The 115,343-nt window shown below is 50.9% G+C and carries 112 protein-coding genes, 1 tRNA gene and 2 riboswitches (1 of these 115 running past the window's edge); of the genes, 47 read left to right on the top strand and 66 right to left on the bottom strand.

What is annotated here, in order from left to right:
• The 11 genes from ACN0R1_RS06650 to ACN0R1_RS06600 form a co-directional block, all read left to right on the top strand.
• Window positions 1-1,366, top strand: the 3' portion of a protein-coding gene (locus ACN0R1_RS06650; RefSeq protein WP_417581153.1) for a GspE/PulE family protein. The gene continues 395 nt to the left of window position 1, outside the view; the window shows 1,366 of its 1,761 coding nt (coding positions 396-1,761); its start codon lies beyond the left edge, outside the window; it ends in the stop codon at window positions 1,364-1,366.
• A gap of 3 nt (window positions 1,367-1,369) precedes the next feature.
• The gene (locus ACN0R1_RS06645) at window positions 1,370-2,599 is read left to right on the top strand and encodes a type II secretion system F family protein (RefSeq protein WP_417581151.1); all 1,230 of its coding nucleotides are present in this window, start codon (window positions 1,370-1,372) and stop codon (window positions 2,597-2,599) included.
• Window positions 2,600-2,602: 3 nt separating this feature from the next.
• Window positions 2,603-3,073, top strand: coding sequence for a pilus assembly FimT family protein (locus ACN0R1_RS06640; protein ID WP_417581149.1), 471 nt, complete (start codon window positions 2,603-2,605; stop codon window positions 3,071-3,073).
• Window positions 3,074-3,134: 61 nt separating this feature from the next.
• Complete coding sequence (locus tag ACN0R1_RS06635; RefSeq protein ID WP_417581147.1) at window positions 3,135-3,650, top strand: pilin; 516 nt, start codon at window positions 3,135-3,137, stop codon at window positions 3,648-3,650.
• A gap of 44 nt (window positions 3,651-3,694) precedes the next feature.
• Window positions 3,695-4,087 carry a prepilin-type N-terminal cleavage/methylation domain-containing protein gene (locus tag ACN0R1_RS06630; RefSeq protein ID WP_417581145.1) on the top strand — a complete coding sequence of 131 codons (393 nt, stop codon included), beginning with the start codon at window positions 3,695-3,697 and terminating at the stop codon, window positions 4,085-4,087.
• 36 nt (window positions 4,088-4,123) lie between these two features.
• Entirely contained in the window at window positions 4,124-4,573 is a 450-nt protein-coding gene (locus ACN0R1_RS06625; RefSeq protein ID WP_417581143.1) for a type II secretion system protein, read from the top strand.
• Between the two features lie 56 nt (window positions 4,574-4,629).
• Window positions 4,630-5,145, top strand: a complete 516-nt coding sequence (locus tag ACN0R1_RS06620) for a GspH/FimT family protein (protein WP_417581141.1) — start codon at window positions 4,630-4,632, stop codon at window positions 5,143-5,145.
• A complete protein-coding gene (locus tag ACN0R1_RS06615; RefSeq protein ID WP_417581139.1) occupies window positions 5,135-5,614 on the top strand; it encodes a type IV pilus modification PilV family protein in 480 nt (159 codons plus the stop codon). Before ACN0R1_RS06620 ends, ACN0R1_RS06615 begins: the two co-directional genes overlap by 11 nt.
• The gene (locus tag ACN0R1_RS06610) at window positions 5,611-6,435 is read left to right on the top strand and encodes a PulJ/GspJ family protein (RefSeq protein ID WP_417581137.1); all 825 of its coding nucleotides are present in this window, start codon (window positions 5,611-5,613) and stop codon (window positions 6,433-6,435) included. The genes ACN0R1_RS06615 and ACN0R1_RS06610 overlap by 4 nt, the downstream gene beginning before the upstream one ends.
• Window positions 6,432-6,854 (top strand): hypothetical protein, encoded by a 423-nt coding sequence (locus ACN0R1_RS06605; RefSeq protein ID WP_417581135.1) that lies wholly within the window; start codon window positions 6,432-6,434, stop codon window positions 6,852-6,854. Before ACN0R1_RS06610 ends, ACN0R1_RS06605 begins: the two co-directional genes overlap by 4 nt.
• The gene (locus ACN0R1_RS06600; RefSeq protein WP_417581133.1) at window positions 6,854-11,209 is read left to right on the top strand and encodes a DUF6701 domain-containing protein; all 4,356 of its coding nucleotides are present in this window, start codon (window positions 6,854-6,856) and stop codon (window positions 11,207-11,209) included. The genes ACN0R1_RS06605 and ACN0R1_RS06600 overlap by 1 nt, the downstream gene beginning before the upstream one ends.
• Here the strand turns inward: ACN0R1_RS06600 and ACN0R1_RS06595 are convergent.
• The 11 genes from ACN0R1_RS06595 to ACN0R1_RS06545 form a co-directional block, all read right to left on the bottom strand.
• Window positions 11,185-11,589, bottom strand: a complete 405-nt coding sequence (locus ACN0R1_RS06595; protein WP_417581131.1) for a hypothetical protein — start codon at window positions 11,587-11,589, stop codon at window positions 11,185-11,187. The genes ACN0R1_RS06600 and ACN0R1_RS06595 overlap by 25 nt on opposite strands.
• Complete coding sequence (locus ACN0R1_RS06590; RefSeq protein ID WP_417581129.1) at window positions 11,586-12,101, bottom strand: chemotaxis protein CheW; 516 nt, start codon at window positions 12,099-12,101, stop codon at window positions 11,586-11,588. The genes ACN0R1_RS06595 and ACN0R1_RS06590 overlap by 4 nt, the downstream gene beginning before the upstream one ends.
• The gene (locus tag ACN0R1_RS06585) at window positions 12,094-13,794 is read right to left on the bottom strand and encodes a diguanylate cyclase (protein ID WP_417581127.1); all 1,701 of its coding nucleotides are present in this window, start codon (window positions 13,792-13,794) and stop codon (window positions 12,094-12,096) included. Before ACN0R1_RS06585 ends, ACN0R1_RS06590 begins: the two co-directional genes overlap by 8 nt.
• Before the next feature lie 28 nt (window positions 13,795-13,822).
• Window positions 13,823-14,185, bottom strand: coding sequence for a response regulator (locus tag ACN0R1_RS06580; protein ID WP_417581125.1), 363 nt, complete (start codon window positions 14,183-14,185; stop codon window positions 13,823-13,825).
• 25 nt (window positions 14,186-14,210) lie between these two features.
• A complete protein-coding gene (locus tag ACN0R1_RS06575; protein ID WP_417581123.1) occupies window positions 14,211-16,364 on the bottom strand; it encodes a hybrid sensor histidine kinase/response regulator in 2,154 nt (717 codons plus the stop codon).
• Window positions 16,365-16,367: 3 nt separating this feature from the next.
• Window positions 16,368-17,861, bottom strand: a complete 1,494-nt coding sequence (locus ACN0R1_RS06570) for a CheR family methyltransferase (protein WP_417581121.1) — start codon at window positions 17,859-17,861, stop codon at window positions 16,368-16,370.
• A complete protein-coding gene (gene cheB, locus ACN0R1_RS06565; protein WP_417581119.1) occupies window positions 17,858-18,940 on the bottom strand; it encodes a chemotaxis-specific protein-glutamate methyltransferase CheB in 1,083 nt (360 codons plus the stop codon). Before cheB ends, ACN0R1_RS06570 begins: the two co-directional genes overlap by 4 nt.
• An 11-nt stretch (window positions 18,941-18,951) precedes the next feature.
• Window positions 18,952-20,982, bottom strand: coding sequence for a methyl-accepting chemotaxis protein (locus ACN0R1_RS06560; RefSeq protein WP_417581117.1), 2,031 nt, complete (start codon window positions 20,980-20,982; stop codon window positions 18,952-18,954).
• 129 nt (window positions 20,983-21,111) lie between these two features.
• Window positions 21,112-23,460 (bottom strand): diguanylate cyclase, encoded by a 2,349-nt coding sequence (locus tag ACN0R1_RS06555; protein WP_417581115.1) that lies wholly within the window; start codon window positions 23,458-23,460, stop codon window positions 21,112-21,114.
• Window positions 23,461-23,604: 144 nt separating this feature from the next.
• Entirely contained in the window at window positions 23,605-25,746 is a 2,142-nt protein-coding gene (locus ACN0R1_RS06550; RefSeq protein ID WP_417581113.1) for a putative bifunctional diguanylate cyclase/phosphodiesterase, read from the bottom strand.
• Between the two features lie 5 nt (window positions 25,747-25,751).
• Window positions 25,752-26,378 carry a histidine phosphatase family protein gene (locus tag ACN0R1_RS06545; protein WP_417581111.1) on the bottom strand — a complete coding sequence of 209 codons (627 nt, stop codon included), beginning with the start codon at window positions 26,376-26,378 and terminating at the stop codon, window positions 25,752-25,754.
• A gap of 275 nt (window positions 26,379-26,653) precedes the next feature.
• A riboswitch (TPP riboswitch) is annotated at window positions 26,654-26,757 on the top strand.
• A 50-nt stretch (window positions 26,758-26,807) separates the two neighbouring features.
• Here ACN0R1_RS06545 and ACN0R1_RS06540 point away from each other — a divergent pair.
• Window positions 26,808-28,886 carry a TonB-dependent receptor gene (locus ACN0R1_RS06540; RefSeq protein ID WP_417581109.1) on the top strand — a complete coding sequence of 693 codons (2,079 nt, stop codon included), beginning with the start codon at window positions 26,808-26,810 and terminating at the stop codon, window positions 28,884-28,886.
• A 68-nt stretch (window positions 28,887-28,954) separates the two neighbouring features.
• Here the strand turns inward: ACN0R1_RS06540 and ACN0R1_RS06535 are convergent, their stop codons facing one another.
• The 14 genes from ACN0R1_RS06535 to ACN0R1_RS06470 form a co-directional block, all read right to left on the bottom strand.
• Entirely contained in the window at window positions 28,955-29,815 is an 861-nt protein-coding gene (locus ACN0R1_RS06535; protein ID WP_417581107.1) for an ATP-grasp domain-containing protein, read from the bottom strand.
• Window positions 29,815-30,270 carry a pseudoazurin gene (locus ACN0R1_RS06530; RefSeq protein WP_417581105.1) on the bottom strand — a complete coding sequence of 152 codons (456 nt, stop codon included), beginning with the start codon at window positions 30,268-30,270 and terminating at the stop codon, window positions 29,815-29,817. Before ACN0R1_RS06530 ends, ACN0R1_RS06535 begins: the two co-directional genes overlap by 1 nt.
• Window positions 30,267-31,061, bottom strand: coding sequence for an ABC transporter ATP-binding protein (locus ACN0R1_RS06525; RefSeq protein ID WP_417581103.1), 795 nt, complete (start codon window positions 31,059-31,061; stop codon window positions 30,267-30,269). Before ACN0R1_RS06525 ends, ACN0R1_RS06530 begins: the two co-directional genes overlap by 4 nt.
• A gap of 4 nt (window positions 31,062-31,065) precedes the next feature.
• Window positions 31,066-32,106 (bottom strand): FecCD family ABC transporter permease, encoded by a 1,041-nt coding sequence (locus ACN0R1_RS06520; RefSeq protein WP_417581101.1) that lies wholly within the window; start codon window positions 32,104-32,106, stop codon window positions 31,066-31,068.
• A gap of 4 nt (window positions 32,107-32,110) precedes the next feature.
• Window positions 32,111-33,262, bottom strand: a complete 1,152-nt coding sequence (locus ACN0R1_RS06515) for an ABC transporter substrate-binding protein (protein ID WP_417581099.1) — start codon at window positions 33,260-33,262, stop codon at window positions 32,111-32,113.
• A gap of 95 nt (window positions 33,263-33,357) precedes the next feature.
• Window positions 33,358-35,238 (bottom strand): phosphomethylpyrimidine synthase ThiC, encoded by a 1,881-nt coding sequence (thiC, locus tag ACN0R1_RS06510; RefSeq protein WP_417581097.1) that lies wholly within the window; start codon window positions 35,236-35,238, stop codon window positions 33,358-33,360.
• Window positions 35,239-35,305: 67 nt separating this feature from the next.
• On the bottom strand, window positions 35,306-36,118 hold the full coding sequence (thiD, locus tag ACN0R1_RS06505; protein ID WP_417581095.1) for a bifunctional hydroxymethylpyrimidine kinase/phosphomethylpyrimidine kinase: 813 nt from the start codon (window positions 36,116-36,118) through the stop codon (window positions 35,306-35,308).
• Window positions 36,108-36,743, bottom strand: coding sequence for a thiamine phosphate synthase (locus tag ACN0R1_RS06500; protein ID WP_417581093.1), 636 nt, complete (start codon window positions 36,741-36,743; stop codon window positions 36,108-36,110). The genes thiD and ACN0R1_RS06500 overlap by 11 nt, the downstream gene beginning before the upstream one ends.
• Entirely contained in the window at window positions 36,740-37,501 is a 762-nt protein-coding gene (locus ACN0R1_RS06495) for a thiazole synthase (RefSeq protein WP_417581091.1), read from the bottom strand. Before ACN0R1_RS06495 ends, ACN0R1_RS06500 begins: the two co-directional genes overlap by 4 nt.
• Before the next feature lies 1 nt (window position 37,502).
• Window positions 37,503-37,700 (bottom strand): sulfur carrier protein ThiS, encoded by a 198-nt coding sequence (gene thiS / locus ACN0R1_RS06490; protein ID WP_417581089.1) that lies wholly within the window; start codon window positions 37,698-37,700, stop codon window positions 37,503-37,505.
• Window positions 37,684-38,664 carry an FAD-dependent oxidoreductase gene (locus ACN0R1_RS06485; RefSeq protein WP_417581087.1) on the bottom strand — a complete coding sequence of 327 codons (981 nt, stop codon included), beginning with the start codon at window positions 38,662-38,664 and terminating at the stop codon, window positions 37,684-37,686. The genes thiS and ACN0R1_RS06485 overlap by 17 nt, the downstream gene beginning before the upstream one ends.
• A 114-nt stretch (window positions 38,665-38,778) precedes the next feature.
• Window positions 38,779-38,882, bottom strand: a riboswitch (TPP riboswitch).
• A 116-nt stretch (window positions 38,883-38,998) separates the two neighbouring features.
• Window positions 38,999-39,925, bottom strand: a complete 927-nt coding sequence (locus tag ACN0R1_RS06480; protein ID WP_417581085.1) for an FkbM family methyltransferase — start codon at window positions 39,923-39,925, stop codon at window positions 38,999-39,001.
• A gap of 111 nt (window positions 39,926-40,036) precedes the next feature.
• The gene (locus tag ACN0R1_RS06475; protein WP_417581083.1) at window positions 40,037-40,540 is read right to left on the bottom strand and encodes an NYN domain-containing protein; all 504 of its coding nucleotides are present in this window, start codon (window positions 40,538-40,540) and stop codon (window positions 40,037-40,039) included.
• Between the two features lie 36 nt (window positions 40,541-40,576).
• On the bottom strand, window positions 40,577-41,422 hold the full coding sequence (locus ACN0R1_RS06470) for a helix-turn-helix transcriptional regulator (RefSeq protein WP_417581081.1): 846 nt from the start codon (window positions 41,420-41,422) through the stop codon (window positions 40,577-40,579).
• A gap of 151 nt (window positions 41,423-41,573) precedes the next feature.
• Here ACN0R1_RS06470 and ACN0R1_RS06465 point away from each other — a divergent pair, with 151 nt between their 5' ends.
• Genes ACN0R1_RS06465 through ACN0R1_RS06445 form a run of 5 tightly spaced genes read left to right on the top strand, consistent with a single transcriptional unit; the run spans window position 41,574 to window position 46,228 of the window.
• Complete coding sequence (locus tag ACN0R1_RS06465; RefSeq protein WP_417581079.1) at window positions 41,574-42,653, top strand: ABC transporter ATP-binding protein; 1,080 nt, start codon at window positions 41,574-41,576, stop codon at window positions 42,651-42,653.
• A gap of 1 nt (window position 42,654) precedes the next feature.
• On the top strand, window positions 42,655-43,536 hold the full coding sequence (locus ACN0R1_RS06460; protein ID WP_417581077.1) for an ABC transporter permease: 882 nt from the start codon (window positions 42,655-42,657) through the stop codon (window positions 43,534-43,536).
• A complete protein-coding gene (locus ACN0R1_RS06455) occupies window positions 43,533-44,330 on the top strand; it encodes an ABC transporter permease (RefSeq protein ID WP_417581075.1) in 798 nt (265 codons plus the stop codon). Before ACN0R1_RS06460 ends, ACN0R1_RS06455 begins: the two co-directional genes overlap by 4 nt.
• A 32-nt stretch (window positions 44,331-44,362) precedes the next feature.
• On the top strand, window positions 44,363-45,397 hold the full coding sequence (locus tag ACN0R1_RS06450; RefSeq protein ID WP_417581073.1) for an extracellular solute-binding protein: 1,035 nt from the start codon (window positions 44,363-44,365) through the stop codon (window positions 45,395-45,397).
• Window positions 45,398-45,448: 51 nt separating this feature from the next.
• Window positions 45,449-46,228 carry a carbon-nitrogen hydrolase family protein gene (locus tag ACN0R1_RS06445; protein WP_417581071.1) on the top strand — a complete coding sequence of 260 codons (780 nt, stop codon included), beginning with the start codon at window positions 45,449-45,451 and terminating at the stop codon, window positions 46,226-46,228.
• Window positions 46,229-46,269: 41 nt separating this feature from the next.
• Here the strand turns inward: ACN0R1_RS06445 and ACN0R1_RS06440 are convergent, their stop codons facing one another.
• Window positions 46,270-47,322, bottom strand: coding sequence for a permease (locus ACN0R1_RS06440; RefSeq protein ID WP_417581069.1), 1,053 nt, complete (start codon window positions 47,320-47,322; stop codon window positions 46,270-46,272).
• 65 nt (window positions 47,323-47,387) lie between these two features.
• Window positions 47,388-47,681, bottom strand: coding sequence for an ArsR/SmtB family transcription factor (locus ACN0R1_RS06435; protein WP_417581067.1), 294 nt, complete (start codon window positions 47,679-47,681; stop codon window positions 47,388-47,390).
• A 188-nt stretch (window positions 47,682-47,869) separates the two neighbouring features.
• Between ACN0R1_RS06435 and ACN0R1_RS06430 the strand changes: the two genes are divergently transcribed.
• Window positions 47,870-51,142 carry an SNF2-related protein gene (locus ACN0R1_RS06430; protein ID WP_417581065.1) on the top strand — a complete coding sequence of 1,091 codons (3,273 nt, stop codon included), beginning with the start codon at window positions 47,870-47,872 and terminating at the stop codon, window positions 51,140-51,142.
• Window positions 51,143-51,147: 5 nt separating this feature from the next.
• Here ACN0R1_RS06430 and ACN0R1_RS06425 read toward each other — a convergent pair whose 3' ends face one another.
• The 3 genes from ACN0R1_RS06425 to ACN0R1_RS06415 all read right to left on the bottom strand — a co-directional run bounded on the left by ACN0R1_RS06425 (window position 51,148) and on the right by ACN0R1_RS06415 (window position 53,321).
• Window positions 51,148-51,951 carry a hypothetical protein gene (locus ACN0R1_RS06425; RefSeq protein WP_417581063.1) on the bottom strand — a complete coding sequence of 268 codons (804 nt, stop codon included), beginning with the start codon at window positions 51,949-51,951 and terminating at the stop codon, window positions 51,148-51,150.
• A 35-nt stretch (window positions 51,952-51,986) separates the two neighbouring features.
• Complete coding sequence (locus ACN0R1_RS06420) at window positions 51,987-52,247, bottom strand: hypothetical protein (RefSeq protein ID WP_151058300.1); 261 nt, start codon at window positions 52,245-52,247, stop codon at window positions 51,987-51,989.
• Window positions 52,248-52,400: 153 nt separating this feature from the next.
• Window positions 52,401-53,321 (bottom strand): glutaminase, encoded by a 921-nt coding sequence (locus ACN0R1_RS06415; RefSeq protein ID WP_417581277.1) that lies wholly within the window; start codon window positions 53,319-53,321, stop codon window positions 52,401-52,403.
• 309 nt (window positions 53,322-53,630) lie between these two features.
• Between ACN0R1_RS06415 and ACN0R1_RS06410 the strand changes: the two genes are divergently transcribed.
• The 3 genes from ACN0R1_RS06410 to ACN0R1_RS06400 all read left to right on the top strand — a co-directional run bounded on the left by ACN0R1_RS06410 (window position 53,631) and on the right by ACN0R1_RS06400 (window position 56,522).
• Window positions 53,631-54,488, top strand: a complete 858-nt coding sequence (locus ACN0R1_RS06410; protein ID WP_417581061.1) for a PA4780 family RIO1-like protein kinase — start codon at window positions 53,631-53,633, stop codon at window positions 54,486-54,488.
• Complete coding sequence (locus ACN0R1_RS06405) at window positions 54,481-54,777, top strand: SelT/SelW/SelH family protein (protein WP_417581059.1); 297 nt, start codon at window positions 54,481-54,483, stop codon at window positions 54,775-54,777. Before ACN0R1_RS06410 ends, ACN0R1_RS06405 begins: the two co-directional genes overlap by 8 nt.
• A gap of 257 nt (window positions 54,778-55,034) precedes the next feature.
• Window positions 55,035-56,522: a Fic family protein gene (locus tag ACN0R1_RS06400; RefSeq protein ID WP_417581057.1), complete on the top strand. Its 1,488-nt coding sequence runs from the start codon at window positions 55,035-55,037 to the stop codon at window positions 56,520-56,522.
• A 76-nt stretch (window positions 56,523-56,598) separates the two neighbouring features.
• Here ACN0R1_RS06400 and ACN0R1_RS06395 read toward each other — a convergent pair whose 3' ends face one another.
• Window positions 56,599-57,141, bottom strand: a complete 543-nt coding sequence (locus tag ACN0R1_RS06395) for a virulence RhuM family protein (RefSeq protein ID WP_417581055.1) — start codon at window positions 57,139-57,141, stop codon at window positions 56,599-56,601.
• Between the two features lie 117 nt (window positions 57,142-57,258).
• Window positions 57,259-57,335: transfer RNA gene (locus ACN0R1_RS06390), tRNA-Arg, on the bottom strand.
• Window positions 57,336-57,552: 217 nt separating this feature from the next.
• Between ACN0R1_RS06390 and ACN0R1_RS06385 the strand changes: the two genes are divergently transcribed.
• Window positions 57,553-57,987 (top strand): c-type cytochrome, encoded by a 435-nt coding sequence (locus ACN0R1_RS06385; RefSeq protein ID WP_417581054.1) that lies wholly within the window; start codon window positions 57,553-57,555, stop codon window positions 57,985-57,987.
• 62 nt (window positions 57,988-58,049) lie between these two features.
• On the opposite strand, the gene rep is transcribed toward ACN0R1_RS06385, so the two are convergent.
• Entirely contained in the window at window positions 58,050-60,065 is a 2,016-nt protein-coding gene (gene rep / locus ACN0R1_RS06380) for a DNA helicase Rep (protein ID WP_417581052.1), read from the bottom strand.
• Between the two features lie 161 nt (window positions 60,066-60,226).
• Between rep and ACN0R1_RS06375 the strand changes: the two genes are divergently transcribed.
• The gene (locus ACN0R1_RS06375; protein WP_417581050.1) at window positions 60,227-61,756 is read left to right on the top strand and encodes a putative bifunctional diguanylate cyclase/phosphodiesterase; all 1,530 of its coding nucleotides are present in this window, start codon (window positions 60,227-60,229) and stop codon (window positions 61,754-61,756) included.
• On the opposite strand, the gene ACN0R1_RS06370 is transcribed toward ACN0R1_RS06375, so the two are convergent.
• Entirely contained in the window at window positions 61,686-63,239 is a 1,554-nt protein-coding gene (locus ACN0R1_RS06370; protein ID WP_417581048.1) for a YifB family Mg chelatase-like AAA ATPase, read from the bottom strand. The genes ACN0R1_RS06375 and ACN0R1_RS06370 overlap by 71 nt on opposite strands.
• Before the next feature lie 83 nt (window positions 63,240-63,322).
• On the bottom strand, window positions 63,323-63,589 hold the full coding sequence (locus ACN0R1_RS06365; protein WP_417581046.1) for an accessory factor UbiK family protein: 267 nt from the start codon (window positions 63,587-63,589) through the stop codon (window positions 63,323-63,325).
• A 331-nt stretch (window positions 63,590-63,920) separates the two neighbouring features.
• Between ACN0R1_RS06365 and glnK (ACN0R1_RS06360) the strand changes: the two genes are divergently transcribed.
• The 3 genes from glnK (ACN0R1_RS06360) to glnK (ACN0R1_RS06350) all read left to right on the top strand — a co-directional run bounded on the left by glnK (ACN0R1_RS06360) (window position 63,921) and on the right by glnK (ACN0R1_RS06350) (window position 66,103).
• On the top strand, window positions 63,921-64,259 hold the full coding sequence (gene glnK, locus ACN0R1_RS06360; RefSeq protein ID WP_036520119.1) for a P-II family nitrogen regulator: 339 nt from the start codon (window positions 63,921-63,923) through the stop codon (window positions 64,257-64,259).
• A 39-nt stretch (window positions 64,260-64,298) separates the two neighbouring features.
• Window positions 64,299-65,573, top strand: a complete 1,275-nt coding sequence (locus tag ACN0R1_RS06355; protein WP_417581044.1) for an ammonium transporter — start codon at window positions 64,299-64,301, stop codon at window positions 65,571-65,573.
• Window positions 65,574-65,764: 191 nt separating this feature from the next.
• A complete protein-coding gene (gene glnK, locus ACN0R1_RS06350; RefSeq protein WP_036520123.1) occupies window positions 65,765-66,103 on the top strand; it encodes a P-II family nitrogen regulator in 339 nt (112 codons plus the stop codon).
• A 27-nt stretch (window positions 66,104-66,130) separates the two neighbouring features.
• Here the strand turns inward: glnK (ACN0R1_RS06350) and ACN0R1_RS06345 are convergent, their stop codons facing one another.
• Together ACN0R1_RS06345 and ACN0R1_RS06340 are read right to left on the bottom strand one after the other, a co-directional pair.
• Window positions 66,131-67,423, bottom strand: coding sequence for an ATP-binding protein (locus ACN0R1_RS06345; RefSeq protein ID WP_417581042.1), 1,293 nt, complete (start codon window positions 67,421-67,423; stop codon window positions 66,131-66,133).
• Entirely contained in the window at window positions 67,420-68,121 is a 702-nt protein-coding gene (locus tag ACN0R1_RS06340) for a response regulator (protein WP_417581040.1), read from the bottom strand. The genes ACN0R1_RS06345 and ACN0R1_RS06340 overlap by 4 nt, the downstream gene beginning before the upstream one ends.
• A gap of 147 nt (window positions 68,122-68,268) precedes the next feature.
• Here ACN0R1_RS06340 and ACN0R1_RS06335 point away from each other — a divergent pair, with 147 nt between their 5' ends.
• Window positions 68,269-68,697: a Spy/CpxP family protein refolding chaperone gene (locus ACN0R1_RS06335; RefSeq protein ID WP_417581038.1), complete on the top strand. Its 429-nt coding sequence runs from the start codon at window positions 68,269-68,271 to the stop codon at window positions 68,695-68,697.
• A 40-nt stretch (window positions 68,698-68,737) separates the two neighbouring features.
• On the opposite strand, the gene trmB is transcribed toward ACN0R1_RS06335, so the two are convergent.
• The 3 genes from trmB to rpoH all read right to left on the bottom strand — a co-directional run bounded on the left by trmB (window position 68,738) and on the right by rpoH (window position 70,871).
• On the bottom strand, window positions 68,738-69,445 hold the full coding sequence (trmB, locus tag ACN0R1_RS06330) for a tRNA (guanosine(46)-N7)-methyltransferase TrmB (protein ID WP_417581036.1): 708 nt from the start codon (window positions 69,443-69,445) through the stop codon (window positions 68,738-68,740).
• A gap of 28 nt (window positions 69,446-69,473) precedes the next feature.
• Entirely contained in the window at window positions 69,474-69,899 is a 426-nt protein-coding gene (locus tag ACN0R1_RS06325; RefSeq protein WP_417581034.1) for a DUF423 domain-containing protein, read from the bottom strand.
• Window positions 69,900-70,013: 114 nt separating this feature from the next.
• A complete protein-coding gene (rpoH, locus tag ACN0R1_RS06320; RefSeq protein WP_417581032.1) occupies window positions 70,014-70,871 on the bottom strand; it encodes an RNA polymerase sigma factor RpoH in 858 nt (285 codons plus the stop codon).
• A gap of 440 nt (window positions 70,872-71,311) precedes the next feature.
• Between rpoH and ACN0R1_RS06315 the strand changes: the two genes are divergently transcribed.
• The 4 genes from ACN0R1_RS06315 to ACN0R1_RS06300 are packed head-to-tail and all read left to right on the top strand — an operon-like array spanning window position 71,312 to window position 75,046.
• Window positions 71,312-72,175 carry an ABC transporter substrate-binding protein gene (locus ACN0R1_RS06315; protein WP_417581030.1) on the top strand — a complete coding sequence of 288 codons (864 nt, stop codon included), beginning with the start codon at window positions 71,312-71,314 and terminating at the stop codon, window positions 72,173-72,175.
• A 5-nt stretch (window positions 72,176-72,180) separates the two neighbouring features.
• Window positions 72,181-72,972 (top strand): ABC transporter permease, encoded by a 792-nt coding sequence (locus tag ACN0R1_RS06310; protein WP_417581028.1) that lies wholly within the window; start codon window positions 72,181-72,183, stop codon window positions 72,970-72,972.
• The gene (locus ACN0R1_RS06305; RefSeq protein WP_417581026.1) at window positions 72,969-73,754 is read left to right on the top strand and encodes an ABC transporter ATP-binding protein; all 786 of its coding nucleotides are present in this window, start codon (window positions 72,969-72,971) and stop codon (window positions 73,752-73,754) included. Before ACN0R1_RS06310 ends, ACN0R1_RS06305 begins: the two co-directional genes overlap by 4 nt.
• A complete protein-coding gene (locus ACN0R1_RS06300) occupies window positions 73,751-75,046 on the top strand; it encodes an NnrS family protein (protein WP_417581024.1) in 1,296 nt (431 codons plus the stop codon). The genes ACN0R1_RS06305 and ACN0R1_RS06300 overlap by 4 nt, the downstream gene beginning before the upstream one ends.
• 6 nt (window positions 75,047-75,052) lie before the next feature.
• On the opposite strand, the gene ACN0R1_RS06295 is transcribed toward ACN0R1_RS06300, so the two are convergent.
• Window positions 75,053-75,238 carry a hypothetical protein gene (locus ACN0R1_RS06295; RefSeq protein WP_417581275.1) on the bottom strand — a complete coding sequence of 62 codons (186 nt, stop codon included), beginning with the start codon at window positions 75,236-75,238 and terminating at the stop codon, window positions 75,053-75,055.
• A gap of 37 nt (window positions 75,239-75,275) precedes the next feature.
• Entirely contained in the window at window positions 75,276-75,824 is a 549-nt protein-coding gene (locus ACN0R1_RS06290) for a Crp/Fnr family transcriptional regulator (protein WP_417581022.1), read from the bottom strand.
• 341 nt (window positions 75,825-76,165) lie between these two features.
• Here ACN0R1_RS06290 and ACN0R1_RS06285 point away from each other — a divergent pair, with 341 nt between their 5' ends.
• From ACN0R1_RS06285 to ACN0R1_RS06275, 3 genes are all read left to right on the top strand, one after another.
• Entirely contained in the window at window positions 76,166-79,414 is a 3,249-nt protein-coding gene (locus ACN0R1_RS06285; RefSeq protein WP_417581020.1) for a TonB-dependent receptor domain-containing protein, read from the top strand.
• Window positions 79,415-79,479: 65 nt separating this feature from the next.
• Window positions 79,480-80,439: a hypothetical protein gene (locus tag ACN0R1_RS06280; RefSeq protein ID WP_417581018.1), complete on the top strand. Its 960-nt coding sequence runs from the start codon at window positions 79,480-79,482 to the stop codon at window positions 80,437-80,439.
• A 155-nt stretch (window positions 80,440-80,594) separates the two neighbouring features.
• Complete coding sequence (locus tag ACN0R1_RS06275) at window positions 80,595-82,118, top strand: surface lipoprotein assembly modifier (protein WP_417581016.1); 1,524 nt, start codon at window positions 80,595-80,597, stop codon at window positions 82,116-82,118.
• Between the two features lie 64 nt (window positions 82,119-82,182).
• On the opposite strand, the gene ftsX is transcribed toward ACN0R1_RS06275, so the two are convergent.
• From ftsX to ftsY, 3 genes are read right to left on the bottom strand one after another with little or no spacing between them, the layout of a single operon-like run.
• On the bottom strand, window positions 82,183-83,163 hold the full coding sequence (gene ftsX, locus ACN0R1_RS06270; protein WP_417581014.1) for a permease-like cell division protein FtsX: 981 nt from the start codon (window positions 83,161-83,163) through the stop codon (window positions 82,183-82,185).
• The gene (gene ftsE / locus ACN0R1_RS06265; RefSeq protein WP_151058338.1) at window positions 83,153-83,821 is read right to left on the bottom strand and encodes a cell division ATP-binding protein FtsE; all 669 of its coding nucleotides are present in this window, start codon (window positions 83,819-83,821) and stop codon (window positions 83,153-83,155) included. Before ftsE ends, ftsX begins: the two co-directional genes overlap by 11 nt.
• Window positions 83,822-83,830: 9 nt before the next feature.
• Complete coding sequence (ftsY, locus tag ACN0R1_RS06260; RefSeq protein ID WP_417581012.1) at window positions 83,831-85,189, bottom strand: signal recognition particle-docking protein FtsY; 1,359 nt, start codon at window positions 85,187-85,189, stop codon at window positions 83,831-83,833.
• Window positions 85,190-85,235: 46 nt separating this feature from the next.
• Here ftsY and ACN0R1_RS06255 point away from each other — a divergent pair, with 46 nt between their 5' ends.
• Both ACN0R1_RS06255 and rsmD read left to right on the top strand, forming a co-directional pair.
• Window positions 85,236-86,450, top strand: a complete 1,215-nt coding sequence (locus tag ACN0R1_RS06255) for a hypothetical protein (RefSeq protein WP_417581010.1) — start codon at window positions 85,236-85,238, stop codon at window positions 86,448-86,450.
• Between the two features lie 19 nt (window positions 86,451-86,469).
• Window positions 86,470-87,132, top strand: coding sequence for a 16S rRNA (guanine(966)-N(2))-methyltransferase RsmD (gene rsmD, locus ACN0R1_RS06250; RefSeq protein ID WP_417581008.1), 663 nt, complete (start codon window positions 86,470-86,472; stop codon window positions 87,130-87,132).
• Here the strand turns inward: rsmD and ACN0R1_RS06245 are convergent.
• Window positions 87,110-87,718: a TetR family transcriptional regulator gene (locus ACN0R1_RS06245; RefSeq protein ID WP_417581006.1), complete on the bottom strand. Its 609-nt coding sequence runs from the start codon at window positions 87,716-87,718 to the stop codon at window positions 87,110-87,112. The genes rsmD and ACN0R1_RS06245 overlap by 23 nt on opposite strands.
• Before the next feature lie 284 nt (window positions 87,719-88,002).
• Here ACN0R1_RS06245 and coaD point away from each other — a divergent pair, with 284 nt between their 5' ends.
• Complete coding sequence (gene coaD / locus ACN0R1_RS06240) at window positions 88,003-88,491, top strand: pantetheine-phosphate adenylyltransferase (RefSeq protein WP_417581004.1); 489 nt, start codon at window positions 88,003-88,005, stop codon at window positions 88,489-88,491.
• Between the two features lie 20 nt (window positions 88,492-88,511).
• Window positions 88,512-88,763, top strand: a complete 252-nt coding sequence (locus ACN0R1_RS06235; RefSeq protein WP_417581002.1) for a YfhL family 4Fe-4S dicluster ferredoxin — start codon at window positions 88,512-88,514, stop codon at window positions 88,761-88,763.
• A gap of 55 nt (window positions 88,764-88,818) precedes the next feature.
• On the opposite strand, the gene ACN0R1_RS06230 is transcribed toward ACN0R1_RS06235, so the two are convergent.
• The 13 genes from ACN0R1_RS06230 to ACN0R1_RS06170 all read right to left on the bottom strand — a co-directional run bounded on the left by ACN0R1_RS06230 (window position 88,819) and on the right by ACN0R1_RS06170 (window position 101,153).
• On the bottom strand, window positions 88,819-89,328 hold the full coding sequence (locus tag ACN0R1_RS06230; RefSeq protein WP_417581000.1) for a DUF501 domain-containing protein: 510 nt from the start codon (window positions 89,326-89,328) through the stop codon (window positions 88,819-88,821).
• Window positions 89,329-89,365: 37 nt separating this feature from the next.
• Window positions 89,366-91,435 (bottom strand): ATP-dependent DNA helicase RecG, encoded by a 2,070-nt coding sequence (gene recG, locus ACN0R1_RS06225; protein ID WP_417580998.1) that lies wholly within the window; start codon window positions 91,433-91,435, stop codon window positions 89,366-89,368.
• Complete coding sequence (locus tag ACN0R1_RS06220; RefSeq protein WP_417580996.1) at window positions 91,435-92,349, bottom strand: hydrogen peroxide-inducible genes activator; 915 nt, start codon at window positions 92,347-92,349, stop codon at window positions 91,435-91,437. Before ACN0R1_RS06220 ends, recG begins: the two co-directional genes overlap by 1 nt.
• Window positions 92,350-92,427: 78 nt before the next feature.
• Complete coding sequence (gene ppk1, locus ACN0R1_RS06215) at window positions 92,428-94,596, bottom strand: polyphosphate kinase 1 (RefSeq protein ID WP_417580994.1); 2,169 nt, start codon at window positions 94,594-94,596, stop codon at window positions 92,428-92,430.
• 10 nt (window positions 94,597-94,606) lie between these two features.
• Window positions 94,607-95,614, bottom strand: a complete 1,008-nt coding sequence (gene hemB, locus ACN0R1_RS06210) for a porphobilinogen synthase (RefSeq protein WP_417580992.1) — start codon at window positions 95,612-95,614, stop codon at window positions 94,607-94,609.
• A 343-nt stretch (window positions 95,615-95,957) separates the two neighbouring features.
• Window positions 95,958-97,001 (bottom strand): MJ1255/VC2487 family glycosyltransferase, encoded by a 1,044-nt coding sequence (locus tag ACN0R1_RS06205; RefSeq protein ID WP_417580990.1) that lies wholly within the window; start codon window positions 96,999-97,001, stop codon window positions 95,958-95,960.
• Between the two features lie 3 nt (window positions 97,002-97,004).
• Complete coding sequence (locus tag ACN0R1_RS06200) at window positions 97,005-97,535, bottom strand: phosphatase PAP2 family protein (RefSeq protein WP_417580988.1); 531 nt, start codon at window positions 97,533-97,535, stop codon at window positions 97,005-97,007.
• Window positions 97,536-97,614: 79 nt separating this feature from the next.
• Window positions 97,615-98,535, bottom strand: coding sequence for an alpha/beta hydrolase (locus tag ACN0R1_RS06195; RefSeq protein WP_417580986.1), 921 nt, complete (start codon window positions 98,533-98,535; stop codon window positions 97,615-97,617).
• A gap of 28 nt (window positions 98,536-98,563) precedes the next feature.
• On the bottom strand, window positions 98,564-99,376 hold the full coding sequence (mutM, locus tag ACN0R1_RS06190; protein WP_417580984.1) for a bifunctional DNA-formamidopyrimidine glycosylase/DNA-(apurinic or apyrimidinic site) lyase: 813 nt from the start codon (window positions 99,374-99,376) through the stop codon (window positions 98,564-98,566).
• Window positions 99,377-99,379: 3 nt separating this feature from the next.
• Window positions 99,380-100,267, bottom strand: a complete 888-nt coding sequence (locus ACN0R1_RS06185; RefSeq protein WP_417580982.1) for a DMT family transporter — start codon at window positions 100,265-100,267, stop codon at window positions 99,380-99,382.
• 69 nt (window positions 100,268-100,336) lie between these two features.
• Window positions 100,337-100,507 (bottom strand): 50S ribosomal protein L33, encoded by a 171-nt coding sequence (gene rpmG, locus ACN0R1_RS06180; RefSeq protein WP_036511775.1) that lies wholly within the window; start codon window positions 100,505-100,507, stop codon window positions 100,337-100,339.
• Window positions 100,508-100,518: 11 nt separating this feature from the next.
• Window positions 100,519-100,755 carry a 50S ribosomal protein L28 gene (gene rpmB, locus ACN0R1_RS06175; RefSeq protein WP_417580980.1) on the bottom strand — a complete coding sequence of 79 codons (237 nt, stop codon included), beginning with the start codon at window positions 100,753-100,755 and terminating at the stop codon, window positions 100,519-100,521.
• A gap of 266 nt (window positions 100,756-101,021) precedes the next feature.
• Window positions 101,022-101,153 (bottom strand): entericidin A/B family lipoprotein, encoded by a 132-nt coding sequence (locus tag ACN0R1_RS06170; protein WP_417580978.1) that lies wholly within the window; start codon window positions 101,151-101,153, stop codon window positions 101,022-101,024.
• A 332-nt stretch (window positions 101,154-101,485) separates the two neighbouring features.
• Here ACN0R1_RS06170 and ACN0R1_RS06165 point away from each other — a divergent pair, with 332 nt between their 5' ends.
• Entirely contained in the window at window positions 101,486-101,845 is a 360-nt protein-coding gene (locus tag ACN0R1_RS06165; protein ID WP_417580977.1) for a 2Fe-2S iron-sulfur cluster-binding protein, read from the top strand.
• Window positions 101,846-101,905: 60 nt separating this feature from the next.
• On the opposite strand, the gene radC is transcribed toward ACN0R1_RS06165, so the two are convergent.
• On the bottom strand, window positions 101,906-102,580 hold the full coding sequence (gene radC, locus ACN0R1_RS06160) for a RadC family protein (protein WP_417580975.1): 675 nt from the start codon (window positions 102,578-102,580) through the stop codon (window positions 101,906-101,908).
• Window positions 102,581-102,810: 230 nt separating this feature from the next.
• On the bottom strand, window positions 102,811-103,407 hold the full coding sequence (locus ACN0R1_RS06155) for a hypothetical protein (RefSeq protein WP_417580973.1): 597 nt from the start codon (window positions 103,405-103,407) through the stop codon (window positions 102,811-102,813).
• A 192-nt stretch (window positions 103,408-103,599) separates the two neighbouring features.
• On the opposite strand from ACN0R1_RS06155, the gene coaBC reads away from it, so the two are divergent.
• Genes coaBC through slmA form a run of 5 tightly spaced genes read left to right on the top strand, consistent with a single transcriptional unit; the run spans window position 103,600 to window position 108,245 of the window.
• Entirely contained in the window at window positions 103,600-104,829 is a 1,230-nt protein-coding gene (gene coaBC / locus ACN0R1_RS06150; RefSeq protein ID WP_417580971.1) for a bifunctional phosphopantothenoylcysteine decarboxylase/phosphopantothenate--cysteine ligase CoaBC, read from the top strand.
• Entirely contained in the window at window positions 104,810-105,265 is a 456-nt protein-coding gene (gene dut / locus ACN0R1_RS06145; RefSeq protein ID WP_417580969.1) for a dUTP diphosphatase, read from the top strand. Before coaBC ends, dut begins: the two co-directional genes overlap by 20 nt.
• A gap of 32 nt (window positions 105,266-105,297) precedes the next feature.
• Window positions 105,298-106,686, top strand: a complete 1,389-nt coding sequence (locus ACN0R1_RS06140) for a phosphomannomutase/phosphoglucomutase (RefSeq protein WP_417580967.1) — start codon at window positions 105,298-105,300, stop codon at window positions 106,684-106,686.
• 23 nt (window positions 106,687-106,709) lie between these two features.
• Window positions 106,710-107,612: an acetylglutamate kinase gene (argB, locus tag ACN0R1_RS06135; protein ID WP_417580965.1), complete on the top strand. Its 903-nt coding sequence runs from the start codon at window positions 106,710-106,712 to the stop codon at window positions 107,610-107,612.
• An 18-nt stretch (window positions 107,613-107,630) separates the two neighbouring features.
• Entirely contained in the window at window positions 107,631-108,245 is a 615-nt protein-coding gene (slmA, locus tag ACN0R1_RS06130; protein ID WP_417580963.1) for a nucleoid occlusion factor SlmA, read from the top strand.
• Here the strand turns inward: slmA and ACN0R1_RS06125 are convergent.
• Genes ACN0R1_RS06125 through gpmI form a run of 4 tightly spaced genes read right to left on the bottom strand, consistent with a single transcriptional unit; the run spans window position 108,216 to window position 113,049 of the window.
• Window positions 108,216-108,986: a divergent polysaccharide deacetylase family protein gene (locus ACN0R1_RS06125; RefSeq protein ID WP_417580961.1), complete on the bottom strand. Its 771-nt coding sequence runs from the start codon at window positions 108,984-108,986 to the stop codon at window positions 108,216-108,218. The two genes, slmA and ACN0R1_RS06125, sit on opposite strands and share 30 nt — an antisense overlap.
• A 58-nt stretch (window positions 108,987-109,044) precedes the next feature.
• Complete coding sequence (locus ACN0R1_RS06120) at window positions 109,045-110,325, bottom strand: S41 family peptidase (protein ID WP_417580959.1); 1,281 nt, start codon at window positions 110,323-110,325, stop codon at window positions 109,045-109,047.
• A gap of 22 nt (window positions 110,326-110,347) precedes the next feature.
• Window positions 110,348-111,487 (bottom strand): murein hydrolase activator EnvC family protein, encoded by a 1,140-nt coding sequence (locus tag ACN0R1_RS06115; RefSeq protein ID WP_417580957.1) that lies wholly within the window; start codon window positions 111,485-111,487, stop codon window positions 110,348-110,350.
• 8 nt (window positions 111,488-111,495) lie between these two features.
• On the bottom strand, window positions 111,496-113,049 hold the full coding sequence (gene gpmI, locus ACN0R1_RS06110) for a 2,3-bisphosphoglycerate-independent phosphoglycerate mutase (RefSeq protein WP_417580955.1): 1,554 nt from the start codon (window positions 113,047-113,049) through the stop codon (window positions 111,496-111,498).
• A gap of 152 nt (window positions 113,050-113,201) precedes the next feature.
• On the opposite strand from gpmI, the gene ACN0R1_RS06105 reads away from it, so the two are divergent.
• The 3 genes from ACN0R1_RS06105 to secB are packed head-to-tail and all read left to right on the top strand — an operon-like array spanning window position 113,202 to window position 114,389.
• The gene (locus ACN0R1_RS06105) at window positions 113,202-113,618 is read left to right on the top strand and encodes a rhodanese-like domain-containing protein (RefSeq protein WP_417580953.1); all 417 of its coding nucleotides are present in this window, start codon (window positions 113,202-113,204) and stop codon (window positions 113,616-113,618) included.
• A 3-nt stretch (window positions 113,619-113,621) separates the two neighbouring features.
• Complete coding sequence (gene grxC, locus ACN0R1_RS06100) at window positions 113,622-113,882, top strand: glutaredoxin 3 (protein WP_417580951.1); 261 nt, start codon at window positions 113,622-113,624, stop codon at window positions 113,880-113,882.
• Between the two features lie 24 nt (window positions 113,883-113,906).
• The gene (secB, locus tag ACN0R1_RS06095; RefSeq protein WP_417580949.1) at window positions 113,907-114,389 is read left to right on the top strand and encodes a protein-export chaperone SecB; all 483 of its coding nucleotides are present in this window, start codon (window positions 113,907-113,909) and stop codon (window positions 114,387-114,389) included.
• Window positions 114,390-114,433: 44 nt separating this feature from the next.
• Here the strand turns inward: secB and ACN0R1_RS06090 are convergent, their stop codons facing one another.
• Window positions 114,434-115,096 carry a tRNA-uridine aminocarboxypropyltransferase gene (locus ACN0R1_RS06090; protein ID WP_417580947.1) on the bottom strand — a complete coding sequence of 221 codons (663 nt, stop codon included), beginning with the start codon at window positions 115,094-115,096 and terminating at the stop codon, window positions 114,434-114,436.
• Between the last annotated feature and the right edge of the window lie 247 nt (window positions 115,097-115,343).

The following is a 115,343-nucleotide window of genomic DNA, read 5'->3' as shown; positions in this document are numbered from 1 at the left end:
GCTGAAACGCCCGGTATCTACAGCGATTGTGCGTGAAACCGATGTACTCAATGCCTTTGATTCCATGTACCGGCGCACCGATGAAATCAGTTCCATTGCTGAAGAACTGGGTGAGGAACTGGCCGAAAGTGACTTTGACCTGGCACAACTGGCACGTGGAGCTGATATCACAGATGCGCCGGTGGTACGCCTGCTGCAGTCATTGTTTGAGGACGCCATTCAGGTCAAAGCATCAGATATTCACATTGAACCGGATGAAAATGTGCTACGCCTGCGCCAGCGTATCGATGGTGTGCTTCAGGAACAAATCATGAAGGAGAAGCGCATCGCACCGGCACTGGTTTCCCGCCTGAAGCTGATGGGTGGCCTGAATATCTCGGAAAAACGTATGCCTCAGGATGGGCGTTTCAATATCCGCGTCAAAGATCGCGCCATCGATGTGCGTCTATCCACCATGCCGACCATTTACGGCGAATCCGTGGTGATGCGTTTGTTGGATCAGTCCCAGGGCGTGGTTAATCTGGACCACACTGGCATGCCTGCCGACCTCGTTGCCCGCTTTAAACGGGTTATCCACAAACCGCATGGCATGGTGCTGGTCACCGGTCCCACTGGTAGTGGTAAAACCACCACCCTGTATGCGGCCCTTGCCGAACTCAACCGCGCTGAGCGCAAGATCATTACCATTGAAGACCCTGTTGAATACCGCATGCAGCGGATCAATCAGGTACAGGTCAATTTCAAGATTGGCCTGACCTTCGCCGGCGTACTGCGCACCGCATTGCGACAGGACCCGGATGTCATTCTGATCGGGGAGATGCGCGATCAGGAAACCGCTGAAATCGGTCTGCGTGCCGCCATGACGGGTCACCTGGTGCTTTCAACCCTGCACACCAATGATGCCGTCAGTACCGCCAACCGTCTGATTGATATGGGGGCCGCTGGTTATCTGGTAGCCACCTCACTACAAGCCGTACTGGCTCAGCGACTGATTCGCAAGGTCTGCGACAATTGCTCACAGCCTCATGAACCGGATGCCAACGAGCAAGCCTGGCTGAACAGCAATCCCCAGCTAAAGTTCAAAGGCAGCGGCTACATCAAGGGCAAAGGCTGTATGCAGTGTAACAACACCGGCTACAAAGGCCGTGTCGGTATTTTCGAGTTTCTGGAAATTGACACGCAGCTAGCCGATGCCCTGCGCCGCAGTGACACCAGTGAATTTCACCACTTGGCGCATTCGCGACCAAATTTCAAAACACTGGGGCAGAGTGCTTTGGATCTGGCAGCTGAAGGGATCAGTACGCTGGAAGAGGTGATTCGCGTGGCGGGCGAATCAGTCATGCTTGAACCCGGTGGTGGAGCATAAAGCATGGCTGTTTTCCAGTATCGGGCCAGACGTGGCCAGGACCGAGTGACAGAAGGGCGACTTACCGCCGACTCAGCCGAAGCGGCGGCCAGTCAACTGCTGACCAATGGCCTGATTCCACTGGATATACGTCTGGCAACGTCCGACTCCAGTGAGTCCCTCAGTGATCAGCTAAACAAACTCATGCCACCGCGCAAGGTCACACTGGATGAGCTGATACTGTTCAGCCGTCAGATGTACAGTATTACCAAAGCTGGAGTGCCATTGATTCAAGGCCTCAGTCGCCTGTCTGAATCCATGTCTAACCCACGATTGGGTGAAATTCTTCGCGAGATCAGCCGGGATCTTGAAGGTGGCCGTGATGTAGCCGGCAGTTTTGGGCGGCACCGCAAAGTCTTCGGCACCCTGTATATCAGCCTGCTACAGGTAGGTGAGATGACCGGCCAGATGGACCGGGTTTTTTTGACCATGCACGATTACCTTGCTCGCGATCGAGACACGGCTAACAAAATCAAATCGGCCACCCGTTATCCCATGTTTGTGATCATCGCTATTACGATTGCGATTGGTGTTTTGACCACCGTGGTCATCCCGGCATTTGCGCAGGTATTTGACAGTGTCAAAATGGACTTGCCCCTCCCGACTATCATCATTCTTGCTGTATCGGACTTTGCCACACAATGGTGGCTGCAGATCCTGATTGCCATAGGCCTGGGTATTCTAGCCTTTCGTTATTGGAGCAACACAGAGCGTGGCCGCTACCTTTGGGACAGAACCAAACTGAAATTTCCCAAGGTGGGCAATATTCTTTTACGCGCTACCATTGCCCGTTTTGTGCGAGCCTTTGGCGTAGCCTTGCAATCAGGGGTACCGATCACCCAGGCTCTGGCCGGTGTCGCCGCCACCACAGGCAATACTTATATCACCGAAAAAATTCTGTCGATGCAAAGTGGTATCGAGCGCGGTGATTCCATTTTACGCACGGCGGCCTCGGCACAAATTTTTACACCGGTCGTGCTGCAAATGGTAGCTGTCGGAGAGGAAACCGGACAACTCGATGCGATGATGCTGGAGGTAGCCGATTTTTATGACCGCGAGGTGGCTTATGATATCGATAATCTATCCAGCATTATCGAGCCCATTCTCACCGTCGCTGTCGGCGTCATTGTATTAATCCTGGCACTGGGGATTTTCCTGCCGATGTGGGATCTGACTCAACTGGCCGGACGCTGAGGCATGCGGCAGGAAAACCGTTATAGCAATGGCATCCGATTGCTGGAGCTGGCCATTGTTGTGGTGCTGATAGGGGTGCTGGCAACGCTGGGTATCAACCGGATCATGGCACTGCAGCGGGAAGCCAGACTGATACTGGTCGATGGATTTGAACAGTCGCTGCGACTTTCAGCGCAACTGGTCTACCTGCAGAGCAGCGCGGTCGGAGAGCTGCACAATACACACTATCGCCTGCAACCTTTTGCAGACAGACCGGAGATATGGATAGAAGTCATGTATGGCTATCCACGTGCCGACAATACAAAAAACATCACCCAGTTGTTTGATGAACTTTCAAGCCGCTGGTTAATAGATAGTGAGGGCACGCAGATTCGCGCGCGTGTTAATGGCATTGATGATTGTGCCGTTCTCTATCGACCACCGGAACGTCCCGGTGGCAGCATGACACTGGAAAAACAACTGGCAGGTTGTTAAAGCAAACAGAGATGCTCGGGCAATTTACGTCCCCGGCAAATAACCATGAAGGAGATTCATCATGCCACAACCTCAACTCACAGCCACAAAGCAGCAAGGCTTTACGCTGATCGAGCTGGTCATTGTGATCCTGATTCTGGGTATTCTGGCAGCATTTGCCATTCCCAAATTCATATCGCTACAGCGCGAAGCACGAGTTGCCGTGATTGACGGTACCACCAGTGCCTTGCGCTCAGGTGCCAACATCGTCTTTGCCAAATCGGCGGCCGGTGGCACGCATACCGCTACCGCTGGCTGCGTGGGCCTGGAATCGGGTGATACCGCCAGCACAACAGCGGGTTGCACCGGTGATGATATTATCCTGACCCGCTGGGGCTACCCACGCGCGCAGGATTCAGAAATCACACCACTGTTTGACGACTTTTCTCCGCGCTTTTCCTTCAGTGGAGGCGGTACAGGTCCAGGTGCAACGGTGCAAATTCAGCTGGATGGCATACCCAACTGCCGGATTGAATACAGCGCCCCGGATACCGCCGGTGGTCGACCCGATATCAGCAAAAACACTGACGATTGTTAATTTACTTTAAACTTACCAAGCACGTCCCTTACAGGAGCAACACCATGAAAACGCAATCCGGTTTTACCCTTATTGAACTGATCATTGTTATCGTGATCCTCGGCATCCTCAGTGCTGTCGCACTGCCACGGTTTATTGATTTTTCCAGCGATGCCGAAGAGGCCGCTTTAGCCGCAAATGCGGCCGCAATCTCTTCAGCCATGTCAATTAACTATGCCGCTTGCGCATTGGATAAAGATGAGTGTGAAGATGTAGCTAACTGCTCTCTTGCAGAGGTTAACAATGTACTGACGCAAGACCTGGATACAACTAAATTTACCGGTGCCCTTAAAACCGGCGAAACAGAACCCGCTGCAAACGGTGACTCAGCTGTTTGTACACTCAGTGCCACCGGCGTTACAGAAACCGCTGAGTTCACAGTAATACGCTGGCAGTAATATAGAGAAATCTACCAAACTCAAGGGACTAACGTGATGGAGAAACAACAGGGATTTACACTGATCGAGTTGATTGTAGTGATCGTCATACTGGGCATACTCAGTGCGGTAGCTCTGCCTCGCTTTATCGATTTTTCGACTGAGGCAGAGAATGCGGCAATCATGGGAGCAGCTGCCAACATCAGCTCAGCCATGACCATCAATTATGCCGCCTGTGCTCTGGATCAGCATGATGCAACCTCGTCTCGTTGCGTTCGTGTTGATCCAGACACTTACCTGAGCGCATGTAATCTGGAAACAGCCAACAGTGTACTGAGCAGCACACTGGAACTGGCAGACGGATATTTGATTGGCATAGACTCATCGCTGAGTTTTCCGCAGAACCGTCCCAATGGAACGTCACTCGGGTGCAGTATCATTCGACCACACAAACCGCCCTACGGTGTAGTTGCACAGTATAATGTCATTATTGCAGGTAAGGATTAATCACACGCAGGATCAACCTTAACGCCAGATGCCTGACTTTAAAGGTAGTGCCTCATATGCAGCCACAGCTTGATGACAAAACCGCAATGGAAACAGGCTTTCTATGCCTGTTTCCATCTCCGCGGAACCGCCGCTGCCAAGGCTTTACTCTGGTCGAGCTAATTTTGGTGCTGGTACTGCTGGGGGTTTTATCCGCGGTTGTGCTGCCTCGCTTTACCAGCAACGGCTATGCTGAGTACGGCTACACGGAAGAGCTGGCTTCAGCACTTCGTTTTGCCCAGCAAAGCGCTGTGGCTGCGAACACGCCCATCACGCTAACGTTGGCCAGCAACCATTATCGTATCTGTCGAGATACGACCTGTACATCCAGTGGCCCGTTTTTAATCAATCCAGGTAATAATCGACCCTGGGATGGTAGTGCCTCCGGACGAGGTCTGGCGCCTAACGGCGTCACACTGTCACCGGTAACAGCTATCACCTTCAATGGATTGGGCGTTCCTTCACAGGGGCTCAGCATTCAGATAGGTGATCGCGGTCTGCAGCTGGAAGCGGAGACTGGCCATGTCCATTAGACACTCGCAACAGGGCTTTACCCTGATTGAACTGATTATCACTATAGTCGTTCTCTCTGCTGGTCTGTCGGGCATACTGCTGGTTTACACTAATACCGTATTGCGTAGCGCGGATCCACTGCTGCAGCAACAGGCACTCGCCATTGCAGAGGGCTATATGGAGGAGATACAGGGCAAGATCTGTCACCCCGGTACTGAATCTACAGGTAATCCGCCACGTGGGGCCTGGCAGTTTGCAGATGACTTTAACAGTCTTGAGCAGCCCCCTACCCAAATCGATGGCACAGCGCTGAGCCAATTGAGTGATTACAGTGTCAGAGTGAGTGTCACGGCAGAAGCGTTTGGCCCTGCCGGACAGCAGGTCAACGGCTGTGGCGTGAGTGTGCAGGTCTCCAACCAACGCGTTGGCAATATTAATGTCAGTCTGACTGCCTTTATGGCCCCCTGGCCAGATGAGGCTCTGCCATGAAACAGTATTCGCAACGTATTGCCGGCTTTACGTTAATCGAACTGATTATTGTCATCGTCCTGTTAGGCGTACTTGGCACGGTGACTATCGGCATCCTCATGCAACCTTTCCAGGCTTTTCAGGACCAGTCACGCCGCGCCAGCCTGGTGGCAGACGCCGATCAGGTGCTCACCCGCATGACCCGGGAAATTCGTATGGCACTGCCTAACAGTGTGCGTATCACAGAATCGGGTGGTAACCAGTACCTGGAGTTCATCCCCACCATCGGTGGGGGACGCTATCGCGCCCTGGCTGATCTGAGTGATCCTGATAATCCAGCTGGGGACGTGCTGGATTTCAGCATTGCGGATAACAGCTTTGATGTGCTCGGCGGTGTACTGGGCGAGTTCAGCACGGATGATCATGTGGTGGTCTTTAATGCCAGCACTGATCAAAACTCTAGCGCAAATGCCTACCGTGGCGACAATCGCGCCGTATTGACTGGAGGCTCCAGTAATGAATCCTTACACATCCAACCTACCGAGTTTCCCTTTGCGTCACTGGAAGCTCAACGTTTTGATATAGTTCCGCAAACAGGCCCGGTCACCTACGCCTGTCTGGCGAATCAACTTCGACGCTACAGCGGCTATGGCTTTCAGACAAATCAGCCAACCGGACTCACCTCAGGACACCTGATGGCCAGCCGTATCGGCCAATGTGTATTCGATTATCTTCCTGGCGATCATATACGTAACGGAGTTGTCACCCTGCAACTGAGCATCACCGAAGACGATGAAACCGTAGAAATGCTCTATCAGGCACAGGTAATGAATACGCCATGATGAATCAAACGGCTTATCAACATAGACTGAAACCTACCCAGGCGCGCGGGATTTCACTGATTGCCGTACTCTTTATTCTTATCGTATTGGGTGGTCTGGCCGCGGTAATGGCACAGATGGGTGCTACTCAACATGCAGGCTACCTGCTTTCGCAACAAGGAAAGCAGGCTTACTATTCAGCACGCAGTGGACTGGAATGGCTGCAGCACCAAACCCTCGAAAACGGTGCATGTCCTGCCGTGAGCAATCTTGATTTCTCTGGTTTCGATCTGACACTTAGCTGCGAGGAGATAACCGAAACAGAGGATACAGACACACTGAAAATTTTCCATCTGGGTAGCCATGCCCAGAAGTCTTCAGGGCCTTTTGGTATGATCAGTCGTGAAACCCGTGTTTCTGTTTGGTTGAGGTCAAGCTGATGATGTGTTTAAACCTGCAGCGCCTACCAGTACGCATCATATTACTGCTGCTGACCTGTGCCTCGCTACTGCTCACCTCTTTGAATAGCTGGGCCAAGAACTACAGTCTGAACGGGAATACCAATTCAGCAAACTATCCGGACTGTTCTGGCTCCTGGTCTGCCAATGGCGACACTATGACCTGCTCCGGACAGATTACGCTGAGCGTTGGCGATACAATCATTCCAAATCAAACCAGAATACTGGTGGCTAATGCCGGATTTGTATTACTGGGCAACAATATTCTGGGCAGCCGCAGTAATCCGATGCCCGTTCAATCCGCCTGGGGTGGCATTAGTGTTCAGGGTGATAATAACGCTATTTACGGCAACATCAGCTCTAACTCAGGAACGATTAACCTGAACAACACCGAGGTGGAAGGCAATATATTCCTGCCCAGCGGCAGCATTAGTATCTCGGGTGGTTCTGTATTGGGTAATACCCACTCCAATTGTTGTAACGTCACTGTGACAAATACGCAAATAACAGGCGATGTCAGCAGCTCAAGCAGTACCGTCAGGATTAATGGCGGCAGTATTAATGGTAATCTCTCCACTAACGGCGGTAGCGGTGTGATTGTCGAGAATGCCATAATGGGATCCGGTGCTATTACCACGTCGAGTGTTCCCATCACTATAGCAAACAGCTTGATAGGCTCCGCACGCAACCCTGTCAATCTGCAAAGCGCAAATCAGATCAATATATCAGCTGATACAACAGTGTATGGCAATGTCACCGCTGGGGGCTGGAGCTCTAGCCTGGCCATCGACATGACCAGTTGGGTCAATGGCCTATGTAGTCCAACCCACCCTCGCTGTGGCGCCGCATCCTCTCTGATCGCTTCAGAAAGCTTTGATAGTTATTCGCCTGGAAGCCTGCAAGGTGGCAGTGCCGGACAAGGCTGGACAGGTGCATGGCGAGCACATAGCAGTAGTCAGGCTGTTATCGATACCAGTGAGAACCCATTGGTTTATCACCAGGGAGGCCAGTGTATTGCCGGTGCCAGCCGCGCGCTGCAGCTCCGTGGCACCACCGATAATGCCGCCAGTCGCAACCTCAGCCGAACTGTGGATGATGATGTGGTCTATGTCAGCATGCTGGTACGTTTCACCGGTACGCAAGCAGATAACAAATTCTTTGCCCTTTGGTTTCAGGACCCTACTTATCAAAACCATCCTAACATCGGTCTCAAGATGAACCGAGGCAACGGCAGTGGTCCGGAAGATTTCTTTGTGCGCACCACGAATCAGAATGAAACCTATCACACGGATCTGGTTTCCGGACAGACCTATTTTCTGGTGGGCCGTCTGAGCAAATCTTCACCGGGCAGCAGCAATCCGTATAATCGCTTTGAACTCTGGGTTGACCCTGCCAACCTGGATGCGCCCGGATCACCTGACAGGGTGACTTCTTTGAGCAACAGCAATATTTCATCTTTTGATGAAATAGGCTTCAGAACACACCAACTCAGCTCAACGGACGAACTCATTGTTGATAGCCTGACACTCGGACTGGATTGGGATGCGGTTGTAACCCCATCAAGCAATTGCCCTGACCAAGTGCTCACCTGCATGACCGATGACTTTGCCCGGGAAATGCTTGGTAATGACTGGTCAGTCACTCACCAAAGTGGTGGTTTTGGCAACCCACGCATTGTCGATCAACGCCTGCGTATGACAGATGCGTCCGGGAATGTAGCCACAGCGGCGACTCTGCAACGCTTGTTTCCCTCTGCGAACAACCTGATCACCGTTGAGTTTGATTTTTATGCTTATGGTGGCAACGGTGCCGATGGCATTGCCGTGGTACTCTCAGATGCGGCCATCACCCCGGCACCCGGTGGCTATGGTGGTTCGTTGGGATATGCGCAGCGCAGTGGCGGTATCAACGGCTTTGCTGGTGGTTGGCTGGGTATCGGGCTGGATACCTATGGTAATTTTTCCAACCCGTCCGAAGGTCGACAAGGTGGGCCTGGACGTCGACAGCACAGCGTTGCTTTACGCGGATCTGGTGCAGCCAATAGTGGTTATCAATATATCCAGGGCACTGACACGCTATCCCCGACTGTGCGAAATACAACTGGGCATCGTTATCGTATTACCGTAGACAGCCGTAGTGTCGAAGAATCCTGGGTTACGATTGAACGCGATACCGGCTCTGGGTACGAAAATCTCATCGGCCCAGTCGATATACTCAGCAGCGCCGGACAGGCACAGGTGCCTGAAAACCTGTTGTTAACCCTGACCGGTTCGACCGGGGGATCCAATGACAATCACGAAATCGATAATCTGGAAGTATGTGGCTTGCGCATGCAGCCGCTTGAGGCAGATATCCATCATTTCCGCCTGCTTCACAGTGGCAGTGGACTGACCTGCGCCGCTGAACCAGTACAGGTCATCGCCTGTGCCACAGACAATTGCAACTCCCGTTTTACCGGTACGGCCTCTGTTACACTATCGCCGGCCACATCCGGTGCGATTCGCTGGATCGATGGTAATCAGCAATACCTGGAAAATGGTGAAGCTTCGTTTCAGCTGCGTCGCAATACCCCCGGAAGTGTATCCCTGGGTATAGCGGCCAGCTCTCCCAGTGCATCCAATGTCACACGTTGCTTCAGTAATGGCGTTGAGGGCAGCTGCAATATCAATTTTGCAGAAAGCGGCTTTATTTTTGATTTACCTGACCTGCTTGCTGACAAGCCGGACTCTTTTACTCTTAGCGCTCGCCGCGCTGATGAAAACAATCCTGACAGCTGTGCTCCCGCTTTCACCGGCGAACGCAGTATCAATTTCCGCAGCCGCTATACAAACCCGGACAGCGGCAGCCAATCAGTTTCTCTGAATGGCCAGACCATCAGTAATACGGCGAGCTGGACGTCTTTATTACTGACGTTTGATGAACAAGCCAATGCGCAAGTGGATATACGTTACCCAGATGCTGGATTGAAACAGCTAGATGCCAGGTACGCCGGGACCACCGGTAGTGATGAGCAAAGCCTGGTTCTTTTAGGTAGTGATAGTTTCAGCAGCGCACCGGCTGGTCTGTGTATCGAATCCACGGCGAATAACGCCGCTTGTGACAGTGAAGATGCCAGCTGCTCTGTATTCACACAGGCCGGTGAAGACTTCCCTATGCGGGTACGTGGCGTCGTCTGGACCGCTGATGACGATCCTCAGTTATGCGACAACACCACCACGCCCAACTACCGCCAGAACAATATCAGCTTGTCCTCATCGCTGGTTGCACCCGATGATGGCCGCAATGCTGAACTATCGCTCAGCCAGGTCAATATCACCGAAAATGGCCTGCAAACAGAAGCTATAAATCTGTCGGAAGTGGGAGTCTTTCAATTACTGGCGGTTCCCCAAGCCAACAGCTATTTCGGCAGAACCGTCACAGCCGGGTTATCCGCCCCGATCGGGCGCTTTATTCCCAGCCACTTCAGTTTGCATTATCAGTTGGACGCGGCCTGTAGCACAGGTAGTAGCGATGCCTTTAGCTATAGTGGTTACCAGTCAGCAGCCAGTGTTCAAAACTCAGGGCAACCCTTTCAAATAACCGGGCACCTAATGGCTCTGAATCGGCAAGATCAGCCTACCTATAACTATAGACAGGACTTTGCCAAGATCACCGCCTCAGACATTACCGGTGCTGCACTGCTGGCACCTGATGCTATTTCTGAGGGTCAATTCAATAGCTGGGACCCAACCCTGCAGGCGTTTACCCAGGGACGTGGAGACTTCAGCATCAGCACAGATTACCTGGCTCATCAGCGCCCCCATACCCCCTTATCAATCTATCCCTACCTGACCGCGACAGACAGTGATGATGTCAGTGGTTCAGAGGGCGATCCAGCGGCGGCGGGACGTTTTATCAGTGGGCGCATGGTAATAGAATCAGGCCATGCGTTCCTCGAAACTGACCCGATTAATATAGCGCTGGACGCACAAATGTATGATGGCAACCGCTGGACCACACACTTAGCTGATCGTTGCACCAGCGTCAGCGCCTTTCGAATGGATAACGATCAGGCTGAGAATCAATCCAGCAGTATTCAGATAGGGGCGGGAACTACGAGTCTGCTTCCAGACCCCTATGACGTGTTCGTTGCAGGACTGCACAGGTTAACACTGAGCGCGCCAGGTGAGGGTAATAGTGGCTTTACCAACCTGACCCCGCTATTGAATGACCAGCCTTGGTTACGCTACGACTGGTCGGGTAATAGTATGCACACCAACAACCCGTCTGGGCGCGCCGCCTGGGGCCTATACCGTGGGAATCCGAATATTATTTATATGCGAGAAGTCTGGCGATGATGCCGTTCCAGTGCATCAACATCCAGCAGTGCAACCAGCTGGCTCTGGTAGAAGCCTAACGCTTTCAATGGCTTAAAAATAGAGCTCTGTGCCATCATTTCGGGTAGCGGGTAAATATCAGCCGGCTCCAGCTCGATCAAATCCGCGTCAGAGCTTAAACCCAGCAGCCAGTCAGCGGTGTGTCCACGCAGCCTTAACCACTGCGTAACAGGCTCACTGAAAGATGCTTCCGTGCCAGAGTCTACCGAGTAAAGCGCGGCAAAGGGAACGATTGAAGCCATCTGTGCATCTACCAAGCCCCGACCGGCAACCCGAATGGCCTCCAGTCCAAACAATGAGCCCCTGTGGCTGAATACCACAAGCGGGAGTGCTGAACTCACCCCTGCGCTCCTTGCCAGGCTGAAAACACTTTATCCAGATCCAGCACCGCTATAGCGTGCTGTTTAAACTGCAGCAATCCGGTCACATGCTGATGAAGGTGTTCCGGCAGGTTTTCGGGTGGTGGTTGTATCTGACTTTCGGGAATATCCACCACATCCAGTAACCGGTCAATGCGCAGTCCAGTGTGCATTTTTTTGCCTTTCGTCAGCAAAATAGCACTATGCTTGGTCTGGTCACCTGAATCGTTGAGCTGCAACAGACTGTGCAAGCGTATAACCGACTCGATATCTCCCCGAACATTCATAACACCTTCGACAGCGGGCGGCATACCGGGAACAAAATACACCGGCTCAGTACCCGGCAATACTTCCCGCACCGCCTCTCCCGGAAAAGCAAAATCGCGCTCTCCAAGGCTGAATATCACCAGTTTTATCACCGGCTCATCAACATCGACTATGTCTTCAGCCGATGCCTTTCGAGCCGCTAAAATACCTTCCAGCGTCTCAGTCATGTCGATACCTACCTAATACAACCTGATTGCGCCCCTGATGCTTGGCCTGATACAGCGCTCTGTCTGCCGCCATACGCAGGGCATCAACATGGGTATAGTCCGGGTAGCAACTCAGCCCGGCACTGAAGGTGCAATTGAAGCGCGCCTTACCAGCGGTAAAGGCTATATTGGAAAAGTCTTCCCGCAGTTGATTCACCAGTTTTTCGGCATACCCCAAGGTGACATCTTTGAGTAACAAGGCAAACTCCTCACCCCCATAACGGCCAATAATATCTGACCCTCGAAGTCGATGCTTCAGTATACGTGACAAGGCAACCAGTACCTGATCTCCGGCCATATGGCCATGCAGATCATTAACCTCTTTGAAATTATCCAGATCCAGCATCACCAAAATCAGATTTTCCTGCTGGCGAATGGCTTGGGCCAGGTTGGTATGCAGCATTTCAGTGGTGGCAGTGTGATTATACAGCCCTGTCAGGCTGTCACGGGACATCAACGCGCGCAGCGTTCGCATGCGCTCCGCTCGCAGCACCACCGCCGAGACAAGCTCCTCCGGAACCACTGGCTTGGTAATGAAGCCTTCCACCCCCACCTGCATAGCCGAAAACTGTTTCTTGCGGTTGGTTTCATTGGACAGGTAGACAATTGGTAAACTGATGTACTCCGGCAACTGACGAATAATTGCAGCGAGTTCCACACCGGTACAGCGCGGCATGTACATATCAGCCAATACCAAATCCGGATTAAACTGTCGCAGTACATCCAGAATGCCCGATGGATCATGCAACTGCTTCACACTCATGCCTGCTTCCTGAAGTATGAGGCTGTGGTAAGCGGCGACTTCTGGTTCATCATCCACAACCAGAATGCGCAGTTGCTCTTCGCGGCGCTCGCTCAGCAGGAGTTCATCCAGCTTGGCCGCCAAATCCAGTGCCTGGGCGGGCTTGGTGAAGTAGGCAAGACAACCCGCCTGTACAGCGCCCAGACGTGCTTCAAAGTCACCGTAACCTGACAGCACAATCGATGGTAAGGCTTCACCAATAATAACAGACAAGCGTGCCAGCTCATCGGTACCTGCCGTACTGCCATTCGGAAAATAAACGTCCATAATCACCGCGTCCGGTCGACGCTTCAATACCGCGTCATGGAAGCTCTGGGTATCCAGAAAGTATTCAATCTCATAGCCAAAGCAGTGCAACTGATAGCCCAACTGAGTCACTTGTTCAGGCTCATCATCGCAGATATAAATTAAAGCTTTGCGGTTGCTTTCAGCTCGCTTGGAGTCGTTTTGTTCCATCTCAAAGAAGGGAGCATGCTGAGCATTATCCGCCAAGCCTCCGCGGCTCTTCTGCAACTGTTGAAGCTGTTGCTTCATTTCACTCAACAGCTCACCCACCGGCAAAAGCTTATTGCCAGGAACCTCGGTTTCCGGCATTTCTATTAACGCCAGCAGCAGCGTTTCACCCGTATCGGCGAGATCAGCTAAGCCGGTAAAACCAAATGAGCTGGCAGTACCCTTAATGCTGTGAAAAAACCGGTGCAGCTCTACTGCCAGCCTTGCTTGAGCCTGCCAGTCCGATGACAGTAATCGGTACTGTTGCTGTGCATTGTCCAGACGCGCAGGCATCTGACTGAGAAAGCTCATTCTCAGCCGAGTAATTTTTTCCTGCAACGTAGGCTGTTTGACATCCATCAGGATTTACTCCGTCAACTTAAGCGGTTTAACTTTGTCTGGCTAAGGCCTGTGTCACTGCAATAGGTAAACTTTGTTGCAAATTAAAATCTTTCTGTATGCAGGCATCCAGACCCGGCTCCTTGGCACTCAGACTCGTTGGGTCATCGCCGGTCAGCAGAATAAAAGGTAGTGTCTGACCTTGCTCCTTTAGATCACGGTACAGATCGATGCCGCTGATCAAGGGCATATTCATATCACTAACAATCAGGGCTATCTGTGGATGGCTATTCAGTTGCTCGACGGCTTCCACTGCATCAGCTGCCTGTACAACCTGATACCCTTGATCTTCAAGCACTGCCGTGGTCATTTCACCCGCTAGTGCGTCATCATCCACTACCAGTATTTGCATGCGGTTAATCCTGTATAAACTGTTTTTAATCCAATAAAACTCTCAGAGTATCTACCAGACTGCTCTGATCAAAGCTTCCTTTGACAATATAAGCATCCGCACCTACCTGGATACCTCGGCGCCGATCACTTTCTTTTTCTCTGGAGGTGATAATAATGATCGGCTTATGCTGATAACGCTCTTCCTGACGCAGCCTGGCTGTCAGCGTAAAGCCATCCATCACCGGCATTTCAACATCGGTCAGTACTGCATCGAAATCCTCTGCCAGCGCCTTATCCAGACCATCTTGCCCATGCTCAGCCAGTGTGACCTGATATCCCCAGGCTTCCAGAACATCCCGTTCTATTTCACGAGTGTTAAGCGAGTCATCAACCACCAGAATACGCTGACGTACAGACTTCTGCCCGGATTCCGATTTACCTCGATCTGGCACGAGGCCTCGTGTACGCCGAGACAAGGTCATTAAATAGGGAACATGTAACAGGCTGACCAGATGGTTATGCCCAGTAGTAACCATACCGGAAATCAGTGCGTTACTGCGTAAATGCGGCGGTAGCTGTTTAATCACCAGATCCCGCTCATCAATCAGTTCATCAATTTCCAGTGCCAGTTTTTCGTGGTGCAAGCGAATAATCAGTAATAACGCATCCGGCTCGGAGCGGGCCGGGTGCTTTGGCGCCACCGGCATGGGGGGTAAATCTATCAGTTCCGATAACTTCATCACCGGCACGAACTCATTCCGGACTATCACCGCATTACGATCGGCGACTTCAACCATCTTGCTACGCGGAACACTGATCAGCTCAGCCACATACTGAGCGGTAAAGCCCAGTAACTGCCCAGAAACCCGCACCAGTAAAACGCGCATCATTGCCAAGGATAAAGGTAAGCGTAGCGTAAATCGAGCCCCCTCTCCAGCCCGGCTCTCAAGACTGATAACACCCTGAAGTTTATCGATGACAGTGCGCTTGACTACATCCATGCCCACACCTCGGCCTGACAGATCTGTAATCATCGCGCTGGTAGAGAAGCCAGGCAAAAAAATCAGATCCATCACTTCCTGTTCAGTTAGGCTTTCCAGCACTTCGGCTGTTAACAACTGCTTGCTTAGCGCTTTATTACGAATGGCATCCAGATCGACTCCGGCACCATCATCAATGATCTCAATCACGACCCAGCCACCGTCCTGAGACGCTTTAAGCTGCAACACACCTTGTTCAGGTTTGCCAGCGGCCTGCCTCTCTGGTGTTGTTTCTATACCGTGATCAAGTGCATTGCGCAGTAAGTGAATCACCGGGTCAGCTAATTGATCTATCATCTGGCGGTCCAGTTCAATGTCTGCGCCTTGCACACGACACTCCACCTGTTTACCCAGGGAGCGCGCCAGATCTCTGACCAGGCGCGTGGCAGGCTCAAATACAATCGATAAAGGCAGCATACGCATCTGCAAGCCGATATCATGCAGATCCTGCATCAATAACTCCTGTGACTGTACTCTGTCCTTCAGAGTCCTGGAGAAGTGTTGTAATCCGGAGACCAGTTCCGCATCCCCTCCTTTTTGCCCCTGCAACTCCAGCTGTTGGGCAATACGGGTCATTTCACGCAAACCCGCATGGCTTGACACCACCTCACCCATCAGTTTGATCAGCTCTTCCAGCTTATTGAGCCGAATACGCACAGTTTCCGATGTTCTTAGTGCTGCAGGAACCTGGGTATCGGTGGTATCAGCCAGCTTAGGCGTTGTAGGTACCGTAGGTGGCTCAGTACTGGCGGCTATTTCGGTTGCGCCTTCGGCTGCAGCAGTCAGTGCGTTACAAAGGACAGTATCAGCTGGGTTCAGTCGGCTAACATCCAGCGTGTCAGCCAGGATGGCAACATAATCGGATAACTGATCAACCCCCCGATATAACAAGGCCAGGTTATGCGAATCTGCATTTACCTGTCCTTCACGCAGGGCACTGAGTAAGTCTTCCAGACTGTGAGCTGTTTCGGTAATTGGAAAAAGCTTCAACATACGTGAAGACCCTTTCAGGGTATGCGCTGAGCGGAATAGGCTGTTGATCTGCTCTGCACTCGTTCTTCCCTGTTCCAGATCGGCCAGCCCTTCAGCCATTTGACTCAGATGGTCCTGAGCCTCTTCAATAAAACGTAACAGAAATTTTTTAATATCCAGTGCCATATATCAGCCTTCCCCCTTACCCGGAAGCTGCGAATTCTGCTTTAATCTCAACAACTGCCGTTCGCTGAGAAACAAAATGTCACCTCGTGGTAGCGGTAACGGCACCCACAACATTCCGTCAGCCGCATGCTTATCATCTGACAGAATACGCCGAATAACCTGATAGGCCTTGATCGCCGCCGCATCATGTTCCTGTGCTCGGTAAGTTTCGGCCAGGTAATAATGTGCAGGCCAACATTCCGGACAGGTGTAAGTGACTTTCCTGAACCAGTCACAGGCTTCCTGAAGCCGATGTTGCCATTTTGCATTCAAACCTTTGAGCAACAACCCGTCCACAGACCAGGGATCTTCATGCAGCACCTGATCCAACAGTTCATCCGCTGCATGGAAAGCGCGCTGATTGAGTAATAGCCAACTTTTCAACAACAGCACACCCACGGCTACAGGTTGATTCTGCACACTAAGATGCTTATCCAGCAATTCGGAGGCTTTCTCACGCTCACCTTCTTGCACCAACTGGCGTATATGGTCCAAAGGCGGCAGATTGAGTAGCGCAGATGTTGCAACAATCGGTGCTAATGGGGTCAGCGGCTCGGGATGACTGCTCGGTTCTTTAGTGGCTTGTACAGCGGTTGTGCTCGCTGAATGCAAGGAAGACCAACTGATTGCCTGACTGAAAGGAGGGCGGTAGGCCTCGCCCTTGATAAAATAGTAATGCCCATGCTCTTCCACCAGTTCAAATACCCCCAGGTCATTCCCCAGTGTTTCCGAACTGCCTAACAGCAGGATACCGTTTTCATTTAAGACATCATAAAAACGCTGATGAATCATCTGACGTGTTTCCGGATCGAAATAGATGGAAACATTACGGCAAAAAATCAGGTCGTAGCCTTCAAGTCCTTGCGGAGACAAAGGCGCTTTGAGGTTCAGTGGCAGAAAATTAATACTCTCGCGTATCTCATCTACCAATTGGTAGTTACGTTGCAACGGACGAAAATAGCGCTGCTGTAACACCGGATCCATACTGCGAAATGAAAACAGCGAATAAATGCCCTGGCGAGCCTTGGTTAATATTTGCCGATCCACATCACCCGCATCTATCTTAAATAGCTGGCGTCGCTGTTCACCATAAACCGTATCCAGTGCCATCGCCAAACTATAGGGCTCTTCACCTGACGAACATCCGGCACTCAGGATTCGCAGTGGACGACGTGACTGACGAGCCAACAAACGTGGAATCAGCTGATTGGTGAACAGCGCTATCTGATCCGGTTCACGAAAAAAATAGGTTTCATTGACGGTCAGAGCACTGATCAGTTGTTCAAACTGCTCAGAATTACTTTCCAGCAAGCGATAGTACTGCTGGAGATTCTGGCACCCCAACCGAGTGACGGCCTGATTCAGTGCTTTGTTCAGACGATCTTCAGCAATACCCTCCAGCACCAGTCCGCAGTGGTTGTAAATCAGCGTTTTGAATGGTGCCAGTTCCAGACTCATCGCTCCCCCCGGCTGACCGCATCACAGTAATCAGCCGCATTCAGGCTCAGGATATCCAGTACTTCAGTTACAATCTGATCGAGCGGTAAGAGTTTCAGCACGCCACCGGTATGCACAGCCTCCTGATTCATGCCATAGATAACAGAACTGGCTTCATCTTGTGCCAGGGTAACACCACCCGCCTTACGGATAGCCAGCATACCCGCAGCCCCGTCACGACCCATTCCGGTCAGAATCATACCAATCGCATCAGCGCCACAGTGTCTGGCAACCGAACTGAGCAACTGATCACAGCTGGGTCGATAAATATCAGCCGCCTTGCGGGGTATCAGCGCAAGCCGGTGCGCCGCGGTCAACGTCAGGTGACTTTCAGACGGTGATACGTAAATATGTCCTGGCTGCAACATATCACCCTCCTCAGCCACTTTTACCGGCAACTGACATAGGCTGTTCAGCCATTGAGCCATACCCTCGGCAAAACCATCGCTGATATGCTGGGCAATCAGGATAGGCGCGGGAAAGCCTGACGGCAGCTTGGGTAACAGACTCGCCAGTGCCTGAGGGCCGCCGGTAGAAGACGCTATGGCCACCACCCGGCGGTAACCGCGCAACAAGGGGGTGGGCAGGGTTATGGCTGGTGTTGCAAACACTGGAGCAGGCTCTGCCACCATACGACGTCGGATATAGGTTATGACGGGCACACCTGCCAAGAGACGCACCTTTTCTACAAAATCAGCCGCCTGCTCAGGTGTGTAGTCAGGCTTGGAGATCACCTCCAAAGCGCCCAAACGCAGGGCCTCATAGGCTTTCTCAGCATCCGACTCATTACTGACCACCAGAATTGGAGCCGCTTTCTGATGCATGATCTCTGAAATTGCCTGCATACCATCCATTACCGGCATATTCAGATCCATAGTGACAATATCCGGGCGCAGCAACTGAGTCATCTCTACCGCTTCGCGCCCGTGACGCGCCTCCCCTACCACCTCGATATCAGATTCCTCTTCAAGAATGGCACGCAGCAATCCACGCGCCAGACTACTGTCATCAGCAATCAAAACACGGATAGATTTTTGCATTATCATCAGCCTTACTGATCCTGTCTGTCAGAAGTCGTGCCTGCAGGGTTTGCTACTCGAAACTCTTGCACCAATTGATTCAACTCAGCCGACATGTTCACCATCTCTTCACTGATCTCGGTAATACTGCGTACCGACTGCGCATTGTGGGTACTGGCATTGGCAATATCACGCAAGGCAATCACCACCTGACTGCTGGCGGTTTTTTGCTGCTTGGTAGAAAGTGAGATCTGCTGGGCGGCATTGCTGGTTTTAGTGGCAGCTTGTACCAAGGCATTCAGGTCATCGGCGGTGATGGCGCTGACCTCCATACCACTTTGAATAGAGCCGGAGCCTTTTTCTGAGGTGATCACCAAACGACTGATCGAGTCCTGTATCTCCTGTATGCGCTCTTCAATCTCAAACGTCGAGTCAGTCACACTGTCAGCCAGGCGACGTATTTCACTGGCTACAACGGAAAAACGCTTGCCTGAGTCTCCAGCACTGGAGGCTTCCAGCGCGGCGTTAAATGCAATCAACTTGGTTTGGTCCGCCAGCGTATTGATCAGATCCATCACCTTGCTGATCTGCTTGGACTTGGCGCCCAACTGCATAATTTCATCCAGACTACGGGCATTGTCCTGCTGGATCTCAGCCATGTGTTGCAGTAACTGCTGCATCGCCTGGGCCCCTTTCTTACTGCTATCCAAGGTCAGATTCGCCACATCCACAACGGACTGTGAATGATCGGCAATCTGTGTCGAAGAGGCTGACAGCTCTTCCATGGTCGAGGTGATTTCCGCTACGGAGGATGACATCTGCTCCACTGCCGCCGCCATAGATTGGCTGACTTGCTGCTGCAGATCGTTGTTTTGATTAACTAAACCAGCCGTATGTGCCAGACGACCCGCTGATTCGCTCAGGTTGTCAGCATTACGGAAAATCGCCTGAATGATGTGAGACAGTCGTTCCAGCAGGTGATTGGTCTGTTTGGCCAGGTCGCCCAGCTCAGCCTGATCAGAAACATCAATCCGCCGTGACAGATCCAGGGTCTGTGAAATACCCAGTAACTGTTGCTGAAAATGAACTAATGGGCGACTGAGAGACGTTGCTAACGGATAGAGCAGCACCAAACTGATCAGCAAGAGCACAAAGCTGATCAGCATTGAACGGTATAGCTGCTGACTGATTGGGTCCATAAACTCAGCACGAGGCACCTCAACCACCAGGTAGCGCTGCAAATCCTCGATCCAGATGGTACCCACAAACAGCGCTTCACCATCCTGGACTACTTGAGCAACCGCCACCTTCTGATGTCCCTGCAAGCCTTGCAGTGCAGCTGAGCTATTTAGATCCTGAATCAAGGCCCCTTCGGCCTTTACTTCAACAATGCCATCCTGGTTAGCTAATGAGGCACGGCCGCCTTCGCCAAGTCGGTAAGCGCTCACACTTTCAGCCAGATGCAACATATCCAGTCCAACGCCCGCCACACTGATCGGTTCACCTGTGTTGTTCAGGGTGTTGCTGCTGTAGTTGACGAACATCTGTAACTGTTCACCACTGAACTCATTGGAATCCAGATTCAGTTCATAAGGAGCCTCAGTACCCAGATAACGAAAATACCAACTGTCATCAGCATTATTACGGCGCATCTCGCGGCGGTTTAGCTGTCCATTCTGATAATGATGGTAGAAAATTCTCTGGCCATCATTGGCCGCAATAAAAACGATGCCGGCTTCCAGTTGATTGTGTACACGGGCCATCTCCGCCTCTATCATCCACAGATCAGATTCTGGCATGCCCTGACGTATCCAGCGCTCAATAAAGGAGTTTGCAGCCAGACTACGAGAAACCTGTAAGCTAGGCGCTAACTGAAAGGCTACGGCACTACCGAGCTTTTCCAGCTGTGCTGGTAACTCCTGTGTGATCAGACTATCCACCCGACTCTGACTATAAAACCGGGACTGCAGTAGTAATGAAATAATCATCACCAGAGAGAACAACACACCAAAGGCAACAAAAAGGCGTAAGCGTAAAGATAACCTGTTCCATAGTACGTACATGGTTCACCCATAGATGCTCAAACGAAACGTATGGCTCAATGGAAACTAGCACTGCTAAAGAGCCGCTTTTATAGCTTAATTAACAACGTATGCATTTAAAATGCAAGGGAATTTAAGCTTTCTGCTGTATCAGCTAACAGCCACCACTTGATTACGACCCTTCTCCTTGGCCTGGTACAAGGCTTTGTCAGCTCTGGCCAGGGCCATATCTGGCCGCGAGTCATCCAGTGACATCAATGTGCAGCCAATACTGACGGTCAACGGAATAGTTTGCTCCTCAAAGATAAATACTTTGGCGGCCACTTGCTCCCTGAAACGGTTGGCAAAGGTCATCGCATCCTTGAGAGAGGTATCCGGTAGCAGTAAAGCAAATTCCTCACCGCCAACACGCGCAGAGAGATCACTGCTGCGTTGCTGCTGCATCAACAGTCCAGCAAACTCTCTTAGCACTTTATCACCGGCAGCATGACCAAAACTGTCATTAATATGCTTAAAATGATCCAGATCAATCATCAATACAGCGTTATCTGCAAAAGAGCGCTGATAGCGTGAAAACTCTTTTTTAAGCTGCATCTGGAAATAACGTCGATTGTAGAGTCCGGTCAGGTCATCGGTCGTGGTCAGGGCGATAAGTTGCTTTTCCATGGCTTTTTGTTTGGTAATATCCTGGAATACTACTACAGCACCCACCTGCTCTCGTTCTTCAAACACTGGGCTTACTTTCATGTGCACCGGAAAGGTATCACCTCTACTGTGAACAAAGTGATCTTCACACTCTTGCCACTTACCCTGCGCCAAGGTCAGATGTACTGGGCAGTCTTCGTGGGGATAGTCACTACCATCAGGGTGAAGGTGATGGAAAACCTCGTGCTGATCTTTGCCAATCACCTCTTGATACTCAAGGCCCAGCATCGCCAAGGCGGCCGGATTGATAAAGGTACACAGACCCTGCATATCACATCCATAGATGCCATCACCGGCTGACTCAAGTAACATGCGGTTATACTCTGTCAAGCGCTTGTTTTCCTGTTCAGCCCTGACGCGCTGGGTAATATCAGAAAACGCTACTACGGCGCCACTGATTCGATCCTTGGCAAACAAGGGTGTCACAGTCATTTCGACCGGAAAACTGCCACCATTATAACGGATAAACCAATCGCGCTGCTGTCGCTGCCGGCCATCCTCAAGCGTCTTAACAATCGGGCAGTCTGCATGTGGATAGACTTTACCGTTCTGATAGTGATGATGAAACAACCTATGCTGATCCTGACCCAGGGCTTGTGATGAAGTCACCTGCAGCATTTTTAGAGCCGCGTCATTGATAAACGTACACTGCCCCTGACGATCAACCCCATAGACACCTTCACCGAGTCCCTGTAGCAGGGTTTTGAAACGCACCCGCTCGATATGAGTTTTACCCCAATGCCATGCCAGAGACAAACTTAATGTAAGGATAACCAGCGTTGCGAGCATAATAATCAAGATTAAGTACTGCCAACGTTCCCAGGCATCCATCAAGGTAAAATCAGGGATTTTCTCGAAGGGGGGTAAGCGCAATGCACGCGCCAGCTCTTCGACTGACAAATAATCAGCGGGTACAGTAAAACCATAAATACCAGCCTGCTGTGCCGCTGGGTGTTCCGGTTCCAGTGAAAAAAGGGCGGCAGCCACATGACGAATAGCACGATCATTCACATGCGGTAATGCGAATACCGGCCACTCTGGGTACAAGCGGGTGGATACCTGATGGGTGAAATTGGAGTTTGGCTGTAAATTGATAAATTTAACTGCACTTTCTTCCAGTTTCCCGTTGCGTTGCAGTTGCTCAACGATTCCATCACGCACGAACGCCACGTCTACGCGACCCTCTATAACAGCTCGAACTGCCTCGTAATGTGTGCCCAATTCCTGCAGTTCTTGAATATCATCAGGCAGGCGTATGTTGTCCTGAAAAAGTTCATACACCTGTGCCAGATAACCGCCCATATTTTCACGACTGGGAACGGCTACACGTTTGTTTTTAATATCCTGTAGACTGTTTATATCCTGTCGGTCTGCTGAAGTAAGGATGGCTCCTCCCAACTGATAAGAAGGGAGTCCTTGGTGTGATTCAACCAGTGTTGCGATGACGCCTGTCAGCGGATATTGGGCGCGCGCCACCAGAAAATGCGTGGGATTGGTGGTTACTATGTCCACCTCGCTATCACGAATACGCTGATTAAGCTCACTCTGAGGCAGCACATGCAAGATAACCTCCTCTGTAACCAGCACGCTATTTAGATAAGCAATCAGTGGCGCATATTTAGCCTCTGTCTGCTCCTGGCCCAAATAAGAGAATACGCCAAAGTTAAGCCTGTGTTTGGATGGCGGGACGGTCTGATGTTCATCTGCAAACACCGCGGCAGCCAGGAGGGAGAATAGCCAAAAAACCAGCAGCACCGCTAGACGGCGAAAGCTAATTGTGAGCAGGTACTGCATGGCATGATTCCTCAAGGTAATCCTGCTTCGTTCCCTCCCTGAAATCGACAAAGAAAGCAGATCTCGTTCCTGCCTTGTGTATATAGTCTATATTATAATTTTCAGATGGACAAAAACTGATAGCTGATCTGGATCAGTGATTTATCACTCTGTTTTAAGCAGTACCATGCATTCGTTGATGGGTAAAGGTCTGGTAAACAAGTAGCCCTGATACCTCAGGCAACCATAGGACAGCAACAGATCACGTTGCTCGGCTGTTTCAACCCCTTCAGCGATAACTTCAATGGATAGTGCCTGCCCCATAGCAATGATCGTTCGGATAATCACAGCATCATCCGGATCTTCAACGATATCGCGCACAAAAGACTGGTCGATCTTGATCTGATCCAGTGGCAGACGCTTTAAGTACTGCAGTGAGGAATAACCGGTACCAAAATCATCCATAGCAAAGGATACCCCCTGTTGGCGCAGCTGCTGCATTTTGTGAATAGCCTGCTCTATATCTTCCAGCACAGCTGACTCAGTGAGCTCCAGCTTTAACCTGTCAGCCCTGGCACCTGTCTGTTGCAGGGTCTGTAACACCATCTCAACAAATTTCGGCTGTAGGAACTGTTTAGCACTGACATTGACCGCTAGCTGCAGATCGCGTGTCTGCTCACCTTCTTGCCACTGTGCCAGTAATTCACACGCTGTGACTATAACCCACTCCCCCATAGGAATAATCAAGCCAGTATCTTCAGCCAACGGAATAAAATCAGCAGGTGAAACCAGACCTCGCTGGGTATGCTGCCATCGTAGCAAGGCCTCAGCTCCGATTGGACGAGCCGCTTGATCATACTGTAACTGATAAAATAACCGCAGCTCATGACGCTCCATGGCTGTACGCAGCTCATTCCCAAGCTCAGCACGCCGATTAATCTCTGCCTGAATACTCGGATCATAGAAAGATACCCTGTTACGTCCGGCATCTTTAGCTTGGTATTTGGCAACTTCAGCCTGATTAAGCAGATCATCGCTACTCAGGGTTTTGTCAGAAAATAGTTCAATACCAATGCTAACGGTTAAATAATGGGAATGCCCTTCCACCTCATATACTTTTGCTACGCTCGAACAGATATCCAGTGCCACCCGTTCAGCCTCCATAGCGGCTTCTGATTTCAGTCCCTGAGGAAGCTCCAGCAAAATAGCAAACTCATCACCGCCAACACGTGCCAGCAAATCCCCCTCTTTAAGCAGCAAACGAATTGTATCTGCAAAACTGACCAGCAACTGATCACCCGCCTGATGCCCGCGTATATCATTAATGGTTTTAAAGCGATCTATATCCAGCCAAAGTAGCGCATGGTAATTACTGACCCGCGAACTGGCACCAGCCGCATAGCGTAACTGCTCTTCTAACAAACGCCGGTTAGGCAACCCGGTCAGTGCATCGTAAAAAATCAGCCGGTGGTTTTCTTTCTCAGCCTGTATACGCCGCTCCATATCGTCACGAAAGCCCAACAGCGCACTGGCAATACGACCAAACTCGCCTCGTGATGTGTTCTTTAAACGCTCAATAGCCGGTAAACGCAATTCGTCTTCGGTATTATAAGACAACTTACTCAGTGCATCAGCAATATCACGCACATGACCACTGACTCGATAGGCAATGGCAAACACCATCAGCAACACCAACAACGTACCGACTAAGCCAAAAATAAAAATATGAACAAAGGCACGCTCATGCCGTGCCCGCGCTCGTTGTTCACGCAACATGGTCCGATCCGTCAGCAATATGGAGATACGTCCGGTAAAAATCGAAAACTGGTTAAAACTGGTTTGTGCCTGCGCAAAAAAAGAACCAGCCGTATCCGGGTCAATCGCAGCTATTTCTGTAGCCATTATCGCTAAGCTGCGATAGTCTGAAAAAGACTGTTGAAGCCCTTTTACAGAGTTATGATTAACTTCTTTAAGCAGGTTTGATTCAGCCAGACCATCAACCAGTTGTTGAATCTCAGCCAGATCATTAACCAATTGAGAGTGCTCGCGGTACAACTGAATATCAGTGAATTGATGCTTGCGGGCACCATCCAGCATAGTCACCACACGACTATGCAGTTCAGAAATATCCCGCTTAAATATAGACTCCATATGGAGGGTTTGCAGATCTTCCGCCTGTATATCACTGCTTTCGATATACTGGGACCTCAAACTGTTAAGTGAGAAGAATCCTATCAACAGTGACAGCACAAGCATGAGAAATGCTGGCAACAGGAACATCAGCAATACCGTTTTGCCAGCTCTCATCTGGACTACTCCTGCTCAGCCAGCAGCCTTGGCCAGTGATCTGGCTCTATACTGGCAATATAAGTAAATTGCTGTTGCTCTTGATTTGCTTCAATAATTACCAAGGTACCTTCAACTGGAAAGTACTCCATCACTTCCACCATATTGGGACCGTGTGCTACTAATACGCGATTATGACCAGGCGCCACAGCCGAAGATAAGAGGTGATGAGTTCTGGCGATGATAGGTTGCTTTTCTACATCCGTCAGTGCGGCTACATACATCAGTTCATTGTCCACCGCATAGCGGTTCAGACCAAACAGCAGGTCAGCCGTTTCTTTGGCCCGACATAACGGGCTGCTGTGGACCTCTCCGATAGGAATCTCTGCCTGACGCAAGTACTCACCGACCTGCGCCATTAATTGACGCCCGGCATCTGTTAATGGACGCTGCGTAGTGCAGTCTTGCAAATCTATGGGTACACGATCAGGGTAGGAGGTATCGGTTGGACCATGGCGAATAAACAGCACATAGCCACCTTCACGAATTAGATTCAATTGCTCTGGCGTCGCTGGACTTGGTGCGAACTCATCCGCTGCATAAGCCAACATACCCGAACAGGCAAGCACTAGTATTGGTAACCATTTATACATATCGATATCCACCCATACTTTATGGTCATTACAGAATAAACCTAAAGTTGCTTTAAAATCAAAGGATATAGGGTAGTTATAAAACGGGCATCTGCGTATTACCCATTAGTCATCAGTATCTCCCAGTAGAAACATCAGCTAAGGCTGGCCTGAGATTAAAAACATTAACTTTTACTGATATTAAATACTATTATCTGCCGCAGATTAAAGCGGCTACCCGCTTAAAATCGCCCTCTCAACCGAGTATGCTATAAGAGTTGCCGTACTAACGGCTGTTATATCCTAAGGGGTGGCATGATTACATGCCTGAGATGCGCTAAGCGAACCCTTTGAACCTGATCCGGATGATGCCGGCGTAGGAATAGGAAACCACTCTGAGTGATCTTTCTTCGCGCGCGACCGGGTCTTCGATACTAACCGGAGACTGACATGAAACCCTTCTACCCTTACCTGCTGTTCAGCACCGCGCTGATCAGCTCGGCCTGGCTCCATGCCAACGAATCCATAACTAGTGTTACCCTGAATGAAATTGTAGTTACATCAGGCTTTCGCCCTGCCGCTCAGGAAGCCATTCCCGCCAGCATTACGGTCATTTCGGCACAAACGCTCGAGCAGCAGCAAAGCCAGCACCTGGAAGGTGTGCTAAGCCTCGCACCCAACATTACCTCGGCTAAAGGCAGCTCACGCGCACGCTTCTACCAGATCCGAGGTGTCGGTGAGCGCAGCCAGTTTGTTGGACATGTGAATCCCTCTGTAGGTGTGTTGCTTGATGGTATCGACATGAGCAGCATTGCCGGAGCGGCTGGTCTGATGGATATTCAACAGGTTGAAGTTCTGCGCGGTCCACAAGGGACACTGTATGGTAGTAATGCCCTGGCGGGACTGATTAACATGCGCTCGAACGACCCAACAACACAACCAGAGGGACGCCTGGAAGCCAGCATCGGTAATTACAACAGTCACTCCCTGACCGGCATTTACAGCACACCGTTAAATGATAGCGCCGGACTGCGCCTGGCCATACAGCAGAATAGCAGTGACGGTTTCATGCGTAACGATCACCTGAACCGCAAAGACACCAATAATATCGATGAAACCTTCCTGCGCGCCAAGCTGCGCCTGGTGGCTAGCGATGACCTGTTAGTTGACCTGACCGGTTTTTATGCCGATATCAACAATGGCTATGATGCTTTCAGCCTGGACAATAACCGCCACACCCTGTCGGATGAACCGGGGCGCGACCGCCAGATCAGTAAAGCCCTGGCACTGCACAGTGTCTGGACTGGTGCTGAAACCTACCAACTGGAAACGCGCCTAAGCCATTCAGCTACCGACAGTGACTATGGTTATGATGAGGACTGGACGTTTGATGGTTTTCATCTGGATGGCTATTCCTATTATGATCAATATCGTCGCTCATCAGATACATCCACTGCCGAGTTACGCTGGGTTTCCATGCCAGGTGGAGAAATTTTCAATGATTCGACTCAATGGACTACAGGTGTTTATGCCTTCAGGCAAACAGCAGAATTAAATCGTATCCGTACCGATGTCTCCGATAATGTACAAAGCGACTTCTCAACCCGACGTTTATCTGTCTATGGTGAGCTGGAAACTCTGTTAAGCGACACGCTAATTCTGACTTCTGGCCTTCGCGCTGAACTCAGTAAGTCAAACTATGATGACTCCTTTGGCGTTAACTATCGCAAGACTGAACACCTCTGGGGTGGTCGCTTAGCTATCGATTATCTGATGAATCAAAACACTACGCTCTATGCCAGCTTGTCACGCGGTTATAAAGTGGGCGGTATTAACAGTGGTTTCGAGAAAGATAAACTTGCACCAGACTTACGAGAGTTTGGCACCGAAACCCTATGGAATTACGAAATAGGTAGCAAGGGCAGCTATTTGAACGACCGACTGCAAACACAAGCCTCCGTGTTTTATCAGCAACGCAAAGATGCTCAGTTACGTGGTAATTATCAGCCCGAAAATGAATTCAGCTTTATCGACTATATTTTCAATGCTAAGCGGGTAAATAATTACGGTGCCGAATTTCAGTTCAACTATGCACTGGATTCCGGGCTAAGTGTTTATGGGATGACGGGACTACTTCGTACACAAGTCAAAAAAATCAAGGAGGACCATCTGGACTTAAAGTCACGTCGTGATGTCGCCCATGCTCCGCACTGGCAGTATCAGTTGGGGCTGGCCTATGACACAGGTAGCGGCTGGTTTAGTGGTGCCAGTCTGGAAGGGATGGATAGCTTCTACTTCTCTGATAGCCATAACACCCGCTCCTGGGATTACACCCTGATGAATGCCCATATCGGCTACAAAACAGCCGACTGGTCCATTCGCTTATGGGGACGCAATCTGGGCAACAAAACCTATGCAGAACGGGGGTTTTTCTTTGGTAATGATCCAGGCATCGGTTATGACGCACGCCCCTATTACCAGCTAGGTGCACCACGTACTCTCGGTGTCACGGCCAGCCTGAATTTCTAAGCATCGAACGGCTCAGAGGTCTGTCGGTTTCGACAGCACCTCTGGAAAAGATTAATGACGTAAAACGCTTAAGTCTGACCCACAAAATACGCTAAACCGCTACAGAATTTTTCCACTGCCACCGGTGTCAGGTCCAGGAATAAGGCCGGTTCAATCAACTCCAACTCACTGAGCACAAAACCTTCATTGGTTAGCAAACCATCAACTCTGGCATAGGCTGTTGCGCTGGGTAGCTGCTGTAAAATATTACTGGCCGTAGTGATCGTATCAGCATCCGGCGTAAACAGGCTAACAGCCACATTATACTGAGAATTAGCTCGCCACTCGCCGGTGGCCGGCATGCGCCTAACAGCATGCGAATATTCACCCCATAAGAAGCACAGGGAAACCTCACCGATCTGCTGTATTTCCGGCATGAACGGCTGAACTATCCATCCCTGATTAAAACTCGGCTGACTCAGCCTAGCTTGCGACAAGGCCTCAGCCGAGTAACGCTGTACGCCATTACCACTTTGGCCGCAGGCTGGCTTAAGCACTACCTCATCCCAACCACAGTCAGATAAAACCGCCTTCAGTTCAGCCGGATCAGCCGTCTTAATCAATCGGGTCGGGATGGTGTGAACACCTTTGTCAGCCAGCTCCAGCAAATAGCGTTTGTTCATATTCCATTGGATAAGTTCAGGCGCATTGAGCACACTCACACCCTGCTCTGCCACCTCACTCAGCCACTGTACGAAAGCCTCGGGAAACTCACTATAGTCCCAGGCCGCCAAGGGTAATATTACCTTAGACTGTGCAAAATGCTGGTGATTCATTTCCTGCCAGGGCACGCAGTCAGCTGCCAGGCCTCTCGCCTCAAGCGCTTGGCAAACTAGCTGCAATGCTTTCCCTGGCAAAGGCCAGCGTTTACAGGTGGTAAAGGTGATCACTATTCAGACCAAGTGATCTGCTGCATCAAACTGCCAAGTCGTGCAGAGTTCTGAAATGCACGACGGCCTAATTGCTCAGCCTGCTCAGTAACCTCATCCCGACTGTCAGCATTCGCCTGCTCACCTACCTGAATCACACCCACCATGTTCATCATCAAGTGAGGTGGGCAATAGTATACATACACCCCTTCCTGATCGAGCGTCACGGTAAAAGCCTCATCCAACTCACTCTGCCATGGAGAAGCACCCACCGGCACGCTATGAGATTTAACGTTATGGCCGGTATTTTCAGGCAAAAATGTCACGCTGTCGCCTGGATTGACCTGAATAAACCCTGGCTCAAACACCATCCCACCATCGGTTCCAAAATTAAGCATCTTCACATGATGTTCTTCGGCATGGGCCTGTAAGCAGAACCCCAAAACGATCAATAAAACACCGATACTGATTTTCACAATAATACTCCTTGATCAACATAGTGCGGACGCACCGGACGGATTACCGGCGCACCTGATTTATCATGTAATAATTCAACCTGAACATCGTACAAGCGTCCTATGACCTCCGGATCAAAGACCTCTTTTGGGGTCCCGGATGCCTGAATACTCCCGCTGCCCAACAACAGCACCTCATCGGCAAACTGCGCGGCCAGACTCAAATCATGTAGTACGGCAATGGTAATCAGGTTTCTATCGCGGGTTTCCCGATAGACCTGGTTCAGAAGTGATAACTGATGGTGCATATCCAGGGCACTGACAGGCTCATCCAATAAAAGCACCTGTGGATCTCTGAGCAATACCTGACAAAACAGCGCCAGCTGACGTTGCCCGCCACTGAGACTCTGAATGTCACGATGGGCTAGATCAGCTATGCCCACACGCTGCATGAGCCTCAAAGCTTTATGCATCTGCTCATCGCTGACGTGCATATGCAACGCATCCATCTGCCCGAGTAAAACTACCTCCAATACCGTCAAGGACGCATCAAGTTCTGTGCCTTGCGGCATATAACCTATCGAATGCCGCCAAGGCCCGAGTCGCCTGGGCATCAGCGGTTGTCCGCCTTGAAGAATACGGCCAGAAGCAATGCGTACCTCACCAAACAAGGCTTTCAGAAGTGACGATTTGCCCGTTCCATTGGGTCCCAGAATGGCGTACAGCTTGCCAGGATGAAACCTTGCACTGATCCCTTTAGCGGTGCAGTGCTCGCCCCGCATAATGGTCACATTTTCTATCTCAAGACACATCCGCTTACTTCCTGCTCAGCATAATCCAGAAAAAGAAAGGCACACCGACTAACGCTGTCACTATACCGACCGGAAACAACGCCCCGGGGATAATGGTTTTGGAAAGCACCGAAGAGACTGACAGAAATGCAGCCCCAGTGACCATCGATAAGGGTACAAAATAACGCTGATCTTCACCAACGAGCAGGCGCGCAACATGCGGGGCCACCAGTCCGATAAAGCCAATCACCCCGACAAAACTTATCGCAACCGAGGTCATCACCGCCACCAGAAACAACACCGTGAGGCGTAGTTTCTGTGTATTCACACCCAAAGTAGCCGCACGAGTTTCACCCAGTCGCAAAGCCGTCAATTTCCAGGCATCACGTAACAACAGCGTGATACAGATGCCAGCAACCACCGATGTAATCAGCAGATTTGTCCAGGTTGTTTTACTCAGATTGCCAAACAGCCAGAACAGAATCTGCTGACTGACTTCGGGTGCCGACAGATACTGAACCAATGACAGCAAGGACTGAAACAAAAACAGCAAGGCGATACCGGCCAACACCAACATGGCTGAAGACACCCGGGACATGGAGGCAAACAAAAACAGCACTGCAGATGCCAGCATGGTCATCAGAAAAGCGCCTATCGGCACGGCAAACATCAACGGCAAGCCAAAGCTTCCAAAGGCAATCACCAACGACGCCCCTAAACCTGCAGCGGCGGCCAGCCCAAGGGTGTAGGGGCTGGCCATGGGATTGTTCAGCAACGTCTGGATTTCCGCACCACCCACTCCTAATGCGGCCCCGACAACCAGTGCCATCAATGCTGTGGGTAAGCGGATGTCATAGACGATCACCTTGGTCATGGTTGCGATCTGGTCTGAACCGATCAGTGCCATAAACACCGCTTTAGGTGAGAGCATCGACGGACCAGTGGCAATATCCAGAATCAGACTGATAGCAGCGATGACGCAGAAGATGGCGATGATGCGCCAACGCCGTCTTTCCAGATGACGTTGGGCAACAACAACATTATGCAGAGAGGTCTCTAGCTTCATGGAATTACTGTACCGCTTGGTCAGCATGTACCATGAAGGTACCTTGCGGTACTACCGGAAGGTATTCCGCATGGAAGTCCAGATAAGTCTGTAGTGGATCAAGATCAGCAAACAGCTCAGGATAAAAAACCTTGGCAAAATACTGAACCATCGCACTGTCGGCGATTGTTCTGGAGGCTCCCTGATAGACACCAAAAAGCTGGCCGTCCTTGATCGCATCCAGCTCACTCCAGCCAGCCCGTTGACTGAAGCCCTGCAGTCGACGTTCAGCCTCAGCCTGATCTATGCCAACGCCCAGCACCATGGCTTCCAGGTTTTTAGTTAACTCAGTTTCACGTCCGGAGATAATAATCACCTCAGGATTAGACACCAGTACCTGTTCCGGATTCATAGGACCCCACCATTCAACAAAGGGGGTGGCAATATTGTCACCTCCGGCCAGGTTGATCACGGAACCCCACATATTTTTGCCATAGGTAAAGCTGTATTCAGCGGGTCCCTTGTTGCCAAACTCAACATAGACTCTTGGCTTGGCCTGATCCGATGCAGCGATGCGCTGAGCAACCTCTTCAACATTGGCCTGATATTCATCCGCAATTTGCTGAGCACGCGCTTCCTGACCAGTGATCTGTCCCAAAATCAACGTACTTTGCAAATGGCGGTCCAAGGTCTGAGCATTATAATCGACCACAACAACAGGAATTCCGGCGGCCTCTATACGGTCCACATCAGGCCCTAATGCTTTGAATTGCCAATCAGCCAGAACAGCCAGAACAGCCAGATCTGGATTCAGCGACAACAGTTTTTCCAGCGAAAAAGTCCCGGCTTCGACTTCGCCGACATCCGGGATATCATTCAACTGCGGCAGTTGGCTACTGTAGAGCTCCCAACTGGCTGGCGTCCAAACTGTCCAGACATCTTTGGAAAATCCAACCACCTTGTCAAAGGCCTCTACACCACCAATCGCCATATAGTCGGTGTAGTAAAACCCGAGAAAAACCCGTTCCAACGGCATCTGCACGGTGACTTCGCGCCCAAGTATGTCCTTAATCACCTTCGTTTCAGCATGGGATGACAGGGAAACCAGCACCAGACTTAAACCCACACACGCAAGATAAATACTACGTTTGAGACTACGTACTATCTTATGACACATCATCAACTCCATAGACAAAGAAATAAGCGCGCATTATTAATAATAATGATTATTATTGTCAATAATTAAGCTTACATGTCTATGGGTTATTCTGACTAGGCCTTATGATAGATCGCCGCACCCGTAGCCTTGAACTCAGCTGATTTTTCCTGCATACCTTGCTGTGCATGATTCTGCATCGCCGCAATCTGGGCCGCATCCAGATCCCGCACTTCCTGAGAGATCTTCATCGAACAGAATTTCGGCCCGCACATAGAGCAGAAATGCGCCACCTTGGCAGAATCCTTCGGCAGAGTTTCATCATGGAAGGCGCGAGCGGTATCCGGGTCCAGGCCGATATTGAACTGATCTTCCCAGCGGAATTCGAAACGCGCCTTGGACATGGCGTTGTCGCGAATCTGTGCACCGGGATGACCTTTAGCCAGGTCGGCGGCATGAGCCGCTATTTTGTAAGTAATAATGCCAGTCTTCACATCATCCTTGTTTGGCAGGCCCAAGTGTTCTTTGGGTGTGACATAACAGAGCATGGCACAGCCATACCAGCCAATCATCGCCGCACCGATACCGGAGGTGATATGGTCGTAACCAGGCGCTATATCCGTGGTCAGTGGGCCGAGAGTGTAGAAAGGCGCTTCATCACAGACTTCAATCTGCTTGTCCATATTCTCTTTGATCATGTGCATCGGCACGTGCCCAGGGCCTTCTATCATCACCTGCACATCATGCTTCCAGGCAATTTTGGTTAGCTCACCCAGCGTTTCCAGTTCAGCAAACTGGGCTTCATCGTTGGCATCATACACCGAGCCAGGGCGCAAACCGTCACCCAGAGAGAAGGCCACATCATAGGCTTTGCAGATTTCACAGATCTCTTCAAAATGGGTATACAGGAAGTTTTCCTGATGATGCGCCAGACACCACTTCGCCAGGATAGAGCCGCCCCGTGAAACAATGCCAGTCATGCGTTTGGCCGTCATCGGCACGTAGCGCAACAACACACCGGCATGAATGGTGAAATAATCGACGCCCTGCTCAGCCTGCTCAATCAGCGTGTCACGGAACACCTCCCAGTTGAGGTCTTCAGCCACTCCATTTACTTTTTCCAGTGCCTGATAAATGGGTACCGTACCGATGGGCACAGGTGAGTTGCGCAGGATCCATTCACGGGTTTCATGAATGTTCTTGCCGGTAGACAGATCCATGATGGTATCGGCACCCCAGCGGGTTCCCCAGGTCATTTTCTCCACTTCATCTTCAATGGACGAGGTCAGTGCGGAGTTACCGATATTGCCGTTGATCTTGACCAGAAAATTCCGGCCGATAATCATCGGTTCCAGTTCAGGGTGGTTAATATTGCAGGGAATAATGGCGCGCCCAGCCGCCACTTCAGTGCGGACAAACTCGGGGGTAATCTCATCCGGCAGTTTGGCACCAAACGCCTGCCCCGGATGCTGCTGCGCCAACAGTGGATTATCCGCATGCTGTTTCGCCAGCTTCATATTCTCACGGATGGCGATAAACTCCATTTCCGGGGTAATAATCCCCTGACGCGCATAATGCAGCTGGGTCACATTCTGCCCGGCTTTAGCACGACGTGGTTTGCGCGGAAGATCAAAGCGCAGCGTATCCAGACGCAGATCGGCCGCTCGGCCCCGGCCATATTCAGAGGACAGGTCATCCAGCAATTCAGTATCGTTACGCTCGGTTATCCAGGCCTCACGCAGAGCAGGCAAGCCCTTGCGCACATCGATGCTGGCATCGGGATCGGTATACAAGCCAGAGGTATCGTAGACATACAAAGGCGCATTGGATTCTGGCCCGGCGGCTGTCGGTGTATCGGCCAGGCTGATTTCACGCATCGGCACACGGATGTCCGGGCGGCTGCCCTCTATGTAGACTTTGCGTGAGTTAGGAAAAGGTTGTACAGATTGCGCATCAACCTGTGCAGTCTGACTTAAGTGAGCGTTATGTTGATTCATCGTCTTGGTCCTTTATTATAGTGTGCTCATTCAATGAATGAGCCGTAGTGAGGCGAGTTAGTCTGGATTAATGCCATAACTGGTAAAAATGCTGCACCGGCCCCTGTCCCTGACCGACACTTAACTGGCTGGATGCCGCAATGGTGCCACTGAGCCATTGCTTGGCCTCGGCGACAGCCTCAGGCAGCGTCTTGCCACGGGCTAACAGCGCGGTAATAGCGGATGCCATAGAGCAACCTGTACCATGGGTATTCAATGTAGCGATACGCGGCGCCTGAAAGTGATGTACCTCACCCGCCACAGCCAACAGGTCGTGACAGATCTGACTGTTTTCCAAATGACCGCCTTTTAACAGCACCGCGCCAGCACCCAGTGCTATCAGCGCATCCATGATGGCGTACATGGACTCAATAGAGTCAGGTTCCGGCAAACCGGTCAAAACCGCCGCTTCCGGCAGGTTGGGCGTGATCAGGGATGCCAGTGGAATCAGTTCAGTACGCAGCACCTCAACCGCGGCATTGGCGAGCAAACGATCACCACTTTTGGCGATCATGACCGGATCCAATACCAGCCATTGGGGTTTTATCTGGCGGAGCTGGTCAGCCACACAGTGCACCGTAGCCGCATCCCCCAACATGCCAATTTTGACGGCATCAATCTGGATATCATCAAACACCGCCTGTAGCTGCGCGGTAATAAAAGCAGGTGGTACCGGGTAGACATCACGCACCTCGCAGGTATTCTGAGCGGTCAGCGCACAGATCACCGAAGCGCCGTAAACACCCAGTGCACTAAAGGTCTTCAGATCAGCCTGAATCCCGGCCCCGCCACCGCTGTCGGAACCGGCAATGGTCAGTACATTGGCGATATTAGTGTTCATCAACCAGGCCCTCTGATGCTGAGTTTGCGCTCACCAACGCCAGCCAATCCTGCACGCGTGCTTCCGGATTGGCGGCTGCTGTTATATCACTGACCACGGCAATCAGGTCAGCACCCGCTGCAAACACACCCGGGGCGCGTTCCAGACTGATGCCACCGATAGCGCAAAGCGGTGTGTTACCTATGCGCTGTTTCCACTCTGAAACGCGCGCCAGTCCCTGTGGGTCCCAGGGCATCTGTTTGGTCTGGGTAGGATACACAGGGCCCAGCGCCAGATAATCCGGCTGATAGCTCAGCGCTGTATCCAGCTCAGCATGACTGTGGGTACTGATACCCAAGCGCATACCCGCCTTGCGAATCGCCGCCACATCAGCCTGCTCTATATCCTCTTGCCCCAGGTGCAACCACTCGGCACCCTCTTCCAGCGCAAGCTGCCAGTGATCATTGATCACCAGTGCCGCACCATACTGCCGTGCCAGCTGCAAACTGCGCCGGATCTCGGCACGCAACAACGGCTGATCGGTGTGTTTAATGCGCAACTGTGCCAGCTTGATGCCCTGTGGCAGCAAGCGCTCCAGCCAGTCAGATGAATCGAAAATCGGATAAAAACGCTGTGCAGAATTCATAACCAGGCCTTCCCTATCACCGGCGTGGAGGGGGATGCCATATCCCGAGGCTCCATAGGACCTGCACGGAAACCCGCCGCACCCGCCTCAACGGCAAGCGCAAAGGCTTTCGCCATAGCCACAGGATCACCTGCTTTGGCCACCGCGGTGTTCAGCAGCACAGCATCATAGCCAAGCTCCATCGCCCGAGCCGCATGTGAGGGCAGGCCCAGCCCGGCGTCGACCACCAAGGGAATATCCGGAAAATAGTTACGCAGAGTGCGCAGGCCATACTCATTATTCAGTCCCAGGCCGGAACCGATCGGTGAGCCCCAGGGCATCAACACCCGGCAGCCCGCTTCGACCAGTCGATCCGCCAGCACCAGATCATCAGTGGTGTAGGGAAATACCTCAAAGCCATCCTCGGCCAGAATACGTGCCGCTTCCACCAGCCCGAAGGGATCGGGTTGAAGGGTATCGGCATGACCGATGACTTCCAGTTTTATCCAGGGGGTATCGAACAGCTCCCGCGCCATATGCGCCGTTGTGACCGCTTCTTTGACCGAGTAACAACCGGCAGTATTGGGCAGGAGTTTTACCTTAAGATCTTTAATCAGCGCCCGAAACGCCTGACCTTCAACACTTTCACGGCGCAAGGATACGGTTGCCACCCCCGCGCCAGATACCGCAAAAGCCTCAGCCATTATAGCTGGCGAGGGATAAAGCGCGGTGCCAAGCATCAACCCGCTGGCCAGTTCAGTACCATAAAATGACTTCATACTAGCCTCCCTGCATCGGTGCAACGACTTCAACACGATCACCATCCTGCAACGGGGTGCTGGCACGCAAGGAACGTGGCACAAAGTCACCATTCAGTGCGGTAGCTACGGCGTTTTCATCCACCTGGCACTCAAGCAACAATTCAGACAGGTAACGGGTTTGGGTTTCACGGGCTTCGCCGTTATAGAGAAGATTCATAAAACGCCTCCGGCTGTTTATTCAGCAACAACAGATCGGCGGTCAAGCGTGCCAAAGCTGGCGACAGCAGATAGCCATGGCGATACAGCCCATTGATATAAATAATGTTATCGATACGGCGAATACGCGGCAGGTTATCGGCAAAGGCCGGGCGCACATCCACGCCGGTTTCAATAATTTCTGCCTCCGCAAAGGCCGGATGCAGGGCATAGGCCGCTGACAGCAGCTCCAGCACTGAGCGCACCGTCAGTCGATGACCTTCAGCCGTTTCCAGCATGGTAGCGCCGAGCATATAAATGCCATCACCACGCGGGACGATATACAGCGGCATGCGCGGGTGAATAAAGCGCACCGGCCGTTGAATATTCAAACCGGGACAGTGCAGCACCAGCATTTCACCTTTAACGCCACGCATATCCGGCAACTGATCCTGTGCAGCCATGCCGCGGCAGTCAATAATCACACTACCGGCTTCCGGCTCACCCGCTTCAATCGGCACACCGGCATCGGTAAGGTTTTGCGCCAGCTTCAGCAGGGCTTCACGCGGGTCCAGATGGGCCTCACCACTGAAATGCAGAGCCTGGCGTATATGACCACCCAGATCCGGCTCCAGCTCGGCAACCTCGGCTTCATTCAGCAAGGCAAAATCACGGGTGCGATTACCGAAGCGGACTAACTCGTTACGATCACGGGTTGTGCTCAACACCAGCGATCCCTTACGGGTGACGACACCGGTATGCTCACTCCACCAGTCAATCGCCTCAGCGCCAAACCTGATCACCGGTTCTTCCGCGCTTTCACGCTCGCAAAAGGGAGCCAACATGCCACCCGCCCACCAGGAGCAGGCGTGTGGGCCAGGTTGTGGCTGTTTATCAAACACGCGAATAGCTGCACCACGCGACAGGAGTTCATTGGCAACACAAAGGCCAGCGACACCCGCACCGAGGATAGAAATTACCGACATGACCACCCCCGAATAACAGGGTGTAGAGAAAACAAATGCAGATCAGACTTTGAATACATCACTCAAACGCTCCAGGTAAAACGGGCGTACGAGCGAACAGAAAAGGGGGAATACAACAGCAAACTACCCGTTCCCTTCGCCGGTATTACCCGTATCAGGTTCGATGGGTTAGTGTTAAAAACACCTCTCAGCCTTTACGGGCACCCCAACGGATTACGAAAATACTAGAGCGTTTTAAGGACTAAGTAAAGCTCTGTGCTGGGATGAGCAGCGACCTACCCCTACCTTATAAACGCCACTGCAGTTGTTTTTTCTAGCCCATACCGGGCGCTGGCTACACCGCCTTAACAAGTACACAATGAAAGCCATTGGGATCGCAATTTCCTAGAAACTCGTACATTTCCACTTCTGAATGAAGCTCAGTTCCGTGAATATTTGCTGCTTGCAAACGCTCCACCCACTGCTGCAAGTTAACGCCCCGCCCCACCAGATGACCGAGATGAAGCTCTAAACAGGTCGTCTGTGCGTGTTTCACCAGGTTGAGGTATACCGGGTCGTTCAGCAACTCAAACTCATACCCCTCGATATCAGTTTTGATAAAATCAAATAGGCCGTCGGCCCGCTCGTCAATACAGCGCGCTCGTAGCGGAACCGTCATGTAATCTACGAGCATTTTGGCTTCATCACCATCACCGGGCGTCGCATTCGAGGCAAGGACAGCAAAAGGAACGACATCGACCCGCTCGACAACGCCGTTCACTAGGCAATTGAACAATCCGATCACAACATTGAGTATCGACGGCTCATAGGAAACGACCTGTGCGTCTGAAGCCCGCCTAGCATAGAAGCATGTCCATACCAGTTGATGGCCACCAAGATCGAGGAATCGCCGGCAGTTCTGGAACAAGCCACGCTTATCTTCGAGCAGAAAATCGAAAGCGCTTATTGCCGTCTCAGTGCCATACCATTCGCGTGACTGATTGTTCACGATGGCAACAAATATTTGCTCCTGAGCCGTTAAATCGATGCATCTAACATAGGGGTGATCAAGAAATTCGTGGCTGGCAGACAGCTTTCCACTCAAGGTTTGCTGCAACAGGTCACGCAACTCCACAGCGGCCCCGTTCCAATCACCTGCCTTGGCGGAGGCAAGAGCACTAGCAGTAAATTCAAACCTCTGAGACTCGACTATCAAGTCGTGAGCCTTCAAGGCACCCTCAAGTTTCCGCAGATACGCAGCATAATTGCTATCGAAGCTCATTACCCAACCCTCTCATCAAGTCTCGCCGCATCAGGATCACGGCTTCGGCATACGCATTGTTCAACCAAGTTAGCCTAATGGCACGCTACAAGCATTAACAATATTATCTTTTTATTGCAGCAAGGCAGCGTCGATGGCTATCCACTCATCGGCACTCTTGATCAACGACTGCGCGGTTAATCCGGGGACACTAAACAGATGACTGCGGACCTGATAGCGGTCACGTAGTGTGTGCAACAACAGATCAAAATCACCGTCACCGGATAATAAAATCACCTGATCCACCTCCTCGGCGCAGAGTAAGGCATCGATAGCAATCCCGACATCCCAATCCCCCTTCGCCGAGCCGTCACCGCGCTGGATATAGGGTTTGAGTTTCACTTCAAAACCTATATGGCGCAGCGCCTCCTGAAACTTTTGCTGCTGCGGATCTTCGCGATCTATCGCGTAGGCCGTTGCGGCGACGATCTCTCCCAGCTCACTGGCCTGCTGCCAAAAGGCACGGTAATTAAACTGCCGTCCAAACACCTGGCGGGTGGTGTAATAGATATTTTGAACATCGGCAAAAATGGCTATGCGGGTCAAAGGAGCCTCTCTGGGTTTGGTTGGGTACATGCGGTCACTTTGGCTACTTTAGGCTTCCAGATAATATCATTTCTCCGACTCACTCGATGAAGTCGTGGGTGCAGATATTCGCGAAAAAACCGGCATGAGTAGCGCAAACAGCTCGGCTTGCGAAGAGATCTGGCACTTGGCATACAGTTGCTTTCTAAACACTTTCACCGTTTCTGGACTAATACCCAGATTCAAGCTGATGGAAATGGAAGAATGGCCTTGTAATATAAACATGGCCACTTCGGCCTGCCTTGCTGTCAAACTGATGGCTTGCTCAACCCGTAGCGTATCGATCAACCGACTCACCAGCGGTTTTGCATTCTTTGGCTGAGGCTGATCCGGCTGATAGTCTCGCCAATGCTCCTCCATCAGGGTACAGATCACTGACTCATACTGCCGTAACCGCTCCCTTTCCTGCTTTGAAAACAGCTGACCACTGGATCGATCCTTGCCAAAACAGGCGGTCACTGTCAGGTCACGATTCAAGTCAGCAAACGCCGCCACCTCATCAATCAGCGTGGTTTTCTGATAATACACATTGAAATAGCTGGTGCGCTTGAACTGATCTGGCGCTATATCAAACAAGCGGTGCAAGCCTGTTTTCAACCCATTCCGATGAGCATGATAAAACGGATCCAGCAAATACGCGGCATTCAGGTAATCAGAATCCATATAGGTATACACCACTGGGTCAGTGTATTGGCGATACAGAACCACCGGATTGGTATCCCGATAATAGGCAATGATAATCAGGTTATCAAAGCTGGCCAGGTTGCGTACGAAGTGCGCAAATGCTTCACAAAAACCAGGACGATGCAGGGTTTTGATGACATGCGCCAAGGACTTATCACGCAGTCGAAGGTTGTTTCTTGGCTGTGACAACAGATACCCCTCTAGGGTTATATACCCCCTAAAACCGATAAATTATATTTTAGCTTACAAGTAAGTGGTACTTGCCAAGTCAGTCAGCATACCAAACAGCGGCTTGACTGAACACTGCAAGACCCACGCACGATTTGAGAGGATGCGTCCCATGCAAGCCAAGCACACTGCAATTTCAATTGAGAAAGTTGTCAAAAATTTTGGCGCGTTTACTGCTCTGAAACAGGTTTCACTGCAAATCCAGAATGGTGAGTTCTTCACCCTGCTGGGTCCGTCCGGCTGCGGTAAGACCACCTTACTCAGGTTGATTGCCGGCTTTGAAAGCACGTCTCAAGGGAAAATATTTTTGTTTGGCGATGAAATCGAAAACCTGCCAGCCAACAAACGTCCCATCAATACTGTTTTTCAACACTATGCTCTGTTTCCGCACATGGACATTCGCGACAACATCAAATTTGGCATGCGCATGCTGAAGTTTTCCAAGCAAGACATGGATCATCGTGCCGATGAAATGCTGGAACTGGTGCAGTTAAGCCACTTCAGTCAACGCAAACCCCATGAACTATCGGGTGGCCAGCAACAGCGTGTGGCACTGGCACGAGCACTGGCACCTCGCCCAAAAGTGCTGCTGCTGGACGAACCCCTTTCCGCACTGGATTTGAAACTGCGTCAGTCCATGCGAGCAGAGCTTAAACAAATTCAGCAGGAAACCGGCATTACCTTTGTGTTTGTCACCCATGACCAGGAAGAAGCCCTGGCCATGTCCGATCGCATAGCCGTGATGTCAGCAGGTGAAGTACAGCAAGTCGGTACGCCCAAGGCTATTTACGACCAACCGGCAAACAGTTTTGTCGCTGACTTCATTGGTGAAACCAATCTATTGAATGCGACAGTGGAGCAGACCGACCAAGAAACCATGACCTGTCGTCTGGATAATCAGGTACGCATCCAGTTTCCAAACTCAGTTGCTGGTGATCAGTCCCAGCAGATCAAACTCAGTATTCGACCAGAGCGCCTCAGTTTTTCCGCGCCAGATAAGGCCTTAATGACCGGCCATATCTGCCAGAAAACCTACATGGGTACAGACACCCAATTTGTAGTGGATGTCGGGCGGGGTCTATTGGTTAAAGTCAGGGCGCAGAACAACCTCGTCAGCACAGATGAACTCCATCAGGGGCATCAGGTTGGCATTAATATCGACGCGGCTTTTGCCAGAGTACTGGTGAACTGATATGGATAAAAGTCTCCCTAAAACGTCAGCCCTGTTAGCGCCAGCGATCACCCTTATATTCGTTTTTCTGGCCATCCCGATTTTGACGCTGATGACCTACTCATTTCTGCAGCCAGGAACCTACGGTGGGATCGAGTGGATCTTTAGCCTGGATGCGTATGTTCAGCTGTTTTTTGAAGAAGATTTTCTCACCGAAGAATGGGTATTCAACTCCGATTATCTGGTGATCATTCTCACCTCGATTATGCTCGCACTCATCGCCACACTCTGCTGCCTGATACTGGGACTACCTACCGCCTACTTTATTGCAACCCGCCCGCCCAGCACGCGGATGCTTTGGCTAATGGCGGTAATCGTTCCCTACTGCGTAAATCTGCTAATCCGTACCATCTCAATGCTGTTCATCATCCGTGACCAGGGACCGATAAACAGTTTCCTGATCTGGACCGGCTTGATTGATGCCCCCCTTCAGATTGCCTATACCAATTTTGCGGTAACACTGGGGCTGTTCTATTCCTATCTACCCTTTATGATCTTGCCGATCTATGTTGCCGTTGAGCGCTTCAACTTCTCACTGCTGACAGCGGCCAATGATTTATACGCCAGCAAATGGGCGTCCTGGCGGTATGTGCTGCTCCCCAACCTCAAGCCCGGCATCATCGCTGGCTGCCTACTCGTTTTCATCCCTTCACTGGGGGCCTTCATTGCTCCAGACCTGCTCGGTGGCGGAAAACAATTGATGATCGGCAACTTGATTGCACTGCAATTTCAGGGTTCGCGTAATTGGCCCTTTGGGGCCGCGCTGGGCATGGTGCTGATGGTAATGATCTTTATCGTGTTAATTGTGTTTTCAAAACGTAATAGCCAGGAGGCGAGATCATGAAGCACACAGACCTCAAACGCTATCCTGGTTTTCGGCTGATTACCTGGGTCTGCTTGACCGTACTCTATGCACCGATGCTTGTCTTAGCGGTCTACTCATTCAACTCAGTCAGATCGATTACACACTGGAGTGGCTTCACTTTTGACTGGTACCTTAAGGTTTTTCAAAACCCTTCCATTCAGAAAGCCACGCTTAATTCGCTGACCATTGCCAGCACCGCAGCCTTTACTGCAACACTGGTTGCGCTGCTCGCCGCACTGGCTTTAGTCATGGGAAAGCCCTTTAGAGGTCGGACCGCGACACTGACGTTTATCAATTTCCCGATCATGGTGCCCGAAATCATTGTCGGCATTGCCAGCCTGCTGTTCTTTATTGCGATCAACTTTCAACTCGGCATGCAGAGCATCCTGATTGCCCATACCGTTTTCTGCATCCCTTTTGCCTTTTTACCCATCTATTCAAGGGTGAAAAGTATTGAGCGCTATTACAGTGAAGCCGCCCAGGACCTGTATGCCAGCCAACTGGCCTGCTTTCGACTGGTTATTTTTCCGATGATCTTACCCGGCATAGTGTCAGGATTTTTACTCGCATTTATCGTTTCACTGGATGACTTCATCATCACCAACATGGTCGCAGGACCTGGCTCAACCACCCTGCCACTAACTATATACAGCATGGTCAGGGTCGGTTTCACGCCTGAAATCAACGCACTATCAACCCTGTTGCTGCTGGTGTCGATTATCCTCGTCAGCCTTGTGTACCTGATCAACCGACGCTCCACACCCAAAACATGAACCTAAAATCTTGTTAAACCTGGAGAATAACCATGAAAGCCTTTACCCAAAAAGCAGCCGTATCAGCGGCAACACTACTACTGTCATCCTCCCTCTATGCCGCAGGTGAACTGAAGCTATACAACTGGTCAGACTATATGCCGCAAGAGCTGATTGATAAGTTCAGCAGCAGCTATGATGTGACCGTTATTCAGGACTCCTACGACAGCAATGAAACACTGCTGGCACGCCTGAAATCCGGCGTTACTGGCTATGATGTCGCCGTACCCGGTGACTATATGGTAGCCATCATGATTGAAGAGGGTCTGCTGGATAAAGTCCAACCCCATGCCTTAGAAAACTTCAAACACATCAAAGAAGAACTGGTTGACGTCTACTTTGATCCTGGCCGTGAGTACTCTATCCCGTATCAATTCGGCACCACCTCTTTTATGGTCGACACCAACGCCTATTCGGGGGATATAGATACTCTGGCGATACTGTTTGACACCCCTGATGAGCTAAAGGGTAAGGTCAACATGTTCCGTGACGTCAATGACGTTATCAATGCCGCGCTTCGCTATAAAGGCTTTGAAACCTGCAACAGTAACAGAGCTGAACTGGCTGAGGTCAATGACCTGTTATTAAAAGCAAAAAATGACTGGTTGAGCATCACCTCTGATGGCGCCCGTGAAATGGTGGTTTCTGGAGATGCGGCCGTCACTATGATCTGGAATGGCATGGGGCTGCGCGGCCGTCTTGAGAAGCCATCACTGCAGTACGCTTACCCTAAAGAAGGCATGACTGCCTGGGCTGACAACCTGGTTGTCCTGAAAGGCGCTGAGAACCGTGACAACGCGCTGCTGTTCATGAACTTCCTGCTAGAACCGGAAAACGCCGCCGCGCTGACCAATTTTGCGGGCTATACCGCTGGGGTAAATAACACCGCGCCCTTCCTGATGGATGAACTGAAGAATGCACCGGAACTCAACCCACCAGCCGATGCACCGACAGCTGAGTTCGTTCCCCCCTGCTCACCCGACGTTGTCGCTCTTTATGATCGCATCTGGACCAATCTACTGAAGTAATTGACCAGCCCTGGTGCTATCACCAGGGCAGACTACGTTAAGGAAACCTAAGTGAAAGTTCTAACCTATCAGGATACATCGGCTTTCTGTGACAAGGAAAAAAACCTGTGTACTATAGAATCGACCTGCGCAGCGGCCGCCATACTCGGCGTTCAGACTGTTGTATTCCCGGAGCTGTTTCTCACTGGATATCAGGTGGGTAACCAGGCAGCACTCCTGGCAGAGCCGATCAACGGTCCATCAGTAGAGCAACTGCGCCGAATAGCACGCAACCACAAGGTTGCTTTAATCTGTGGCCTGATTGAAGTCAGTGAGGGAAACCTTTTTAATGCGGCTGTGGCCATCAATGCCGATGGGCAAACGATTGCACATCACCGCAAAGTATTTCTGTTCGGTGATACCGAAAAACAGCTATTTCAGCCTGGAACGGCGTTTACATCCTTTGAGCTCAATGGCATCACCTGTGGGCTATCGATTTGTTATGACATTGAGTTCCCGGAAACTGCGCGTTGCTTTGCAAATCAGCAGGTAAAGATTCTGTTCAACCCCACCGCCAACATGATGCCTTACCTGGCCGTACCCCGAACCCTGGCACGTGCCAGAGCACTGGAGAACAATATGGTAGTGGTGTATGCCAACCTGTGTGGGCATGAAGGTAATACCGAATACACCGGTCTCAGTGCCATTATTGGCCCCGACGGTGAAGATCTGATCCGCGCTGGGAAAGATCCGGCCATACTAATGACCGATCTTTCCCCAGCATTACACCGCGGCCTGTCAACCCAGCTACAGGACCTGGCACTGAGTTCAATAAGCCGCTCGTGGTCCTAATGTATACCCAGCACAACAGGAGAGACACAACTCAGGGAACATCAAAACAGTTTCCATAACTGAAACAGCAGCCCCGCTGTAAAAGCCCCGATCAAGGATAACGCGACATACAAGGCAAAAATACGCGGTTTAACTAGCACCCAAACAGCAATGGCGGCTGGCAGTGACGTCACACCGCCAGCAATCAGAAAGGCCATGCCCGCCCCAGCCTGCATACCCTGCTCCATCAAGGTTGCAATCAATGGCAAAGCGGCATAGCCATTAAAATAGGCCGGCACACCTAATAGCGTTGCCAGTACTATAGGGCTGAGGCCCTCACCGCCAAGCGTTTGGACAATACGTTCGGCTGGAATATACGCCAGCATCAGGCTTTCCAGCAAGAAGGCAAGCGCCAGCCATTTCAGCAAGAATAATGCCGTACGGACACCCTCGCGGCGCAACCGAGCCAGTCGTTCAGGCTCATGCCAGAAACGCCATACGGGTGCTTGTGGCGAACGCACTCTAGCTCCACCACAACCACCATTACCAACGCCTTCACGTAATGGTGCACTCAACCCATTTACCTTCACCAACAAATGCACCACGCTCCCTCCAAACAGCCCCAATCCTATAGCAACCAAGGTTTTAGCCACGGCAAACTCAAAGCCGATAATACCTGTCGTCAATGCGAACATGGCAGGATCCATCAACGGAGACGCCAGCCAGAAGGCCATCACGGGTGCCAAGGGAACACCCATTACTAACAGGGCCGCTATCAGCGGAATAACCCCGCATGAGCAAAAGGGCGAAAGTGCACCAGCCAAAGCCCCCATGATGATCATAGCCGCAGGTGCTCCGACAAATGCACGAGCAATCAACCCATCGGCCCCGGTTGCATTCGCCCATGCCGCTATCAAGACTGACGCCGCTAAAAAAGGCGCCACAGAAGCAAGCTGACGTAACATAAGATCAAGTGACTGACCCGCCTGTCCGGCATCAAGCATCCACAAACCCAGCAGGATCAAAATCACCGCCAACCAGGGCTTTTCTTTACGCCAGATTCCAGACACCCATAACGAAGTGCGACTTGGCACAGAAAGACTTTGCTCTATCATCACCATATCTCCAGTAATGTAGTTATATTTGTGTAAGTTAAACCGCGCTCGACTGCAGCAGAGGTTTAAATACCTCGACAGCACTCCTGCATCAGGTACTCGATTGCCGCCTCCATAGCACTATAATCAGCCACGGTTTGTATTTCGCGCCCCTGACGGTGTTGCAAAATCAGCCCCGCCTGTTTCAAGCTACGCAAATGGTAGGCGAGCGTAGACAAGGGCATATCAAGATGCTCGGCTATTTCGCCCACCAACATACCGTCGTGTCCAGCCCGCACCAGCAAGCGAAACACACTCAGTCGGGCTGGATGCCCTAAGGCCGCGAGCGCACTGGCTGTCGATTCTATATTCATTGTCATGTGATAATTATAACTACATTTCTAGTTTTGTAAATTAATTATTCAGACAGAATTACAGGGACGAAACTGAACACACAAAACCTGGTCATCACCCATCCATCTGTACTAGAGTTTAGAAAACTCTACCCATCTGTTGTGGATATTCACGGATCCAGATAACTGGCAGACATTTCAAGGAGAACCCGCCCATGTCCCGCCTTTTCCAGCTCAATTATATCGATCCTTTTGCACCTGATCAGGAAAATCGGCGCCAGCCATCTGAAGGGCATTTTCCAGAAAACACCCGCCTGCCACACAATTATGCTGACTATACGGTGGATCAAGTACTGCAAATTGATCTTCTAAATGATAAAGATCCACTCATTATTACCGGCTATACCTCATTACTGCGAGTTATCAAACTCATAGCAGGTCTAACAGAGGAGCAGAATCTGCGTTTGCTCATCGGTAACGAGCCTTTCCCTCTCGCCACTGCAGGAATGACACTGGAGCCTATGAGCTTACCGGATGAAATCCATGCTTACTGGACTACTCAGCGCCTCTCTTTACTCCAGTATCCAGATGTTTTTGCTGCGCTATATAAATTGCACATGCGTCAGGTGGACGCTGCCTGTCTGCAGATTCCAGGCCGGATGATGCACGCCAAAGTATTTGTCACTGAAAACGCCGTAACTCTGGGATCATCCAACTATTCAGAAGCTGGATTAAGGCGCAATATCGAAGCTAATATCAGATTTAAGCCCGAAGACGAAGAAGCGCGCTATAAGGAAATAAAAGACTATGCCGAAGCCCTGTTTAGTCTGGCGGGTGACTATCGACAGGAACTGCGTCAATTACTGGAAGCGCTGCTACGCCCATCGGATTGGCAGGACAGTCTAGCGCGAGCCTGCGCTGAATTACTTGAAGGCCACTGGGCAAAACAGTACCTGTCCTATACCGGCATTCACCACAAACAAACCAGTCTCTGGCCAACACAAACGCAAGGTATCGCCCAGGCACTCTGGATTATCGAAAACTTGGGGAGCGTGCTGGTTGCCGATGCCACCGGCTCAGGTAAAACACGAATGGGAGCGGCTTTACAGCGAGCCGTTCATGACAAACTCTGGCGCACTGGCAATACACGTGGGGGTGGCATAGCGCTGATTACGCCACCGGGTGTTTCTGAAAACTGGCAACGCGAGCTTTTACTCTATGGCTTGAGTCATCGACCCATATCTCAGGCGGCGCTCAGCTTTGTAAACCGAGGAGACCTTACAGACCTGACCGCCATGGCAATCCAGCAGGCACAAATTTTATCTGTCGATGAAGCGCATAACTATTTGAACGTTACCAGTAAACGTTCCCAGGCACTGTTGCGTAATCTCGCTGATCACGTACTGCTGTTTACCGCAACACCGATCAACAAAAGTGCGTCAGACTTACTCTGCTTAGTTAATATTCTCGGCGCTGACAATTTTGATCCCCAGATAATACAAGGATTTAACCACTGGCTGCGTATGGATGCCAAGCGTATGCGCCAGGCGCGTGAGGAACATTTACAAGCACTGAAACAGGCAATAGCACGTTTTACCGTACGCAGAACCAAGCGCGAATTTAATCACCTGATTGACCAACAGCCTGACGCCTACCGCAACAAACGTGGTGAGCCATGTCGCTACCCTCAACATAACGCCCTGTCCTATCAGACAGGTGAAACAGAAGTCGCTATCAGCTTGGCTATTCAAATCAGACAACTGGCCGAGCAGCTGAAAGGTGTAGCGTTTATCAGCAAAGCGATTGAGGAAGAAGCTTTCCGATCCCCTGAGGGCGAACCCCTGTCTCCGCAAAAGGTGTTAAATCAGCGCATTCACATGGCCAAACGCAGTGCCATCTACCATGTCATGTCGCACCTGCGCTCATCCCGGGTATCCGCCTGGGCTCATATTGCGGGTTCAGAGTCAGTTAAAGAGCACTTTGGTTTCACTGCTAAAGAAGCTGGTTCGCATAAAGGCATGATCCTTAATCTGAAACAGCGAGATGAGCCACCCAAGGTTTCACTGCCTGAAAGCACGGATACCGTCGACATTCCAGCATGGTTGCTTGATGCAACCGCCTTCTACCAGGCTCGTGACCAAGAGATTGAAACCTATCGGTCCATCTTGCAATTACTCGAACAGATGGATGACAGCCGGGAACTGGCCAAGCTCAAACTTTTGAATACACTGCTGAGTGATGAAGACCAACTTGGTATTCTGGCATTTGACAGACACCCTCTGACATTACATTGGCTGCATAAACTAGCCGCACAACATGGGCTGCTTCAAGGGATCGAGCAATTGGTGGCCACGGGGGACTCCAGCAAAGCGGAACGTAAACACGTCAATCAGCGCCTCGACAATCGACAGCACCTTGATCACAAACTACTGGTCCTCTGCTCCGATGCTATGTCGGAAGGATATAACCTGCAAAATGCCTCAATCGTTGTCCACTTAGACATGCCCTCGGTCGTGCGCCTGGTCGAGCAACGTATCGGGCGTGTGGATCGAATGGATAGCATTTATGCAGCCATCCGTGTTTATTGGCCAGCCGATCATGATGCTTTTGCCTTACATGCAGATGATCTGCTGATAGAACGATTTGAATCCAATGCCATGCTATTAGGATCAAATTTTGACCTGCCCGACAACATGACTAACTCCCGTGTGGATTACAACGAGATTTTCAAGCAAGCCCAGCGTGAAGAAGCCGCCTGGGATGGCATTGAAGATGCTTTTGCCCCTATTAGAGCACTCATTGGAGAAGATGCTCTGTTACAGCCAGACCACTACCGTGCCATCGCCTCAATTGAGGAAACGGGTACACGCATCAGCGCAGTGGAGTCAGATACATCCTGGGGGTTCTTCTGCATATCCGGCACTGAATTCGGCGCACCCAGATGGATACTATTTACTAAAGACTCAGTCGAGCCACTTGTCGATTTGGCAGCTATTACCAGCGTCCTAAACACTAAACTGACTCGTCAGTCTGAATCAGCAGAACTGGACAATGAAGCCGGTTACGCCCAGATCAAAAACTACCTTGCACGCCTGAAACAAATTGAACGCTCACTCTTACCAAGACGCAAGCAGGTAGCCTTACAAGAGATGAATCATATTTTACTTAGTTGGGTGAAAAGCGCTGCACCGCAAGAAGCGAGCTTTCTGGAAAAGCTGATCAATCTACTCAATCCTCAGACGCAGACTCAACGTGCAGTAAACTGGTCCTTACTCGCGGACTACTGGCTGGAACTGATAAGGCCTGTCTGGTACGAACACCTGAATACATTGGGCAGACGTAAAGCGATTCTGCTTTCTGACCTAAGAAATGAACTGATAAAAAATCCGTTGCCCTTTGAACAGGTACATCAACGGTTTTGTGATATACCAACAACCAATCCCATAGATGAGCGCATTGCAGCGTGTATTATTGGTTGTAAATACTGAGCAGCCTATGTGGTAATGGAGGACGCATCGTCTGCTTTGGTATCAGATAAAAGGGAAAACTGTACATAGGTTTTCAGGTCAAACAATGATGCAGAGTCAATTTCACGTGCAGGCAACACTGTTTTGAAATGACGTAACTGCAAACCCTCAGACTCTTCTGTAATTGAGTTTTGTTCATAATAATCAGAGTATTTATGCTGAACAACAAATTTCAATGTGTCTTTGTCTCGGTATCCACTGAGCATGGGAATAATGACAATATTTTCCAAATCGCCATGTAGGAGCCTTGGCTGCTCAACTTTACCTACGTAGACCTTGCGAGATTTCAGGGTAATCAGGACTAAAAACTTCTCTTTCATAGACTCAAACAGCAATTGCTCCATTCCATCTGACTGAGCAAGCTTGGCATACTCAAGCATCTGGGCATCAATGTTGTTGGAAAGTTCTTCCGCCTTACTCATCGCCACCCCGTATGCAAGAGCCGCCCCTGTAAGCAAGGCAAACAGTGTCCCCCAAGCCAGCTTTCCCAGCAAGGGTGCGAAAGCCAGCTCTCGACCCCACAAGGGTATCCGGTAGTCCGAACCAAGCAGGTATGGAAAAAAATCAAAGATCCATGACAAGATATCCAGACTCACCATCAAAACAGCAGTAACTACGGCACCAAGTATAGCGAAGACGAAGCCCCAATAGGCTATGTGTAAATACGAATTCCAGCCGGTTTCACGCTTTTGACGAAAGCGGGATGGTGGATGATGGCGGGTATAAAGAAAACCGATAACCAGGATTACTACGATTATGCTGAAACTCATGACTCACCTTCCGTGGCTATCGAAGCAACTACCCTTTAACTCTGCCGTTTGCTGTCTTCCGGCAACTTGATTTTCTTCAAGTCAGCAAAGTGTTGCCTCATCTCTTCCTGTACAGAAGAGCTATTCAGGTTAAGCGTAATGTTGCCGTCATTGTCCAGAATGATTCTTCGGTCATCATGATCCTGGGCCACAGATTGGTGATCCTTTGCACTCACAAAGAAAAAATCGTTGGCTAAATTAAATAGAACACTTGGTACAGACGCCAAGTGTTTAATTTCATCCGAGAGTTTTTTCATAACACACCTCTGCTAACTCCATTCCATTATTGAGTCTGAGGAAATACCCATAGCTTCGACAGCTATATACGTAAAAGTGATAATAACTAAAAACGTCATGTGGTAATAAATATCGCCCAAAACTCGGATCATTGCAAATAATCAAATCTGAACTCAATGCCCAAACACAGACCACCCCGTGTGTTGCACAAAGCGCTCCAGTGCTCGAGTACCTAAATAACTATTCCCCAGTACATCCAACCCAGGTGACCAGACAGCAATAGAACCCTTACCTGGCGCAATCGCGAGAATGCCGCCACCCACACCACTTTTGCCGGGCAAGCCCACTCGATAGGCAAACTCACCCGAACCATCATAGTGACCACACATCATCATGAGTGAATTGATACGACGCGCGCGTTGGGCGGACACCACCCGAATGCCCGTTGTCTCATCCACGCCATCCGACACCAAAAACAACCCGGCTCTTGCCAATTGCTCGCAACTCATAGCAATCGAGCATTGATGAAAATAGGTACCAAGCACCTTATCCACATCATGGCGCAAGCGTCCAAAGGCCTTCATAAAATGTGCCAGTGAGGCATTGCGGTCACGATGAGCCATCTCAGAAGCCGCCACGGCATGATCAAAGCAAATGCTATTGTCATTGGCGATAAAGCGCACAAAATTCAGAATTTCGGCGAGCGTTTCTTTCGGTTCATGGCCCATCATAATCGCATCGACCACCGCAATGGCACCTGCATTAATAAAGGGATTACGCGGCTTGCCCGATTCATGTTCGAGTTGAACAATCGAGTTAAACGGATCCCCAGACGGCTCACGTCCCACATGGGTCCAGATTCCATCGCCCAGTTTTCCAAGGGCCATAGTGAGCGTAAACACCTTAGAAATACTCTGAATAGAAAATAAGGTATCCGCCTGTCCTGCCGAATACATTTGACCTTCTGGTGTGCACACCGCGATGCCGAATTGGTTCGGATCAACATGTGCTAATTGCGGAATATAATCAGCAACTTTGCCACGATTTTTTTCTGTCGACAGAGCCAACACGAGATCATCTAAACAGTCTTGTATCATGAGGAGAACACTTTGTTTATGTATTGTTGTTATCTATAGGTCTGACTAGTTTAACGCGATTTCAGATTTGATAGCTGCAAAAGACATACACTTAAACAAATGGCGCCAATTACCGTGTCTGGATTTATTAGACCCGCTCAGTGGCAGGTAAAGCCTCTTCTTGATCTGTATACTGGGAGCAGCTATATCGTGCCTATGCACTTCCCAGAGGTGCTAGTTCTGAGTTACTTTAGTTCTGCAAACTATCAGCGCCTGCTACACAGAAATCAGGCCTGCCAGCACATTACACCGGACCTATACTATATTATGAGAGTACCCAAAAGATTACAGCCGCTAGTTGAAGATGGCATGATCGATGAAGTGATCAGCCAGCTAATGAGCGGTAAAGAGGCCGACGTCTATGTCGTACGCTGTGGTAACGACGTGCGCTGTGCCAAAGTGTTTAAGGAAGCCAGTCAGCGCAGTTTCAAGCAAGCAGTGCAGTACCAGGAAGGCCGTAAGGTTCGAAATACCCGCCGGGCACGCGCCATGTCCAAAAAAACCCAGTATGGGCAGAAAGAGCAGGAAAATGCCTGGTTAAACGCCGAAGTGGATGCGCTTTACCAACTGGCCGCCGCCGGTGTGCGGGTACCTCAACCTCATGGGTTTATTGATGGTGTGCTGTTGATGGAGCTGATAACAGATGCCGAAGGCTACGTGGCACCACGCCTTGATGATGTCACTCTGAGCGCTGAAGAAGCGATCACCTGGCACCGACAAGTCATTGAAGAAGTGGTACGCATGCTCTGTGCTGGGCTAGTACACGGCGATCTCTCTGAGTTTAACGTACTGCTGGACGCACAAGGGCCAGTCATTATCGATTTGCCTCAAGCGGTGAATGCGGCTGGCAATAACAGTGCCGGCATGATGCTTGAGCGGGATGTGAACACCATGCGTGCCTACTTCGGACGTTCTGCACCCGAACTGCTGAAAACCGAGTTTGCCCGTGAAATGTGGTCACTCTATGAAGCCGGCGAACTTCAAGCCGACAGCCAGCTCACCGGAACCTATGCCTATAGTGACACCAATGCTGACGTAGGCGAACTGATGGCCGTGATCGATGCCGCCAGCGAAGAAGAAAGTGAGCGCCTGGAACGCATGCGCGCCGAGCATAGTGATGACTAGTTCAACCTCTAAGCCGATCATTGTCATCCAGTACTGCACGCAGTGTCAGTGGCTGTTACGCTCTGCCTGGCTGGCCCAGGAGCTGCTATCGACGTTCAGCGATGACCTCGGCGGTGTCACCCTTCAACCCGCGACAGGTGGCACCTTTATTATCACCTGTGACGACAAACAGATCTGGGAACGTAAAACCGATGGCGGATTCCCCGAAGCCAAGGTGCTCAAACAACGCGTCAGAGATCAAGTCTGGCCAGATCGGGATTTAGGGCATAGTGATCGGCCTGTTGCTTGAGGGTTGTCAATGGCAACTCAAGTACTCAAGCCACTGAGCAAGTCGGGCTAAGTTTCAGCAGATAGCCGACGCCACCTTCATTTACTCAGATTTTTTGGGTGGATTACAGCAACAAAACAACTTGATCGTTTAAAATTGTTGCAATTGACATCACCGAGTGGTATTAGAAATGCAGTTCTGAACAATTTTTTTGGATGTTAGCATAAATCTAAAAAAAAAATCTGCTTTATAACAATTTTCTGGCCGAAGGGGTGTCGATGAGGGCTGAATATGCTGGCTATGCTTATCTGGCCAGTCTGAATACGATAAAAAGCCTGGAACTTGATATAACCTGCCAGGTTGTGTCAGTGCAACGAAAAGAGGTGATCGACAAGGTCATCGCGATACCTGCTGGATTGAAGCCAGCTGAAAGGGTGCTATCACATATTCTGTTTGCACTGAAACACGAAGGTGTAAACATGCAGATCCTGGCCCAGGCCCTGCCGTTGGTAGAAGAGTTGGATCTCCGAAAAGAGTTCGATTCGTCCCCCACGGGTAAATACATCCGTAGCGCCTGCTTTTTATGGGAACACTTTACAGGACAAACTGTTAAACGAACTCAGCCGCTAACCCAAGGCAATTACATCCCGCTGTTCGATCCAGGCAGATACATCACTACTCAAGGCTACAAGGACAAGCGTTGGCGCATAATTTTCAATGGCCTCGGCTCTCTCGATTATTGTATTACTGTCCGTCGTACTGAGCGTCTGGAACAAGCACTGAGCCGTGATGTGCTGCAAAAAGTACGAGCGTTCACAGACTCGCTAGACTCCAACTTACTGAACCGTGCCCTGTCATGGATCTATCTGAGCGAAACCCGAGACTCCTTTGCGATCGAGAACGAGGTGCCCGACTCCAGCAAAATGAATCGTTTCATCAACCTGCTTCGCCGAGCCCACGAGACCCGCATTATTGATGAGGGCTACCTTGTTTATCTGCAAAATGAAACCATCAACAACCAGTTCGATTCGGCCGCATCATTCCGCACAGAGCAGAACTATCTCAGTAATGGTATGGGGGCTATTGGTGTAACCTATGTCCCACCGGAACCCGATCTATGCAGAAAGTTGATGAAGGAATGGCTGGCACTGGTTAACGATATGCCGAGCGACGTTAACCCCCTGGTTCTTGGCGCTATTCTTTCCTTTGGTTTCGTCTTCATACACCCCTTCATGGATGGTAATGGAAGACTCTCACGCTTCATGTTTCACCATGTTTTATGCCAGCAAGGCCGTCTTTCCAACGGACTCATTCTCCCTGTTTCAGCGGTCCTGCACGACAAAGAGCGCGATTACCTGGACGCCCTGAGCACATATTCTGCGAAAACGCGCATGTTCTGGGACGTCACTTACATCGACATCGACAATATCACTCTTTCATTTCAAGGACACGACGCTATTTACCGCTTCTGGGATGGAACCCTCTGCGCAGAATTGATGGCGGAAGCCAGCGAAGAAGCCATGGAGCAGTACATAAAACGCGAAGTAGCACATCTGAGCCGGTATGACGCATTAAAACGGCGGATAGATCGTGCATTCGACGTCTCCGACAGCACACTATCTAAACTCGTACTATTCTGCCTGGAACAGAACGGAAGGATCTCAAACAAACGTCGTGATCAGTACCGCTATAGCGTACCAAAAGATATATTTGATGCATTGGAAGAGGCCTACTCTGAGCTATTTGATGAGTCTAAAGCTGATTGATTCAGATGTTTTTTGATCTGCAACATTTGAGTCAATTCAGGTCTTCGCCGTCGAGTAAATCAACTGGACAACTAGGCTAGCAGAGCGGGTCATAGCCCTGCAACAAACTCCAAGAACGTGCATAATCACTGATCACTTTCGCTACGGCTTCACCTTCAACAGAAACTAACCCTTGATTGGTTAGAGTCCGACTGAGTAGATCAATCGCCTGCTCGAACTCAACACCTCGCTCTTTCAATCGATACTGATTCACACTATAACCTTGAACCAAATACTCCTTGAGTACTCGGTTAGCCCACTGGCGAAACTGAGTCGCTCGCTTGGAGCTTACCCTGTAGCCTACTGATATAATGGCATCCAAATTAAAGTGCTTGATACGTCGACGCACTTGACGACGTCCCTCCTGCCGAACTACTAAGAATTCCTTAGTAGTTGCTAGTTCGGGTAACTCTGCGTCTTTATAAATGTTTTGAAGGTGCATGAGAATGTTTTCAGGAGTAGTACCAAATAACTCGCCCATCTGAGCCTGACTTAACCAAAGAGTCTCATGATCTAGGGTAACTCGTATCTCTGCTCTGCCGTCATCACTAGTAAAAATTTGGATTTGTTGAGTATTCATATTGATCTCCTTCCTTGGCATTTTAGTTATAGTGAAACTACCAACAAAAGCAGAGATTAGCAAAAACTAAAGTAGTGGTGTTTGAGTGTTCTTTGGTTTACCGGAAGAAAAAGCTAATGGCGCGCCCGGAGGGATTCGAACCCCCGACCAACAGGATCGGAACCTGCTACTCTATCCAGCTGAGCTACGGGCGCATGTTGCAGGGCGCTAATAATACGCACTCAAAACGTTCTTGCCAAGGCATTCTCCTTAAGAACTAGTGCAAGTGCATTTCCGTAGGCAACTTTTGAAGGTATAATCCCCGCCTAATGATGCGGTATTGTCTGCGCATGCCCTGTTATGACTTGTGGTCTAGGGTGACTTCGACGGACATAGACGCCACCCGTTTCTAAAAATGATGAGGTCTTTAACGTGAATAAACTTGCTGCAAAAGCTGCTTCTGCACTCTGCACCCTGGGTCTGAGCATGGCTCTGGCCACTTCTGTCTATGCGGCTGTTGACCGTGATGCCATCATTGAACGCATCAAACCTCACGGCAACATTTGTGTTGAAGGTGACGAAAGCTGTGGTACTGGAGCTCCCGTTGTTGCAGCCTCTTCTGCAGCGGCTCGCTCAGGTGAAGAAGTCTACAACCGTTTCTGTACAGCTTGCCATGCATCCGGCATTCTGGACTCTCCCAAGTTTGGTAGTGGCGCCATGACTGCGCGCGCAGATGAAAAAGGCTTAGATGGACTGCTAGCTACTGCAATCAGCGGTATCAACGCTATGCCACCTAAAGGCACTTGTAACGACTGCGCCGACGAAGAGCTGGAAGCGGCCATTCAATACATGATCGATAATGACTAAACGTTAAGCGTTATCGTAAACAGGCTGCTTCGGCAGCCTGTTTTGTTTCTGGTACGCGCCGACTAAAAGTCATCCAATAGGTTTTTCAGGCTACTGATGGTGGCACGCCCGGCAGCAGCATTTACCTGAGGATCACGTTCCCCTAATCCCTGAACCCTCAGATCGTCTTCGGGTAACTCATCCAGGAATCGGCTTGGCAGACAGTCCATGGTTTCGCCAAACTGGCGACGCTTTTTGGCCAGTGTCATTGTCAGTGTGACCTGCGCACGGGTGATGCCAACGTAGGCCAGCCGCCGCTCTTCTTCAATGGTGTCGGATTCTATGCTGTTACGATGAGGAAGAATTTCTTCTTCCATCCCCATCAGGTAGACATGCGGAAACTCCAGTCCTTTTGAGGCATGCAACGTCATCAGTTGCACCCGGTCAGAATCATCTTCCTCTTCCTGACGATCCAGCATATCCAGCAACAGCAAACGCGCAATGGTTTCTTTAATACCCGCATCTGGATCTTCCTCCTGCAGGCGCTCCAGGGTTGCCTTAAGTGATTCCACTAAAAACCAGACATTCTGCATACGTTTTTCGGCGATGGTATCGCTGGAACTGTTTTCACGTATCCAGCCTTCGTAGTCCATATCCATAATCATGTCGCGAACGGCCTGTATGGGATCGCCGGTTTCACAGCGCTGCAACAATTGCTGCATCCAGGCGCAAAAGCGCTGCAAGCGTGCGCAGGCATTCGCTGGCAGCTGCTGCTCTAATCCCATCTCAAAACAGGCATCAAACAGGCTGATATGACGACTGGAGGCATATTCTCCCAGCTTTTCCAGCGTTGCAGGGCCGATCTCACGTCGTGGCAGATTGATGATGCGTAGAAACGCATTGTCATCACTGCTATTGACCAGCAAGCGCAAGTAGGCCATCAGGTCTTTGATTTCGGCACGGGCAAAGAAGGACGTGCCGCCACTGAGCTTATAGGGCACCTGAAAGCTTTGCAGCTTCATTTCCAGCAGTCTGGATTGGTAGTTTCCCCGGTAGAGTACGGCAAAGTCTTTGAACGGGGTGCGTTCCCTGAGGTGTCGATCTAGTATCTCGGTGGCGATCCGCTCTGACTCAGCCTCTTCATTACGGTTATGCACCACCCTGATGGGGTCGCCATAGCCCTTGTCGCTCCATAGGGTTTTCTCAAACACATGCGGATTATGGTTAATCAATATATTGGCAACTTTCAGAATTCGCCCGGTGGAGCGGTAGTTTTGCTCCAACTTGACCAGACGCAGACCCGGAAAATCCTCTTGAAGCTTGGCCAGGTTCTCAGGACGGGCACCACGCCAGGAGTAGATGGACTGATCATCGTCACCCACTACCGTCAAGGCACTACGCACACCCACCAGTTGCTTAACCAGGCGGTACTGCGACAGGTTGGTATCTTGATACTCATCCACCAGCAGGTAGTGAATGCGGCGCTGCCAACGCTCTAATACTTCCGGGTGCTGACTGAACAAGCGAACGGGGATCAAGATCAGGTCATCAAAGTCCACTGCATTGTAAGCGCGTAAATGACGCTGGTAGGCCTCATAGGCTCGGGCGGCCAGAATTTCGTGTGGCACTCGCGCCTGAGCCAGCGCATCCTGGGGCTCCAGCATGTCATTTTTCCAATTGGAAATCTGATGCTGTACGGCGGCCACCTGATCGGTATCTTCGTCCTGGTGCAACAACAGGTCTTTTAATAGGCCCTTGCTGTCCTGGTCATCAAAAATGGAAAAGCCCGGCTTGTATCCAAGCTGCTTGTATTCCCGCCGGATGATGTTCAAGCCCAGATTATGAAAGGTGGACACGGTCAAACCACGCCCTTCGCCCTTCTCCAGCAGCTGCAGCACGCGCTCTTTCATTTCACGAGCCGCTTTATTGGTAAAGGTGACCGCCGCGATATGCCGTGCTTCGATACCGCACTGCTGCACCAGATAAGCGATTTTGCGCGTAATCACGCTGGTTTTACCGGAGCCAGCCCCTGCCAGTACCAGCAGCGGCCCACCAATATAATGTACAGCTTCAGCTTGTCTGGGATTGAGTTTATTCATGGCAACTAGAGGAACTAAAAAAGAACGATTGTTTGAAAAATATCAGTAACATGCTAATCTCTGTAGCAGCACAATCAGTCATAAGTATGACACGGACTCTATTCAGAGTGCACAGGATATAAACTTTCTAACTGCACCGGCTTTATAAAGGAATCCGACACATGCCGCCAGCTGTTGAGAGGGATGATGCAGCCCCTGAAGTCCAGCTAATACTGGTTGATTCTCACAATCATACCGGTTCTGGCGATCTTTTGTCTGCCTTAATGGCAACATCTGCATCCATCAAATGCTGTCGTAACCTGACTGATGCTGAGCAATCACTCCAGGATAACGTAAAGAATATTCTGCTAATCCCAGTTGATGATACGGTTTATAACACCTTCACTCGCCTGCAAACGCGCGACTTGTTAACCGGTGCGGGGAATCGCCAACACTTCTACAGGACCCTGCAAGATGAACTTGGTTCTCTGCAAACCGGCAGAGGGCTGGCTTTGATGATGCTGGACATTGACAACTTTTCAGCCTTTAACAGTCAATACGGTCATGACATAGGCGACCGCCTGGTCAAGCTGCTTTGTCAAAGGTTGGAGCTCTGTGATAACAAAAACCATCTATCGCGTATCGGCAATGACGAATTCACCCTGATCATCAAGGCCTCAACTGACCAGATACGCAGCGCTACACGCCAGGCCATCGAGCACATTGTTGAATTACTTTTGCCGGCTTATCAGATTGATGAACACGACGTGCACCTACACTGCAGTATCGGTATTGCCGTCGCCCCAGAACAAGGCATGGAATTTGAAACTCTGATCCACTGCGCCAATACGGCGCGCTTGCGGGCAAAACAACTCAGGGGACACAGTTACGCTTTCTATGATCCTCTTCGTGATCTGGATGATAACAACAGAGGCATCCGCCTGGAGCCCGAACTCTGGTATGCACTGCAACGCCAGCAGTTTCGTCTTTTCTATCAACCTCGTATCTGTTTAAACACCCGCCGTATTATCGGTGCAGAAGCACTGATCCGCTGGGAACATCCAGTGCGAGGCATGATTTCCCCGGATGAGTTTATTCCGATCAGTGAAAAGTCTGGCCTGATAGTGCCCATAGGTTACTGGGTAATTGAACAGGTTGGTCAGGACATGAAAGTGCTGAAGCAAGCGGGCTTGCGTGAACATATCGGTGTTAATTTATCTTTCCGGCAGTTTCAGGATGGCTATCTTGCCAGCACGATCGAACGCCTGATCCAGCAACACCAGATAGATACAAGTATGCTGGAATTTGAGCTGACAGAAACGGCTCTATTTCGGGATGAATCCCATGTTGTCAGCTGTATGCGCTCACTAGGCAAGCTGGGGGTGGAATTTTCGCTGGACGATTTTGGCACGGGTTACTCCTCTTTTTCCATGCTGCAAAAATTACCTATTTCCACACTGAAAATTGACAAGAGCTTTGTTAAAGGCATAGGTAAAAGTACCAGTGATGAAGAGATTGTTCGCACTATCATCAGCCTGGCACGTAACCTGAACAAAAAAATTATTGCTGAAGGCGTCGAAACCCTGGAGCAACTTAATTTTCTCAGAGCCCACCACTGTCAGATGGCACAGGGTTACTATTTCAGCCGTCCGGTACCTCTGGTGCAGTTTCTGCAACTGCTTGATAGCCCGTCTGCGTTTGCATCCCTCTGAAGGCAAGCGCTTCAAGCAGATGCGTTTGCCCTATGGTTGGACTGGCTTCCAGATCAGCCAGCGTTCTGGCTATACGTAAAATTCGATGGCATCCGCGTGCCGACAAATGCAGTCGCCGCATCGCCAGTGTCAGCAGTTGAGTAGTCTCGGTATCCAGCGCACAATATTGATCCAATGCACGTCCGCTCAGATAACGATTACTGCACCCCTGACGCTGCTGCTGGCGCTCACGCGCTTGCTCTACACGCTCTCTGACAATAGCGCTGGATTCAGCCACGAATGATGCTTGTAACAAGGCATCCGCCGGTAATGCCGACACCCAAAGCTGCAAATCGATTCGATCCATAAAAGGTCCGGAAATACGCCCCTGATAGCGACGTATCTGATCCGGGCTACAGATACAGCGATCGGTGCCGTCCTGATAGTAGCCACAGGGGCAGGGGTTCATTGCTCCCACCAGTTGAAACGCGGCCGGATATTCAATTTTACTTAGGGCACGAGAAATCAGTATTCGTCCGGTTTCTAGCGGCTCCCGCAACAAATCCAGCACCCGCCGGGGGAACTCGGGCATCTCATCGAGGAACAGTACCCCATGTGTGGCCAGTGATATTTCACCAGGTTTGGGATGATTTGATCCCCCTCCCACTAAGGCCACCGGTGACGCATTGTGGTGAACGGCACGAAAAGGCCGCACACCTTCACTGCAAGGTTGAACCGGCAAACCGACCAGTGAATGAATGGCCGCCACATCCAGTCGTTCTGACAAGGATAATTCAGGCAAAATACCTGGCAGACAAGCGGCCAGCAGGCTTTTACCGCTACCGGGTGGACCGGCAAATAACAGATTAAGCTGCCCTGCAGCCGCCACCTCGAGCGCCCGCCTGGCCTGCAGCTGGCCCTTAATATCCGCCAGGTCCGGGCCCTGCTGTGCCGCTAACACAACAGGCTGTGGCTGATGATACGTGCGCTGCTCCTGCCCTCTTAAATAGGCACACACCTCCAGCAGATGATCCACGGCAATCACAGGAGTGTCTCCCAACAGAGTAGCTTCATCGGCATTGCTACGCGGCAAAATCAATATGCGCCCAGCCTGCCCACAGGCTATGGCAACGGGCAAAGCGCCTCGAATGGAGCGAATACTGCCTGATAAGGCCAACTCGGCAACCACTTCATGTTGATCCAGTGTTTTGCTTTTTAACTGACCAGATGCTTGCAAGATACCCAATGCGATAGCCAGATCATAACGCCCTCCTTCTTTGGGTAGATCAGCTGGCGCCAGGTTGACGGTGATGCGGCGTTGCGGAAAATCAAAGCCTGCATTAATCAGGGCACTGCGTACCCGCTCCTTACTCTCTTTGACCGCCGTTTCTGGCAGACCAACAATCGCAAGGCCGGGCAAACCGCCGGACAAATGCACTTCAACGGTAACGGAGGGTGACTGAATGCCAAGCTGAGCTCGGCTGTGTATAACGGCTAATGACATAGAACCTTCCCTGGCTATATGAAGTTAAGCGGATCCAATACGCCTTGATGGTATCAAAGCCTATCCGGTTCAGGTGTACTCACTTAGGTATTACTTGTCTGCTCTAGTGCAGCCGCTTCCATTGCGGCAACTTGTTTTTCCAGCGCTTCGAGTTTTTCGCGCGTTCTCAGCAGTACAGCTTGCTGTGCATCAAACTCTTCCCGAGTTACCAGATCCAGCCGGCTCAAGGTCTGCTGCAGCATGGATTGTAGCTGCTGCTGAACGGCCTGCTGGCCCGGCAACTCACGGGTAGCATTAATGAAATGGGTAAACTGTTCTGAAAGCCCTTCAGCTATTTTTTGATGAATCATAACCTTGCCGCCTCTGACAATTTTTGGATGCATTTTAAAACTACGACAAGCTTAACGGATCTGGTTTTTTTTAGCATCTTCGAAGCACCAACCATTGGCGCACCAATAAAGTGCATGCCCTATTTTGGCGCACCATAATGGATTACTTGCTCATTGGTGCGACGCAAAAATCAACTCATTATGCGTGTAAAAACCAGTTAATTAGTTGTTTGTTATATAAATTTTATTTTATGGCACGCCTTTCGCAAAGAACCGGTCAAGGCGAGCAGTTGAAACAGCTTTCCGCCGACTCAATTGTTCGATGATTTTGTATCCATGGGGAGACAGACCAATGAAACTGGTTTCAGCAATCATAAAACCGTTCAAGCTGGACGATGTACGCGAATCCTTGTCCGAAATCGGCATTCAGGGCATTACCGTCACTGAAGTTAAAGGTTTCGGTCGCCAGAAAGGCCATACCGAACTCTATCGCGGTGCTGAATATGTGGTGGATTTTCTGCCTAAAGTCAGAATCGACGCCGCCGTATCCGACGATGTGGTTGACCAGGTAGTGGAAGCCATCAGTAAAGCCGCTCAAACCGGCAAGATTGGTGACGGTAAGATTTTTGTGGTGCCACTTGAGCAGGTTATTCGCATCCGTACCGGTGAATCCGGCCACGACGCGCTCTAATCCGAACTCTTGATTACACGCCTGATGGAGGGCTGAACAATGGAAGAACTTCTTCTTACAACGGCAAGTGAGGTCAAGCACCTTGCCTATGCTATCGATACCTTTTACTTTCTGATCTGTGGTGCACTGGTCATGTGGATGGCCGCTGGTTTTGCCATGCTTGAGGCCGGTCTGGTTCGTGCCAAGAACACCACGGAAATACTAACCAAGAACGTCGCACTCTACGCCATCGCCTGTACCATGTACTTGCTGTGTGGTTACTACATCATGTACAGCTCAGATGGCGGTGCTATCTTCCCCAACTTTGGTGGTTTGATTGGTACTGAAAACAGTGTTGCTGAAGTGCTCTCTGGTGATGAAGACGCACCTTACTACTCTATGCGTTCCGATTTCTTCTTCCAGGTCGTGTTCGTTGCAACCTGTATGTCAATTGTGTCCGGTGCCGTTGCTGAGCGTATGAAGCTTTGGGCATTCCTGGCCTTTGCTGTTGTCATGACAGGCTTTATCTACCCAGTCAGCGGTTTCTGGACTTGGGGTGGCGGTTTCCTCAGCGAAGCAGGCTTCTCTGACTATGCAGGTTCCGGCATCGTTCACATGGCGGGCGCTGCTGCAGCCTTGGCAGGTGTTATTGTACTGGGTGCTCGTAAGGGTAAGTATGGTAAAGACGGTCAGATCAACGCCATTCCTGGTGCCAACATGCCGCTGGCAACACTAGGTACCCTTATCCTGTGGCTGGGCTGGTTCGGCTTTAACGGTGGTTCAGAGCTGAAAATGTCTAACATAGACTCTGCCAACAACGTAGCACAGGTGTTCGTGAACACCAATGCGGCAGCGGCGGCTGGTGTCATTGCGGCACTGATCTTTGCACGCCTGTGGTTCAAAAAAGCCGATCTGACCATGGCACTTAACGGCGCACTGGCAGGTCTGGTGGCAATCACAGCCGGACCTCTGACACCTTCTGCTCCTGCGGCTGCGTTTATCGGTGCTATCGGTGGTTTGATCGTTGTTGTCTCAATCATCATGCTCGACAAAATCAAAATTGATGATCCAGTAGGTGCTATCTCTGTTCACGGTGTTGTCGGTATCTGGGGACTGCTGGCAGTTCCTCTGACTAACGGTGATGCAAACTTCGGCTCTCAGATTCTGGGTATCGTCGTTATCTTCGCCTGGGTATTCATTGCCAGTCTGATTGTCTGGGTTATTCTGAAAGCCATCATGGGTATCCGTGTGACTGAAGAAGAAGAATATGCAGGTGTCGATCTGGCTGAATGTGGTATGGAAGCTTATCCTGAGTTTGCTACCTCGAAAAAATAAACCTTGATCCAATCAGAGAAGGGGCCTTTATTGGCCCCTTTCTTTTTTACCGCATAAGCTGTTTTGAAGAACTGAGCCAGTATAGACACGTCAGATATGCTTAGGCTGAAGAATGCAGGTATACTTCGCCTTAACAATTATCACAGGAAAACCACGTCTGCTGTTGCAGCAGATCTTTGAGGAGTGTAACCATGAAGCTGATTACTGCGGTCATCAAGCCGTTTAAACTCGATGATGTACGTGAAGCACTGTCTGAAATAGGCATTCAAGGCGTCACTGTCACTGAGGTTAAAGGCTTTGGACGTCAGAAAGGCCATACCGAACTCTACCGCGGCGCTGAATATGTAGTCGATTTCCTGCCAAAAGTAAAAATTGAAGTGGCTGTAGATGATGACATGACAGACCAGGTCATCGAAGCCATTAGCAAAACGGCCAATACTGGCAAAATAGGTGATGGCAAAATTTTCGTCACACCACTGGAACAGGTTATCCGTATTCGTACCGGTGAAACCGGGCCTGACGCGCTGTAATGTTCAATGAGCCTGTCTGACGCTATTTCAGGCAGGCTCAGCTGGCAAACAAACCGTCAATCTGAAACCGCCTTCACTTAAATTCTCGGCACGTACTTCACCACCCAGACGTCTGACAGCACCGCGTAGAATACTCAAGCCCAGTCCGTAACCCTGTTGGGTTGACCCACCGCGGACAAAAGGTTCAAAAATATCCTTCAACAGACTGGCATCTACACCCGGACCATCATCACTGATAGCCAAACACAGTTGCCTGCCCTGACGATAAGCGGTTAATAATACCTGCCCACCTGCTGGTGTGTACTTCAGTGCATTTTGCAGTGCATTACCCAGTATGCGGTTCAGCAAGACACTGCTCTGTGAAAAAGTCAGTGAGTCAGGTTCTATCCGCAGGCTGATTTGATGATCTGGGTAGAGCAGTGAATAATCCTGACGTATTTGCTCCAGCAGGGGTTTCAGTGGCGCCGGCGACTGCAGCTCCAGGGTCATATCATCCAACCGGGATAGCGACATCAATTCATCAATCAGATGCGCCAACTGGTCGCACTCTCGACTGATCTGACCATGCAGCGCATTAATCTGCTCACCGGATTGCTGTTCCAGAATGCCGGCAGCGACCTGCAACCTTGCCAGGGGAGCCCGTAATTCATGCGACACATCCCTAAGCAGATTTTGACGCGCATTCAATGTTTTTTCCACATAGCCCGCCATGGAATCAAATTCCCTGGCCAACTCACCGATTTCATCGGTTCTGCGACTGAGATATCCCTCAGTACGGCTACTCAGATTTTGCTCATCATAGAGCGAACGGGCAAAATCTCGCAGTCGGTTGACCGGTCGAACCACCAGATAACTGACCAGCAACGCCACCAATGCCGACATAACCAGAATCAACACCATCTGTACCGACAGCAAGAAGCGCAGCATCCGCTCAAGATGTACCGGCTGTTCAGGCAAGGGCATATCTACCCGATAGCGTTTGCCGGTATCCGATTCAATCACAAGGCTTGCTGTTTCAGTAGCTGGAATGGGGTAGCGGAAATCGGAAATGACTTCACCATCCGCCAAGTTTGTAACGCGTAGTGGTATACGACCACGCCCGCCTCTATCTCCACCCCCACGAGATGACTCATGTATACCGATTTCATGGCGTTCGACAATCAGTTGCGCATGCCCTGCGGCTTTCGCTTCAAGCAAATCCTGCCAGTGACGGGTTTCACTCACCCGCAACAAGCCATACACCAACCCACCCATTAGCACGGCACTAATCAGCCAGGTGGCCAGAAATATTTTCCAGTAAAGGTGCTGATGCCATCTCATGCGCTGGTCCTGATAAACTGATAACCCTGTCCACGCACGGTTTTGATCAACTCAGCAGCCGAATCTGATACCTCCGCCAGCTTCTGGCGAACCCGACTGACATGAACATCCAGCGCACGATCATAAAGAGTGAGTTTTCGATGCAACACCTTTTCAGTCAACGATTCTTTACTCACCACTTCACCGGCATGGCTCATCAGGGTGTGCAACACATTAAATTCGGTACTGGTCAGTTCTAGAGGCTGATCCAGCAGGCTCACCTGGCGTGTGGCCGGGTCCAGATAAATGCCAGATAATTCCAAAGCTCGGGAAGCAACAATCGGCGCCTGGCTGCGCCGCAACACCGCACGGATTCTGGCCAGTAGCTCACGCGGATTACAGGGTTTCGGCAGATAATCATCGGCCCCCATCTCCAGGCCCAGAATACGGTCTATATCATCACCACGCCCAGTGAGCATGACCACCGGCACCTGGATGGCTGGACGCAGAGTCTGCAATAGTTCCAAGCCACTTTTTCCCGGCATCATAATATCCAGAATCATCAAATCAGGCGCTTGATTGGCCGATAGCCACTGCTGCGCCGCTTCAGCCGAATGTGCCAGACTGACCTGAAATCCCTCGTGGCTCAAGTAGTTACTCAGTAACTCACAAAGGGACACATCATCATCAACGATCAACAAATGTACGGCTTTATTCATAAGGCACTCCTTTAGGCCTCTATCATAAGACGATTTGATACCAGTGCACGTGCCTTTACGCAACTTTACCTTTACGCAACCCTGCTTTGCACTTACCTGGCGCATACTTAATCCATCGAAAAACGATTAAACCAAGAGGATTTCAACATGAAAACTACCAAACTGGCTCAACTGGGTATTTTAACGCTGGGTCTTGCCATCGGCACTATGGCTCTGGCTCAGAAAGGTCCAGGCCCAGGTGATAGAGAACCTCCTATGCAGCGTTTTGCTGAAACACTGAACCTCAGTGAAGAGCAACGCAGCCAAATGGAAGCGCTCTGGGAAGAAAATCGCGAAGAACGCGAAGCTCAACGGGAAGCCATGCAGGCCAAACACGCCGAGATGCGCGAACGTTTAAGTGCGATTTTAACCCCTGAGCAACTGGAACAGATGGATGAGATGCGCGGCAAAAACCCTCAGGGATTCCGTGGTGACCGACGTGGTGGCTGTGATATGGAGGGACGCCCTGACCGAGGCGAGCGTCGTGAAATGCGCCAGGAACAACGTCAAGAACAGCGTCAGAACAGCAACTCTTGAACACACCAGACAGCAGCCGATGAACGGCTGCTGTCTTAGTTCAGACTGTTCGGGTAAAAATCAGATCCCAGACACCATGGCCAAGATTCTCACCGCGTTTCTGAAATTTCGTGACTGGACGCCACTCCGGCTGAGGCGCATAAATCCCAGTACCCGCCGTATTCTCATAGCCATCGGCCGCTGACATGACTTCCATCATATGTTCGGCATAGGGCTCCCAGTCCGTTGCCATATGAAACTGCCCACCTACTTTCAGTTTTTCACGCAGGCTCTGAGCAAACGCTGGCTGTACTATGCGGCGTTTATTATGACGTTTTTTGGGCCAGGGGTCAGGGAAAAACAACTGCAGTGTATCCAGACTGGCATCGGCTATACAGTGAGATAAGACTTCAATTGCATCATCGCAGAACACCCGGATATTGGTCAGTTTTTCTTCCTCGATACGCCCCAGTAAGCGCCCGACGCCAGGCGGATGCACTTCAATACCAATAAAGTTTTTCTCCGGCATCTGCCGCGCCATCTCAATCAGGGAATCACCCATGCCAAAGCCGATTTCCAGCACTACAGGAGCCTCCCGGCCAAAGCACTCGGCATAGTTCAACAGCCCGTTTGCCAGCTCCAGACCATACGCTGGCCAAAGCTCGCGGAAGTGGCGCTCCTGCCCTTCGGTCATGCGTCCAGCGCGGACAACATAGCTGCGCACGCGCCGGTTAGGCCGTTCTTCAATAAGATCCGTATCTGTTGTCATATCGTGTACCTGTGGGACTTAACCGGACTTATGCGCTAGTGGAGCGCCCGGCATATAAAGAAATAAACAAAAATAGCCAGGCAAAGATCAATGCCACACCCCCAAATGGGGTTATGGTGCCCAGCTGTCCTATCCCACTCAGCGCCATGGCATAGAGGCTACCGCAAAACAGCAACATACCCAGCATGAAGGCTAGAGCACTGGCGCGTAACCAACGGCAACTGGTGCTTTGCTGTAAACACCCGACCGCCAGCAATGCAGCCACATGCCAGAACTGGTACTCCACAGCGGTCTGCCAGGCGGCCAGCATGCGCGGCTCCAGCAGATCTCGTAATGCATGCGCGCCGAAAGCGCCCAGGATTACGGCAAGCATGCCAGTAAAAGCTGCAATCAGGAGAGTAAGCCTAGCTGAGTGAGTCATGATCAGACCTGTATATGCGCCGCTTCTGCGCATCCATACGTCCGCGGCATATAGCGCCATGGACGGCACATATACAGAAAATGCAGGAGCAATTTTCTGTATATGCGCCACTACTGCGGCTTTCAAGAGAAAAGCAGTTACACTCGATCAGGCGACCAGGGTAATGGCTTCTCGGATTTTTTTCATCGCGTTCTTTTCCAACTGACGAATACGCTCAGCAGACACCTGATACTCAGCCGCCAATTCATGCAAGGTAGCTTTTTCATCCGCCAACCAGCGACGATTGAGTATTTCGCGACTACGTTCGTCTAAGTTATCCATCGCTGAAACAAGTTGTTGCTGTGACGTCACTTCCCAGTTTTCGGCTTCCAGACGCATGGCTGGATCAGCCTCTTCGTCTTCCAGATACTGAGAAGGTGACCAGGCGATCTCATCATCGTCATTCACTGGCGCATCGAAAGAGGTATCAGCCGACGCCATACGACCTTCCATCTGACGGACAACCTGCGCATCCACACCCAGATCATTTGCAACCGCTTCTACTTCACTGTTATTCATCCAGTTAATGGATTTTTTCTGTGAACGCAGATTGAAAAACAATTTACGCTGCGCCTTAGTGGTGGCAATTTTAACGATGCGCCAGTTGCGTAAAATAAATTCATGCATCTCAGCCTTGATCCAGTGCACGGCGAAAGACACCAGACGCACACCTACAGAGGGATCAAAGCGTTTTACTGCTTTCATCAAGCCGACGTTGCCTTCTTGAATCAGGTCGCTCAACGGCAGACCGTAACCGGAGTAAGACTTGGCAATATGCACGACAAAGCGCAGATGGGATATAACCAGTTGACGTGCAGCTTCAAGGTCCTGTTGATAAAACAGACGCTCAGCCAATTCTCGCTCTTCTTCGGCATTGAGAATAGGAATAGCACCTACGGTCTGGACATAGGCGTTAACATTACCGCCCGGTGACAGATGTTCAATAACCCGCAAGCTTGTGCCCATGTTAATTATAACCTCTGTTTTTTGCTGAAATTTTCACTACCACTGTGACCTAATTTTACCTGAAAAGTTCAGTTATGTGCCGTCTGAAAAGAGTTCGGACGATGAAAAATAGCGGTCTGACGGCAAAAAAGCAAGCCCGTCAACTTGGCCCTGCCTCAACCTAATCGGACCTATCTGAATAAAATTGATATTTATCATTTTTATCCAAGTGGATATCAACGTAATATTCAAATATGAAAACGATTATCATCTTCATTGTCAATATTATATGAGCATTTAGAATAATGTCTATCATGCCCAGATTTTGTATACAGCTAACACTGCTAACCTGCTGCTTGAGCCTGTCAGGCCTGGCTGAGTCGATGCATACAAACAACGCTACTCAAGCAAGACTCCTCCTATCAGGCCCCCCGGCCGTTGTTTCCTTTCCTCTTCTCCACATGATAGAAAGCGGTGTACTTAATGACCTGGCCCAGCACATCGAGTTCCAAGTCTGGACCAACCCCGATCAATTGCGTGCCCTATCACTAAATGGGAATGCTGATTTTATCGCGATGCCGACCAATGTGGCAGCCAATATGTACAACCGTGGTGTACCGTTGCGACTGGTGAATGTCTCTGTATGGGGCATACTCTGGATGGTTTCACGTAATCCTGATATGAAAACACTGGCTGACTTTCAAGGTGAAGAAATTGCAATCCCCTTTCGAGCAGACATGCCAGACATTATGTTCACTTACCTAGCTGAGCAGGCAGGACTGGACCCACACAAGGACTTCACGGTGCGCTACACAGCCACCCCCATGGACGCTATGCAGTTACTTATTATGCGTAGAGTTGACCATGCTCTGTTGGCTGAACCCGCCGTATCCATGGCCTTGCGTAAAACCCGTTCCTTCCCACTTTCTGTGGTTGCACCGGACCTTTATCGGAGTGTTGATATGCAACAGGAATGGGGACGCTTACTGCAAACCAAGCCATTTGTCCCTCAAGCGGGAATGGTTGTATTGGGAGAGAAAAGAACAGACGGCATTTGGGTGGCTCGGCTAGAGCAAGCCTACGCTGCATCCTATCAATGGTGTATTGCAACCCCACAGGCCTGTGGTGAAATGGCCGCTCGGCATATTGATCTATTAACACCAGAATCGGCTACCGATGCAATTGAAGCCTGGCCGGTTCATTACGCAACAGCCAGCGAGTCTCAGCAGGCACTACAAGATTTTTTACAGCTTCTACTAGAACGTGAACCCGCAACAGTGGGTGGGAAGCTTCCAGATAATGCTTTTTACGGCTTGAAACCCTGATTTCGATGCGCTTTCATCGAGTGATAGCAGCCTCACTGGCTTATTTATGGAGCGGCTGGGGTGCCATAACCAGTTTGTTATTATTCTGTGCATTATGGGAAGGCGTAGGACGATTTTATGGTGATCTGGTGTTACCTGGCCCTATGGCCACAATACAGCAGTTGGTGAGCATGTTTGAAAGCGGCATCGCATGGCCAACACTGGTTATCTCTGCTCGACGTGCGCTATTCGGACTGGGTTTGGCACTATCAATCGGCACATTACTAGGCTTGATTGCTGGCCGTTCAATGACTGTCGCTATGATGGCTCGCCCGCTGGTGACATTGTTGCTAGGCATGCCTCCCATCGCTTGGCTTGTGCTTGCAATGCTGTGGTTTGGCATGGGGGATGCCACACCGATTTTTACTGTTTTTGTGGCCTGTTTCCCGATAGTGTTTGCAGGCGCCATGCAAGGTAGCAAGATGCTGGATAACAAACTAAAGGATGTTGCGTACGTCTACCGCCTACCTGCGCGAATGGGGCTGACGGATGTATTCTTACCTCAAATCATGTCCTATCTGTTTCCAGCCTGGATTACCGCACTGGGAACTTCCTGGAAAGTCGTTGTTATGGCCGAATTACTGACTACCGTTGATGGCGTCGGTGCAGCATTAGCCGTATCACGAGCCCAACTCGACACAACCACCTCTCTAGGATGGATTCTAGCAGTATTGGGCCTATTGCTGGCACTGGAGTATCTGGTATTGGAACCAATCAAACGGCGAGTCGAAAACTGGCGTACAGGCATTACTGAATGAGCGTATTACATATCCGTCATCTTTCCCATCGTTACGGCATTACAGAAGCCTTAACTAATGTGAATCTAGACCTGCATGCTAGCGAAACACTCGCATTAGTCGGGCCGTCAGGGTGCGGCAAATCGACTTTACTACATCTAGTATCTGGATTACTCACACCGTCGGAAGGAATAATCCATTCGGAATTTAGAGGCCCGGCCTGTGTGTTTCAAGAGCCACGCCTAATGCCCTGGAAAACAGGGTTGGACAATATAGCGCTGGGATTGAAGGCACTGGGGGTTGCTGGAACCGCCCGGCGGAAACGCGCAGCAGATCTTGGTCAACGCATGGGCTTATCCCTTCGAGATATGGACAAATATCCCCACGCGCTATCCGGCGGCATGCAAAGCCGGGTTTCGCTGGCCCGTGCACTGGTGATCAATCCTGATCTGCTATTGCTGGATGAGCCCTTCACTGCGCTTGATATAGGGCTTAAAGAAGCACTCTATGCTGCGCTTGATCTGCAGATTGCCCAACAAGGTACGGCTGTCCTGCTAATTACCCATGACCTAATAGAAGCCGTACGTCTAGCCGACCGTATCGTAATGATGGTACCCAAACCAGGACGAATTTTATATGAGTTTCCACTGATGCACCCACACCACCAGCGCGATAGTGCCTGGGTATATCACACCATGGCAAAACTAATGCAGGTAGACGCCATACGTATCGGCTTCGGGTTGTCGGATGACACCTTGTCACCGTTCAATAGTCACCAACCGATTCAGGGATGCTCAGTGTGAACGTCTTTTCATTTACATCGAAACTCGAACACATACCCATATTGATGTGTGGTTTTCGACCTTTTTTCCTGCTGACAGCCGCCAGTGTGCCGCCATTGATGGCGTTATGGTTACTGAACTGGAACGGGCTGCTATCACTGAATCTTCCAGGAGGGGCGCTGGCGTGGCATGGGCACGAACTGATTTTTGGTTTTGTAACAGCGGCCATTGCTGGATTTGCTCTAACGGCCATTCCTGAATTCACCCGAACTGAGCCGATCAACCGACAGAGCTTGCTGCTTCTAGTGCTGCTGTGGCTACTGGCTCGAGGTCTCTATGCTCTGAGTGGTAGTTGGTCACCCCTTCTGGGGCTTTGGCCTGCCGCCTTAAGCAATCTAGCACTTTGGTTAGGCCTACTATGGCAACTAGGGCCATCGCTTTGGAGAGACCCTCAACGCCAGCACATGAGCTTTGCTCTAATCATGAGCGTACTAGCAGCCTTACAAATCGGTTTTTTTATAGCCGTTATGTTGCAACAAGATCCTTTGATCTGGTTAAGAATGGCAACTGGTGTCGTCATGATGTTGATCATCGTGGCCACCAGCAGAGTCTCCATGGCCGTGGTTAACCACTTGATCGAGCAGGGTAAACCCGGTGAGTTCGACAGTAGCAATCAGGATATTGGCTATCTTGCCCGACCACCACGCCGCAATTTGGCAATCTTTACCATCGGCGTATGTAGCGTAACGGAGTTTGCGTTGGGGCATGACGTGATTACCGGATGGACCGCATTGGCTGCCGCTGCCGCCATGCTTAACCTGTTGAACGACTGGCATGTCGGTCGGGCGCTGCTTACCCGTTGGGCGCTGATGCTGTATGCCAGTTATTGGTTCATTGCATTAGGCTATGGCTTGATGGGCGCTGCTTGGTTGGGGCTACCGGTAATACCATCTGCGGGCCGACATCTACTGATGACAGGTGCCATGGGATTATCCATTTTTGTGATTATGGCATTGGTCGGACGCATACACACAGGACGCTGGCTAGACACACGTATCTGGCTGATACTGGTCGCCGTGGGACTGGTGATCGCGGCCATACTTAGAGCCCTGGCAGGAATAGCTCCAATGCTAACCTGGATGCAGCCTTTGTTAACGGTATCCGGTGCACTCTGGGCAGGTTGTTTCAGTGTGTATCTGGTTATGAGCTGGCCAGTGCTCGCAGGACCACGTACAGACGATCAGATAAGCTGCGCCGAGCCCCTTCGAGAAGCGTCTAATAATTCTGGTGGACATGGACCTGCTTGTGGATAAAACGGTTTAACGATGAGTGAAGTTGCAGCAGTCAAATAAGCTGCTGCCCAGACCTCGTGTCGGCATCACGTGCTGCGGCTCCATATTAGGCGGTGGCAAATCAACAGCCTCGCACAAACCTTTAGGGTCCAACAGCACCAATTGTTTAGCACCGTGACTGCCAATCAAACCCGCACGCTTGAAACCGGTCAATTGGCGTGACAATGTCTCCGGCGTGATATTGAGCTGCCTAGCAAGTACGTGCTTGCTTGCCTGGCAGCGTCAGCCATGAGCGTCGCTGCTGCATATACAAATCCATAAGGTACAGTACTAGCCGTTGTGCGGCGTTACTCATCGTCAGCAGATCGATGCGATTGAGTGATTGGGATATGCGCATAGCCATTCCAGACATCAGTTCAAGGCTGAAATCAGGAGACTCCCGGCACACCTGCAGCAGGCTCTCTCGGGACAAGCGATAGCAGGTGGCATTGCCCGCTGCCTGGGCAGACAGCGGGTACTCTGGCAACTTGAGAAACATTACTGTTTCGGCCAAAAGATCGCCACTGGACAACGTCCGAAATACCTTGTTATCGCCACTGTAACTGGGGCGATACAACGTAATCGTACCGAACTTGACCAGAAAAAAATGGGTCGCCGAATCCCCCATATGAAATAGATGTTGTCGAGCCTTCAAACGAATCAGGCTGGCATTTTCCATCAGAGACTGGCGCGCTGTCTCAGGCAACTGAGTAAACACCGGTGTCTGATTCAAGAGCTGTTCCAATACAGAAATCTTCATACACCACCTTTCCCATTGCAAACCCGAGGCTCAAAAAGCATGGACTGCATGAAAGAATATCAGCCAACTATAACTGATAATGATTCTCAAAATCAAGAATTTCATCAAAGTGTATTTCATGAACTTTTCCCCTGCTTGCTCTATGTCCAGACCTCAATCAAGGTCAATTTTATGGAAAAAGAAACATTTTCTAAAAATTGATAATTATCATTCTTATTTGTAGCCAGAGGTCTATAAAGTCGAGTACTTGGTTATTGCCATGCCGGCCACACTCGACACGGCGGTGCGCAAGAACACCAGTCAATCGATTCAGGGAGACATTAACCATGAGGAGAGAGCCCTTGCAAACCAATATCACAGTTTACCAGCACGTTGAAAATACCTGGCCCCTACGCACATTCATCACCGCTATGCTGGCATGTATCATCCTGTCGGCCCCCTCTGCGTCGGCCCAAACGGCTATGGATATAGCATCATCAACGGAGACAGAAGATGAACAAGACCAAGCCGCGCAGCCATCGACCAGTGACATTACCCTCTTCCCCCTTATTATTCAGCATTCACTGATTGATATTGACGAACAAGGGTATAACGATGTTTACGATAAAAACATCACCAACTTGTATATCGACCGGGAATCGCTACAGCGCTACCAGACCGCCAACCCCGGCGACATCTTCAAGGGCATGAACGGTGTCTACAGCATGGACACGCGCAGCAGCCAGTCCATTACCCCCAATATCCGCGGCATCACCGGCGAAGGACGCACTCCCCTTACCGTTGACGGCACCGAGCAGTCCACCAACGTCTGGCTGCATTTCTTTGGCGCAGGCAACCGCAGCTATCTTGATACGGCATTGGTACGCAGTGTGGAAGTGGAAAAGGGCCCTTCATTGAGTCGCGGCATCACGAGCGGCGTCGGCGGGGCCGTGAATGTCCGTACCATCGAACCCAACGACATTATTCCGGAAGGCAACAGCTTCGGTATCGAGGTCGACCTTGAGACATCAGGCAATACCAGCAAGCCACGTTTCGACGCCACTTCCGTCTACGGCCAGGATTATCGCGACATCCCCGGAACGGAGCGGACCGCCGTCACAACGATCAATGTGCCCTCGCAGGACCCACGCATCAAGGGCGACGACAATATCCTCAACTTCGAAGACAATTCAGGAATGCTGGCCATCGCCGGGCGCAACGACTTTATGGATGTACTGCTGGCCCACAGCGAACGATCCTCGGGCAACTATTACGCCGGGAAAAGCAACGCCGACAAATATTCCGGACATGATCCTTATGCCGAAGATACCACAGACAGGTACATCCCCAACTTGACCAAGCTGTACTACCCGGGGAACGAGGTATTCAACACCTCCAACGAAACCAAAACCACGCTGTTCAAGAACAACTGGTATTTTCCCAACAATCAGCAACTGAGCCTGCAGTTCATGCGTACCGACCTGAAGTTTGGTGAAACCACCCCCGGTCAGTCGATTCTGCTGTGGGGCTACAGGGAGGGTGCGGAACAAGCTGAGCCGGACCGAGACTGGGCAAACGAACGGCAGTTCGTATACGAATTCCCGCATTCGGAGTTGAGGCTCGATAGATACAAGTTGAGCTACGACTTCAAGCCCGAAGGGTCGAACTGGCTCAACCTGGAAACCAGCCTGTGGCACACAAAGACAGAAGGTACCCGCTACCAGACCGGCGCCGCCCCCTACACAATCGATGTCGACCAGGCGACCTATGACGAACTGAATTTCTGGGAAACCGTCTGGGAAGAAGTGGCGCCAGGCATGATCCCGGAGCCGGAACACGACGGCACCATTGTCTCCAGGGGCCGTCAGTGGACCAGTCACGACCGCACCGGCTTTGACTTCAGCAACCAGATGCAGCTGACCGACTCTCTGCAATTCACCGTCGGCGGCGGCTACCAGAAGGAAACTCTGGACGAGAAGATCACCGGGGCTAATGGCCTGACCAGCACCACCGGGGGCGTGGCGCCGGATAGCGGCATGTTGTTTGCTTCCTCCGACCGCCTCGGCCCACGTTCAGGCGAGCGCAAGGAATACTCAGCCATGATGAACCTGGCCTGGCAGCCCACCAACTGGCTTACCCTCACCGCCGGCACCCGCTACCTGCACTACACCGGCAAGGATACCGGCACCGCCGAGCGCCGCCGCCAGCAGGAGGCATTTTTTGCGGCCAAGCGGGTCAAGACCGGGGAGAGGCTGGTCTACGGTGAGCTGTTAACGGAAGAGAAGGCGGATACATACAATACTCTCTTAAACAACAGGGCTGATGCTGACGCCGCGCTTACCCCGGCGGATTGGGATGCCAGAGCCAATGGGATGACCACGCCAGCCATGGCGGCGTGGGAAGAGGCTGGTGCTGCTTTCAATGCATTCAGAGGAGACGGAGTTTTCCGGGACGGTAACACCTCTGCCTATTACTGGACCCACGAAGTATTTGTACCCATGGTGGATGGCAAGCTGGATTCATCACAGAGTCCCCTTGCCGACTCCCCCATCGACCCAACTGAAACGGCTACCACGATCAATTCACAAGGGCAGGTGGTGGAGGCTCCTGTCAGAATCTATGACCGAACCAAAACGGCTGGCACCCATGGCGCTGCTGTCTATGAGGATATTGAAGCCGGCCAGGCCTGGGATATGCCCGAGGAGCAGTCCGGCGAAGCCTTCAGCCCTGTGTTGAGCGCCACCGCCCGGGTGACCTCCCATGGCACCGCCTTCGTGCGCTACGCCCAGACTACCCGCTTCCCCAGCATCAACGAGCTGACCTCCAGCGCCATCATCGACGGTGCCGGCACCGTCGGCAACTTGGCGGTAAACGGCGCCAGCAAGCCCGAGCGCAGCACCAACTGGGAGGTAGGCTACAGCCACAACCTGACCCAGTTCTTCCCTGCCCTGGCACTCGCCGACGTACGGGTAAGCTACTACAACACCGAAATTGAGGACTTAATCGACCGAACCTTCTATTACGATGTCATTCAGTACGACAAGAAGAAAACCAGTGGTATCGAACTGCAGTCCCGTTTCGACACCGGCGGTTTCTACGGCAGCCTCGGGGCTTCCTACCGGTTGAAGCAGGAGCTCTGCGACAAAGATTATGCTTACAGCATGGACCCCTACTACAACCGCATTCCCAGCTGTGTCACCGGCGGCTTCCCCGGCACCTATAGCGGCAGCAGTCTGCTACCCAGGTACTCCATCGACATGACCCTTGGCACCCGCCTGCTGAACAGCCGCCTGGACATGGGCTGGCGCGGCACTTACCACTCCGCGGTGAAAAACGACCAGTTGGATAAACTGCTGGCCTCCGAACAGGGTGTCTCGGATTATAACGATTACGCAATTCGGGATGCGTGGTTCCGCCAGGGCGTGGACACCTTCTACACCCCATCGGTGCTGCTGCATGACCTTTACACCAACTTCCAGGTGAACCCCTCCATCACCTTCAATCTGGGCGTGACCAACGTCACCGACGAATACTACCTGGACCCCATGGCCAAGACCCTGATGCCGGGACCAGGGCGCACCCTGACCGCCGGGCTGAAGGTTAATTTCTAGCTTTTTTGCTGGTTTTTATCGAAAAAAACCAGTGTTTCATCACTATCAATCAAGAGGAAAAATATATGAAAAAGTCAACATTAGCACTGGCAATCATGGCACTGGTGGGCAGCGGTACGGCCTTTGCTGCGTCCCCGAATGTGGAAGGCGGCAGCTCGGATATCTCCGGTGTGGAAACCGGGGAGTCCAATCACATCCTGTTTGGCGGCGGCAATTCCGGCGTGGCGCTGAACGGCGCCAGCAGCTACATCGACCTGGCGGACGGGCCAATCAACGGCTCCAACAACGCCATCGACGACCATGGCAACGGCGCCATCATGACGCCTGCTGATATGGGCCTGTTTGGCGGGCTTTCCGTGGCCCAGGTGTGGAAGGCCGACGCAGCGGTGAACGGCGGTGGCAGCAGCTACGCCAACTTCGCCATCAACAGCGTACGCCAGATCACCACTCTGTCCTTCGCGCCGCAGTTCGGCGGCCTGGTGATTGGCCAGGTGGGCGCCAACAGCACCGGCTCCGCCGCGGACCCGGCACAGCCCCTGCCGGTCGGCGAAGGTGTCTACTTCGGTGAATGGGCGCCCCGGGCCGACGGCACACCGCCCCAGGACAGCACGGACCTGAACATGGCCAGCAGCGAGCGCACCGTCTGGTACGTGGGTGACGATGCGGTCGATGCTTCCACCATGCCGACGGCCATTAGCGCCACCTACGGTGTGATCGGTATCAATGGTGTAGGCACTACCGCCGGCGGATCGCCGGATAACCCGAACCTGTATACCGGTACGCTGACCGCCAGCTACTCATCCGGCTCAGGCTCGCTTTCCGGGTCTATTGCTCGGGGTACCAGCACGCTGAGTTTTGCGAACACCTCAATTAACAGCGATGGCACCTTCAGTAATGGCAGCAACATCGACGGCCGTTTCTATAACGGCGCAGAAGCCCTGGCTGGCATTCACAAGGCTGGAGCGGGCGTCGCTGACGATGTTGCTTTTGGCGGCAGCAAAATCAGCGGCACCATCACGCCCTGATGCTTGACCACACTCCACTGGCTGCCACCAGTGAAGCGTGTCAAACCGACGATACCGGGTGAATCCTGGCTCGGCATCCATATCAGGACTTACCAATATGGGACCGGTTCGCCGGTCCCATTCTACCCAGCGCTAACCCATCTCGGAAGAGTTTTATGTTCTGCTGCTCACACCGCATTCCAACCAGACCTGCTCACTCTGGTTTATATCATCGCACAGCCCTGTGGCTAGTGTTAGCGGCACTGGCTCTGACCACTGCAGTACAAGCGGATGATGACGATACCCGTTTTCTGCTCGACCAGACTCACCGCTCTGCCGAACAACGAGCACAGGCAGAAGATACCCTGGCACCGCCGCCAGGCACCCTGATGTATGAAGGACATACTTATCAGGTACAGAACCAGCTACAGGCGCTGGAACCCGCCATTTATATTGCCATCAACAGCAACCAGTGGACACTGCTACCGGATTTTATCGCCCGTTACCAAAGCCTTTCAGGGCATCGTCCTGCTCTGGTAGCCATGGCACACAGCCTGCTAGCTCGCTTTCAGGGTAATTATCCACAGGCACTGCAACAGATGGAAAAAGCGCGAGAACTGGAGCCACAGGATCCACGTATTCGTCTGGAGCTAGCTCGATTAGAGTTTGAGAACTATCAAGATCAGCAGGCACTGGTTGGATTTATCCAGGCGCTGGACGCTGGCTTACCAGCCCATGCGCAAATGCTGGTACAGCAATACCAACAAGCACTTGAGAAGCGTGCTGATTGGCACGGCAGTCTGGCACTGGGTGCAGGCTATAACAGTAATATTAATCAAGGTAATGGCCACTATTCCTGCCTGAGTCAACTGGCCGGAATCTGCTTATTCGAACGCAAAATGCCGGAAGCTATCGACTCCAGCGTGCTTAAATATGAACTGTCAATGCAACGACGCTTTAACCTGTCCAATAACCATAATCTACGCCTGAACTTACTTAGCTATGGCAACTACTATGCGCAAACCAACCCGTCAGACACTGCTCTGATCTATGATTTCAGTCAGAACCTGAGTGTATTGCAGATGGGTTATCAATATCTTGATGCCAGTAATAGCCTATCACTGGCCCCTTATGTCGAACATAACTACCGCAACCGCCATAGCACCTATCTGGCTCATGGGCTGGAGCTTGAGTGGCGACATACGCTGAACCGACGCTGGCAGTTCAATACTCGGCTAGATGCAAAACGCTATGAATATACTCACAAAGAGCAGCAGATAGGTCGAGATCATAACCAGTTCCAATGGGGAGTGACTGCCAGCTATGCGTCGCACCCGAATACCCGTCTCTATGGTGGTTTAACACTTACCCTCCAAGAATACAATATCGAAGCCGCCAGCAATCAGGATTGGTCATTACGTAGCGGCGTATACCACGCTTTTCCAGGACCAGCCGGAGCTTTCGTCAATGCGATGGGTATCTACCGTGCCAGTCGTCACGATGCTCATGATGCCTTTCTAGGAGAGCGCCGAAGTGACCAACAACAGGTGTATATTGTTAGCGTAGGACTCAATGGCTGGACGCTGGCGGGCTTGATACCAGAACTACGAATCCGTCATAGCATAAACCGTAGCAACCTGGATTGGGCCTTTGGCTTTGAACAAAGTGAAATTAGTTTGATGCTACGCCGACATTTTTAATTGTCGTAAAGGTGGTTTACATCTGGCTCAATCACCACTTTCAGACGCTGAATGCACGGATATCTCAGCTCGGCTCGATTGCGCGCAAATGCCGACCAGTCGACATAAACCCACCGGCAAGTCCCAGTGCTGTTCCTGTTACAATCAAAATCAGGGATGTTTTTGCCGTCAGCCCCGTCAGAACAAAACTACTCATATAGAGTTCAGCCAGTTGATTAGCCGGTCCGGTAATCAGATACAAAGACACCTGAATCAATACGTAAGCCAACAGAGAACCGATCAAGCCGTACCAGAAACCCGAATACAAGAAAGGACGTCGTACCCAGGCATCAGTGGCCCCCACCAGCTTGGCAACCAGGATTTCATCCCGTCGACTCTCCAGTGTCATGCGCAGAGTATTACCCACCACCAGCAACACCGCCAAGGCCAACAACCCGCTCAACACCCAGCTAAATCGCTCAGCCATAAGCAGATAGGCATTCAAGCGCTGAATCCACTCCATATCCAGTGTGGCTTCGTGTACTTCAGGCAAACCGGCCAACTCATGCTGTAACTGCTGCAGGCCTGCCGTCGAATGATCAGCGGGCAGCACCAGAATGACGGCAGGCAAGGGATTGCTGTCCAGCAAGCTGAGCATCGTGGCAAACTCAGAATAACCCGAAAATTCGCGCAGCCCCTGTTCACGATCAATCAACTCAATACCTGATAGTCCATCGTGTAGCATCAGCTCCAGACTGAGCTGCTCAGCACGGGCATCACTCACATCCTGATTCAGATACAGCATGATGCGAGGGCTGGTGTCCCAACCACTACTGAACTGCTGAATATTATTGACTACGGTAAACATAAAACCGGGTAGTGCCAGTGCGATGGCCAACACAGCCAGGGTCATCAACGAGGCAATAGGTGTAACAGTGAGACGCAATAACGCCTGCAGCGCCACCTCCAGATGGTGACGCAACCAGCCACGCAGATGATCAGTCCAACTCACCCTGTGTGCTTCGGCACCTCGACGAGGAGCTTTGTCCTGCGGTTTAGCAGCCATCAGCAACTAACCTCCCACCACGTAACACCAGCGTGCGCCGACGCATACGCTGAATCAGTGACAGATCATGGCTGGCGATGAGTACGGTGGTGCCGATACGATTAAACTGCTCAAACAAGCGCATCACCCCTTCAGACAACTCTGGGTCGAGGTTCCCGGTCGGCTCATCCGCTAATAACAATGCTGGCTTGTGCACAATCGCCCGAGCAATACCCACCCGTTGCTGCTCTCCACTGGACAGTGCAATCGGATTTTGCTTTTCACGCATCAGCAGACCCACTTTATCCAGTGCGGCCCGCACTCGTCGTGCGGCATCGGCTGGATCATACCCGGCTATCTGTAAAGGCAGTGCCACATTGTCAAACACGCTACGGTCAAACAGCAGGTGATGATTCTGAAACACCACGCCGATACGTCGGCGGTGCTGCGGAATATTACGACGAGTCAGACTGGCCAGGTCGTGCTCACCTACCTGAACCTGTCCACGGCTGGGACGTTCCATCAGCATGATCAGCTTTAGCAGAGTACTTTTGCCCGCGCCCGAGTGGCCGGTCAAAAATGCCATTTCACCTGATTCCAGCGCAAAATCCACACCCGTTAGCGCATCAAAACCACCGCTATAACGTTTGCCTACATTGGTAAAGCGTATAGCTGCCATAATCAGACCTCAGTCAAACAGCGCATCAACAAACTCTTCGGCCCGGAATGGACGCAAATCATCAATCTGCTCACCCACGCCGATAAAGCGAATTGGCAGATTAAAATGCTTGGCGACAGCAAAGATGATACCGCCCTTGGCCGTTCCATCCAGCTTGGTCAGGGCAATACCAGTCACACCTACGACTTCCTGGAACTGCTTGGCCTGACTGATGGCGTTCTGTCCGGTGCCGGCATCCAATACCAGTAATACTTCGTGCGGCGCATCCGGATCGATCTTTTTCATTACCCGAACCACCTTGCTCAGCTCATTCATCAGGTTGTCTTTGTTCTGCAAGCGTCCAGCGGTATCGGCAATCAATAAATCTGTTTTACGTGCTGTGGCTGACTGCAAGGCATCAAAAATAACCGAGGCTGAGTCAGCACCGGTATGCTGCGCAATAACCGGCACCTGATTACGCTCTCCCCATACCTGTAACTGCTCCACGGCAGCGGCACGGAAGGTATCACCGGCTGCCAGCATGACTGACTGCCCTTCTGACTGGAAACGCTTGGCCATTTTACCAATAGTCGTGGTCTTGCCTACACCATTAACTCCAACCACCAGAATAACCCGCGGCTTACCCTCGGCTGGCAGAACCAAAGGCTGTTCAGCACCGGACAACAGGGCGATCAATTCAGCTTTTAGCTCGGCTTTCAGGGCCGCCGGATCTTTGAGTTGCTTGCGAGCCACTTTCTCAGTCAGGCTTTCAATAATGGCGGTGGTAGCTTCCACCCCTACATCTGACATCAGCAACAGCGTTTCCAGCTCTTCCAGCATGTCGTCATCAATTTCACTGCTACCACTGAACAGATCGCCCAGTTGGGCAGTCAGGGTCGCCTTGGTTCGGCTCAGACCGGATTTGATACGCTCAAACAAGCGCTGTTTACGCTGCTCTGGTGCTTCGGCCGTAACGACTGGTACGGGGGCTATTTCAGGCTCAGGCTCAGGCTCAGGCTCAGGCTCAGGCTCAGGCTCAGGCTCAGGCTCAGGCTCAGGCTCAAAAGATTCGACAACAGGTCGCTCAGTGTCAAGCGGCTTTTCTGAAGGCTCTTCAACCAGAACTTGCTCTGAAGTATCAACCTTAGCAACTGATTCAGCTTCCTTCGCGGCTACCTCCGGTTGAGGCATATCTTCAGTTGCAGAAACCGCTGGCGCACTGTCAGCTTGAGCCGTTTTTTCGATACTTTCTGGCTTAATCGCCTCTTTCGGCTTTTTCCGAGCCACAATAATAATGATGATAACCAGCAACACCAGTGCCGCTGCCATATAGGGCAGTAGAGCCGGGTCCAGGCCATTATTGAGCATCCAGGTGTTGATAGATTCCATAAAGCTGTTCAGTCCGCCTGCTAAATAGTAGATAAAGGTTGAAAAATTGCGTTATCTTACCACAGAGCGGCTGCTGACAAACCTGATCGGAACGAATATGCCACCATCGACGTATAAACCTCTGTTTAATCGACGCTACCTTTTTTGGTTGGCCTGGGCGGTCGCCATTGCCATCGTGTTACTTAGTGCAACAGGTAGAGAAAAGCCAAGGCAAGCCTTGCCTATCAGCTGGCAAGCCGAACCCACTCACTGGCGGATGCAGATCGACACCCAAGACCACTATCAGCTCGATGCGCTGCTTAGCACATCAGCAGCCTTCGGACTGACAGGGCGACAACTGCAAGCCACCCATTACCATGCCATCCGACAGCGTCTATCCCTGCCCGAGTCCGAGGCGCAGTTGAAGCAGTTTGGCTGGCAACCCAGCCTGACACACGAAACAGCGCTGATCCGTCTCAGGCTGCAAATGGCTGCCGAGCCCACTCAAACACAGCTCAATTGGTTATTGCAGCAACTACACGCTGCCCATTCCCCCTTAAATGCCGCTGAGCAGCAGCGTATTTTGGCCGAGTGGCGATTGGATATACAGCAACCAGAGGCCCGTCTGATGGCGGAACTGGAACACTGGCAAGTACCGATCATATCTGACAACAACCACTGGCAACTCTTACTCACAGGACCAGATCTTGAAGCGGGTGTGGGTGAACCTACTCAGGTAATCCCTGCAGAAAAAGATAGAGGCTTACCCAGTGCGACGACCTACCTGCTGGATGGCTACACATCTACGCCGCACCAACTACTGGCCTGGCCATCCCCGGCTATAACGGATACAAGCTCACTGGCCCTCAATCGGGCGGCGGTTTTGGCACTCCAGCTCGCGTTGCAGCAACAAAATGAGCGACGTAACTATCGCCTGATCTGGCAACCACTGCCACCGCAAAGCCACCTGGCATTGATACTGAGTGAGCCGCTGGTGAAAACCACCTCGGCGGTGCTACCTCAGCTGATTACTGACGAAATTTCTGATAGTCTGCTGCTGCAAGCACAAGCGCAACTACTTGAACAATTTTCAGAACGCTATAGCCATCCTGATTTTCAACACCAGTGGCTGGAGCTGACGGCCCTATTGGGATTACCTCTAGGGAGTGAACTCTCGTATGCAACAGCACTGCAGCAGCTCAGTGCCGATGCCATTCGTCAGCAGTTGCAGTTCTTACTCAATGCTGATCACCAGCTCAGCGTGACGCTTAAACCTTTCTGAAACTGGGAAATATGAACCAATGAGCCGACGCAACAGTGCAGCCCGCCGCCAAATCTTACCTAAAGATGACATTTCCACACTACGTATTATCGGTGGTGATTGGCGCAGTCGTAAACTCCCGTTCCCCACCATCGACGGCTTGCGTCCAACCCCTGATCGCGTCAGAGAAACGCTGTTTAACTGGCTACAAACCAGCACACCCGGAGCCGCCTGTCTGGATCTTTTTTGTGGTAGTGGTGCGCTGGGATTTGAAGCCCTGTCGCGCGGCGCTGCCTCGGTCACGTTTGTAGACAGAGCACCGGAGGTGGTACATCAGGTACGCCAGAATTTAAACCTGCTCAAAGCACAGAACGCTGACGTTATTTGTGCCGCTGTTCTTGACTGGCTGGAGATGAAACAGGCTGATCAGGAAGCGAGATACGATCTGGTATTTCTCGATCCGCCTTTCCGGCAGAATCTAATCAAGTCTGCCGCTACCCTGTTGGAAACGCGCAACCTGCTCAACAGTAATGCACTGATCTATATCGAAACCGAAAGTGACTGGCAAGCAGATGGTTTACCAGAAAACTGGGTGCTTTACCGTGAAAAAACTGCGGGCCAGGTCAGCTATCGGCTTTATCAACGTGATGAGCCACAAAGCACCATCTCTGAATCTGATCTCAGCTTCGCACCCCATCAGTGAATATCTGTGTCAGCAGCCGAGCCTGACTCATGACATCCTCACCGACCTGAACCATAGAACTGGCTATCAGGCTGTTCAGTACGCCTGACAGCGCCTGTGAGGCGGTGGTCAGGGGCAACTTTTTGCGTAGCATTTTTTTCTTTTTCGCTTGCTTAAGAAAATAATGAATGTGCTCGCATACGAGAGCCTGATCAGCCTCGACTTGTGCTCTCAGATTCAGTAGTTCTGGAAGCTCTGGATTGGTAAAAAATATTCGATAGGCTCGGCGATAAGAGACCTGTTCAACGTAAGCACGCACCACCCCCATCAGATAGTCATGCAGTGCTTGTAACGGGTCCTGTTTGGCCGACTGACGCTGCTCTATATATTGGAGCTCAAACGGGTGACCTGACATAAGATATAACTGCTGCAACAGATCATCACGGTTACGAAAATGCCAGTAAAGGGCGCCGTGGGTAACACCACTGGCCGCTGAGATTTCTTTTAAGGAAACCCGGTTAACCCCCCGCTCGGCATAAAGCGTCATTGCAGTAGCTAACAAAGTACGACGTGTCTGTTCTGCTTCTTCTTTTGTACGCCTAGGCATGACTTTCCCTCGATCAAGTGCTGTTCGTTTAAATTATCAACACCATGTATAAATGTAGGCTCTTAATCTACTGTTTTGCAAGCAGGAAGTGTTTATTTAACCAAAGTGTCATCTGCCAATCCACAGCCATACGGTGTAAAAGTCGCCTGAATATATAGCCAGAATGTATGGGTCTATTGCATTTATTACTGATTTAACTCAGGACATGCTATTTTTGTATTTGTGCCTTGCGAGCGTTTCCGTTAACATCCGCGCAAATACTCAGCAGAATCCCTGAGGATACTATGAATACGGCAGTCTACCCCGGCACCTTTGATCCGATCACTAACGGACACACTGATCTGGTTGAACGCGCCAGCAAGCTGTTTGATCTGGTTGTTGTTGCCGTAGCAGAGAGCCCTAAAAAAGGCCCACTACTGCCATTAGATCTCAGAGTTTCTCTAGCAAAGACCTCGCTCAGCCACCTGCCCAATATACGTGTTGTAGGCTTTAATTGCCTACTGGCTGAACTAATCAAGCGCGAAGGTGCCAATATTATTCTACGCGGCTTGAGAGCGGTGTCCGATTTTGAGTATGAGTTTCAGCTGGCCAATATGAACCGCAAGCTGAGCCCGGATGTCGAAAGCCTGTTTTTAACACCGGCTGAACATCTTACCTACATCTCTTCTACACTAATAAGAGAGATCGCTTCATTAGGTGGAGATGTCAGTCAGTTTGTACACCCCGAAGTATCGGATGCACTGATAGCATACCTGAGTTCAAAAACCGTATAACGAGTCAATGAGGTAGCCGAATGGCCTTAATCATCACCGATGAATGCATCAACTGTGATGTATGCGAGCCGGAATGCCCTAACGAGGCAATTTATCCGGGCGAAGAAATTTATGAAATCGATCCGAACAAATGTACCGAATGTGTCGGACACTACGATACACCTCAGTGTGTTGAAGTCTGCCCAGTCGATTGCATCCCTAAAGATCCCGACCATGTCGAGACTGAAGAGATGCTGATGGACAAATACAAGCAGTTGACTGGCCAATCATAATGGCCTCGTGGGCAGTTTCCACTGCCCACGTCCTTTATCTCGACCTCAAGTAGTGTCAAAACTTGATCGGTAGCTGATCCAGGCCGAATTCTGCATCCATACGCTGACCGACCAGATTGTCAGCCACCAGATGATGCGCATACTGCATATGCAGACAACGCACCTTATCCCACTGCGCGATCCCCCCTATCCCGAGTTTATTGAACAACTCCTGAAAGCCGAGGGCTTCAATCTGTGCACGATCAACGGCGTTCATTAATTGCCAGCGCTGCTCCACGTAGGCGATCTGCTGCTGCCGATAGACATCCCGAAGCGCGTCATCCTGCTGCAACTCGTCTTCCAGCGCTTTAATCCAGCCAGTACTTTCAATCCGCGCTATGGCTTTATCCAAATCCTGACTGCACAGCCAATAGAGGGTTGGAAAGGGTTTATCCGCGACCAGAGAGCGCATTTGCAGCACCACGGGCACACCCGCTGGTGTCGCATGCGCAATAGCGGCTATCCCTCTGGGTTTGCGCCCTAATTGACGGGTAATAATCTGCAGTTGTTCGGGGGTGGGTTGCATGCTGAATTCGTGCCTTGTCGCTCATCAAAAATCACAATTATACCTGAGCATAGGTTTCACTGCTGCCCATCCAGCGCAGAATCAATGCGTCTATCACCTGCGGATGATCGCGCAGATTCGCTGCCAGGATTTTAACCTGAGGCAGCAGGTCAGCATCCCGTTCGAGATCAGCGATGCGAAACTGCATCATCCCTGTCTGCCGAGTGCCCAGCACTTCGCCTGGACCGCGCAGCTCCAGGTCTTTTTCAGCGATACGGAATCCGTCGGTCGTTTCCCGCATCACCTGCAAACGCTCACGCCCCTGTCGCGATAAGGGCGCATGGTACATAAGCACACAGAAGCTCTCGATCGAACCTCGCCCCACTCGACCACGCAACTGGTGCAACTGCGCCAGCCCGAGACGCTCCGGATTTTCAATAATCATCAAGCTGGCATTGGGAACATCCACCCCCACTTCAATCACCGTCGTAGCCACCAGAAGATCCAGTTCAGCCGCCTTGAATGCCGCCATAACAGCGGCTTTCTCCGTCGCCTTCATCCGACCATGCACTAAACCGATACGCAACTCCGGTAATTGCAGTGCCAACTGCTCAGCCGTGACTTCAGCGGCCTGACACTCCAGCACTTCTGATTCTTCAATCAGGGTACAGACCCAGTAGGCTTGCCGCCCCTGAGCACAGGCTTCGCGCACCCTTGCCACCACCTCATCGCGTCGTGTATCAGAAATAACCCGGGTATTCACCGGTGTACGGCCTGGCGGTAATTCATCGATTACCGAACAATCCAGATCGGCATAGGCACTCATCGTTAGGGTTCGTGGGATAGGTGTAGCGGTCATAATCAATTGATGTGGTACCCGGATGCCATCCCGGCCCTTTTCACGCAGGCTCAGACGCTGGTGCACGCCAAAACGATGCTGCTCATCGATTACCACCAGTGCCAGCCGGGCAAACTTCACGTCGTCCTGAAATAGCGCATGGGTGCCGACTACCAGTGCCGCCGTACCCAGCGAGATCGACTCCAACTGCTGACTACGCTGCTTGCCTTTCACCTTACCGGCCAGCCAGGCCACCTGTATACCCAAAGGTTCGAACCACTGACTGAAGGCAATATAATGCTGCTCGGCCAGGATTTCAGTGGGTGCCATGATCGCGGCCTGATAACCGGCGGCTATGGCTTGTACCGCCGCCAGAGCGGCCACCAGCGTCTTACCTGAACCAACATCGCCCTGAACCAAACGCAGCATCGGTACATCCGTAGACAGATCCTGAGCAATTTCAGCGATGACGCGTTGTTGAGCGTCCGTTAACGCGAAGGGTAGACGTTGTAAAAAAGCTGGCTCCAACTCCTTGGCTGGAGGCAAAGGCCAACCGCCCTGATGCTGTATACGCTGACGAACACGGATAAGTGATAAATGATGCGCTAATAACTCTTCCAACGCCAAGCGACGCTGAGCAGGATGACGCCCCTCCAGTAAAGCCTGCTGGTCAGCCTCTGGGGGCGGGTGGTGCAAATAGCGCAGTGCCTGATTCAGTTCAGGCAACGCACTTGAGCGACGTATTTCAGGCGGCAAAAAATCTGGCAGCTCCGCCTGATTGAGCTGCTCCAGAGCCTGCTCTATGAGATTGCGTAAGCGCGGCTGAGTAAGCCCTTCGGTCAGCGGATAAACCGGAGTCAACGCCTGCTCAGGAAGTGGTGGTGTTTGGCTAGAGGCTAGCAGCTGATATTCCGGATGAATCATTTCCAGTCCGGCACTACCGGGACGCACTTCACCAAAGGCACGCATCCGCACACCGGGTTTTAAGGCATTTTTCTGCCCGGCACTGAAGTGAAAAAAGCGCAGTGTGAGTTGCCCAGTACCATCCTGCAAACGGCACAACAGACTACGGCGACGGCCAGTAACCACATCAACCAAGCGCAACTCGCCTTCAACAACCCCTTCATCGCCTGGTTGCAGTGTGCCCATTGGACGTATGTGAGTACGATTCTGGTAGCGTATCGGCAGGTGAAAGAGTAAATCCTGCAGCGTCAGAATACCCAATTTGGTCAGCTTAAGTTCCAGAGCTGTCCCGACCCCTTTGAGTTCCCTGACCGGCTTCCCTGGCATCAGACCTCCACTAGCGGCGCCCGAACCTGACAACGGTTTACAGCCTGCACCAGTATTTCAATCGCTTGTGGTCGAGGGAAGCTGGCACGCCAAGCAATAGCGACAGTACGCTTGGGTTTCGGGTCGGTAAAGGGACGGACTTCAACCAGCTTGCTGGATGGATGTCCTTCTATCGCCGATTGCGGCAATACACTGCAGCCCAGTCCCGAAGCAACCATCATACGGATGGTTTCCAGCGAACTGCCTTCGGTGACGGTGTGCTGATTGTGGAAAGACTGATTGAGGGTAGGACAAGCTTCCAACACCTGATCCCGGAAACAATGTCCCTCGCCCAATAACAACATACGTAATTCACCAATGGCCGAGGGACTGATGCTTTTTTGTTTGCTTAGCGCATGCCCTTTCGGCAGTACCATCTGGAAAGGCTCTTCATAGACGGGTCGTGTCAGCACATCGGGTTCATTGAAAGGCAAGGCGATGATAATCGCATCCAGCTCACCATTACGGATTTTTCCGCGCAGGGTTTCAGTCATATTTTCTTCGATGTAGAGCGGCATCTGTGGTGCCAACTGCTGCACATGCGGAATCAACGACGGAAACAGGTAAGGACCGATGGTAAAAATAGCACCCACACGAAGCGGGCTGGCCAGTTGATCCTTGCCTGCTTTGGCCATCTCGCGGATGGCCTCAGCCTGCTCCAGCACAGTTTGCGCCTGACGCACTACTTTTTCGCCTACCGGCGTGACCCGTACAGCGCTTTTACTGCGCTCAAACAGCGCCACACCCAACTCGTCTTCCAGCTTTTTTACTGCAATAGACAGAGTAGGTTGAGACACGAAACAACGTTCCGCTGCATGACCAAAATGTTGTTCTTGAGCCAGGGTAACGATGTAACGTAACTCTGTGAGTGTCATGCAGTTTCCTTAGATGTTGAGGTAGACGGGTTCTGCCTGATTCACCCGCTGCAGCCGATACCGAGCAATACCGGAATATCAGACCTTGGCAAACTCTTCCAGCAACACCTGCTGAGCACTGAAGCGCTCTTCACCTTCCTGTGGCTGCAGTAACGTATAGCTGCCATCTGAGTGTAACTCCCAACTCTGACAGTTATCACGCATATAATATTCCAGTTCCCGCACGATACGCTCAGCATTCTTGCCAGTCAACTGGAAGCCGGTTTCAACCCGGTTGAGCATATTGCGTTCCATCCAGTCTGCACTGCTGCAGTACACCAGAGGATCCCCACCATTGGCAAAATAGTAAACCCGGGTATGCTCAAGGAAACGCCCGATAATGGAACGTACCCGAATATTATCCGAAATCTCCGGCAAGCCAGGGCGCAGTCGACACATACCCCGAATAATCAGATCGATTTTCACTCCGGCTTGTGAGGCCTCGTACAGGCCTCGAATCAGCTTCGGCTCAGTCAGACCATTCACCTTGATGATGATATGGCCTTCCTTACCCGCCTGCACGCTACGTATCTCATTCTGCATTAGCTCCAGCATCCGCGCATGCAGAGTGAAGGGTGCATTGAAAAGCTTTTTCAGCTTCTGGATTTTGCCCATACCGGTTAACTGCTGAAACACCTTATGAACATCTTCGCCAACATCTTTATCACTGGTCATATAGCTGTAGTCGGTATACAAGCGTGCGGTGCCTGAGTGGTAATTACCCGTCCCCAGATGACAGTAACGTACCAGGTTATTACCCTCCCTGCGGATGATGAGCATCATCTTGGCATGGGTTTTATATCCCACCACACCGTATACCACCAGACAGCCAGCTTCCTGCAGGCGGCTTGCCAACTGCAGGTTGCTTTCTTCATCAAATCGGGCCCGAAGCTCGATCACCACAGTGACTTCCTTACCGTTACGGGCGGCCTCCACCAGAGAATTGACTATGTCAGATTTCACCCCAGTACGGTAAAGGGTTTGTTTGATCGCAATAACATCCGGGTCTTTAGCCGCCTGGCGCAACAAATCAATCACCGGAGTAAAGGACTGGAAGGGGTGCATCAGCAACTGATCATTGCGACGCAAAATGGCAAACACATCTTTTTCCGTTTTCAGCTTACCCGGCACACCCGGAGTAAAGGGTTTCCAGCGCAGGTTGGGATGATCCACCAGATCACGTACGGCCATCAGGCGATTCAAGTTTACCGGCCCATTGACCCGATAGACCTGGTTTTCCTCCAGCTTGAACTCAGCCATCAACACACTGATCAGCTCTTCCGGGGAACGCTGATCTACCTCAAGTCTGACCGCATCACCGTATTTGCGCGAGTGCAGCTCGCCACGCAAGGTACGAGCCAGATCCTCTATCTCTTCAACATCAAAGCTCAGGTCGGCATTACGGGTAATACGGAACTGATAACAGCCACGCACTTTCATCCCTGGAAACAGATCATCGGCAAATTCATGGATAACAGAGGACAGAAAAATCAGATTATCGCCCGGTTCACACAGCTCATCGGGTAGACGTATCAGCCGTGGCAGGGAACGAGGGGCAGGAATAATCGCCAACCCGGTTTCACGCCCAAAGGCATCCTTTCCTTCCAACTGCACAATGAAGTTTAAACTTTTGTTGACCAGTCGAGGAAAAGGGTGTGATGGGTCCAGCCCGATTGGACTGATGACCGGCAGGATTTTTTCTTCAAAATACTCTTTGACCCAGCGACGCTGCTCAGTATCCCAATTGCCCCGGCGCAGAAAACGCACCCCTTGTGCTTCCAGAGCCGGAAACATAATTTCATTCAGAATTTTATACTGACGGTCGACATTGATTTCACAGATTTCGCGAATTTTCTCCAGTACTTTCTGTGGATACATCGCATCCGGGCCAACATCTTCACGCCCATACTTGAGCTGTCGCAGTTGCTCAGCAACACGTATTTCAAAGAACTCATCCAGGTTACTGGAAAAAATGAGCAGAAACATCAGACGTTCAAGTAACGGGTAGCCTTCATCCAACGCCTGCTCCAGCACCCGAACATTAAACTGCAGGTGGCTCAGCTCGCGGTTGATATACAGCTCCGATGCCTTCAGATCAACAGGCACCTCTTCGATCGGCTCAATCGTCGGTAAAATCTCCCGACTCTCCAATAAAGCGGCCGCCGCAGTGGCTTCCACTTCAGCCTGATCGATGCTCATTTCGTTCATTCTTAACTCCTCAGTTCAGCGCACGCGCTGCTTTAACCGCAAAATAGGTCAGTATGCCATCCGCACCAGCGCGCTTGAACGCTAATAGTGACTCCAGCATCACACTCTGTTCATCCAGCCAGCCATTCTGAAAGGCAGCCATATGCATCGCATATTCACCACTCACCTGATAAGCAAATACCGGCACTTTTAATTCATCCTTCACCCGCCGCACGATATCCAGATAGGGCATGCCGGGCTTAACCATTACCATGTCGGCGCCTTCAGCCAGGTCCAGTGCCACTTCATGCAGGGCTTCATCACTGTTGGCTGGATCCATCTGGTAATTAAATTTATTGCCTTTACCCAAATTAGCCGCCGATCCTACAGCATCACGGAAAGGGCCGTAGTAGGCACTGGCATACTTGGCAGCGTAGGACATGATGCGCGCATTTACATGGCCTTGCTCTTCCAGTGTAGCGCGAATATAACCTATGCGCCCATCCATCATATCACTGGGCGCAACGATATCAGCACCAGCCTCTACATGAGACAACGCCTGTGCCACCAAGGTTTCTACGGTGCGATCATTCAGCACATACCCGGATTCATCAATGATGCCATCCTGCCCATGTGTCGTGAACGGATCCAATGCCACATCAGTGATCACTCCCAATGAGGGGCAGGCATCCTTGATCGCACGTACAGCACGCTGGGCCAGACCATCTGGATTAAAAGCCTCTTCAGCCAGCTCAGTTTTCACCGACAGCGGGGTTACCGGAAACAAGGCAATGGCAGGAATACCCAAATCGACTAACTCACGCGCCTGCTTCACCATCAGATCAATGCTCAGCCGCTCGACCCCCGGCATGGAAGCAACCGCTTCACGTTCACCCTGTCCTTCGATAACAAAAGCCGGATAGATCAAGTCATCCGGTGTCAGCCTGTTCTCACGCATCAGACGCCTGGAAAAATCATCCACACGCATACGACGCATGCGAGTTTCCGGATAGTAGCGCTGGCTGTTATTAAATCCCACGTTAGGCTCCTTTGAAGATAGATATTGAACGAATAAAACATGACAGGAGTATGACAAAAACCCCAAGTGACAAAATAGAGATTTTTTCAAAAAAACTGATTTTTAGGAAAAACTCCTATATCAACTTTCTGTATGACTGGCATAATAAGCCCCATGGATCTCCTGTTCATGGACTGAATATACGGATGGCAAGCAAAGCGACCAGGGATGCCGGGATAGCAAGAACATGATGTTCGGGATCGCACGGATAAGGACCGCCAATAAAGGGGGCGCATTACGGATAATGCGCCCCCTTTACCTTTTCAGGCTTTTAAATCAGTACATTATAGAAATTTCTTCAGCTTTATACTGAACGCTGACTCACTTCCTGCCACACCCGAGCTACCAGCTGTGTACCTTGTAAGTCTGTACCAGACTTTAACCATCTGGCCAGGTGCTGCGCAACATCAGGATACACCACAGGCGCCACATTGGGCTGCTCCAGCCAACTCAAAGCCAACTTTTCATCAAAGGCTTGCATCACCGTAGCTCGCTGCATCTGCTCCAGTATACAGGCATTCGAGTATTGCTCAATCTGACCCGACAAGGGTTTAGTGAGGATTTTTTTCCCCAGCATCAGGGCCTCACTGCACAAACCAAAGCCGGTGTTACAGATAACGCCATGGCTTTGATGCAAGTCCCGAGGAAAAGTTTCGCGACTGAGCGGCCTGAGAATAACATTTTTCAGGTAAGCGACGTCAGGCACATCGGCATACAGCATAAACCTGCTACCAGGCATTGACTGCAACCAGTGCACCACCTGATCCGTCACTTCAAAGGGCAAGTAGACCAATACAAACGGCTGCTGATCGTCAGATGGCGTCGGGGGGATTGCATTCAGCGCCAGCAAGGGGGGCAGTATGGGTTGATCAAACGCCTGCCAATGCACTCCAAGGCAGCGATCCAGCGGGGTAAAGGTGTCTATTGCCCGTTTAAGCCAGAAAGCCTTGCGTGTACCAGGCAAACGATAGCGCAAGGCATATTGATGGGCCAACCCGAGGCTAGGGAGTTTCTGCCGCTTGGCTGCCCAGGCCGTCACTGGCTCAAAGTCATTTAACAGCAGATCATAGCCACTTAAATCAATAGAACGGACGTCTGCAAAAAATTGCGTAACACCCGCCGCCTTGAGCGTTTGCCAGCGCTTGACACTACCCGCTTCAGTCTTAAAGGTAAAACCCTGATAGTGCCGAAAGTCACCAAAGCATTGCATATCAAACAGCTGCTCACGTGGACGGCCACTAAACAAAAAATCAACTGAAATTCCCGCTTGCTGCAAAGCAGGCAGCATGGCCCTGGCACGGGTGATATGCCCGTTACCAGTTGCCTGTACCGCATAGAGTATCCGCATTAATTAATGACCCAGAAACACCAGCACCAACTCTGCCGATACATAACCAAGCAATGCGCCTGCCAAAATATCGGCTGGGTAATGCACACCTAACAGGACCCGAGACAGCCCGACAATACCTGCCAACAGATACATAATCACGGCGGCTTGTGGATAAAAAGCTGAGACCACCGTCGCAAACAAAAAGGCTGCGGCGGCATGGCCGGATGGAAAACTGAACCTGTCCGAGGGCTTTATCAACGCTTCGATTTGTGACAGCGCATGACAGGGACGGTCACGCTGAATAGTGTTTTTCAATAACAAATACAGAGGCAGTTCAAGCGCAAAAGCCCACGCCCCTGCTGCAAAAAAATGCCGCCCCTGCAGAGGCTCCAATAACAATAGCAGTATGCCAGCCAGGCCATAAAGATAGCCATCACCACAACGCGATACCCAGCGACTGGCGTATTCAACCGGCCGGAATATTCTATAGCCACTGAACCAGAAAAAGATTCGGGTATCAGCGGCACTGAGCTTTTCCAGTGCATTTTGCATGCTGCCATCCTGCTTTGAATTGCATGATGGCATTATGCCGTTGTAAAAGTGACATACAGATGAATAACAGATGACGGTTTTATGTCAGCGAACGTACAAACCAGTCACTAACTTCAGTCACCAACCTGCTGGGGTTATCCCAGGGAATCATGTGTCCTTCGCCCTTGAGCTCAATCAACTCAAACGGGTGCGTCATAGCTGCCACGACCTGCTTGGAGTATTGTAGCGGCAAGACCTCATCATGTTCACCATGGATAATCGCGGCGTTAAAGTCATAACGTTTATTCATGGTGCCACTGCTATGAGTGAACAAACTGGCCAGCGTACCCAGCGGATAGTCATAAACGATACGCGGATCCTGACTGATTTCAGTCGCCGCTGGATGGCCTTCCAACAGCTGCTCATAATCAATAAAGCTTTTCATCGGCACTTTCAACTGCGGGAAGAATATGGCACTACCCCAGGTCATACTCCAACCAAACTGATGAATCAGGTCTGGTGCGATCTCCGTTACCAGTAAGGTACCGCACAACACGGATTTAACCCGTGCATCTCGCTCAGCAAAGGCTACCGCAAGCAAACCACCTATAGAGTAGCCATAGACACCCACTGGGCCGGTGAAACGCTGTGTCAGGCTATCGACCACCAGTTTCATATCTTCCATAACTTGCTCAACGCGATAATCACCGCGACTGCCACCAGAGTAGCCATGGCCGCGCAAATCAATACCCACCACATTGAAGCCCCGAGCACTGATTCCAGCCAGTAACTCAGCGTACAGCTCACAATAAGTACCTATACCTGGCAGAAAAATGATTATTGGTGCCGTTTTACTGTGACTGTAGAGTTCGCAATGTAATTCCTGGTCACCCAATACCAGCACTTCACGTTGTGCCAGGAATGGGTTTAGTCCGAGCTTATCCCGGAGCAGTTGCCGGTCTTCTGTAGACTCATTGACCGTATCGGACATCAAGCCTACCGGATCGAAAAAACTATTCATGATTTCATACACCTAGTTCATTAATAGATCAGCTCTGACACTCAGCACAGAATACGCTGCTTCTCTGACCCAATCGGACCTCTTTCAGGATACTGCCGCAACGTCGACAAGGCGACCCTTTACGACCATAAACATACAGCTCTTGCTGAAAGTAACCGGGCTTTCCGTCACCACCAACAAAATCCCGCAGCGTTGTCCCCCCACGCTCAATGGCATAACCCAGTACTTTCTTGATTTCCAGCACCAGTTTCCCCAGGCGTTCTCTGGAAACACGACCAGCGGCACGGCGAGGATCGATACCAGCCGCAAACAGTGCTTCACTGGCATAAATATTTCCGACCCCAACAACTACATGGTTATCCATAATACGTTGTTTGATTGGCTGCTTTCTATCCTTACAGCAACTAGCCAGATAATCAGCATCGAATATCTCGCTCAGCGGCTCTGGTCCCAGCTTCTGCAGTAACGGATGGACTGTGTCAGCGTCTTGCCATAACACCGCCCCAAAGCGCCGTGGATCAGTCAAACGGATCAATTGCCCATTACTGAATTCCAGATCTACGTGATCATGCTTGAGGGCCGGGGTACCGGCTGGCAACACTCGCAGACTCCCCGACATCCCCAGATGAATCAGCAAATCGCCCTGCTCCATCGCTAACAATATATATTTGGCACGCCGATGCACCCGGCACACTTTCTGGCCCGGTAACTGCTCTGCCAACTGCGCAGGCACAAGCCAGCGTAACTGCGGCTGACGCACATGCAGCGCAACAACACTTTGACCTTCAGCATGAGGAGCAATGCCTCGGCAAGTGGTTTCAACCTCTGGTAGTTCAGGCATGTATCATTCCACTCCAGGGTTAGCTTTTACAGCCGGTTTTTTCAACGCCAGATAAACACCGGTCACGGTTATCACAATACCCAGCAGCGCAATGCCACTTAATTGTTCATCAAACAGCCACCAGGCTTCAATGGCAGTCAGGGGTGGTACCAAGTAAAAATAGCTGGCAACACGGGACACCTCACCCAATCGGATCATCAGCATCAACAGGAGTATGGCAGTGACAGACAACCCAAAAACTAACCAGATTAAAGACAGTATCAAATCGGCATGCCAGATGACTTCACGTGTTTCAAAACTGTATGCCAATACCGCCATACACAGCGCCGTTGCCAGATACTGGTAGAAAGAACCTGTCAGCAGATCAGTCTGTCCACCAAATTTTTTCTGATATAGCGTACCGATAGAAATACTGAACAGTGACAACAGCACCGCAGCCAAGGCCAGAGGATGAACCTCAAAACTCTGCGCCATCAAGCCACTACTCAGCACCAGGGAAACCCCCAGCAAACCGGCGGCCAGTCCCACCCACTGAACACGACGCAACTGCTGCCCCATACCAACCCAGGCGAGCAAGGCGGTCAACAGCGGCTGTAAACCAACAACCAGAGCGGTCACACCCGCAGGCAGCGCCAGCTTGATAGCGGCAAACACACCCCCGAGATAAATGGCATGGATCAACAGCCCGACAACCATCTGATGTCCAGCTTGACGAGGTCTCGGCCAAGGTGCACGCATTACCAGAATAAGCAGTAGGAACACCGCTAGCGTGATAACCATGCGGATAAATAACAAGTTGAAGGGTTCGATCCAGGGCAACGCATAACGCGCACCAATAAAACCCGTGCTCCAGAGCAACACGAAAACAAGTGGTACAAACCGAATCAACATTTTTCAAACCCCCATAACGCACAAAGCCCGGAACCAGGTCCGGGCTTTGTCAAGAAGATCCAGAATCAATTACTTGATTTTAGCTTCTTTGTAGATCACGTGCTTGCGAACAACCGGATCATATTTCTTGAATTCGAATTTATCCGGGGTGTTGCGCTTGTTTTTGTCAGTTGTGTAGAAGTGACCTGTTCCGGCTGAGGAAACCAGGCGAATCTTCTCACGAGCACCTTTTGCTGCCATCGTCTAGCTCCTTAAACCTTTTCGCCACGGGCACGCAGTTCAGTCAGAACTGGATCAATACCCTTTTTATCAATAATACGCATACCTTTAGAGGAAACACGCAGACGTACAAAGCGGTTTTCGCTTTCAACCCAAAAACGGTGCCAATGCAGGTTAGGGAGAAAACGGCGGCGCGTTTTACGATTTGAGTGGGAGACATTGTTCCCAGTCATCGGGCGCTTGCCCGTTACCATGCAAACTCGAGACATTGCATCAATCCTGATTCTGTAAGTTACTGTTACCCTATCCGATGTTTATTGAGAGTAAAAAATACCACTCTCTCAGGCGGAGCGTCCTATGTACAAGACAGAATACCATACCATTAAGGGATAGAAGGGCGCATATTATACTCAATTCAAGCCCACAAGCCAGCTTTCTGATGATTTTTTCACCAGTCATATTAACTGAGGTCTAAAACACCACCAGGAAGCGCAGGCTGTGGGCAGCGCCCTATACAGACAGGGTAAGCAAGCTATCAGTCTTTAGCGGCATCTTCCAGGGCTTCACCACCACGCTGCACATCCTTGCCTACACCTTCAACGGTATTACAGCCCGACAATACAAACGCTGCCAATAACAGCAGAAATACAATCGATTGCTTTTTCATAAGTATTAGCCTCTTAGTTTGCAGTACACCAGCTGCCGATGCAGCCAGATTACCCAGCAACATTCAGTATAGCAGCATTACACATCAGCAAAGCACAGTTATATAACACCATCAACTGATTTTGTCAGCTTTGCAGCACACATTGGGCTAAACCTGACAAAAATCCGGTTAAACGCAGAAAGATAACGGCTATCCCTTAGCAAAACTGGGGTTGCTAGCCAACAAGTTTCACAAAACTCTGCATGGTATAAAAATTGCTCTTCCTCTATATGACCCAATCAAGGCCGTCATTCGCACCACAACACCTGTCACAATAATGAGGAACATGACTTATGGCACATATAACCTTTAAAAGCAGCCTGCACCTAGATAAGCGCACCTATGCCGTCGCGGGCAGCCACACACAAACCATATTACAAATGGCGAAAGAAAATCACATTCCTATAGATTTTGGCTGCCAAAACGGCGAATGCGGCACTTGCCTGGTTGAAGTAACAAGCCTGGATCAAACTCGCCCAATGGGTGGCCCCTTAAACCCACGAGAAACGGCTGTGCTGAAAGAGATGGGTAAAGTAAGTCAGGAACAGATTGAACAGATGCTCATTGATGATATTCCGCCATCACCTTGGCGGCTGGCCTGTCAGATGATTATGCGCGATGAAGATATATTGGTTGAGTACCCTAGCGAATAACTCAACCAAACGACGCGCATCATCTGAGAGCGGTTGGTTAATGCATGCCTTAACCAGAGGTTATAACCAACCGCGCTCGGCAAAAGACACGACTTCGGTATCACCAATAACCATATGATCCAACACACGTATATCTACCAAAGACAGGGCTTCACACAACCTGTCGGTAATCTGCCGATCAGCCTGAGAGGGTTCAGCGACACCGGATGGGTGATTGTGAGACAGGATCACGGCCGCCGCATTGCACTCAAGTGCCAGCTTGACGACTTCCCGAGGATATACAGAGGCGGCATTAATCGTGCCGTAAAACAGCGCCTCATAACGTATCACTCGGTGGCGATTATCCAACAACAGACAAGCAAACACTTCCCGGGCTTCGTGACGCAGACGCGCCGACAAGTATTGCCGCACAGCCTGAGGACTTTCCAACGCCGAATCCCTCACCAAGGTCGCTTCGAGGTGACGGTGCGACATCTCCATCACCGCTTGTAATTGCGCGTACTTGGCCCGGCCCAGCCCCGGAGCATGACAAAAGGCCGTTTCACTGCATTCCATTAGTGGCCTAAGTCCGCCGAAATGCGTCAGCAGTTCACGCGCCAGATCTACAGCTGTTTTACCACTGACTCCTGTGCGCAGGAATATCGCCAGAAGCTCAGCATCAGAAAGCGCAGCAGCTCCCTGCGACAATAGTTTCTCTCTCGGCCGCTCAGCTTCTGGCCAGTCCCGAATGGTCATATTCACCTCCTTATGATGTACAAGGGCAAGATCCTTCCTGCTCTGCTCTACGCAAATGTACAATGAGGTAATATATTAACGCCCTATTTAATTGTATGGAAGCTTTGATAGGTATAGACATCGACGGCTTTTCAGATGAGTGGGTTAAAGGATGGAGCTAAAACAATGTGAAAGAGAAATTTTTCCGAGATGAAAGTAATATTATTTCTATTGGCCACACAAAAACAAACTTACCAATTAGGTAAAACTGACTCTAAATTTTCTACTGGTACAAATACGTATACCTCTTTATAAGTTTGTAAAAAGTACTTATCTTCAAATTCCCCATCGCCCTGCAAAGAATTGGGCTTTACAATTATCAGCTTGTCATTCTCAATATAACCATAGCTATAATTAAATCGTTTTAGCGCTGAATTAGCATTTTCTATGATAATTCTATTGCCTTGCAGCCGGTAATACCCTTGAAACAATGTGCCAATATTTTCATTATGTTCACTTCGATTATAGTTTTCCATAACTATTTCTCTATAATCCGGTACAGAACTAACACTGGGCATCATTATCATATTAGACTGCCCAGTCTTATGAAATATATAAAGGGATTTATTCCGACCCTTTCTATTGATCTCATTATCAACACTAGACCAAACACTTTCTAATACATATACTCCATCTGTTTTTAGTAGTGACTCTTCACTAAGTTCGAAGCTTTCATTATAAAAAGAATAATCGCTTCTAGTGTAATACTTCACGCCATCAAAAAAACTACAGCCTGACAATACAAATGCGACTATTAACAGCAGAAATACAAGCGATTGCTTTTTCATATGCTTAGCCTCTAAAGGTTGCAGTACATCGCGGCTATTGCCAAACCGATTCAGACCCGTCCCGAATGACCATAGTCACCTCCTTATGATAGACAGGAGCAAGATCTGTCCGGCCCTGCTCTACGCAAATGCACAATGAGATGGTATCTTAGCGTCTTATTTAATTGCATGGAATCTTCGGACCTCCCGGGTATGCATAGACTTACTAACAGACACATTCTGCTCGGAATAACCGGCGGAATAGCGGCCTACAAAAGTGCCGAGCTGACCCGCCTGCTGAAAAAAGCTGGTGCCGATGTGCGTATCGTCATGACCCCCGCTGCCACGGAGTTTATTACCCCGTTGACGCTGCAGGCACTTTCCGGGCACCCAGTGCATCTCCACCTGCTGGACCCAGAAGCCGAAGCCGGAATGGGGCATATAGAGCTGGCAAAATGGGCTGATCTGATACTGATAGCCCCCGCAAGCGCTGACTTTATTGCCCGCTGTACGGCAGGTATGGGTAACGATTTGCTGACCACCCTGTGTCTGGCAACAACGGCACCGATTTGCCTGGCACCCGCTATGAATCAGGCGATGTGGCGAGATTCACATACGCAAAGTAATATTGGTTCACTTACAGCCACGGGGATGAAAGTCTTTGGTCCCGATTCAGGCGAGCAGGCCTGTGGCGATACTGGACCTGGCCGAATGTTGGAACCTCAGGCACTGGCTGAACTCATCGCCGCCGAGTTTGAGTATCTGGCACTCAGTGGTAAAACGGTATTCATTACCGCAGGCCCCACCCGCGAACCCCTTGACCCCGTCAGGTTTATATCCAATCACAGTTCCGGAAAAATGGGCTATGCACTGGCGCAGGCCGCCGTTGATGCAGGTGCAAGGGTCAAACTGATCAGCGGCCCGGTCAACCTGACCGCACCTGAACGGGTGGAATGTATACAGGTTGAAACGGCTGAAGAGATGCTGACTGCATCACTGGAAGGTATAAACAGCTGTGACCTGTTTATCGGTGCAGCCGCCGTAGCTGACTACCGACCAGTGGCCGTGGCTGAGCACAAAATCAAAAAGGGCAACGAAGAGATCATGGAGCTGCGACTGGTCAAAAACCCCGATATCATCGCCAGCGTTGCGGCCTTATCGCAACGCCCCTTTACGGTAGGTTTTGCCGCTGAGACCCATGAACTGCTTAGCTACGCACGCAGCAAGCTGGAGCGTAAAAAGCTTGATTTGATTATTGCTAACGATGTGTCAGTTCCGGGAATAGGCTTTAACAGTGATGACAACCGGGTAACACTGGTCAGTGCTAGCGGCGAAGTACCTTTACCGCAAACATCAAAACGGCTGTTGGCACGACAGCTTATCGAACATATCGCCCAACACTTTAACCAACAGATGGCAGCTAATGAAAAAACTACAGGTTAAAATTCTCGACCCGAGAATCGGGACAAGCTTCCCACTACCCAACTACGCTACCCCAGGATCAGCCGGCCTGGATTTGCGTGCCTGTCTGGATCAAGCCCTGACACTACAACCAGGTCAAACCGAACTCATCCCTACCGGACTGGCCATACACATTGAAGACCCGCAGCTCTGTGCCATGATTCTGCCACGCTCCGGACTGGGTCATAAACACGGTATAGTGTTGGGTAACCTGGTTGGCCTGATTGATTCTGATTACCAGGGCCAATTATTCGTATCCTGCTGGAATCGCGGGGATACAGCCTTTGTTATGGAGCCTGGCGAGCGCATGGCGCAACTGGTTCTGGTACCAGTAGTACAGGCTGATTTTGACCTCGTCAGTGAATTTACTGACAGTGATCGTGGAGACGGTGGCTTTGGCTCTTCAGGCCGCCACTAAATATGACTTTCAAACTGACAGATGGAGTTGACGTGAAATATTTACTGACTGATTTTGATACCGAAGTTTTCCGCGCTTACGATATCCGAGGTATTGCAGGCACGGCCTTGTCCGATGCGCTGGTCTGGCATCTTGGTCGCGCCTTTGCTGCAGAAGCACAACAACAGGGCGTGAAACAGGTTGTTGTCGCAGCAGATGGACGCTTATCCAGCCCAGCCTTTAAACAACTACTCAGCGAAGGTCTGCTGGCCGGTGGCTGTGATGTACTGGATATAGGCTATGTGCCGACCCCAACTCTCTACTATGCGGCCCATCAGCAAGCCGACAAAACCGGCATCATGATTACTGGTAGCCACAACCCTGCTGATTACAATGGCTTCAAGATGATGCTGGCGGGACATACGCTGTCAGGAGACGATATTCAGGCCTTACGCCAGCGCATTGAACAGCAGAACTACACAGAAGGTAGCGGGCAGCTAACCCAGCAGGATATTGCTGAAGACTACCTGCAGAGAATCACCTTAGATGTTGTACTGAAACGTCCACTGAAAGTGGTGGTGGACTGCGGTAACGGCATCCCTGGCATACTGGCCCCGGAACTGATTGAGCGCCTGGGCTGCGAGGTTATCCCACTATTTTGTGACGTGGATGGTACCTTCCCTAACCACCATCCGGACCCAGGTAAGCTGAAAAATTTACAGGATGTGATCCAGGCTGTGGCTACGCATCAGGCTGATATTGGACTGGCATTTGATGGTGACGGTGACCGTGTCGGTGTTGTGACTGACCAGGGACATGTCGTTTATCCAGATCGGGTGATGATGCTGTTTGCTGAAGATGTACTGGCGCGCAATCCCGGTGCGGAAATTCTGTTTGATGTCAAATGTTCACGCCTGCTGCCGAAGATCATTGAAGCGGCTGGCGGTAAGGCCACCATGTGGAAAACCGGGCACTCACTGATCAAACAACAGATGAAAGCCTGTGGAGCCCAACTGGCTGGCGAAATGAGCGGCCATATCTTCTTCAAAGAGCGCTGGTTCGGTTTTGATGATGGACTTTACAGTGCCGCTCGCCTACTGGAAATCCTGTCGGCCCGCGAAAACAGTGCCGAAGCCATCTTCAAGGCCTACCCGGAAGATATCAGCACGCCGGAAATTAACATTGAAGTACGAGACGACAACAAGTTCACCATTGTCGAAGCCCTACAGAAACTTACTTTCGAAGGCGGACAGACCAGTCACATTGATGGCGTGCGGGTTGATTATGCCGATGGCTGGGGACTGGTACGTGCATCCAACACTACACCGGTATTAGTGCTACGCTTTGAAGCTGAAACAGATGCCGCCTTGAATCGTATCCGCGATGCCTTTCAGGCGCGCTTGCATCAAGTCGACTCTAGTCTGATGATCCCTCTCGAATAATACTGACCCCCCAGGTAATAACTATGCCACTAACACGCCAACAAGCCATTGATACCTCGAAAATTCTGAGCGAGGCAATGCCATATATTCAAAAATTTTCCGGCAAAACCATCGTGATCAAATACGGTGGCAATGCCATGACTGACGAGAAGCTCAAGGCCAGTTTTGCCCGCGATATCGTGATGATGAAGCTGATCGGCATGAACCCTATCGTTGTTCACGGCGGCGGCCCGCAGATAGGCAAGCTGCTGGAACAGCTGAAAATTGAGTCCCACTTTGTCAACGGCATGCGGGTCACTGACTCTAAAACCATGGACGTCGTCGAAATGGTACTGGGTGGCATGGTCAATAAGGAAATCGTTGGCCTGATCAACAGTGCCGGTGGTAAGGCCATAGGTCTGACAGGTAAAGATGGTGAGCTGTTGCGCGCGCGCAAGTTGCGGGTAAAGCATAAAACGCCGGAAATGGAAGCCCCGGAAATTATCGACATAGGTCATGTGGGTGAAGTAGAAAGCGTTAATATCAAAGTCCTGCAGATGCTCGAAAACTCGGACTTCATTCCAGTCATTGCGCCCATTGGGGTGGGTGCCGATGGCCACGCCTACAATATCAATGCTGACCTGGTAGCCGGTAAAGTCGCCGAAGTACTAATGGCGGAAAAGCTGATCCTGCTAACCAATATCGCTGGCTTGATGGACAAGGAAGGCAAGGTACTGACCGGACTCTCAACCCGTCAGGTGGATGCACTGATAGAAGATGGCACCATCTACGGCGGTATGCTGCCAAAAATCGACTGTGCTCTGAGTGCAGTTAAATCCGGTGTAAATACCGCGCATATCATTGATGGCCGCGTTGAGCATGCCTGTATGCTGGAAATCTTCACCGATGAAGGTGTCGGCACCCTGATCACCAACAAATCCTTATAATACTCAGGGATCAAATGAATGACTGATAAACAGCAGTTGAAAATCTCCCGTCGTGAGCAGATCCTTCAAGCGCTGGCACAGATGCTGGAAGTTAACCCAGGGCAACGCATCACCACCGCGGCGTTAGCTAAAGAGGTTGGCGTGTCTGAAGCGGCCCTCTACCGTCACTTTCCCAGCAAAGCACGGATGTTCGAGGGCCTGATTGGCTTTATCGAAGAGACCCTCTTCACCCGGATCAGACTGATCGTTACCTCTGAAGCCAGTGGTATACGTCAGTGTGAGCAAATATTAACCCTACTGCTGGCCTTTGTTGAAAAGAACCCTGGTATGGCCAGGATTCTGACCGCCGATGCGCTGTCAGGTGAAACCGACAGACTGCGTAGTCAGGTCAATCAACTGTTTGAGCGCATGGAAACCCAACTCAAGCAGATTATGCGCGAAGCCGAACAAAAAGAAGGGATTAGAACTCGTATTCCGGCTGGCTCTTGTGCCAGCCTGCTGATAGCAACTGCCGAAGGTAAGATTCGTCAGTATGTGCGCAGCGAGTTTCGCCGTCGCCCAACCGAGCACTGGCCGGAACAATGGCCACGCCTGGCTGAAGGTCTATTCCGGCGCGAGGTGCAAAACGGGTAAGGAACCAGTGGTCTGTTCTTCTAGCTGCTGGTAACGATCCAGTCGCTCCAGTTCCGCTTCCTGCATCAAAAATGCGGAAGCGGAAACCAACTGAATGCCTAACTCGTCCAGCAAGGGCAACCCCTGTTGCAGATAGGCTACCGTAACGGGATAGGGATGCCCTATCACCACCACAGCCCCTTCCATTTGAGCCAGCTCAATCGCATGCAGGAACTGCTGCTCAACATAGTCAGCGGTAACCTGATGATCAAGAAACACTTTGCGCTCCAGTACCGGTATATGCTCTTCTCTGGCAATACTGGCCGCCTGGGTTTCAGCCGTAGTGCGACTGTCTATATAAAAAAGATTACGTTCGCGGGCAACTTCCATGACCCAGCGCATCGGCTGCTCCTGCTGTGTCAGCAGACTACCCATATGGTTATTCAAGCCACGCGCTTGCGGCAAGGAGTCCAGGTTGCTGTTCAGTACCTGCTTAAACTCCTGCTCCGATAAGTGCGGATACAGACCACCAGGGCCCAAGGCTAGATTAGCCATATTGGCCATGGGCGCATGCAGAATAATCTCCTTGCCGCGCTCTGCGGCCAAATCAGCCAAACGCTCCGCATGTGGCGTAAACGGCAGTACGGCATAGGTCAGCGGCCCCGGAAGCTCAAGTACCGCCTGCCCTTGCAGCAGGTTTGGTCCCAGATCATCAATCACCAGCACCATGCGAGGAGAAATCTCATCTCCCCATACAGGCAAAGTCCAAATGCCTACCCACAACAACAGCCCAGCACATAGCCCAGGTTTCAATGCAATTTCAGCCTTGATCCGGCCGCAGTATATTAAGCGCTTTAAGCAGGTTCAGGGCTTCATAGAGCTGGTAGTCACGTTGACCCAGAGTATCATCCGTATTATGGCTGATTTCAGCAGGCTCCTCGCCTAGTAAGTGACCACTGAGATTTCGCTCCCGAAGCTCGTTTGCTTCAGCCTCAATGCGGGTAATACGTGCATCTTCCACCACCACATCCGGCCGAATGCCATCAGCCTGAATGGAGCGCCCATTCGGGGTGTAATAGCGGGCTGTGGTCAATTTTACGCCTCGGTCGACACTGACTGGCAGAATAGTCTGAACCGAGCCTTTGCCAAAACTATCTGTTCCCATCACAATAGCGCGACGGTGGTCCTGTAACGCACCAGCAACAATTTCTGATGCAGAGGCTGATCCGGCATTAATCAATACTACCAAAGGAATATCACCAGCTGGCGTTTCTGGCGTAGCACTGAAGCTCAGTTCAGAATTGGGCAAACGACCATCCGTATAAACGATCAGCCCTTCCGATAAGAAAGCATCACTCACCTGGACGGCAGCTTGAAGCACTCCACCCGGGTTATTACGCAGATCCAGAACAAGGCCTTTTAGCTCACCCATAGCCCTCAGAGCGTCAATGGAACGTGTAAGCTGCTCGGCGGTATTGTTCTGGAACTGGCTGACACGAATCATGCCATAACCCGTTTCCAACAACCGATGCCGGACACTAGTAACACTGATTGAAGCGCGTTCCAGCGTCAACTCAAACGGTTTTTCGATGCCCTCACGCATCAATGTCAAGGTGACAGGAGTGCCGATTTTGCCGCGCATTTTATCCACAGCCTCATTAAGACTGACACCCTGAATCGATTCATCACCAATTTTAGTGATCAGATCGCCAGCTTGGATGCCAGCTCGCTGTGCTGGCGTATCATCAATCGGTGCGATAACTCGGATAAAGCCATCTTGTAAACCCACCTCAATACCCAAGCCACCAAACTGGCCGGACGTGTGCACCTGCAGATTTTCAAAAGCTTGCGCATCCAGATAAGCCGAGTGAGGATCCAGCCCGCTGAGCATTCCACGAATGGCATCCTCAAGCAATTTTTTATCCGATACAGGTTCTACATAAGCCGATTTGATACGATCAAACACTTCAGCAAACAAACGCAGTTCTTCTACCGGAATAGTCGTGGCTTCAGTTTCAACCTCTTCTGCCAGCACAAACTGAGCACACATTAGCGCAAACAGTGAAATCGGTAATAATTGATAGATGCGCAAACCTTTCATAAGTAGATCCTTTGGTGCCAGTTTAAGGTTGTTTCAGCCATTGCGACGGATTTACCGGTGTACCCTGATGACGGATAGAAAAATAAAGTCCGGTTTCTTCATGACCACCGCTATTTCCCGCCGTAGCAATGGCCTGCCCTGTGGTAACCCAGTCGCCAGGCTCGAATAACAGCGTTTGGTTATGGCCATACAGACTCATATAACCCGAACCATGATCCAGTATCAACACCAGCCCATAGCCACGCAACCAGTCTGAGAACACCACGCGCCCGTGGTGCACGGCTTTTACCTCAGCTCCAGCCTGGCCAGCAATCAATAAGCCTTCAAAAGCCACACCACTACGCTGATGACCATAGCTTCGTAGTATGCGTCCTTGCAATGGCCAAGGCAAAGCCCCCTTTAGTCTGGCAAAATCTTGTCTATCCTGTGCAAGGCGCGCCGCTTCCAAAGAACGCTGAATATCCGCCAGTAACGCTTCCATCGCCTCTTGGTCACGGCGTAGAGCCGCAAGACGCTGTTGTTCTTGCTGCTGCGCTGTCGCTAACTGTGCCACCGCCGCTTGACGGTCGGCACGTGCCTTTTGTAGATGTTGCTGTTCTGTCTCCAACTGGGATCGCCTGTCCGCTATTTGCTGTTCGGTTGACCCTATCTGTGCACGCGTTGTTCCCAAACTATCCAGTTGCTGTTGATAAGCTTGCAACTGTTCGGTCAACTCGGCATTCAAATAGTCATAATAGCGCAACATCCGATCCAAACGCTCAGGGTCTTCCTGCTTCAGCAGCAATTGCAAACGCGGTTGTCGGCCTTGACGATATTGCTCTTGAATCAATTGCTCAATCAAACCACGGCGCTCCACCAAGGCAGTTTCAAGTGCCTCACGCTGACTCTGCAATCCCTGCATGTCAGTATCCAGCTGTACCAGCTCGTGATCGAGTGTACGTAACTCAGCCGTAACTCGACCTATTTCCCGCTCCGCCTGGGCTAAAGCCTGCTGTTCATCCTGACGCTGGCGCTCCTGATCTGCTATACGCCGTTGTACCTGTGCAACCTCCTGCTTCAACCTGTCCAGTTGAGCCTGAGTTGCCTGCTGATCTTGCGCCCAGGCAGGACTAGCCAAACACAGCAGCCCAGGCAACAGCATGACTAAAACACGTTTGAACACCTGGCGAATCAGCTCATATCAACTAAAGACTTACCGGTCATCTCTTCAGGGGACTGAAGATCCATCAGGTGCAGCAACGTGGGTGCCAAATCACATAAAGCACCGTCACGCAATTGAACCGAAGCCGCTCGGGGCCCATCATAGATAAGTGCAACCGGCCAGATGGTATGCGAGGTATGGGGTTGACCTGTTTCTGGATCCTGCATCATTTCAACATTACCATGATCAGCCGTTATCAGCGTTTCACCCTGCACTGAACGCATCGCTTCCAGCACTTGGCCAATGCATTGATCAACCACTTCAACGGCCTTAACAGCCGCATCAAACTTACCAGAATGACCCACCATATCGCCATTAGCAAAATTACACACTATCAGGTCATAACGACGGCTTTTAATCGCTTCAACCAGCTTATCCGTGACTTCAAAGGCACTCATTTCAGGCTTGAGGTCATAGGTCGCAACCTGCGGGGAAGGAACCAGGATACGCTCTTCACCCGGATAAACAGCTTCCTGCCCTCCGTTAAAGAAAAAGGTGACATGCGCATATTTTTCCGTTTCTGAAATGCGTAACTGCGTTCTGCCCAGCGAGGATAAATACTCGCCCAGGTCGTTATGCAGGGCTGTTGGTGGATAAGCGCACGCCGCGTCAATATCGGCAGCATATTCAGTGAAGGTCACATAGGCGGAGAGCTCAGGATGTTTTTGTCGCTGAAAGCCGCTAAATTTATCACCCTCAGTAAAGGCCCGGGTAATTTCACGCGCACGGTCCGGACGGAAATTAGCAAAGATCACCGCATCACCGTCGCTGATAACACCTTTGGGATGACCCGCCATATCGGTAATAACGGTGGGTTTTACGAATTCATCATTTTCATCACGTGTATAGGCTTCCGCCAACGCCTGTTGGGCCGATTGTGCATAATACTCACCCTGTCCCAATGTCATTGCATCATAGGCCAGTTGCACACGATCCCAACGATTATCACGATCCATGGCAAAGTAACGCCCAATTACCGTGGCGACAGCCCCACAGCCAAGTCGCTTGAACAGCGCATCTGCTTTTTCCAGTGATGGTTCAGCCGAGCGCGGGGGCATATCACGACCATCCAGGATCGCATGCAGATAGACTTTTTCTACACCCCGCTTCACCGCCATCTCAATCAGCGTAAACAGGTGCATTTCATGGCTATGCACGCCACCGGGAGACAGAAGTCCCGCTACATGCAACGCGGATCCCTTTGCTATGACTTTATCCATCGCAGCCGTCAATGCGGGGTTAGTAAAGAAATCACCGTCCTCAATCGATTTAGAAATACGGGTAAAATTCTGATACACCACCCGTCCAGCACCGATATTCATATGGCCGACTTCTGAATTACCCATTTGCCCTTCAGGTAATCCTACCGCCAAACCAGAGGTAGCAATGCGTGAGTTGGGGTTAGAGGCCAGTAAGGCATCCCAGTTGGGCGTGTTCGCCGCATCAATAGCAGATGAGGGTGTTGATTCAACACCAAAACCATCAAGAATTATCAGTGCTTTGGTTGATCGATTATCGCTCATAGTCGGCCATCTGTTTTTGAAAGTGAAAAATATAATCATTTTACTGACTATCCGGCATTAAGGCTAACACAGATACGTTTAACCCTTATCCCCGAGAGCCGTACATTGTATACTTAGTAAAGTTTTTTTGAGTTCACAGAACGGAACCCCCGATGGAAAAAATTTTTGAATTTATTGGCAACCACCCGCTACTAGCCAGTGCCTGGCTGGTCACTCTTGCAGTTTTACTGTGGACAGAAAAAAGAAAATCCGGACGTTCGGTTTCTCCAGCGGAGGCTACCCGCATGATTAACAAAGAATCGGCGGTTCTTCTGGATATTCGAACCAAAAAGGAATGGGACACTGGCTACATTGCCAACTCCCGTCATATTCCGTTTGCGGATCTGGACAAGCGCATCACCGAGCTAGAGAGCTTAAAAGACAAGCCTATCATTGTCGTCTGCAACCTGGGCCAGACAGCAGGTAGTGCCGGCAAGAAGCTCAAAGCTAGCGGTTTTACCGAGGTCACACGATTGGCTGGCGGTATCACCGAATGGAAGGCCCAGCACCTCCCAATAGTGAAGAAATAAACCATGGTTAAAATTACGATTTACACCACCCGAACCTGCCCTTTTTGTCATAGAGCAAAATACCTGCTCGACAAGAAAAAGGCTGTTTATGAAGAGATAGATGTCGGTAGCTCACCCGAATTACGCCAGGAAATGATACAGCGTAGTGGTCGAAACACCGTACCGCAGATATTCATTAACAGTTTGCATGTCGGCGGCTGTGATGAACTCTACGAACTGGATATTGAGAGCAAGCTAGATCCACTGCTTGATCAACCCGCTTAAATAAACCGACGAAGGATTTGTAACATGGCCGAAAACCAAGCCGCACCACAATTTGCGTTACAGCGCGTTTTCCTTAAAGACGTTTCATTGGAAACACCTGAGGGTTCCTCTGTTTTCACCAAAGGCTGGAAGCCCGATGTCAAACTGGATCTGAACAGCAAAACCAGTCGTCTTGATGACAACCACTATGAAGTCGTACTGACACTGACTGTAACTATTAAGAATGATGGTGCAACAGCACTATTGATCGAACTGCAGCAAGCTGGCATTTTCCTGATCAGTGGTCTTGAAGATCAACAGCTTGGCCACACGCTCGGCGCCTTTTGCCCCAGCATTCTGTTTCCTTATGCACGTGAAGCCGTTGACAGCTTCATGACCCGTGCCAGCTTCCCTCCGCTGATGCTTGCTCCAGTTAACTTTGATGCGCTCTACGCTCAACAGTTACAGCAGAAAGCCGAACAGCAAAAAGCAGCTGAAGACAAACCAGCACCTGAAGAAACCCACTAAATTAGCGGTAACTTACCTGTAGACAGTAGCACCCACGGTGAATATCACCTTGCTGCTGTCTGCAGATTTCTGCCTTTTGACGCATAATAACGCTCATTAAACAGTTTGAAGTTATGCATCAATGCACTCGCTCCAACCTCATCCCCCATCTGCGCCAATAACGCCACTGCGACCTCAGCGGTGCACAGATGATGCTCCGGCCCCGAGCTACGCAGAAAATAACCACTCCCTTCCAGTACACGCGGCTCAATCACGGGCAGATCCTGTAGATAGTCACTGTGCCTGAAAATACGCCTTGCCTGGCGCCAGGTACCATCCGGTATCACAAACAGTGGACGACCTTCCAGCTCCAATGTATTAGTGATCATGCGGTGCTTGTAATCTGGTGCTTCAGGAAAAACCAGACAGACGGAGCCCTTACGTTGCTGCAGCAATGTCTCAAATTCCGGCTGCATCTGCAATCGCTGCCATTCAGAGACGCCACTACCGGGGAAGGTTTGTAAGATCTGCCGCCCCGTATTCGAAGGCTTGTAAAACTCATTGTGATGCATTAACAGCCAGAAATCAGCCGCAGGTTCAGCTACACGAATATCAGTACAGATACAAAAGGATTCAGGCAAACGGCAGGCGTCACAACGCACAACCTTGGAACCGCGCGCATTAAAGGGTTTGCGTGGAAAAGGATGATCTATTTCAGGAACAAGCATATACAACCGACTCCTAAATAACGAGCAAATATCGCCGCTTCTGCGCATCCCTGCGCTCGCGGCATATCGCGCCAAGGACGGCGCTTATGCAGAAAACGCAGGAGCAGTTTTCTGCCCGTACATTCTGCACATAAAAAAAGGGCCACCCTGCTGGATGACCCTTTCTTTTATATTAAGTGCCTGGCGATGACCTACTCTCACATGGGGAGACCCCACACTACCATCGGCGATGACGCGTTTCACTACT

Source organism: Nitrincola sp., assembly GCF_048264025.1.
Taxonomy (GTDB): domain Bacteria; phylum Pseudomonadota; class Gammaproteobacteria; order Pseudomonadales; family Balneatricaceae; genus Nitrincola.
Note: the sequence above shows the minus strand (reverse complement) of the source record. Positions and strands in the feature narration are given on the sequence as shown.

What these genes read in the sequence shown, in the direction of transcription:
- ACN0R1_RS06645 (WP_417581151.1), top strand. Translation starts at nt 1,370, where the DNA reads ATGGCTGTTTTCCAGTATCGGGCCAGACGTGGCCAGGACCGAGTGACA.
- ACN0R1_RS06640 (WP_417581149.1), top strand. Translation starts at nt 2,603, where the DNA reads ATGCGGCAGGAAAACCGTTATAGCAATGGCATCCGATTGCTGGAGCTG.
- ACN0R1_RS06635 (WP_417581147.1), top strand. Translation starts at nt 3,135, where the DNA reads ATGCCACAACCTCAACTCACAGCCACAAAGCAGCAAGGCTTTACGCTG.
- ACN0R1_RS06630 (WP_417581145.1), top strand. Translation starts at nt 3,695, where the DNA reads ATGAAAACGCAATCCGGTTTTACCCTTATTGAACTGATCATTGTTATC.
- ACN0R1_RS06625 (WP_417581143.1), top strand. Translation starts at nt 4,124, where the DNA reads ATGGAGAAACAACAGGGATTTACACTGATCGAGTTGATTGTAGTGATC.
- ACN0R1_RS06620 (WP_417581141.1), top strand. Translation starts at nt 4,630, where the DNA reads ATGCAGCCACAGCTTGATGACAAAACCGCAATGGAAACAGGCTTTCTA.
- ACN0R1_RS06615 (WP_417581139.1), top strand. Translation starts at nt 5,135, where the DNA reads ATGTCCATTAGACACTCGCAACAGGGCTTTACCCTGATTGAACTGATT.
- ACN0R1_RS06610 (WP_417581137.1), top strand. Translation starts at nt 5,611, where the DNA reads ATGAAACAGTATTCGCAACGTATTGCCGGCTTTACGTTAATCGAACTG.
- ACN0R1_RS06605 (WP_417581135.1), top strand. Translation starts at nt 6,432, where the DNA reads ATGATGAATCAAACGGCTTATCAACATAGACTGAAACCTACCCAGGCG.
- ACN0R1_RS06600 (WP_417581133.1), top strand. Translation starts at nt 6,854, where the DNA reads ATGATGTGTTTAAACCTGCAGCGCCTACCAGTACGCATCATATTACTG.
- ACN0R1_RS06590 (WP_417581129.1), bottom strand. Translation starts at nt 12,101, where the DNA reads ATGACTGAGACGCTGGAAGGTATTTTAGCGGCTCGAAAGGCATCGGCT.
- ACN0R1_RS06585 (WP_417581127.1), bottom strand. Translation starts at nt 13,794, where the DNA reads ATGGATGTCAAACAGCCTACGTTGCAGGAAAAAATTACTCGGCTGAGA.
- ACN0R1_RS06580 (WP_417581125.1), bottom strand. Translation starts at nt 14,185, where the DNA reads ATGCAAATACTGGTAGTGGATGATGACGCACTAGCGGGTGAAATGACC.
- ACN0R1_RS06575 (WP_417581123.1), bottom strand. Translation starts at nt 16,364, where the DNA reads ATGGCACTGGATATTAAAAAATTTCTGTTACGTTTTATTGAAGAGGCT.
- ACN0R1_RS06570 (WP_417581121.1), bottom strand. Translation starts at nt 17,861, where the DNA reads ATGAGTCTGGAACTGGCACCATTCAAAACGCTGATTTACAACCACTGC.
- cheB (WP_417581119.1), bottom strand. Translation starts at nt 18,940, where the DNA reads ATGCAAAAATCTATCCGTGTTTTGATTGCTGATGACAGTAGTCTGGCG.
- ACN0R1_RS06560 (WP_417581117.1), bottom strand. Translation starts at nt 20,982, where the DNA reads ATGTACGTACTATGGAACAGGTTATCTTTACGCTTACGCCTTTTTGTT.
- ACN0R1_RS06555 (WP_417581115.1), bottom strand. Translation starts at nt 23,460, where the DNA reads ATGCAGTACCTGCTCACAATTAGCTTTCGCCGTCTAGCGGTGCTGCTG.
- ACN0R1_RS06550 (WP_417581113.1), bottom strand. Translation starts at nt 25,746, where the DNA reads ATGAGAGCTGGCAAAACGGTATTGCTGATGTTCCTGTTGCCAGCATTT.
- ACN0R1_RS06545 (WP_417581111.1), bottom strand. Translation starts at nt 26,378, where the DNA reads ATGTATAAATGGTTACCAATACTAGTGCTTGCCTGTTCGGGTATGTTG.
- ACN0R1_RS06540 (WP_417581109.1), top strand. Translation starts at nt 26,808, where the DNA reads ATGAAACCCTTCTACCCTTACCTGCTGTTCAGCACCGCGCTGATCAGC.
- ACN0R1_RS06525 (WP_417581103.1), bottom strand. Translation starts at nt 31,061, where the DNA reads ATGTGTCTTGAGATAGAAAATGTGACCATTATGCGGGGCGAGCACTGC.
- ACN0R1_RS06520 (WP_417581101.1), bottom strand. Translation starts at nt 32,106, where the DNA reads ATGAAGCTAGAGACCTCTCTGCATAATGTTGTTGTTGCCCAACGTCAT.
- ACN0R1_RS06515 (WP_417581099.1), bottom strand. Translation starts at nt 33,262, where the DNA reads ATGTGTCATAAGATAGTACGTAGTCTCAAACGTAGTATTTATCTTGCG.
- thiC (WP_417581097.1), bottom strand. Translation starts at nt 35,238, where the DNA reads ATGAATCAACATAACGCTCACTTAAGTCAGACTGCACAGGTTGATGCG.
- thiD (WP_417581095.1), bottom strand. Translation starts at nt 36,118, where the DNA reads ATGAACACTAATATCGCCAATGTACTGACCATTGCCGGTTCCGACAGC.
- ACN0R1_RS06500 (WP_417581093.1), bottom strand. Translation starts at nt 36,743, where the DNA reads ATGAATTCTGCACAGCGTTTTTATCCGATTTTCGATTCATCTGACTGG.
- ACN0R1_RS06495 (WP_417581091.1), bottom strand. Translation starts at nt 37,501, where the DNA reads ATGAAGTCATTTTATGGTACTGAACTGGCCAGCGGGTTGATGCTTGGC.
- thiS (WP_417581089.1), bottom strand. Translation starts at nt 37,700, where the DNA reads ATGAATCTTCTCTATAACGGCGAAGCCCGTGAAACCCAAACCCGTTAC.
- ACN0R1_RS06485 (WP_417581087.1), bottom strand. Translation starts at nt 38,664, where the DNA reads ATGTCGGTAATTTCTATCCTCGGTGCGGGTGTCGCTGGCCTTTGTGTT.
- ACN0R1_RS06480 (WP_417581085.1), bottom strand. Translation starts at nt 39,925, where the DNA reads ATGAGCTTCGATAGCAATTATGCTGCGTATCTGCGGAAACTTGAGGGT.
- ACN0R1_RS06475 (WP_417581083.1), bottom strand. Translation starts at nt 40,540, where the DNA reads ATGTACCCAACCAAACCCAGAGAGGCTCCTTTGACCCGCATAGCCATT.
- ACN0R1_RS06465 (WP_417581079.1), top strand. Translation starts at nt 41,574, where the DNA reads ATGCAAGCCAAGCACACTGCAATTTCAATTGAGAAAGTTGTCAAAAAT.
- ACN0R1_RS06460 (WP_417581077.1), top strand. Translation starts at nt 42,655, where the DNA reads ATGGATAAAAGTCTCCCTAAAACGTCAGCCCTGTTAGCGCCAGCGATC.
- ACN0R1_RS06455 (WP_417581075.1), top strand. Translation starts at nt 43,533, where the DNA reads ATGAAGCACACAGACCTCAAACGCTATCCTGGTTTTCGGCTGATTACC.
- ACN0R1_RS06450 (WP_417581073.1), top strand. Translation starts at nt 44,363, where the DNA reads ATGAAAGCCTTTACCCAAAAAGCAGCCGTATCAGCGGCAACACTACTA.
- ACN0R1_RS06440 (WP_417581069.1), bottom strand. Translation starts at nt 47,322, where the DNA reads ATGATAGAGCAAAGTCTTTCTGTGCCAAGTCGCACTTCGTTATGGGTG.
- ACN0R1_RS06435 (WP_417581067.1), bottom strand. Translation starts at nt 47,681, where the DNA reads ATGACAATGAATATAGAATCGACAGCCAGTGCGCTCGCGGCCTTAGGG.
- ACN0R1_RS06430 (WP_417581065.1), top strand. Translation starts at nt 47,870, where the DNA reads ATGTCCCGCCTTTTCCAGCTCAATTATATCGATCCTTTTGCACCTGAT.
- ACN0R1_RS06425 (WP_417581063.1), bottom strand. Translation starts at nt 51,951, where the DNA reads ATGAGTTTCAGCATAATCGTAGTAATCCTGGTTATCGGTTTTCTTTAT.
- ACN0R1_RS06420 (WP_151058300.1), bottom strand. Translation starts at nt 52,247, where the DNA reads ATGAAAAAACTCTCGGATGAAATTAAACACTTGGCGTCTGTACCAAGT.
- ACN0R1_RS06410 (WP_417581061.1), top strand. Translation starts at nt 53,631, where the DNA reads ATGAGAGTACCCAAAAGATTACAGCCGCTAGTTGAAGATGGCATGATC.
- ACN0R1_RS06405 (WP_417581059.1), top strand. Translation starts at nt 54,481, where the DNA reads ATGACTAGTTCAACCTCTAAGCCGATCATTGTCATCCAGTACTGCACG.
- ACN0R1_RS06400 (WP_417581057.1), top strand. Translation starts at nt 55,035, where the DNA reads ATGAGGGCTGAATATGCTGGCTATGCTTATCTGGCCAGTCTGAATACG.
- ACN0R1_RS06395 (WP_417581055.1), bottom strand. Translation starts at nt 57,141, where the DNA reads ATGAATACTCAACAAATCCAAATTTTTACTAGTGATGACGGCAGAGCA.
- rep (WP_417581052.1), bottom strand. Translation starts at nt 60,065, where the DNA reads ATGAATAAACTCAATCCCAGACAAGCTGAAGCTGTACATTATATTGGT.
- ACN0R1_RS06375 (WP_417581050.1), top strand. Translation starts at nt 60,227, where the DNA reads ATGCCGCCAGCTGTTGAGAGGGATGATGCAGCCCCTGAAGTCCAGCTA.
- ACN0R1_RS06370 (WP_417581048.1), bottom strand. Translation starts at nt 63,239, where the DNA reads ATGTCATTAGCCGTTATACACAGCCGAGCTCAGCTTGGCATTCAGTCA.
- ACN0R1_RS06365 (WP_417581046.1), bottom strand. Translation starts at nt 63,589, where the DNA reads ATGATTCATCAAAAAATAGCTGAAGGGCTTTCAGAACAGTTTACCCAT.
- glnK (WP_036520119.1), top strand. Translation starts at nt 63,921, where the DNA reads ATGAAACTGGTTTCAGCAATCATAAAACCGTTCAAGCTGGACGATGTA.
- ACN0R1_RS06355 (WP_417581044.1), top strand. Translation starts at nt 64,299, where the DNA reads ATGGAAGAACTTCTTCTTACAACGGCAAGTGAGGTCAAGCACCTTGCC.
- glnK (WP_036520123.1), top strand. Translation starts at nt 65,765, where the DNA reads ATGAAGCTGATTACTGCGGTCATCAAGCCGTTTAAACTCGATGATGTA.
- ACN0R1_RS06345 (WP_417581042.1), bottom strand. Translation starts at nt 67,423, where the DNA reads ATGAGATGGCATCAGCACCTTTACTGGAAAATATTTCTGGCCACCTGG.
- ACN0R1_RS06340 (WP_417581040.1), bottom strand. Translation starts at nt 68,121, where the DNA reads ATGAATAAAGCCGTACATTTGTTGATCGTTGATGATGATGTGTCCCTT.
- ACN0R1_RS06335 (WP_417581038.1), top strand. Translation starts at nt 68,269, where the DNA reads ATGAAAACTACCAAACTGGCTCAACTGGGTATTTTAACGCTGGGTCTT.
- trmB (WP_417581036.1), bottom strand. Translation starts at nt 69,445, where the DNA reads ATGACAACAGATACGGATCTTATTGAAGAACGGCCTAACCGGCGCGTG.
- ACN0R1_RS06325 (WP_417581034.1), bottom strand. Translation starts at nt 69,899, where the DNA reads ATGCGCAGAAGCGGCGCATATACAGGTCTGATCATGACTCACTCAGCT.
- rpoH (WP_417581032.1), bottom strand. Translation starts at nt 70,871, where the DNA reads ATGGGCACAAGCTTGCGGGTTATTGAACATCTGTCACCGGGCGGTAAT.
- ACN0R1_RS06315 (WP_417581030.1), top strand. Translation starts at nt 71,312, where the DNA reads ATGATAGAAAGCGGTGTACTTAATGACCTGGCCCAGCACATCGAGTTC.
- ACN0R1_RS06310 (WP_417581028.1), top strand. Translation starts at nt 72,181, where the DNA reads ATGCGCTTTCATCGAGTGATAGCAGCCTCACTGGCTTATTTATGGAGC.
- ACN0R1_RS06305 (WP_417581026.1), top strand. Translation starts at nt 72,969, where the DNA reads ATGAGCGTATTACATATCCGTCATCTTTCCCATCGTTACGGCATTACA.
- ACN0R1_RS06290 (WP_417581022.1), bottom strand. Translation starts at nt 75,824, where the DNA reads ATGAAGATTTCTGTATTGGAACAGCTCTTGAATCAGACACCGGTGTTT.
- ACN0R1_RS06280 (WP_417581018.1), top strand. Translation starts at nt 79,480, where the DNA reads ATGAAAAAGTCAACATTAGCACTGGCAATCATGGCACTGGTGGGCAGC.
- ACN0R1_RS06275 (WP_417581016.1), top strand. Translation starts at nt 80,595, where the DNA reads ATGTTCTGCTGCTCACACCGCATTCCAACCAGACCTGCTCACTCTGGT.
- ftsX (WP_417581014.1), bottom strand. Translation starts at nt 83,163, where the DNA reads ATGGCTGCTAAACCGCAGGACAAAGCTCCTCGTCGAGGTGCCGAAGCA.
- ftsE (WP_151058338.1), bottom strand. Translation starts at nt 83,821, where the DNA reads ATGGCAGCTATACGCTTTACCAATGTAGGCAAACGTTATAGCGGTGGT.
- ftsY (WP_417581012.1), bottom strand. Translation starts at nt 85,189, where the DNA reads ATGGAATCTATCAACACCTGGATGCTCAATAATGGCCTGGACCCGGCT.
- rsmD (WP_417581008.1), top strand. Translation starts at nt 86,470, where the DNA reads ATGAGCCGACGCAACAGTGCAGCCCGCCGCCAAATCTTACCTAAAGAT.
- ACN0R1_RS06245 (WP_417581006.1), bottom strand. Translation starts at nt 87,718, where the DNA reads ATGCCTAGGCGTACAAAAGAAGAAGCAGAACAGACACGTCGTACTTTG.
- coaD (WP_417581004.1), top strand. Translation starts at nt 88,003, where the DNA reads ATGAATACGGCAGTCTACCCCGGCACCTTTGATCCGATCACTAACGGA.
- ACN0R1_RS06235 (WP_417581002.1), top strand. Translation starts at nt 88,512, where the DNA reads ATGGCCTTAATCATCACCGATGAATGCATCAACTGTGATGTATGCGAG.
- ACN0R1_RS06230 (WP_417581000.1), bottom strand. Translation starts at nt 89,328, where the DNA reads ATGCAACCCACCCCCGAACAACTGCAGATTATTACCCGTCAATTAGGG.
- recG (WP_417580998.1), bottom strand. Translation starts at nt 91,435, where the DNA reads ATGCCAGGGAAGCCGGTCAGGGAACTCAAAGGGGTCGGGACAGCTCTG.
- ACN0R1_RS06220 (WP_417580996.1), bottom strand. Translation starts at nt 92,349, where the DNA reads ATGACACTCACAGAGTTACGTTACATCGTTACCCTGGCTCAAGAACAA.
- ppk1 (WP_417580994.1), bottom strand. Translation starts at nt 94,596, where the DNA reads ATGAACGAAATGAGCATCGATCAGGCTGAAGTGGAAGCCACTGCGGCG.
- ACN0R1_RS06205 (WP_417580990.1), bottom strand. Translation starts at nt 97,001, where the DNA reads ATGCGGATACTCTATGCGGTACAGGCAACTGGTAACGGGCATATCACC.
- ACN0R1_RS06200 (WP_417580988.1), bottom strand. Translation starts at nt 97,535, where the DNA reads ATGCAAAATGCACTGGAAAAGCTCAGTGCCGCTGATACCCGAATCTTT.
- ACN0R1_RS06195 (WP_417580986.1), bottom strand. Translation starts at nt 98,535, where the DNA reads ATGAATAGTTTTTTCGATCCGGTAGGCTTGATGTCCGATACGGTCAAT.
- mutM (WP_417580984.1), bottom strand. Translation starts at nt 99,376, where the DNA reads ATGCCTGAACTACCAGAGGTTGAAACCACTTGCCGAGGCATTGCTCCT.
- ACN0R1_RS06185 (WP_417580982.1), bottom strand. Translation starts at nt 100,267, where the DNA reads ATGTTGATTCGGTTTGTACCACTTGTTTTCGTGTTGCTCTGGAGCACG.
- rpmG (WP_036511775.1), bottom strand. Translation starts at nt 100,507, where the DNA reads ATGGCAGCAAAAGGTGCTCGTGAGAAGATTCGCCTGGTTTCCTCAGCC.
- rpmB (WP_417580980.1), bottom strand. Translation starts at nt 100,755, where the DNA reads ATGTCTCGAGTTTGCATGGTAACGGGCAAGCGCCCGATGACTGGGAAC.
- ACN0R1_RS06170 (WP_417580978.1), bottom strand. Translation starts at nt 101,153, where the DNA reads ATGAAAAAGCAATCGATTGTATTTCTGCTGTTATTGGCAGCGTTTGTA.
- ACN0R1_RS06165 (WP_417580977.1), top strand. Translation starts at nt 101,486, where the DNA reads ATGGCACATATAACCTTTAAAAGCAGCCTGCACCTAGATAAGCGCACC.
- radC (WP_417580975.1), bottom strand. Translation starts at nt 102,580, where the DNA reads ATGACCATTCGGGACTGGCCAGAAGCTGAGCGGCCGAGAGAGAAACTA.
- ACN0R1_RS06155 (WP_417580973.1), bottom strand. Translation starts at nt 103,407, where the DNA reads ATGAAAAAGCAATCGCTTGTATTTCTGCTGTTAATAGTCGCATTTGTA.
- coaBC (WP_417580971.1), top strand. Translation starts at nt 103,600, where the DNA reads ATGCATAGACTTACTAACAGACACATTCTGCTCGGAATAACCGGCGGA.
- dut (WP_417580969.1), top strand. Translation starts at nt 104,810, where the DNA reads ATGAAAAAACTACAGGTTAAAATTCTCGACCCGAGAATCGGGACAAGC.
- argB (WP_417580965.1), top strand. Translation starts at nt 106,710, where the DNA reads ATGCCACTAACACGCCAACAAGCCATTGATACCTCGAAAATTCTGAGC.
- slmA (WP_417580963.1), top strand. Translation starts at nt 107,631, where the DNA reads ATGACTGATAAACAGCAGTTGAAAATCTCCCGTCGTGAGCAGATCCTT.
- ACN0R1_RS06120 (WP_417580959.1), bottom strand. Translation starts at nt 110,325, where the DNA reads ATGAAAGGTTTGCGCATCTATCAATTATTACCGATTTCACTGTTTGCG.
- gpmI (WP_417580955.1), bottom strand. Translation starts at nt 113,049, where the DNA reads ATGAGCGATAATCGATCAACCAAAGCACTGATAATTCTTGATGGTTTT.
- ACN0R1_RS06105 (WP_417580953.1), top strand. Translation starts at nt 113,202, where the DNA reads ATGGAAAAAATTTTTGAATTTATTGGCAACCACCCGCTACTAGCCAGT.
- grxC (WP_417580951.1), top strand. Translation starts at nt 113,622, where the DNA reads ATGGTTAAAATTACGATTTACACCACCCGAACCTGCCCTTTTTGTCAT.
- secB (WP_417580949.1), top strand. Translation starts at nt 113,907, where the DNA reads ATGGCCGAAAACCAAGCCGCACCACAATTTGCGTTACAGCGCGTTTTC.
- ACN0R1_RS06090 (WP_417580947.1), bottom strand. Translation starts at nt 115,096, where the DNA reads ATGCTTGTTCCTGAAATAGATCATCCTTTTCCACGCAAACCCTTTAAT.